Genomic DNA, 115,343 nt, shown 5'->3' with positions numbered 1-115,343 from the left:
GCCGGCGCCGCGCCCGCGCATCTGGCGGATGTTGTTCTGGTCCTCGGCGATGTTGGCAAGATGCGAGAAATAGCTGAAGGCGCGGACGATCCGCACGGTGTCACTGGTCGACATGCTGTCGAGGATGGTTTCGAGTTCCCGCCGCGCCAACTTGTCCTCGTCGCGATGGAACCGGATCGAGGTCTGCCGGATGCGTTCGACCAGGTCGAACACCTCGGCACCTTCCTGGTCACGCACGGTATCGCCGAGAATACGCCCCAGCAGGCGAATATCGGTCCGCAGCCGCGCGTCTTCCTCCAGCGCCAGCGCGTCATCGCTGCGATTGAACCGGACCTCGATCTCGGAAGGCACGGTCTGGGAAGACACAATCTGGGAAGACATGGCTGGCTACCTCAGAAATTGCCCGGCAATTCCGAGTGTGCAAGTTTTTTGCCGCAGTGCAAGATAAAGATGGGCGGAGTTCAGCACGACGCGCGTGTCCCGGACGCGGTGCAGCGCCCTGCGCGCTGCTCCGCAGAGCCGGGACCCACACTGCCGCAACCGTGGGCCCCGGATCAGCAGCGCACCACGCCGCAAGGGCGGCGCGCTGCGCAGCATCCGGGGCACGCCAGCGCCTCTAAATCCTCCGCCCCGCCCGCTCCCAATAAGGATCGCGCAGGCGGCGCTTGAAGATCTTGCCGGAATCCTCCCGCGGCAGGTTGGACTGGATTTCGATGTGTTTTGGCACCTTGTAGTCGGCCAGCGCTATCTTGAGTTGCGCGCGGACGGAGGCGATGTCGAGCGTCACGCCCGGCTGCGGCTCCACCACCGCCATCAGCGCCTCGCCGAACTCTGCGTCGGGAATGCCGAACACCACGCAGTCGTGCACGCCTGATATCGCATGCAGTGCGGCCTCGATTTCGGCCGGATAGATGTTGACGCCGCCTGAGATCACCATGTCGCGCTTGCGGTCACAGATGAAGACATAGCCGTCGGCGTCGATGTAGCCGACGTCGCCCGAGGTGATGAACCCGTCGCGATCGATCTCGGTGCGTTTTTCCGGCTTGTTGTGATAGGTGAAATCAGGGTTGCCTGATATGCGTGAATAGATTTCGCCGATCTCGCCCTGCGGCAATTCCTTGCCGTCGTCGCCGATGAAGCGCAGTTCCGCCCCCGGGGCGATCTTGCCGACGGTGCCGGGCTTCTTCAGCGCGTCCTCGGAAGTGGCAAAGGTGACGGCGCCGGACTCGGTCGAGCCGTAGAATTCATAAATGATCGGCCCCCACCATTCGATCATCGCACGCTTGACGTCGGCGGGACATGGCGCGGCCGCATGGATGATGTGGCGCAGCGAGGACATGTCGTACTTCCTGCGGGCCTCTTCCGGCAGTTTCATCAACCGGATGAACATGGTCGGCACCATGAAAATGGTGTCGATCTTCTCGGTCTCGATTACGCGCAAAAACTCTTCCGCGTCGAAGCGCGGCATGATTACCAGTGCGCCGCCGAGGCGGCCGGCGCGCAGGCCGAACGAGTTCGGCGCGGAATGATACAGCGGCCCCGGCAGCAGCGCACGGGCGCCCGGCTTGAGGCCGTAGATCAGGCTGCGCATGCGTTCGGCGTTGGCACTCTGTTCCGGCGTCGGTGCAAAGCGGCGCACGCCCTTGGGATGGCCGGTCGTGCCCGAGGTGTAGATCATGTTCTGCGGCTGCGGCACCGCCGGGCCGTCATAGCGCGGGTGCTGTTTGAGCCAGGATTCGAAATCGATCGCGAAATCGGGCGTGGTGAGGTGATCGGGGTTGATCTTGTAGTTGGTGATAATTTCCGGCGGCGTCGGCACGCTGAGCGAAGTGACGCCTTGCGGTATCGCCTCGCGCAGCTGATGCAGCATGTCGGCATGCGCGATCAGCACCGAAGTGCCGGAATCCTTCAGCACGTAGTTGATCTCTTCCGGCTTGAAGTGCCAATTGACCGGCACGCCGTAGGCGCCGAGCCGCATCGCTGCATAGGCGGCCTCGATGAAGGCGATGTCGTTGCGCATCAGCATGCAGACGCTGTCGCCCTGCTTGACGCCGAGTTTTTGCAAGCCGCCGGCGATGCGCTCAGTGCGTTCGGTGACCTCATCGTGGCTGCGCTTGCGCGGGCCGCTGATGATGCCGTGGAAAAGGGGTGTGTCGGTCATTACCTTGTTCTTTATTGGAGAACACTTGTTGTCATCACCGGGCAGAAGCGCGAAGACGCGCTTCTGCCCGGTGATGACGGAGCATGGTCAAGCGTCCGCAAACCGCGGCGCGCGCTTTTCCATATTCGCGCGCACGGCCTCCGTCTGATTGGGGCTGCCGAGCAACTTCTGCTGCTCGACGGATTCGGCCAGCAGCGCCGGAGCTGGATCGACAGACAGGTTGTTCAGCATGCGCTTGGCGGCGCGGATCGCATCCGGGCTCTTTCCGGCGATTTCGCGCGCGACCTCGAAGGCCGCAGCAAGTGGGTCGTCGCAGATCCGGGTCGCGAGGCCATAGCTCATGGCTTCCTGCGCGGAGAAGATACGGCCGGTATAGGTGAGTTCGCGCAGGATATCGTCGCGGACGAGGCTTGCGAGAATCGGCGTGCCGGCCATGTCGGGCACCAGCCCCCATTTGATCTCCATGATCGACATCCGCGCATCGGGCGTGAGGAAGCGCATGTCAGCACCGAGCGCGAGCTGGAACCCGCCCCCGAAGGCCACGCCCTGGATCGCGGCGATGACCGGCACCGGAAGCTGCCGCCAACCCCAGACCGCAGCTTGCGGAAAATTTGCCTGACCATGCGTGCGTGCAGTGAGGTCGCGTTTCTCGCCACCGGCGATCCCGTTACCGCCGCTTTCCTTCATCGCGGCGAAGCGTCCCATATCAAGACCGGCGCAAAACGCCCGCCCCTCGCCGGATAATACTACCGCCCGAACACCTTTTTCGTGGGCGAGCCGCTCAGCCGCGGCCACCAGCGCCTCAAACATCGCGGCATCGAGCGCATTCATCTTGTCGGCCCGCACCAGCCGGACATCGGCAATGCCGTCCGAAATCGAGATTGAGACGCGCTGCTCCATGAAAAATCTCCTCGCTGATATCTTCAGTTGCGGCTTTACAGAACGGTGTTGTCCGGTTTTAGTCAATCGACCAATTAACAGACAATTCCCGTGGGTGGAAACGATGTTCAACGATCAGCTTCTCGCCGGGCGGCGCATCCTCGTGACCGGTGGCGGCACCGGCCTCGGCAAGTCCATGGCCGCACGGTTTCTCCAACTGGGAGCCGAGGTCCATATCTGCGGCCGCCGCAAGATCGTGTGCGACGAGACCGCAACCGAACTGATGGACCTGCATGGCGGGCGCGTGGTCAGCCACGGCGTTGATATCCGCAACGCGATGGCCGTTGACGAGATGATCGAAGCGATCTGGACCACGGGGCCCCTCACCGATCTCATCAACAACGCCGCCGGCAATTTCATCTCGCGGTCGGAAGAGCTCTCGCCGCGCGGCTTCGATGCCGTCGCCAACATCGTGATGCATGGCACCTTCTACGTGACGCACGCGGTCGGGCGGCGCTGGATCGCCGCCAAGCAGCGCGGCAACGTGGTGTCGATCACCGTGACCTGGGTGCGCAACGGCTCGCCCTATGTGGTGCCGTCGGCGATGAGCAAGTCGGCGATCCACGCCATGACGATGTCGCTTGCGGTCGAATGGGGCAAACACGGCATCCGCCTCAACACCATTGCACCGGGCGAAATCCCGACCGAAGGCATGAGCAAGCGCATCAAGCCCGGCGACGAGGCCGGCGCGCGCACCCGGACGCAGAACCCGATGGGCCGGGTGGGCACCATGGAGGAATTGCAGAATCTGGCGGTGTTTCTGATTTCCGGCGGCTGCGACTGGATCAACGGCGAGACCATCGCGATGGACGGCGCGCAGGCGCTCGCGATGGGCGGCAACTTCTATCAGTTGCGCGACTGGAGCGACGACGACTGGAACCAGGCGCGCGATTCGATCAAGGCGCAGAACGAGAAGGACCGCGCCGCAAGGGGCTGATCTCGTGTCCCGGACGCGGTGCAGCGTGCAACGCTGCGCCGCTGAGCCGGGACCCAGTGCTCGCTCGGCGGATGGACCCCGGAACAGCAGCGCACCGCTAGCGCGCTGCGCAGCATCCGGGGAACGCCAATTGCCACTGTATTGTTTTTGACGCCGGATACCGCCAAACTCCGCGCAACGATAACAAGACGATACGGGAGAGACATGTCCGCTTCGCAGCAATTGACGACCCTCGTCGACATGGTGCGAGAGCGCGCCAGAACGCGCGGCGACGCCATCGCCTATGAGTTCGAGGGACGCCAGACCAGCTTCGCCGAGTTCGACACCAAAACCGACCGCGTTGCGAATGCGCTGATCGCGCTCGGCGTCAAGCCGGGCGAGCGGATCGCCTATCTCGGCAAGAACAGCGACATCTATTTCGAACTGCTGATGGGCGCGATGAAGGCCAAGGCGGTGATGGCGCCGGTCAACTGGCGCCTCGCCGGTCCCGAAGTCGCGTTCATCGTCAGCGACTGCAAGGCGCCGGTGCTGTTCGTAGGCCCCGAGTTCATCACCCAGGTCCGCAACATCAAGGCGCAATTGCCCGATGTCCGCACGGTCATCACGACCGAAGGCGGCGCGCCGGAATGGCAGGATTTTACGGCCTGGCGGGATGCTGCTGATAGCAACGACCCGAAGGTGCCGATCAGCCCGAAGGACATCGCAATCCAGCTCTACACCTCGGGCACCACGGGCAAGCCCAAGGGCGCGATGCTGTCGCATGCCAACTTCTTCAATCTGGTGCACGCCGGCAACGAGGCCGAGAAGCCGGAATGGAACAAGTGGACGGCGGATGACGTCTCGCTGGTGGCGATGCCGATCTTCCATATCGGCGGCTCCGGCTGGGGCATCATGGGCCTCTATCACGGCGCCAAGGGCGTGATCGCGCGCGAGTTCGATCCGACCAAGATACTGGATTTCTTCGAGCAGTCCGGCATTACAAAACTGTTCATGGTGCCGGCCGCGATGCAGTTCGTGGTGCGGCAACCGCGGGCGCGGCAGGTCGATTTCTCCCGCCTGAAATACATGCTTTACGGCGCCTCGCCGATTCCGGCGGCCCTGTTGAAGGAGTGCATTGAGGTGTTCAAATGCGGCTTCGTGCAGTTGTACGGGATGACCGAGACGACAGGCACCATCGTAGCCCTTCCACCTGAAGACCATGTCGATGGGCTGGAGCGCATGCGCTCCGCCGGCAAGGCACTGCCCGGCATCGAGCTTGCGATCCTCGATGCCGACGGCAAGCGGTTGCCGCCGCGCCAGGTCGGCGAGATCGCTACCCGCTCCGGCTCCAACATGGCCGGCTATTGGAACCTGCCGGAGGCCACCGCCAAGACGCTCGGCAGCGACGGCTGGCTGCGCACCGGCGATGCCGGCTACATGGACGAGGACGGCTATCTCTACATCCACGACCGCATCAAGGACATGATCATCTCCGGCGGCGAGAACATCTACCCCGCCGAGGTCGAAAGCGCGATCTGCGATCATCCCGATGTCGCCGAAGCCGCTGTGATCGGCATCCCTGACGACAAATGGGGCGAAGCGGTGAAGGCAGTCGTGGTGATGAAGCCCGGCAAGCAGGCGACTGCCACCGACATCATCAATTTTACGCGTGAGCGTATTGCCGGATTCAAGACGCCGAAGTCGGTCGACTTTCTCGAGGCGCTGCCGCGCAACCCGTCGGGCAAGATTTTGCGGCGGAGTTTGCGCGAGCCGTATTGGGCGGGCAAGGACCGGCAGGTGAATTGAACTCTGTTGCAATGGGTTTTGGGGCGGCAACTTATCGATAGGGGTAGGGAAGGCTTTTGGCCTCCCCTCCCTCCGAACCGTACGGGCGGTTTTCCCGCATACGGCTCTCCAGTCGCTGGTTTCCTCATCGTGAATGTCTCGCGTGTTCAAGCGCTGTTGCAAGGGTGAACAGTTCTTGATCCGCGAAGAAGGCGTTAGGCCATCGCTGATGGTCGGCTTTGCATCGTCCGAACCCGGGCCGCTTGTCCTGCTTGCGCAAGACGGCACGCAGCCGCCGCCGAACGAAACCGTCAAGGTTGCGGAGTTGGAATGGTGCGGCGTGCTTGAAATAGCCGAACCATCCCCGCAGCGCCGGATTGAGATCCGCGATGATCCGCGCGAGGCTGTCGCCTCGGCTGCGGCTCGTCTTGGCCCTCACCTTGTCCTTGAGCGCTCTCAGGCTCTTCTTTCGCACGAACCGGCAACCCGCCTCGAACCGGTAGCCGAGGAAGTCGAATCCTTGTCCCGGTTGTCGGCTGTCAACGATCCGCGTCTTGTCCGGATGCAGCGTTAGGCCGTTGGCCGTCGTCCACGCATCGACTTCGCGCAACGCGGCCCTCGCCTCGTCTTCCGTTCGGCAGAGGATCACGAAGTCGTCGGCATAGCGCACCATCCGGCGCCCGTTCTGCTCCATCAGCAGGTCGAGCGGGTGCAGGTAGATGTTGGCCAGCAGCGGCGAGAGAACCGCCCCTTGGGGCGTTCCCGTCGTCGGCTGCCAGCGCGCCATGTCCGACATGATCTCTTGCTTGAGAAAGCCGTCGATCAGCTTCAGGACGCGCCCGTCGCTGATCGTCTCGCCTACCCGTGCCATCAGCCTGTCGTGCGGGATCGTATCGAAGTAGCTCTTCAGGTCGGCATCCACGACATGAGTGAAGCCTTCCTTCAGCAGCCGATCAACCTCCCGCAACGCGTCTTTGCAGCTTCGTCCCGGCCGGAAGCCGTAGCTGCCCGGCCGAAACTGGACTTCAAAGACGGGCTCGATGGTCATCTTCAGAGCCGTCTGCACGATGCGGTCCTTGATGGTCGGTATCCCGAGCGGACGGGTTTGCCCGCCGCCTTTGGGAATATCGACCCGTTTGACCGGGCCCGGCCGGTAGCTGCCGTTCTTCAAATGCTCATGAAGCTCCGTCAGATACCGATCCGCGACCGCCGCGAACCGTTCGATGCCTTGACCATCCACGCCTGCCGCCCCCTTGTTCCGCTCGACTTTCCGCCACGCGGCTTCCAGGGTCGTCGGCCGGATGGCCTTATCCACCAAGCTGAACCACCTGCCTCCTTTGACGCCGTTACCCAGCGCCGACACCATGCGCTCCGTCCAGATCGAAGCTTCCGCCCACCACCAAGTCCGCGGTTGTCCGCCGGCGGCGTCTCCCCCTTGCGTAGCCTTGGCGGCACTGTCGGGGTTATCTTGCTCCATGCCGAACCTCGCACATCCAGCTTCCTGCCTCCCTTCCCTCAGAGCGGTTTTGCTTCCCGCCCCTCTCGCCGTCAAAACGGCTGCAGTATTATGAAGGCTCTGACTCCTGACGCTCTCACCCCGAGCGTCAGGTCTCTCCGCTTACTCCGCCTTGCCTTCCCGACATTCCGACCTCAACCACGCTGGCTGTCCCCCGGTCGCTTTGTCCGTCGCCTCAGCGCCGAGGGTTAGTTCCAGGCTTCGCCACGAACGAGCTGGCTCGCCACAGCCTTCCGCCGAATCAGGTTCGTTATCCTACGGACTGCCAGTTCACCTCCGGATGCTCTCCACCCCGCCTCACGGCGACGCAGTCTCCTTCGATTACAGAGTTGCGACCAACTCCGGAACGGACTCACACCGTTCAGTCAAAGCGTCCTCACGGACGCACTCGTCCCTGCGAACGCAGGGACCCATACGCCGTGCCATCAGTTATGTGGGAAGTATTAGTTGCCTTCGTTTGATGCCCCAAACTACGTCCTGTGGTTATGGGTCCCTGCGTTCGCAGGGACGACGATGGAGTGGTGAACGCCTCAATGCTTCCCCGCCCCCATGTACCCGAACAAAAATCCCGCCACCTTCCGCTTCTGGATTTCCTCGCTGCCCTCGGTGATGCGGTAGCGGCGGTGGTGGCGGTAGATGTGCTCGAACGGCTTGTGGCGCGAATAGCCCATGCCACCGTGCACCTGCATGGCGCGGTCGGCGGCTTCGCAGCACAGGCGGTTGGCCCAAAAATTACACATCGACACCCGGTCGGACAGCGTGTGCTCGACCTGCGCCTGGGTGAGTTGATCCATCTCCCACGCGGTTTTTCGGATCAACAGCCGCAGCATCTCGGCCTGTGTCGCCAACTCCACCAGCGGCCACTGGATCGCCTGGTTCTCGGCCAGCGCCTTGCCGAACGGCTTGCGCTCGCGCGCGTATTTGACGCTCTCGTTGATGCAATAGACCGCAGCGCCCAGCGAGCTCGCCGCCTGGCGGATACGGTTCTCGTGCACGAAGCATTGCGCCAGCGAGAGGCCACGGCCAACCTCGCCGAATAGCGCATCCTCGGGCACGAACACATCCGTGAAGCTGACGCGCGGATGGTCCGTCGGCATGTTGAAGGTCCACATGTACTCCTCGACCTTCACGCCTTCGCTTCTAGCCGGCACCAGGAAGCAGGTGATGCCGCGCGCGTCGCCGTCGTTGCCCGACGTGCGGGCGAACAGCGCGCAGTGCGTGGCGACATGCATGCCGGTCGTCCACATCTTCTGGCCGTTGATGATCCAGCCCTTGACGTTGTCGCGGGTCGCCTGCACGGCCCTGGTTTCCATATGCGTCGCGTCGGAACCGTGCTCCGGCTCGGTGAGCCCGAACGTGATGCGGTATTTTCCCGTAATCGAGCCGTCGATCATCGCCTTCTGATCGTCGGTGCCGTAGCGGTCGAGCATGGTGACGATGGGCAGATTGCCGACAATCGAATGCTCGTTCTGCAGATCGTTGTGCAGGCCAAGGCCCTTCGACGCGAAATGTTCGCGGATGACGGCCATCCAGAGATTGGAGCCGTCCTTGCCGCCGTAGCGCTTGGGGATCGCGAAGCGCAGATGCCCGGCGGCATCCGCGAGGTTCTTGGCCTTGCGCAGCAGCGCTTCCCATTCATGCCGCGGCAGGCCGCCGTTCTCGAAATCGGTGCGCGCCCATTCGCGGCGATGGTCGAAGAAACGGATGTTGTCGTCGGCCTCCTCCAGCGGCTTGATCTCGCGCGCGATGAAGCGGTCGAGCTCGTCGAGATAGGCTGTGAGATCGGCAGGCAGGTTGAAATCCAAGGCAATCTCCCGGAAATGTCGTTTATTGCTTTTGCGTTTAGGCGCTACGCCGCACTCCTGCTCGGATGAATTAAGGTTGGAAGACCATGCCCAAGTCAAGCAACGGAATGGACCTTGGCACGCGCAGGGGCCTTGCGTAATTGAATGGTATCGGACGCCGCGCTGGCGCTATGATCGCGGCCAATATTCTTCTCCGCAGAAAATCAGTACGGGAGCAAACATGGACCTGAAATTCTCCAAGGTGACGCGCAAGGGACCGATCACGATCATCACGCTGTCGCGGCCCGAAGTGTACAATGCGTTGCATATCGACGCGCATTTCGAACTCAACAAGGTGTTCGACGACTTCTCCGCGGACCCTGCGCAATGGGTCGCGATCGTCACCGGCGCCGGCGACAAGGCGTTCTGCGCCGGCAACGACCTGAAATGGCAGGCCGCCGGAGGAAAGCGCGGCTGGGACAAGGGCGGCTTCGCCGGCCTCACCTCGCGGTTCGACTGCGACAAGCCGATCATCGCCGCCGTCAATGGCGTCGCGATGGGCGGCGGTTTTGAGATCGCGCTGGCCTGCGACCTCATCATTGCGTCGGAGAATGCGACGTTTGCGCTGCCCGAGCCGCGCGTCGGCCTCGCCGCGCTTGCCGGCGGCGTGCACCGCCTGCCGCGCCAGATCGGCCTGAAGCGCGCCATGGGCATGATCCTGACCGCACGCCACGTCTCGGCCAAGGAGGGCCTCGAGCTCGGCTTTGTGAATGAGGTGGTTCCGGCCGGTGAAGCGCTCGCGGCAGCGGAGCGCTGGGCGGAGACGATCTGCAAGAACTCGCCAATGTCGATCCGCGCCTCCAAGCAGGCAATTCAGCGGGGGCTTGAGGTGTCGCTGGAACAGGCGATCGCCGAGCAGCGGGAGTACCCGGCCGTAAAGGCGATGGCGGCTTCGCAGGATTACATCGAGGGACCGAAGGCGTTTGCGGAGAAGCGTCCGCCAAAATGGCTGGGGCGGTGATGAACGCGACGCTCTATCCCCGTCATTGCGAGCCACCCGGTCGGCGCAAAGCGCCGCCGGATGACAGGCTCCGCGAAGCAATCCACGCCTCAACACGGGGATAGATGGATTGCTTCGTCGCTTTGCTCCTCGCAATGACGGCGGAGAGTTGACGCTAACCTTGTAGGATGGGTAGAGCGCAGCGAAACCCATCGTTCCGGCCTCGACACATGATGGGTTTCGCTCCGCTCTACCCATCCTACGATTTTCCGAGTTCGCGCTTGTACGAGGCGTAGTTCGGCTGATCGACGGCGAGCTTGTCCATCGTGGTCTGCCAGAGATGTTCCGACAGCCCAGGCGTCTGCAGATCGACCTCGCCTTTGGCAATCTTGTCCGACAGCGCATGATTTAGTTCGAGCAGCGAGCCATCCGAGCCAAGCAACTGCTTCAGCCGCGTGACCTCGGCTGCGTCACTCCCCTGCTCCAGCGCCAACTGCCGTGTAACGAGATCGAGCGCGTTGATGCCGACGCGGAGCTTGAAGGCGTTGTGACCCTTGATGGCGGGTGTAATTTCGTTGCGGAGGAAGTCCGCGACCGCCTTGATCAGTTCGGTGGGTGTCGGTTCGTCCTGCATGTTATTTTCCCCGCGGGGCTAGCAGCCGTAGCAAATCGATTTCCGTCTCCGACGAGCGACGGCCGATCATGGCGCGCTCCATTGAATGATCGGGGCCGGAACGGAAGCGCTGCATCATGCCGCAGCACATGATGCCCCAGCGCAGCGTGCCCATCACTTCCCAGAACATCACGCGGTCCGGATCGACCTTGCGGCCGGCTTCCTCATAGCCTGCGAACAATTCTTCGCGCGAACCAAACCCGCCGACCGGCTTGTCGATCTCGCCGAAGCGCCAGGAGTTGACGCAGATCCAACCGAGATCCTCCATCGGGTCGCCGAAATGTGCGAGCTCCCAGTCCAGCACCGCGCGCACACCGTCGGGGCCGATGATGAGGTTGCCGTGGCGAAAATCGCCATGCACCAGTGTGACGTCCTTCGATGGCCCGGGATCGCGCTCGCGCAACCAGCGCAGCGCCAGTTCGAACACCGGTCGCGGCCAATTGAAACTGCGATACTCCCGCTCGAGGTCGGCGATTTCCTTTGTCGCGCTCATCTCACGCAGCTTAGGCAATTTCGCAGCCGGCAAGCCGTGAATGCCGGCGATCACGCGGCCAAGCTGCCGCGCCAAAATCGGACGCGCCTTGGCGAACTGCTCGTCGCGCAGAATTTTGCGCGCGATGGTCTCGCCCTCGATGCGTTGCATGATGAAGCCGGTGCCGAGTTCGTCCTCCGGCTTAAGCACATGCATCACCCGCGGCGACGGCAGGCCGGCGTCGTGCGCGAGCTGCATCAGGGTTGCCTCGGCATCGAGGCCGGCCGCCCGTCCCGGGGACGCGCCATAGCCCGGCGGCGCTCGGCGCAGGATGGCGCCGACCTTGCCGCTCGCTTGCACGATATCGAACGTCCAGGTCTCCTGGCTGGCGCCGCCGGAAAGTTTGGCGGCGCCGGTGACGCCGGTCGCTCCCGGATACCAGGAGGCGACGCAACGTCCGAGTTGGTCCTCGATCATTTGCCCCTGAACTTGGCGGGGCGCTTTTCCAGGAACGCGGTGACGCCTTCCTTGAAATCCTCCGCCGCGCCCGCGATGCGTTGCGATTCGAATTCGAGGTTGAGCTGCTCCTCGAAGGAATTTTCCGGGCTGTCCCAATAGAGTTTTCGGATCAAGGACAGCGCGATCGTCGGCCCGTTGGCGAGGTCATGCGCGAGCTTCATCGCCTCTTCCATCAAGACAGCATCGTTATAGACGCGGTTGACGAGGCCCCACTCCAGCGCCTTCTCTGCCGGCAGCCGCTCGCCCATCAAGGACAGCTCGACCGAGCGCGCCTTGCCGATCATGCGCGGCAGCAGCCAGGTCGAGCCGCAATCCGGCACCAGGCCGATGCGGCGGAACGCCTGCAGGAAATAGGACGACCGCGCGCACACGATCATGTCGCCCATCAATGCAAAACTCATCCCGGCGCCGGCGGCGGGGCCATTGACCGCTGACACGATCGGGCAATGTAGCCTGCGCAGCCGCCGCAGGAACGGATGAAAACCGATTTCCAGCGATTGCCCGGCGTTGCTCTTGCCGGCTTTCTGGTTGTTGCGGCCCTGCAGATTGGCGCCGGTGCAGAACGCGCGTCCGGCGCCGGTCAGCACCAGGCAGCGCACCTCCTCCCGCTTGTCGTCGATCGCATCGAGCGCCTCGCCGAGACCACCCAGCATGTCCATCGAGACCGCGTTCATGACCTCCTGATGGTCGAGCTTGAGAATGGCGACCGGGCCATCGAAATCGAGCGTGACGTGCTTGAACTGCATTGTTTCCTCATGAGTTGCGTTTACGCGCTATTTCGCTGCGCGGAAGATCTGAAGGAGTTCTCGACCCATATTTGATTTTCCGGGCGCGCTTGTCCATGCTTGCAGCAGAACATCTGCCCGCCACTGGGCGCACGACTTATCGCGCCCCAAAGCAAAATGGAAACATCCCATGAGCATTTTTGATCTCTCCGGCCGCACGGCCGTCATCACCGGCGGCAATGGCGGCATCGGCCTTGGCATCGCGCAGGCGTTGAACGCGCAAGGCTGCAACGTCTCGATCTGGGGCCGTAATGCCGACAAGAACAAGAGCGCGGCGGCAACCATGTCGGCCGGGCCCGGCAAGGTCGACACGCAGATCTGCGATGTCTCCGATTCTGCTTCCGTCAAGACGGCGATGAAGGCAACCCTCGACACGTTCGGCCGCGTCGACGGCTGCTTTGCCAATGCCGGCATCGGCGGCGGCGGACGCCGCGCCTTCATCGACCGCACCGAGGAGGAATGGCGGCGCATGTTCGCGACCAATCTCGACGGCGTCTTCCATGTGTTTCAGGCTGCAGCCCGCCACATGACCGAACGCGCTGAGGCCGGCGACAAATTCGGCCGGCTGGTCGCAACCTCCAGCCTTGCATCGCTGTTCGGCACCGCCCGCAACGAGCACTATGCCGGCACTAAAGCGGCGCTGAACGCGCTGTGCCGCGCGCTTGCGGTTGAACTGGCGCGCCACGGCGTCACGGCGAATGCGATCCTGCCCGGCTGGATCAAGAGCGACATGACCTCCGGCCTCATGGCCAACGACAAGTTCGTCGCCAACGTGATGCCGCGCATCCCGGTGCGCCGCTTTGGCGAGCCGACGGATTTCGGCGGCGTCGCCGTCTACATCATGAGCAAGGCGTCGTCGTATCATACGGCGGATTGTTTTGTGATCGATGGCGGGTATACGGCGTTTTGAGGTTGGGTGTGGGCGCTGAACGTCGCCGCGCCGAAGCTGTCATCCCCCCGCGCATTGTTTAGTCCGGAGACATGGCTGACACCTGTTCGGACACTGACAGGTTGGCCATTGGTCAAGTCGATCGATGCGACTTGCCAGCTGGCAAAGAAGATACCGTAGTTACCGTCGCGATCGAGCGGTCGGATGGCGAGACGCTCGCCCTCACCCCAGCGGTCATTCTGGGGCGACGGCGGCGATTCTTATCCCCACGGTCCGCGTGAGGCCGAGGGCCGGCCCCACGGGCTGCGGCGCGGATAGTTGCCGCGGGCGCTGGCGGAAGGCATCCCGCCCTGTGCGCCCATTTCCGCCGCGAGCTGCTGCAACGCGGCGATGCGGTTCTCGGTCGACGGGTGCGTCGTGAACAGATTGTCCATGCCGTGACCCGACAGCGGGTTGATGATGAACATGTGCGCCGTCGCCGGATTGCGCTCGGCTTCCGGGTTCGGGACCACATGCGCGGCGTTGGCGATCTTGGCCAGGGCGGACGCCAGCCACGTCGGCTGGCCGCAGATGCGCGCGCCGAGATCGTCGGCGGCATATTCGCGGGTCCGGCTGATCGCCATCTGCACCAGCATGGCGCCGAGCGGGGCCAGGATCATCATCGCGATCGAGCCGATGATGCCGGGGCCGTTGTCGCGATTGCCGCCGAAGAACATGCCGAACTGCGCCAGCATCGAGACCGCACCGGCGATCGTCGCGGTGATGGTCATCAGCAGCGTGTCGTGATTCCTGATGTGCGCGAGCTCGTGCGCGATCACGCCGGCGAGTTCCTCGCGGCTGAGCGATTGCATCAGGCCCGTGGTCACGGCAACCGCCGCATTCTGCGGATTGCGGCCGGTGGCGAACGCGTTGGGCTGCGCCTCGTCCATCACGAACACGCGCGGCATCGGCAGACCGGCGCGGCCGGCCAGCTCGGCCACCAGATTGAAGAGGTCGGGCGCGGTGCGCTGGTCGACCTCCTGGGCGCCGTACATCGACAGCACCATGCGGTCCGAATTCCAGTACGCGAACAGGTTGGTCGCAGCCGCGATCGCGAGCGCGATCATGGCACCGCCGGCACCGCCGATCAGATAGCCGACGCCCATGAAGAGGCCGGTGAGACCGGCCAGCAGAATGGCAGTCTTCAGATAGCTCATTGTCGTCTCCCTGCCGCCTGCGGCGGATGCGCCGTGGCTGGCATCCCAAAGGTAGGAATTCCCCTGGCGGCGCTTCAAGATGAAGGGGTGCGTCGAGGCGCCGCGCTTGCCGCAGGAACCAACGCCCGGGCCGGATTAACGATCCGTAATTTGTGGGTTCTGGAGGGCTTTTCACTGGGATCGGCGGGCACGCTTGTGCAACGCCAACGCCGCCGTCTACATTGGCCGCCAACGGGCAGCGTGCACGCCTTGCGCCTCCGCAAACCGAGGCCCACGGCAATAGCAGCTGTTCGGCCAAGCAAGCTCGGGAGGAATTGACGAAATGTTTTCGCACGTGATGATCGGCACCAACGACCTCGAAAAGGCCAAAGCGTTCTACGACGCGCTGCTCGGCACGCTCGGCGTCCGGCCGGCAAAGGTCGACGGTCACCGCATTTTCTACTTCACCAAGACCGGCGTGTTCTCGGTGACCAAGCCGATCAACGGCCAGGCGGCGACGCCGGCGAACGGCGGCACCATCGGCTTTGCGGCTGAATCGCCCGAGCAGGCCGACGCCTGGCACGCGGCCGGCATCGCCAATGGCGGCACCACCTGCGAGAATCCGCCGGGCGTGCGCGAAGGCAGCGCGGGCAAACTCTATCTGGCTTATTTGCGCGATCTCGACGGCAACAAGATCTGCGCGATGCATCGGATGCCGACGTAACTGCCCTTCTTCCGTCATGGCCGGGCTTGTCCCGGCCATCCACGTCTTCATTGCAAAAGGAAGGACGTGGATGCCCGGCACAAGGCCGGGCATGACGGCCCGATCAAGGAGCGCTAAGTCATGAATCGATTTGTCAGTTCGTTAGCGGCGTCCGTCACGCTACTCGCGGCAAGTCTGGCGCCGGCCCATGCCGAGCTCGATGTCGCCAGTCTGAGGAAGGCGATCGAGACGTCGCTCGCGAGCGACTATCCAAAGCTCGACGCGCTCTACAAGGAACTCCACGCCCATCCCGAACTCGCCTTTCAGGAGGTGAAAACCGCAGCCCGGCTCGCCGCGGAGATGCGCGCGCTCGGCTTCGACGTCACTGAAAACGTCGGCAAGACCGGGCTGGTCGCCATTTACCGAAACGGCGACGGCCCCACCATCATGGTGCGCACCGAGCTCGATGCGCTGCCGATGGAGGAGAAGACCGGCCTCGACTATGCCAGCCGCGACAAGACCAACTGGAACGGGCGGGAGGTGTTCGTCGCCCATAGCTGCGGCCACGACATCCACATGGCGAGCTGGGTCGGAACGGCGAAGACGCTGCTCGGCCTGAAAGACCACTGGCGCGGCACGCTGATGTTCATCGCCCAGCCGGCGGAAGAAATCGTGGCGGGCGCCAAGGCCATGCTGGAGGACGGCCTGTTCACGCGATTTCCGAAGCCCGATTTCGGCTTTGCTTTGCACGCAAACGGTGCCTTCGCCTATGGCACCGTGCTCTATACCGTCGGGGCCGGCTCCTCGACTGCCGACGGCCTCTACATCAAATTCCGCGGCCGTGGGGGTCACGGCGCGGTGCCGCAGGCAACCATTGACCCCGTGATGATGGCCGCGCGCTTTGTCGTCGATGTTCAGAGTGTGGTCAGCCGCGAAAAGGATCCGACCGAATTTGGCGTTGTCAGCGTAGGTACGATCCACGGCGGCACCGCGGTAAACATCATTCCCGACGATGTGGTGCTGGCAGGCACCATCCGCAGCTTCAAGCCGGAGGTGCGCGCCAAGATGCTCGCAGGTATCGAGCGGACAGCGAAGGCGGTCGCCGCCATGTCGAATGCGCCGGAGCCGGTGATCACGATCACCGAAGGCACCAAGGCCGTGATCAATGATCCCGGCGTGGTTGCCACGGCAGAAAAAGTGCTGAAAGCGGCGTTCGGCGACAAGCTCAGGCCAATACCGCCCGTCACGCCCAGCGAAGATTATTCGGAGTTCATCAACGCCGGCGTGCCCTCGATGTTCTTCAGAATCGGCGTCTACGAGCCGGAGCGCGTCGCTGCCGCCCGCGAGGGCGAAGGTCCGCAGCTGCCGGCCAACCACTCGCCCTTGTTCGCGCCGGTGCCGAAGCCGACCATCGAGACCGGGATTACCGCGATGACGCTCGCTGTTCTCAGTGCCTTCGATCAGAAGGCCCGGCACAAATGATCGTAGGATGGGTAGAGCGCAGCGAAACCCATCATCACCGTCACGCGCGAGAGAGGATCGATGGGTATCGCTTCGCTCCACCCATCCTACGCACTTGCCATGAGGCGGAAAATCGCGCGCATTCGCGCGCGCTTGTGCAAGCCCTGCCCCGCCGTCTACATTGCCGGCCAACGAGCCGCGCGCGCCCGCAAGATGAACGTTCTTGCGCAAATGGGAGGAAATAATCCATGAAACACGCCTACATCCCGCGAACGACGACCTACAATCTCAATCCGGGCGAAGAACTCAACGATTTGCGGATGTCGGACGAGGTCCGTCCGCTCTACGAGCATGTCAAGAAGTTCATCCGCGAAACTGTCGACCCGATGTCGGTCGAGTTCATGCGGCTTGGCGAAGGCAAGAAGGATCGCTGGAGCTTTACGCCCGAACAACTCGCGGTGCTGCAGAAGGCCAAGGACAAGGCCAAGGAGGAAGGCCTGTGGAATTTCTTCCTGCCCGATGACGAGACCGGCCAGGGCCTGAAGAATCTCGACTACGCCTATATCGCGGTCGAACTCGCGAAAAATCCGCTGGCCTCGGAAACTATGAATTGCTCGGCACCCGATACCGGCAACATGGAGGTGCTGGAGCGCGTCGGCACCAAGGAGCAGAAGGAGAAGTGGCTGAAGCCGCTGCTCAATGGCGAAATCCGTTCCGCCTACGCCATGACCGAACCCAACGTCGCCTCGTCCGACGCCAAGAACATTTCGACGACGGCAAAACTCGTCGGCGACGAATGGGTGATCAACGGCGAGAAGTATTACATTTCGGGCGCCGGCGATCCGCGCTGCAAGATCATGATCGTGATGGTGAAGACCAATCCCGACGCGCCGCCGAGCAAGCAGCAGTCGCAGATCCTGGTACCAACAGACACCCCCGGCGTCGAGATTTTGGGCCCGATGCACGTGTTCGGCCACGACCACGCGCCGCGCGGCCACATGCACCTGCGCTTCAACAATTGCCGGGTGCCAAAGGAGAACATGCTGCTCGGCGAAGGCCGCGGCTTTGAAATCTCGCAGGTTCGGCTCGGGCCGGGCCGCATCCATCACTGCATGCGCACGATCGGCAAGGCCGAAAAGGCGCTCGACCTGATGGTGTCGCGCGGTCTGACCCGCGAAGCCTTCGGCAAGAAGATCGCCCATCTCGGCGGGAATCTGCAGATCATTGCCCAGGCGCGCTGCGAGATCGAGGCGATGCGGCTGATGGTGCTGAAAGCGGCCAAGGCGATGGACGTCCTCGGCAACAAGGAAGCGCGGATCTGGGTCAGCATGGTGAAAGCCATGGTGCCGGAGCGCACCTGCAAGATCATCGACCAGGCGATCCAGATGCACGGCGCCACCGGCATTTCGCAGTGGAGCCCGCTCGGCGAGATGTACCAGGATGTCCGTCACCTGCGCTTCGCCGACGGTCCGGATGAGGTGCACTGGATGGTGGTCGGCCGGCATGAACTGAGCATGCCGTAGCTTGAGCTATCGTAGGGTGGGCAAAGGCGCGCAAGCGCCGTGCCCACCGCTACTTGCGCCCGCGCTGAATGGTGGGCACGCTGCGCTTTGCCCACCCTACGCGGAGCCCCCTTGCATGCAATACGCCCCCAGCGACTTAAAACCCCGCGAGCGCTACAAGGTGCTGACGTCGTTCGTGCTGCCGCGGCCGATCGCGTGGGTGACGTCGATGGGACCTGCCGGCGTGGTCAACGCGGCGCCGTTCAGTTTCTTCAACGTGTTCTGCGAGGATCCACCGCTCTGCATGTTCGCCGCCAATTTGCGCCCGGACGGCCGCGTCAAGGACACGGTGATCAACATCCGCGCGACGAACGAATTCGTGGTCAACATGACCGACGAGGCGCTGGCGCATGCGATGCACGAGAGCAGCGGCGACTTCCCGCCCGAGATCGGCGAGCCGGATTATTTGAATCTCAAACTGGCACCCTCGACGAAAATCGCCGTGCCGCGGCTGGCGGATGCGCCGTTTGCGATGGAATGCAAGACCTGGAAGGAAATCGACGTCAACGGCGACCGGCTGCTGGTGATGGGCGAAGGCATCCATTTCCACATCCGCGACGAATTGTGGGACCACGCCGCGATGCGCGTGCATATGGAGCGCTATCACCCGATCGGCCGCATGTTCGCGGATCGTTACTGTCGGACCGATGATCGCGTAGTGTTTCCGCCGGCCGAGGGCGCGAAGACGGCGGTTTAACGTAGGATGGGTGGAGCGAAGCGATACCCATCAATAATGGCTATGGCGCTGATGGGTATCGCTGCGCTCCACCCATCCTACGGACTATGGCGTTGGCCTATGCGCGCGCAAGAAAGACCGGATCTGGCGCACCGCGAGCGGCACCCGCTCTTTCGGCTCCTTCCACGGAAACAGGCTGACTTCCGCGTTCGGCGCCAGCAGAGCGCTCTCCATCGCGACCGCATAGGGGTGCGCCGGGATATCGTCGGGCAGGATCAAGACCGGCGTCTGGCATTGGCGGACGAAGTCGCGCGTCACGGTGAAGACGAAATCCGGGTTGGTGCGGTACATCCGCGTTAAAAATTTCTCGACCATCTCCATCGTGATGTCGGGCCGGCGTTTTGTCAGTTCCGGCGCCCAGCCCTTCATGTTGTTGTCGTAGAACAGGTCGCGCATTTCGGGGCGCGAGCCCGACGGCATCGCCAGCACACCCGCCACCACGCGCTCCGGCGCGCGCTTGATCAGATTCCAGATCAGCGGACCGCCGATGCAGAAGCCCAGCACCATGAATTTTTCGAAGCCCAAGTGATCCATCAGCGCGAGTTGGTCGTCGGTGTGGGAATCCCAGGGGCGGTCGATCTCGAGCGGACCGGAGGATTGGCCGGGCGGGGCATTGCGCAGGTCGAAGGCGATGCAGCGGTACTCGTCGCCAAACTCCTTGATGGCGTTGAAGGGCGGGTAGTCGCCAGTAATGCCAGCGATGTTCGAGTTCAGTCCGCCGCCGGCGATCAAGAGTAGCGGAAAGCCGGAGCCGGCTTCCTCATAGTGGATACGAACGGCGCCTTTTTCGAAAAAGCTCATGACGGTTTCCCTCTGCCCGCGCTTTACGTCTTCGCGGGCTCTCCGATCTTGTCCTGCGTCTTCGTGTCGAAATCTGAGGTCTCATTCCGCTCGTGCAACTGGCTCGCCGGATCGCCCGAGATCCGGTTGACCATGCGGCCGCGCTTCACCGCAGGGCGTTTTGCAATCGCATCGGTCCAGCGCTGCACGTTCTTGTATTCGTGCACCGACAGGAATTCGCCGGCGCCATAGACGAGGCCCTTGGCCAGCGCGCCGTACCACGGCCAGGTGGCCATGTCGGCGATCGTGTATTCGTGGCCGGCGAGAAATTCGTTGTCGGCAAGACGGCGATCGAGCACATCGAGCTGGCGCTTCACCTCCATGGCGTAGCGGTCGATGGCGTATTCGATCTTGGTCGGCGCGTAGGCGTAGAAATGGCCGAAACCGCCGCCGAGAAACGGCGCGCTGCCCATCTGCCAGAACAGCCATGACAGGCATTCGGCCCGCGCCGCACCAGCGGTCGGCAGGAACGCTCCGAACTTTTCGGCGAGATGCATCAGGATCGCGCCGGACTCGAACACGCGGATCGGCTGAGGCCCGCTGCGATCCATCAGCGCCGGAATTTTCGAGTTCGGATTAACGGCGACAAAACCGCTGCCGAACTGATTGCCGTCGATCTTGATCAGCCACGCGTCGTATTCCGCGCCGCTGTGGCCGGCCGCCAACAGCTCCTCGAACATGACCGTGACCTTGACGCCGTTGGGAGTAGCCAGCGAATAGAGCTGAAACGGATGGCGGCCGACCGGTAGTTCGGCCTCATGCGTGGCGCCTGCGATCGGGCGGTTGATACTGGCGAACTGGCCGCCGCTCTCTTTGTTCCAGGTCCAGACTTTTGGCGGGACGTAGGCTGACGGGTCGATGACGGGGGCGTCGGTCATTGGCTGGGCTCCAGGCTCCTTCGAGCCGTCTCGCGATTGCGTGATCTGTCGCGCGGCGGCCGGCGCAATCCATGTAAGGTTTCGTACCAGCACTGCAACCAAACAAAAAGCGCACAAAAGTCAGGGGAGGAATGCGCCATGCCACGCCTGCCCTGATTGCACGAGGCAGGTGTACTCGGAGCAATGCTGCTGTGGCTGGCGTAGTCGAGATCGGCCATACTGGATGTGTCCGCTACAAAAGAGACCATCCCAATGCTCCCATCACAGCGCGCCTTGTTCGAGATACCCCGCCAGATCTGCTATCTGAATGCCGCCTCCTACAGCCCGCTGCCGCTTCGAACGCTGGAGGCCGGCCGCGCCGCGGTTCTCCGCAAGGGCACGCCGTGGACGCTCGAGGCTGGTTTTGCAAACGCGCAGCACGAGCGTGCGCGCGCCGCTGCCGCCCGGCTGATCAATGCCGAGGCCGCAGATATCGCGCTGATTCCCTCGATCAGTTACGGCGTTGCGACCGCCGCTAAGATGCTGCCGATCGCCCGCGGCACGCGCGTGATCGTGTTGGAGAACGATCATTCCTCGCCGGTGCTCGAATGGCAGACGCGGGCCGAGGCGGAAGGGTTCGCCGTCGAGACGGTTCGGCAACCTGACGATGGCGACTGGACGTCGGCGGTTCTCGAAAGCATCGAACGATCCGGCGCCCAGCCGATCAGTCTGGCCTCGATCTCCTCGGTGCACTGGTCGGACGGTGGGTTGATCGATGTCGACAAGGTCGGCGCGGCACTCCAGCAGCGGGGCGCTACCTTCCTCATCGACGCGACGCACGGCACCGGCGTACTGACGACCGACGTGAAGCATCTCGACCCAGATTTTATGATCTTCCCGACCTACAAATGGCTGCTCGGCCCTTACGGCCGCGCCTTTCTCTATGTTGCGAAACGCCATCAAGGCGGTATCCCGCTTGAGCAGACCGCGTCCGGCCGCTGCAACGTGCGCGCCGATAACGCGGTCTATTTCACCGATCTCAGTTACGTTCCCGATGCGCGGCGCTTCGACATGGGCGAGCGCGATCATTTCATCTCGATGGAGATGGCCTCGATCGGCATGGAGATGATGGCTGACTGGGGCGCACCGGCCATTGTGCAACGTCTCACGATGCTGACGGAGCGGATCGCAGCGGGCGCGCGCGGCATCGGCGTCAGCGTTCCAAAACCACATCTGCGGGCGCCGCATGTATTGAGCCTCGCCTTCAAGGGCGGAATGCCGCCGGGCCTCGTCGAAGGACTGGCAAGCGAAGGCGTCTATGTTGCGCCTCGCCTGGGACGGATGCGTGTGTCGCCGCACGTCTATAACGATGAAGCCGACGCTGACCGGTTCGTTGAGGTGTTGACGCGGCGGCTGCGGGGCTGACGTAGGGTGGGCAAAGGCGCACTTGCGCCGTGCCCACCATCGTGCCGTCACGCCAATAGATGGTGGGCACGCTTCGCTTTACCCACCCTACGGGAGCGGCTACGATGACGCAGCCAACTTTCGCGGCGCCTCCGCCCTCTCCATCACAAACCCTTCATAGCCCTTGGCCGCAACATCGTTGCAGATCTGCCGGTAGGGGCCGACGCCGCCAATATAGGGCATGAAAATCCGGGGCTTGCCGGGGACGTTGGCGCCCATGTACCAGGAATTGGCCTGCGGATAGAGCGTGGTGTAGGCGACCTCGTTGACATGCGCGACCCATTTGTCTTCGGCGTCGGTAGCTGCTTCCATCGTGCCGAGGCCGCGATCGCGCATATAGGCCATGCAGTCGGTGATCCAGTCGACGTGCTGCTCGATCGAGACGATCATGTTCGACAGCACCGACGGGCTGCCCGGACCGGTGATGACGAAGAGGTTGGGGAAGCCCGCGCTCATCAGGCCGAGATAGGTGCGCGGGCCCGCGGCCCATTTCTGGTTCAGCGTCTGGCCGCCACGGCCGAGAATGTCGATCTTCGCCACCGACCCCGTCATGGCGTCAAAGCCGGTCGCCAGCACCAGCGCATCGACTTCGTAATCCCTGGCGCCGACGCGCACGGCATTCTCCGTGATCTCCTCGATCGGATTGGACCTGATGTCGACCAGCGTCACGTTGGGGCGGTTGAAGCTCGCGAAATACTCCGTGTCGATGCAGATGCGCTTTGAGCCGATCGGATGGTTGTTCGGCTGCAACAGCTTTGCCGTCTCCGGGTCCTTGACGATCTCGGCGATTTTTTCACGGACGAAATTCGCGGCGGTGTCGTTGGCCGCCTTGTCGAGCGCAAGGTTGTTGTAGACCGACATGAAGGTGAGCCCGCCGCGGCTCCAGCGTGCCTCGTATTTCGCGCGGCGCTCGTCGTCGCCGTCATCGAGCGCGCCGCGATCGGGCATTTCGGTATAGATGCCGTTCTTTGCCACCTCGCGCGCAAAGCGCCTGATCTCGGGATAGTTGGCGCGAAACTTCTCCCGCTCCTGCTCGCTGAGCGCGGCATTGCGGGCGGGAATAGAAAAATTCGCGGTGCGCTGGAATACCGTCAGCTGGCTCGCCTGTTCGGCAATGACCGGCACCGACTGGATCGCCGACGATCCGGTGCCGATGACGCCGACGCGCTGGCCGGTGAAATCGACTTCTTCATGCGGCCAGTGGCCGGTGTGATAGACCTTGCCCTTGAAGCGATCGAGACCCTTGATGTCGGGCATCCGCGCGTTCGACAGGCAGCCGGTGGCGAGAACGACGAATTTTGCCGTGACGGTCTTGCCGTCGGAGGTCGAGACCGACCATAGCGACGTCGTCTCGTCGAACGCGGCGCTGTCGACGCGGGTGTTGAACTGGATGTCGGGCCGCAGGTTGAAGCGGTCGGCGACGTGGTTGGCGTATTTCAAGATCTCGGGCTGCGGCGCGTAACGCTCGCTCCAGTCCCATTCCTGCTGCAGCTCCTCGGAGAACGAATAGGAATACTGCATGCTCTCGACGTCGCAGCGCGCGCCGGGATAGCGGTTCCAGTACCAGGTGCCGCCGACGCCCGAGCCCTGCTCAAAGACGCGCGCCGTCATCCCCTGCCCGCGCAACCGGTGCAGCATGTACATGCCGGCAAAGCCCGCACCGACCACGACGACGTCGTAAGTCTCAGTGGGTCTGGCGGCGGCGGATGGCATGGCGGACATGAAGACGGGCTCCCTGATATTCTCTTCGATTTGGCAAGCAGCATTCCTTCCGTGGCGCCAAAGCGCAAGACGCAAATCCGCTGGCTGGCCTTGCATATTTTGCGAGGTGGAATGTCCGCTCTTCATGGTGCCACTGAGGGTCAAGGCCGCTTGGCATTGAGACCCCCGATGGGCTAGCGTCGGTTCAACACCGCCAATCAAAACCAACAATGAGCGGCTGGCCCGCGGCCGCCACAGGGAGCAACCAATCATGAAATCGCCAATCTGCGACATGCTGGGAATCGAGTTTCCGCTGCTCGCCTTCAGCCATTGCCGCGACGTGGTCGCGGCCGTCAGCCGCGCCGGCGGCTTTGGCGTGCTGGGCGCGACCGCGCATTCACCGGAGACGATCGAGCAGGAGCTGAAGTGGATCGACGATCACACCGACGGCAAGCCCTACGGGCTCGACGTGCTGATTCCGGAAAACATTTCGACCGCGGGCGAAAAGGACGTCACGTGGAAGAGCCTGGAGGCGCGGATCTCGCCGCAGCATCGCGACTTCACCCGCGACCTGCTGAAGAAATACGGCGTCGAACTGACGACGACCAACGTCGCCGACAACCAGCCGCAGCCGTTCGATGCGCAGCGCGCGCTTGAGGTGCTCGAGGTTTCGTTCCGCCATCCGATCAAGCTGATTGCGAATGCGCTTGGCGTGCCGCCGAAGGCGATGATTGACATGGGCAAGAAACACAATGTTCCGGTCGCGGCGCTGGTCGGCGCCAAGGAACATGCGCTGCGACAGGTCGCGGCCGGTGTCGACATTCTGGTGGTGCAAGGCACCGAGGCCGGCGGCCATTGCGGCGAGGTCTCGACCATGGTGCTGGTGCCCGAGGTGATCAAGGCGATCAAGCCGGTCCGCGACGTGCCGGTGCTGGCCGCCGGCGGCATCATGACCGGACGGCAGATGGCGGCGTGCATGGCGATGGGCGCCGCCGGCGCATGGACCGGATCGGTGTGGCTGGCGACGGTGGAGTCGGAAACCACTGAAATCTTCCGCGAAAAGATGATCGCGGCGTCCTCGCGCGACGCCGTGCGCTCGAAGGGCCGCACCGGCAAGCCGGCGCGGCAATTGCGCTCGGTGTGGACCGACGCGTGGGACCGTGGGCCGGACAGCCCCGGCGCGCTGCCGATGCCGCTGCAGAGCATCATCAGCCGCGACGCCTTCAACTCGATCGACCGCGCCGCCGCCGCCGGCAACGTGCAGGCGCGCGACCTCGTGACCTACTTTGTCGGCCAGGGCGTCGGCCTGCTCGACAGCGTGAAATCGGCCGGCGCCGTGGTGCAGGAATTCAAGGAGGATTTTGCCGACGCGGTGGAGCATATGAATATGTTGATGGAGGAGTGAGAGTCTCTCGACGTCATTGCGAGCGAAGCGAAGCAATCCATCTCACAACAAAGAAAGCATGGATTGCTTCGTCGCTACGCTCCTCGCAATGACGGATGCACCAAACTAATCAATCGAAAGTGAAACAAGAAAAAATGCCAAACTCCCCCCTCCCCGAAGACCGCATTGCCGTCATCGTCGGCGTTGGCGAAATCGCCGACCGGCCCAAGGACATCGCCGCCGGCCTCGAGCCGCTGGCGCTGCTCGAACAAGCCGTGCGGCGCGCAGAATCGGACAGCGGAGCAAAACTGATCGGCGAGCTCGGCTCGCTCGACGTCGTCAATTTCCTGAGCTGGCGCTACCGCGATCCGGAGAAGCAGCTTGCGGCACGGCTCGGCGCCAATCCGGCACATTGCTATTATGGCCCGGTCGGCGGCGAGAGCCCGATCCGCTACATTCATGAAGCAGCAAAGCGCATCGCGCGCGGCGAGTGCAGCGTGGCCGTGGTCTGCGGCGCGGAGGCGCAATCGACCGCGACCAAGGCCGAGCGCAGCGGCATCGCGCTGCCCTGGACGCCGTTCGCGCATGACGTCGAGGAGCCGAAGCGCGGCGCGGCGTTCCAGAAACCGATGGCGGTGAAGCTCGGCGTCTTCCGCCCCATCACGGTCTACCCGCTGTATGAATCCGCAACATCAGCACATTGGGGCCAAACCCCGCGCGAGGCGCTGGCGGAATCCGGTGCGCTGTGGTCGACCTATGCGCGCGTCGCTTCCGAGAATGAAAATTCTTGGCTGAAGAAGCGCTTTACAGCTGACGAGATCACCACGCCCACACCGGAAAACCGCCTGATCGCCTGGCCGTACACAAAACTGATGGTGGCCAATCCGACCGTGAACATGGGTGGCGCGGTGCTGCTGACGTCGCTGGCGAAGGCCCGGGCGGCCGGCGTGCCCGAAGATCGCCTGATCTATCCGATCGGCGGCGCCTCGGCGGAAGAGCCGCGCGATTATCTCGTGCGCGACCAGTTCTACGAAAGTCACCCGCAGAACGCCGTGCTGAAGGCAGTAATGGACCTCGTCGAGGGCGACGGCAAAAAATTCGACGCCATCGAGCTTTATAGCTGCTTTCCCTGCGTGCCCAAGATGGCACGGCGAACGCTCGGCCTCGGCCCCGACGTGCAGCCGACGGTAACCGGCGGCCTGACCTTCTTCGGCGCGCCGCTCAACACCTATATGACGCATGCGGCCGTCGCGATGGTGCGCAAGCTTCGTCAAAGCGGCAAGCTCGGCCTGCTCTACGGCCAAGGCGGCTTCGTCACCAAACATCACGGGCTGGTGCTGTCGCGCGAGGCGCCGAAAGAGGCGATCGCGCAGGACACCAGCGTACAGGCCGAGGCCGACCGCAATCGCCGCAAGGTGCCGGACTTCGTCACCGAAGCTTCAGGCAAGGGCAAGGTCGAGAGTTTTACGGTGATCTACAAGGGCAAGGGCGAGATCGAGCACGGCGTGGTGATGCTGCGCACCGAGGGCGACGCGCGGGCGCTGGCCCGCATCCCCGCCAATGACGCAGCGACACTGAAGCATTTGCTGAACATGGATCGGACGCCGGTCGGATCGGTCGGCGATATTGTCACGGCAGAAGATGGCGTGCTGGAGTGGCGAGTGGCCTAGTTCGTGTCCCGGACGCGGTGCAGCGCGTAGCGCAGCTCCGCAGAGCCGGGACCCACTGCGGCCACTCGCCGCCCTCTTGAGATGGGCCCCGGCTCTGCAGCGTATCACCGCGTGCTGCGCTGCGTCCGGGGCACGGGAAAACCGTCGCTTGATCTTCCGATGCGGTGGCTCAGCCTCATCAAGCCGCCCGCACCGTGTCCAGGAACTTGCCGACTTCGAGCTTGAGGCGGTTGGAGTCTGACGACAGCGACTGCGCCGCGGAGAGCACATGCGACGACGCGGAGCCGGTCTCGCTGGCGCCGCGCTGCACGTCGGAGATGTTGGAGGAGACCTGCTGGGTGCCCTGAGCCGCCTGCTGCACGTTGCGGGAGATTTCCTGCGTCGCTGCGCCCTGCTCCTCCACCGCCGCCGCTATCGTCGATGCGATCTCCGACAGCCGTTCGATGGTGCCGCTGATTGCCTGGATCGCGTTCACCGACTCCTGGGTCGCGCCCTGGATACTGGTAATCTGCTGGCCGATCTCGCCGGTGGCCTTTGCGGTTTGTTCGGCGAGCGCCTTCACTTCGGAGGCCACGACGGCAAAACCGCGGCCGGCTTCACCGGCACGCGCGGCCTCGATGGTGGCATTGAGCGCCAGGAGATTGGTCTGGCCGGCGATGGTGTTGATGAGTTCGACCACGTCGCCGATGCGGGCGGCCGCCTTCGACAATTCGCTGACGCGGTCGTTGGTGTGACGGGCCTGGTCCACGGCCTCGCCGGCCATCCGCGCCGATTCCTGGACCTGGCGGCTGATCTCGTTAACCGAGGAAGACAGCTCCTCTGTCGCCGATGCCACCGACTGCACGTTGGTGGATGCTTCTTCCGAAGCCGCGGCCACCATGGTCGTCACTTGCTGCGCGCGCTCGGCGGTTGCCGTCAGCGTGCCGGCGGAAGCTTCGAGTTCGGTAGACGCCGACGACACGGTTTCGACGATCTCGCCGACCGCTGTCTCAAAAGAATCCGCCAGCCTGACCATATCGGCCTTGCGCTGCTGCGCTGCGACCTGGTCCTGCTTCATCTTGGCTTCGGCCTCGTCGCGCGCCTTCTGTTCCGAGACGACCTTGAACTTCTCGACGGCACCGGCGACGGCGCCGAGTTCGTCCTTGCGTCCCAGGCCGGGCAACACTACTGCGAAGTTGCCACCCGCGAGTTCCTCCATCGACACGCTCAGCGCGCGCATCGGGCGGGCGATCGTGAAGAACGAGAACACGGAAGTGCCGATCAAGAGGAGGATCGTGCAGAGACCGACTGCCATGGACTCCCGTTCGGCGGCGGCCATTTCCCGAGTGGCCCGGGCCGCTTCCTGATCCACACCCTGCTTCGCTGACTCGGCGATCTGGTTGGCGAGAGATTCCAGTTCGGCCGCGATCGGCAGCGTCACTTCGCGGGCAATCCGGGTCGCTTCTTCATTCAGTTTGGCAATCCGCGTGGCGGCGTCGGACCCGCCCGCCGCAGCTACGGCTTCACCGCGAACCGATGCGATCTGTTGGGCTGCTTTCGCATAGTCTGCTGCCCTGGTCTTGAGCTTCTCGGTGCGTGCGCGGGTTTCTCCGGGGGCAGACAATTGCAGCATCTCGTCGGCAAAACGGTTCACCGATTTGAGCCGCGCCGCCAGATAGTCATTGGCCTTCTGCAGATCTGCCGCACTGTTTGCGAGACGGAGATCACGGACGCCGGTCTGCATGCCGCGAATCGACGCCTTCGCGTCCACCCCATCTCGCGCGATCGTCTGCTGCGCCGACTTGCGCATATCCGCGTCGCGCATCGCCGCGTTGGCCCGCATCTGGCTGACCACCATCACGACGACGAGCAGGACACCGAGGCCCGAGGCGATGCCGAGCTTGGCACCGATCGACAGATTCAGAATGAGACGGGACATGAGTAGCGTCCTTGAAAAAGGCGTCAGTGAGATCGCAGCGATGCCGTTGCTTCCCGCGGCACGCGGGATCACGGTTGAAAAGCGCCGGGCCGGATAATCGGACGAGCCGGTTCGTTGCGAACGAAAGACTCCTGCGGCGGCTTCGCCACAGAGCGACACTCATGCCGCTAAGGTTTCATATGATGGTTAATCAGGGGCTAAGCGGAGAGACTTGAGGAAATCGTAGAACTACGGTATCGCCGCTCGCATCGCCGGTATCACGACTGACTGTCCGTATTCTTACGTGCCGCCGACAAGGTCTGCTGCGGCGTTTCGCCAAACAACTCGCGATACAGCGCAGTGAACTCGCCCATGTGCCAGAAGCCGTTCACGAGCGCGACCGCCTTGATCGATTGCGGCGACGCCCCCCGCAGCAGTTGCTGACGCACGTTCCACAGCCGCCGCAGCCGCATATAACGATGCATGCTCATGCCGCGAATGGCAACCACGGCGTTATGCAGCGTCCGTACCGAGACCCCAAGCTGTCGTGCCACGTCGGCGCTGTACAGTGTCTTGCCGGCGTTCGCGGCAACGAACTCGTCGAATTTCCGGACCAGCGCCAGATAGTGGCTCAGGCTCAGGCGCTTGCCTTCGGACGCCGGCGACGCCGCAGCCATCGCCAGATCGACCGCCTGCAAGATCGATTCTTCAACACTCCCGATCACATCAGGCTGAGCGAGTGTATCGGGCGAATGCGACGCGAGCATCAGGACATCGCGCAATGTCGTGCGAAGTGCCTCGAACTTGGCGGGTTCCGTTGCGATCAGCTGAGCGCGGTCGAGCTCGCCCGGCCAGCCGCGATCATCGATGGAATCGAAATTCACCAGGGCGACCAGATTGGCCTGCTGCTCCACGATCTCGCATTGCGCCCTGCCCTTGACCATCAGCAACGTCGGCGCGCGGGCCTCCACACCATTCAGGATCAGCGAACCCGCATCGTCCATCATCAGACCGACGATCGCGCCGGTCGTGGAATATTGGATCTGAAGAATCCGCGGAAATGTCCGCTGCAGATAGACCGTGCAGGTTTTCAGCCTCAGCGACGCGAACGATGCGGCGAAGTCCCGGTGATCGAGCGGAATGCTGCTTGCCTCACCCAATCCTTCGATGCTCCGGAAATGATCGATATCCGGAGACCGGCTGATCTTCACGAAGTCAGACTCAACTAGTTCATCAAGCAACGACACGCGGCGGTCATCCGAGCCGTCGGTAGCGATCGTCGCAACAACGAAAAAAAGCGCTAGCCGGGATTGAGAGGGATCGTATGCGCAACTTGACGATGGCGGACGGGTGCCTCGATGCACCCTGCCATCGGATGAAGCGTCTTGAGTTCTGGCGCGTCTTCATTGACGCAGAACACATGGCATCAGATCTGCTGGCATCAGATCTTCACGATGCCATTGCATATTACCAAGTTTTCCCGATTTCCGAAATTCATTGGCCACATTCGCCGTCAGTTTCACTCAGGGCGATTGGTCGGCCCATGCCGCAATCGCAATTTTGCGATCTAGGGATGTTTCCTGCTCCTCATGCAGCCGAACAACAGGCTGCCTGAAGGCAGCTTGCGCTTCTGATTCGGATCGTCGGCGGTCACAAAGCCGGCATGAGGAGCCGGCTTCGGACCGAACAGTCAGTATGATCAGGCCGCCCGCACCGAGTCGAGGAACCTGCCGACCTCGAGCTTGAGGCGGTTGGAGTCGCCCGACAGCGATTGCGCCGCCGCAAGCACCTGCGAGGACGCCGATCCGGTTTCGCTGGCGCCGCGCTGCACGTCGGTAATATTGGAGGACACCTGCTGGGTACCCGTCGCCGCCTGCTGCACGTTGCGCGAGATTTCCTGCGTCGCGGCACCCTGTTCTTCCACGGCCGCTGCGATGGTCGACGAGATCTCCGACAGCTTCTCGATGGTGCCGCTGATCGCCTGGATCGCGTTCACGGATTCCTGGGTCGCGGCCTGGATGCCGGTGATCTGCTGGCCGATCTCGCCGGTGGCCTTTGCGGTCTGCTCGGCCAGCGCCTTTACCTCGGACGCCACGACCGCGAAGCCGCGGCCTGCTTCGCCGGCGCGCGCCGCCTCGATGGTGGCGTTGAGCGCAAGCAGGTTGGTCTGGCCCGCGATGGTGTTGATCAGCTCGACGACGTCGCCGATGCGGGTTGCCGCTTTCGATAGTTCGCTGACACGCTCGGTGGTGGTACGGGCCTGGCCGACGGCGTCAGAAGCCATTCGCGCCGAGTCCTGGACCTGACGGCTGATCTCGGTGACGGACGACGCCATCTCCTCAGTGGCCGACGCCACCGACTGCACATTGGTCGAGGCTTCCTCGGAGGCCGCCGCGACCGTTGTTGCGAGTTCCTGCGCGCGTTCCGCGGTCGCGGTCAGCGTGCCCGCGGATACTTCGAGCTGGCTCGATGCCGACGATACCGCTTCGACGATCTGGCCGACGGCGGCTTCGAAATCGTTGGCCATCTTGTGCATGTCCGCCTTGCGACCGCTCGTCGCGCGGATCTCCGCTTCGCGCTGCTCGGCCTCCAGCGTCTGACGGGCGACGGCATTGCTCTTGAAGATCTCGACTGCCTTGGCCATCTCGCCGACCTCGTCGCCGCGTCCGACGCCGGGCACCTCGACGGCAAGATTGCCGCTGGCGAGATCATTCATCGCGGCCGTCATCCGTTGCAGCGGACCGGTGACGCTACGCGCCACGAAGATCGACACCACGAGCGTAAACAGCAGGATCACGCCGGCAACGATCAGGGACCGCTGGGTCGAAGCCCAGGTCTGCGCCTTCAGGTCGTCGATGTAGACGCCGGTGCCGACGACCCAGTTCCACGGCGCGAAGCCGACCACGTAGGACAATTTCGGCTGCGGCGTGTTGAAGCCCGGCTTGGGCCACTCATAGGGAACGAAGCCTGAGCCGCTCTTTTTGACCGTATCGACGAAGTCGACGAACAGCAGCTTGCCGTTCGGATCCTTGTAGCTCGACAGATCGTTGCCGTTCATCTCGGCCCTGATCGGATGCATCACCATTTTCGGATGCATGTCGTTGATCCAGAAATAGTCGTTGCTGCCGTAGCGGAGCGCCGCGATCCGCGCCATCGCGCGCTTCTGGGCGTCGGCGTCCGAAACGCCGCCCTTCTGCACCGCGGCATGCTCTTCCTTGATGATGCCGAGCGCGAGGTCACCGAGGTGCCGCAGCTCGATCTGTTTCTGCTGGTCGAGGCTCGATGCCAATTCGCGCGATTCGAGAAAGGTCACGCCCAGGAGCCCGATGAAGCTGAGGCAGATGAGGGCATAAATCTTTCGGCCAACGGTCATCCTGGCCCGATGCATCATTGCAAACATGCGTGATCTCCGCGCGACGACGGGGGTCGTCCGTCCCATTGCGCGGAATCGTATAGGTCAGCCGCTTTCTTCTCGTTAATTTTGTACTCAGTAGATATACGGGATTCTAATGACCGGGCGCCTTGCGCGGTCGGCGGCCTTATGCCGCCCGCACCGAATTGAGGAACTTGCCGACCTCGCGCTTGAGACGGCCTGAGTCCGAAGACAGCGACTGGGCCGAGGAGAGCACCTGCGAGGACGCCGTGCCGGTCTCGCCGGCGCCGCGCTGCACGTCGGTGATGTTGGCGGAGACCTGCTGGGTGCCCCGGGCGGCCTGCTGCACATTGCGGGAGATTTCCTGGGTTGCGGCGCCCTGCTCTTCCACGGCGGCCGCAATGGTCGAGGATATCTCCGACAGCTTTTCGATGGTGCTGCTGATCGCCTGGATCGCCCCGACGGACTCCTCGGTCGCTGCCTGGATGCCGGTGATCTGCTGGCCGATCTCGCCGGTCGCCTTCGAGGTCTGCTCCGCCAGCGCCTTTACCTCAGACGCCACGACGGCAAAACCGCGGCCGGCGTCGCCGGCGCGGGCCGCCTCGATGGTGGCGTTGAGCGCCAGCAAGTTGGTCTGCTCGGCGATGGTGTTGATGAGTTCGACCACTGCGCCGATGCGGGCCGCCGCCTTCGCCAATTCGCTGACCCGGCCATTGGTGGTGCGGGCCTGATCGACGGCCTCATTGGCCATCCGCGCCGATTCCTGGACCTGACGTCCGATCTCGGTGATGGACGAGGCCATCTCCTCGGTGGAGGAAGCCACCGACTGCACATTGGTAGAGGCTTCCTCGGAAGCCGCGGCCACCATCGTGGTCAGCTCCTGGGCGCGTTCGGCGGTCGCCGTCAGCGTGCCGGCGGCGGATTCGAGTTCGGTAGACGCCGACGACACGGTCTCCACGATCTTGCCGACCGCACCTTCGAAATCGTCGGCGAGCTTGATCATTTCGGCCTTGCGCCGCTGCGCCGCGACCTGGTCCTGCTCGACCTTGGCTCCGGCTTCCTCGCGCGCCTTGTGCTCGGCGTTCTCGCGGATGACCGTCACCGTCTTGGCGAGGTCGCCGATTTCGTCGCCGCGGCCGGCGCCGGGAATCTCGACGTCGAGATCGCCGCCGGCCATCCTGCCCAACGCACCGTTCAGGCGCGTCATCGGACGCGCGACCCCGAGGAAGGAAAACACGACCGAGGCGATCAGCGAGATGACGACGATGATCGCCATGATCAGGTTGATGCGGTTGGCACGCCCGGTATCGGCCATGACCTCGTCCTTGGAGGTCTTCGCATCCTTTTGCGCGCTATCGACGGTGGCTTCCATCAGATCGGCGACATCTGCGGCGGCCTTGACCGTACGATTGGCGATGATGTCGTTTTTCGACTGCTCGGTCTTTACAGCTTCCTCATTGGCGGCGAGGAAGCGCTTGACGATCGAGGACAGGTTGCTGACCACGACCAGCAATTCGCGGTCGTCGGCTTCACCGCGCAGCTTGTTGAAAACATCCTTCAGCGAGGCCTCGGTCTTGCCCATCTCGGTGACCAGGCTGGCGTCGCCGGTGGCGCCGAGTTTCCAGGCGGCTGCCCGCAATGCGTTTACCTTTCCGTCGGCCTGAAACAGCAAACGTTCGATCTCGAGGCGATTGTCCAGCTTCGCCATGGTCGGCGAACCCAACTGGGCATTGACCGCCTTGGTCCATTCCTCCGAGACGACCGAGCGCTTCTCGATCTGCGTAAGCAACGTGGTCTGCGCCTTGGCGAGATCTTCCACGGCGGCGGTAAAGCCGTCCATCAACGCCTTGATCTTCTGCAGCCGCTCCCTGGCGTCCGGCCGCTGGGCGGTTGCGAGCGCGGCATCCAGTTCCTTTGCTTCGCTCGCTTTGTGGCGCTGCAAATCGGCCACGGTCCTTTCGACCTCGGCGGGGGTTCTCGCCAGCCTGACGGCGCTGGCGGCAAGCTGAATCTTGCGCAGGTCGATATGCGCGGAGAGCGAGTTGTCGGCCACCTGTTGCGACCGGGCGGCGTGCCCGCTGCCTTCCTCGATTCTCGATTCGGTGACCATCTGGTTGGCCACCATGCCGATCGCCAGCAAGACGCCGACCGCCCCGGCCAAGCCCAGTTTGTTTCCGATACGGTTGAGCTTGATCATGTCGACGACCCCAAATTCTTCTGAAGCAGTTTTCCGAAAGGCGGAATTTGCGGCGCAAAGGAACCAGCAACCTTCGCGCGCGAATCCCGGAGATGCGGGGCCAGCGTAGTGGGGACCGGTTAATTTCCGCTTGTGAAACTACGGAAGACCCAACCTGGTTGTAGCGTTATCGATTTCGCGTTACGCGCGAAAAGCCCGTCCTTTTTCGGCAGCCGGGCCCTCCGTCTGCCGCCGGCCGGATGTCAGGCTGCCCGGACCGACTCCAGAAACTTGCCGACCTCGTGCCGGAGGCGGTTGCTGTCGCCCGACAGCGACTGCGCCGCCGACAGCACCTGCGAGGAGGCCGCGCCGGTCTCGCCGGCACCGCGCTGCACGTCGGTGATGTTGGAGGAAACCTGCTGGGTACCCTGGGCCGCCTGCTGCACGTTTCGGGAGATTTCCTGTGTCGCCGCGCCCTGCTCTTCCACCGCCGCCGCAATCGTCGAGGAGATCTCCGCCAGCCTTTCAATGGTGCCGCTGATCTCCTTGATCGCATTCACCGATTCCTGGGTCGCGCCCTGGATGCCGGTAATCTGCTGGCTGATCTCGCCGGTAGCCTTTGCCGTCTGCTCCGCCAGCGCCTTCACCTCCGAGGCCACCACGGCAAAGCCGCGGCCGGCATCACCGGCGCGCGCCGCCTCGATGGTGGCGTTGAGCGCGAGCAGGTTGGTCTGGCCGGCGATGGTGTTGATGAGCTCGACCACGTCGCCGATCCGGCTCGCCGCCTTGGACAATTGGCTGACCCGATCGTTGGTGACACGGGCCTGACCGACCGCATCCGTCGCCATCCGCGCCGATTCCTGCACCTGGCGGCCGATCTCGCCGACCGAGGTGGAAAGCTCTTCGGTCGCAGACGCCACCGACTGCACGTTGGTGGAGGCCTCTTCGGAGGCCGAGGCCACAGCCGTGGTCAGGGCCTGCGAGCGTTCGGCGGTCGCCGACAGCGTGCCGGCCGAAGCTTCGAGCTGGGTCGACGCCGACGACACGGTCTGGACGATCTCGCCGATCACGTTTTCAAAATTACGGGTGATGCCGTCGACCCGCCGGCCGCGCTCGATCTTGGCTTCGGCATCGAGCGCTGCGGCCTCGTCGGCGGCCTTCTTGGCAATCAGCGCCTGCTTGAATATCTGCAAGGTGTCCGCCATCGCGCCGATTTCGGTCTTCTTGCCCTGATGCGGCACATCCGCGCTCAGATCGCCCTGGCCGAGCGCCTGCATCGGGGTGACGATCGAGGCGATGCCATCAGATACGTCGTGAACCAGATAATAGCTGACGGCGATGCCGATAAGCACGGCCGCGCCAAGGATCACGGCCAGAATGATCAAGGCGGAAGCGTAGCTGTCGACCGCTTCCTGTGCCGCCTTGTCGGCGCCTGCGTTGTTGAGGTCGATACTCTTCTTCAGGACGGCATCGGCCTGAAGCCCGATCTTGTTCACGGTCGTTGCATTCAGGTCGTTGGCTTCAGTGGGAATCTGGCCGACCGCATTGCGGGACAGTTCCATGACTTCCTGGGTGCCCCTGCGGTATTTGTCCCAGAGCTGCGCCCACTCACTATACAGCGCGCGCTCTTCCGGCGACGTAATCAGCGGCTCATAGGCTGCGCGAATCTTGTTGTTGGCCTCGATCACGGCAGCCAGGGTCTTTTCCGTCGCCAGCTTTTCTTCCAGCGTCTCGCTCAGCATGTGCTCGCGGATCACGTTGCGATAGGTGATGACGCCGGCGCGCAAGTCACCCAGCACGCGAACGCTCGGCATCCAGCTTGTCGCGATGTCCACCGTGTTGGCGTTGATGGCCCGCATGTTCCGGACCGCGAGCAGCCCCATGCCCGTCATGGCGACTAGCAGGAAGGCAACCACGGCGATGATCTTGGTGCGGATGGAGTACCTGGCGAGCATGGGTCCGAATCTCTTGGTCTTGGGCGCGCCGGGGGAGCACGCCGGATGGTGGCACGGCGGGAAGGCTGGAAGACGGAGGATGCCTTGCCGACATCAAACCCGATGCGCCCTCAGGTAGAGTTAACGCGCGTTGGCAAAAATACCGACGCGGGCCGGCCTCACAGGGACATGAACGCCGTTGAGGCGATCAGCGCATCAGCTTCAGCGCATCGGAAAAAAACTCAGGCCCGCCGAAATTGCCCGATTTCAGGGCAAGCAACATCTCGCCTCTGTCGGCGCCAACAGCGCTTAAAACCGGCACTCCTGCAGCGATTTCTGCGCCTACGAGGAATCCGGGAATGCGCAGGCGATCGACCACGGCGCCTGAAGTTTCACCACCGGCGACCACCAATCGCCGCACGCCCGAGCGCACCAGACCTTCGGCGATGTCGGCCATCGCCTGCTCGATGGCATGTCCGGCTGCATCGCGGCCATGACGAGATTGCAGAGCTGCGACCTGATCCGGCGTCGAACTGCTGGCGATCAGGATCGGGCCGCCGCTGATTCGGTCACTCGCCCAGCCGAGCGCCCGCCGTACCTCGGCAGGCCCGGCGATGATCTGTTCGGGATCGAGATGCAGCACGGCCATGGTCTTTTCGGCGTTGGCGATCTGCGCCAGCGTCGCCTGCGAACAGCTCCCCGCCAGGCACGCCGCCGGTCCGCCGACCGGCGCGCTGGAGACCGCACCGGCCAAAGCCGATTTGACCTTGCCGGAAGCGACCAGCGCCCGGGCGATGCCGAGCCCGATACCGGACGCGCCGACGGACAGGCGGTGGTCCAGCGCGACATCCCCGATGGTTTCCAGATCGCGGTCGAACACGGCGTCGATGATCGCGGCGCCGATGTTCTTTCCCGCGAGATCGGCAAGGCGTCCGCGAACCGCATCCGCGCCGCGCGAAAGCGTCGCGAGATCGACCAGTCCGATCTTGGTCTGGCTCTGGCGCGCCAGCACCCGCACCAGGTTGGAATCGTGCATTGGATTGAGCGGATGGTCCTTCAACGGGCTTTCGTTAAGCGGCACGGCGCCGACGAACAGATTGCCCTGATAGACGGTGCGGCCGGTTTCCGGAAAGGCCGGCGTCACCAGCACGATTGTCTCGCTGCAATCGGCGCGCAGCGCATCCATCACGGGACCGATATTGCCGGCGTCGGTGGAATCGAAGGTCGAGCAGATCTTGAACAGCACATGGCCGGCGCCGCGGCCGCGCAGCCATTTCTCCGCCGCGCGCGAACGATCAACCGCAACATCAGCCTCGATCGAACGGCTCTTGAGCGACACCACCACCGCGTCGACCTCGGGCAATGCCAAATCGTCCGATGGCACGCCGATGGTCTGCACCGTGCGCAGACCCTGACGGGTCAGCGTGTTGGCGAGATCGGAGGCGCCGGTATAGTCGTCGGCGATGCAGCCCAAGGACAATTTCACGGCTTTACTCCGGCATAGGGCTTGAACCAGGCGAGGCCATCAGTGGTCTTGGCGCGCGGATTGTATTCGCAGCCGACGAAGCCGCCATAGCCGAGCCGGTCGAGCTCGGCGAACAGGAACGGATAGTTCAGCTCTTCACTATCGGGCTCGTTGCGCGAGGGGATGCTGGCGATCTGGACGTGGCCTGTGATCGGCATCATCTCGCGCAGCCGCATGGTGACGTCGCCATGGATGATCTGGCAGTGATAGATATCGAACTGCAGTTTCAGGTTCGGTATTTTCAGTTCGGCGATCAGGTCGCGAGCAAAGGTAAAGTCGTTGAGAAAGTAGCCCGGCACGTTGCGGGCATTGATCGGCTCGATCACGACATCGAGGCCATGAGGCGCGAAGAACTCCGTGGTCCACGCCACCGATTTATAGAACTGCTCGACGGCTTTCGGTTCGCTGCGGCTGGCGATGCCGGCCATCAGGTGCAGCCGCTTGACGCCGGTCGCCTTCACGTAAGGAAGCGCCGTCTCGAGGCTGCGCTTCAAATCGTCAAAGCGCTCCGGCAGCGCCGCAAAACCTTTTTCGCCGGCGTCCCAATTGCCCGGCGGCAGGTTGAACAGCGCCTGCGTGAGGCCGTTCTTCTTCAACCGTTCGCCGACGGCCTCCGCGGGATGATCGTAGGGAAACAGGAATTCGACCGCGATGAAGCCCGCTTTCGCCGCCGCCTCGAAGCGGTCAAGGAACGGGACTTCGGTGAACATCATGGAGAGATTGGCGGCAAAGCGCGGCATCGGCGGTCCTCTTCTTGATCTTGCTGCTATTTCGGCTCACCCGGCAGATGCGTGCCGGTGACCTTGGCATACATCCGCGCGACCGAGGCGTCGTCGTCGCGGCCCATGCCCGATGCGGCCGTCATCAAAAACATCTGCAGCGCGGCAGCCGCAACCGGCACCGGGAACTTTTGCGAGCGCGCCATGTCCTGGATGATGCCGAGGTCTTTCACAAATATCTCCACCGCGCTGCGCGGCGCATAATCGCCGTCGAGCACATGCGGCATGCGGTTCTCGAACATCCAGGAATTGCCGGCGGAGGCCGTGATCACCTCGTAGACCTTCCTTATGTCGAGGCCCTGCTTGGCGGCGAACGCGATCGCTTCCGAAGCGGCGGCGATGTGCACGCCGGCCAGCAACTGATTGATCATCTTGAACGCGGCGCCCTGGCCGGCGTCATCGCCGAGCTCGTAAAGTTTTGCGGCCATCGCATCGAGCGCCGGGCGCGCCTTGGCAAAGGCGGCCGGGCTGCCGGACGCCAAAATGGTGAGTTCGCCCTGCGCCGCGCGCTGCGCGCCGCCGGAGATCGGCGCGTCGAGGTAGTGCCGGCCGGTTTCTTCCAACTGCCTGGCGAGCCGCCGTGCAATATCCGGGTCCATGGTGGCGGAGGAGATGAACACCGCGCCCTTCCCCAACGTTTCAGCGACGCCATTGGCGCCGAACAGGATGGTCTCGGTTTGGGCTGCGTTGACGACCACGCTGACGACAATGTCGGCCGCCTTGGCGGCCTCCGCCGGCGTCCCGGCGCCCTTGCCGCCATCGGCCACGAACCGCGCCACGGTATCAGCCGAGACGTCGCAGCCGGTCACTTCGAGCCCGGCGCGGCGCAGCGAGGTCGCCATGCCATAGCCCATCGAGCCCAGCCCGATGACGGCAACGCGCGGTTTGGCGGATTCTGGCATGCGGCGGTCCCTCACATGGTTTCATTCTAGCCGCTATCTGGTCGGCGGCTTTGCCTCTGGGTATCACGGCTTGGCCGCGCTGCCAAAGCGTGAGACAAGGCTTCAAAACGGGGTCAGTTCATGAGCGAAACCAGGATCCGCGAGGAAATCTGCCGCCTCGGCCGCTCGCTGTTCGAGCGCGGGCTGACGCCGGGCTCCTCGGGCAACATCAGCGTGAAACTCGACGACGGCGGCTGGCTGGTGACGCCAACCAACGCCTCGCTCGGCTCGCTCGACCCGGCGCGGATGTCGCGGCTCGACGCGGGTGGACGGCTGGCTTCCGGCGACGCTCCGACCAAGGAAGTCCCGCTGCACACCGCGCTCTACCAGACCCGCGACGCGGCGCGTGCCGTGGTGCATCTGCATTCGACTCACTCGGTGGCGCTGTCGATGCTGCCGGAAATCGACCCCCGCGCCGCGCTGCCGCCGATGACGCCTTACTATCTGATGAAATGTGGGCAGACGGCGCTCGTGCCCTATTATCGCCCCGGCGATCCGGCGGTAGCGGATGCCATCAAGGGGCTCGCCGGGAAATATTCGTCTGTGCTGCTTGCCAACCATGGGCCGGTGGTTTCAGGCGATACGCTGGAAGCCGCGGTGTTCGCGATCGAGGAGCTGGAAGAGACGGCGAAGCTCTATCTGCTGCTGCGCGGGTTGAACCCGCGGTATTTGTCGCCGGCGCAGGTGGAGGATTTGACCAAGGTGTTTGGGTTGGTGCTGCCGGAGCATGACGAGCATTCGTAGCAATTGTATGCCGAACTCTCTCCACGTCATTGCGAGCGAAGCGAAGCAATCCAGGGGCTGCGGAAGGCTGATTGCTTCAGCGCTAGCGCTCCCCACAATGACGGCGGAGAAATCGGATGAAACAGCCCTGCGTCTACATCATGGCGAGCCGCCGCAACGGAACACTCTATACCGGCGTGACAAGCAACCTGCCGAAACGGGCTTTGAACATCGCGAAGGGCTGGTTGCGGGGTTTTCAAAGAAGCACGCGTGCAAGCTTCTGGTTTGGTACGAGCTTCACGGCAGCATGATCGAGGCCATTACGCGTGAAAAACAAATCAAGGCAGGCAGCCGCGCGAAGAAGCTAGCGTTGATTGAGAGTCATAACCCCGGCTGGAAGGATCTTTACGGCGATCTCATTTGAGTTCGTCATTTCGCGGAGCATAAGCTACAAAACCATCCGGACCGTCGCTGCCGTGAAATTTCTGGATTGCTTCGCTTCGCTCGCAATGACGCGGATGGAGCTTACTGTCTCCGATCTACCGCAACTACAGCCCCAGATACGCCTTCCGCACATCCGGATTGACCCGAATGTCCGCGGCACTGCCCTGCATCAGCACGCGGCCGGTTTGCAGGATGTAGGCGCGATCGGCAATCTCCAAACACTCCGACATCCGCTGTTCGACGATCAGCACGGTCATCCCGGCGTCGCGGATGCGTTTCACCGCCTGGAAGATTTCATCGACCAGTTTTGGCATGATGCCCTGCGACGGTTCGTCCAGCATCAACAGCCGCGGCCGCGTCATCAGCGCGCGACCGATTGCGAGCATCTGCTGCTCGCCGCCTGACAGCGTTTCGGCGCGCTGCTCCAGCCGCTCCTGCAGGCGCGGGAACAGCTTGAATACGAGATCGAGCGGTTCTTCACGGTTGGCTTCGCCGCGATAGAGATAGCTGCCGAGCCTGAGATTGTCGCGCACTGAGAGCCGCGGAAACAGCCTTCGGTTTTCCGGCACATAGGCAATGCCGCGCGAGGTGATGACGTGCTGCGCCATGCCGTCGATCCGCGTGCCGTCAAACGACACCGTGCCGGAACGCGGGCGTTCCGCACCCGCAATCGATTTCAGGAGCGTCGACTTGCCGGCTCCGTTGGCGCCGGCGACGCAGACGATCTCGCCCTTTGCCACTTCGATTGAGACCGCCGATATCGCGACCAGGCCCTGATAGGCGGTGGTGACTTCATGCACCGACAGCATGACGGTCTCCCAGATAGGCGGTAATGACTTTCGGATCGCGGACCACGTCGGACGGCTTGCCCTCGACCAGCACCTTGCCGAGGTCGAGCACGATGGCGCGGTCGACCAGCGGCATCACGATTTCCATGACATGTTCGACCATCAGCACGGTGACACCGGTGTCGCGCACCTTGCGCACCAGTTCGACGCCGGTCTTGGCCTCGATCGGCGTCAGCCCGGTCAAGACTTCGTCGAGCAGCAAGAGTTTTGGCTCGGTTGCCAGCGCGCGGGCGACCTCGAGCCTTCGCTTTTCCGACGGTATCAGATCGGCCGCGAGCACATTGGCGCGCGGGCCAAGCCCGCAGAATTCCAGCACCTGGTGCGCCTTGCGGCGGGCGTCGCGCATCACGGTGGTGCGGACCAGCGCGCCGACGATGACGTTGTCGATGACGGTCATGGTCTCAAAACTCTTCACGACCTGGAAGGTACGACCGATGCCGCGCTGACAGCGCTCCGCCGCCGGCAACGCGGTGACGTCCTCACCGTCGAAGATGATCGAGCCTTGCGTGGGTGGCAGCACGCCCGCGATCAGGTTGAACAGCGTCGATTTGCCGGCGCCGTTCGGGCCGATCAATCCGACGATTTCGCCGCGTCCGACCGAGATCGAGACATCGCTGTTCGCAATCAGGCCGCCGAAGCGCTGCCAGACGCCGCGGGTTTCCAGAAGTGGCGTCGTCATCGGGCCGCCTCCTTGCGCTTGGGCGCGAACAATCCGACCAGGCCCTGCGGTCGCGCCAGCGAGATCAGGATGATCAGCCCGCCATAGACGATCAGGTCGACGCCGCGGCCCGAGCCGCCGATGAAGGAGCGTGTCAACTCGGTCAGCCGGGATCAGGATCACCGCGCCCAGCATCGGCCCCCACAATGTTCCGATGCCACCCAGCACCGCGGGCAACGCCATCAGCAGCGAGAACTGGAAACCCATCACGCTTTCAGGATCGATGTAGGAAACAAACTGCCCATAGAAGCTGCCGCCGACCGCGACCAGGAACGCCGAAACCGCCGCAGCGCCCATCTTGGAATTGAACACGACGACACCGAGGCTTTCAGCGGCGTCCGGATTGTCCTTTACCGCGCGCCACCAATAGCCCCATTTGGAATCCTCCAGCCACCAGGTGACGAACCAGGCGACGCAGGCCAGCGCCAGCGCGAAGTAGAAGTACGGCAGTTTGCTACGCGTGAACTGGAACTTCAGCCAGCTATCGCCGCGCACGGGAATATCGATGCCCATTGCCGCGCCCGCCCAATCCCAGTTGTGGAACAGCAAGAGCCCGATCTCGGCGATGACGATGGTGGCGATGACGAAGTAATGCCCGCGCAGGCGGAAGCAGGGATAGCCAAGCGCCATCGCGATGACGGCGGAGATCACGCCGCCGCCGATCATGCCGAACCATGGCAACACGCCGAACTTGGTGAACAGCAGCGCTGTGGTATAGGCGCCGATTCCGAAATAGAGCGCGTGACCGAGTGAAATCTGTCCGCAATAGCCGGAGAGAATGTTCCAACTCTGCGACAGCGCGCCCCACATCAGCGTCAGCACCATGATGTTCTGGACGTAGACGTCCTTGACGAACAGCGGCACCACGGCTGCGATCGCGGCAAGACAGAATGCGACGATGAGGTCGCGGCGGCGGCTTCTGGCGAAATTCGTATCCATCACATCGATCCGAACAGGCCGCGCGGCCGGACGAAGACGACAAGGAGATAGACCGCGTAAATGCCGACCGCCTTGAGCGAAGGCGGCAGCAGCAATGCGGTGGTAGCCTCGACGAGGCCGACGATGATGCCGCCGGCGAAGGCGCCGAACACGCTGCCGAAGCCGCCGAGCGCCACCGTCACATAGGCGATCAGCGCGAATGAAGCGCCAACGTCCGGATAAATGTAGAAGAACATCGCCATGACCGCGCCTGATAGCCCCACCAGAGCCGCGCCAAGGCCCCAGCCCAGCGCGAACACCCAGTTCTTGTCGATGCCGACCAGCGCCACGGCGCCGGCGTCCTCGCGGGTCGCCTCGAGCGCGCGGCCGAAGTCAGTGCGGTTGATGAAGAGGTAGAGCGCGCCGAATGCGGCAATCGCGATCAGGGCGCCCACCAGTTGCGGCACGGGCAGGAAGATGCCGGCCACCGAAACGGTCTTGCCGCCGAGCCATGACTGGGTGACGCTGCGATAGTCCGGCGTGAAGAAGTACTGCGCCAGGCCGCGCATGACGATAGCGAGTCCAAACGTGGAGAAGATCTGCACCATGCCGGCATTGGCCTTGGCGCGTACGGCAAAGCGCACGATCAATAGATAGACCACGGCGCCAAACACGAACAGCGCCGCCGCGACCAGCGGCGCCGACAGCAACGGGTCGATCGCAAAGAACGCGAACAGGAAGAACGTCGCGTACATCGCGATCATCAGGAACTCGCCGTGAGCGAAGTTCACGACGTCCATCAGGCCGAAGATCAGCGCGAGGCCTACGGCAATCAGCCCGTAGAGCAGCCCCATCAACAGGCCGCTTGCCAGACTTTGGATAATGGTCTCGGCCGTCATGTTCCCCGCCCCCCTCGCGTTCGATGCTTATTTCATCGGCCAGACGGCTTCGGCGATGGCGGCTTGCGGCGGGAAGATGGTGACGAACTTGCCGCCGATATATTGCAGCAGCACCGGGTCCGCGTCGTTGTTCTGGCCCAGTTCGTCGAACTTGACGCGCTTCCAGGGCATGATGGTCTGCTCGCCCGGAATGTCGGTCGCGACCAGCGCCTCGCGGATCTTCTCGCCGTCGGTCGACTTGGCGCGGTTGATGGCTTCCGCCATCACCAGGAGGCCCATGAACTGCCGCGACGTCAGGTCGTTGAAGTCCTTGCCCGACTTCTCCTTGAACATGGCGTTGATCTTGCCGACCATCGGCCGCTTGGCCGCGAGATCGAGCGAGAAGCTGCCGCGCGAGATCACGCCTTCGAGCTTGTCGCCGACCGCATCATAGAGCGCCTTTTCTGAGAAGCCGGCGTTTTGGGCGACGATCGCGTTCGGCTTGTAGCCGAGCTCGGCCATGGTCTTGACCAGCAGGATACCATCGGTGGTGTAGCTCGAGGGCATCAGCACGTCGGCATTCGCCGACTTGAGCTGCTGCACTTCCGCCGACAAGGACGGCGAGTTGGAGCGATACTTGATGTCGGTGGCGATCTTGTAGCCGCGATCGGCTGCCAGCTTGAGCTGGGTGTTGGCGGAGTCGGTGCCGAAGATGGTGTCCTCATGGAACAGCGACAGCGTGTCGATCTTGGCGCCTTTCTTCTTCATCGCGTCGAAGAAGTTGAACATGGCAGCCGAGAACATCTCGTCATGGGGCGCTGCGCGGAAATAGAACTTGAGACCGCGCTTATGCAGGCTCGGCGAGGAATTGTCGGCCGAGATGAACGGGATCTGGTAGCGCTCGCAGATCTGGCTGACGGTGACGGCGACCGCGCTCTGATAGGTGCCGATGACCGCGCAAACCTTTTCCTGCGTGATCAGGCGTTCGGTCTCGGCGCGGCCCTTCTGCGGATCGGCCTGGTGGTCGGCGAACACGAGGCGGATCTTGGCGCCGCCGAGGCCGGGCAGACCCTCGCCTTTTGCCAGCGGCAGATCGAAATCGTGATTTTTGTTGATGATATCGAGTGCAGTCTCGAACGACTTCTGCGCATCGACGCCCATCTGGGCGCTGGCGCCGGAGAACGGATAGATCACGCCGATTACCACTTCGGAAGTCTGGGCGCGGGCGGCGATCGGGCCGAGCGCTGCGGCGGCAGTGGCTCCAAGCAACACATTTCGGCGCGTGATGTTCATGGCGATATCCTCTGTTGGTCGGCAACTATCGATGAAACGGTTGATGGTTACGGTAAAGCCTCAATGCGTGGCATTGATTGCATCAAAGCACGGCAAGCTGTTTGTTCATGAGATCGGTCACAAGCATCAGTCCGGGTGCATGCGTGATCGCAAATGGCAGCTTCGCCGCCTGGATGACCGATTGCGGCGTGACACCGCACGCCCAGAACACCGGGATTTCGTCGGCCCCAACCGGCACCGCATCACCGTAATCGGGCTTGTTGATGTCGGCGATGCCGATCGAATGCGGATGGCCGAGATGAACCGGCGCGCCGTGCACGGAGGGAAAGCGCGAGGTGATCTGCACCGCGCGGATCGCGTCCGCCGGCTTGAACGGCCGCATCGACACCACCATCGGCCCCGCGAACGGCCCTGCGGAACCGCAGGCGATATTGGTGCGGTACATCGGCACACGCAGCTTGCGTTCGATATGACGGATCGGCAGGCCGTCCGCCAGCAATGCTTCCTCGAAGGAATAAGAACAGCCGATGACGAAGGCGACGAGGTCGTCGCGCCAATGCGCCATGATGTCGGTCGGCTCCTCCGCCACTTCGCCGTCGCGCCAGACGCGATAGCGCGGCAGGTCAGTGCGGATGTCGAGATCGATACCAAGCGCAGGGATCCCGGGATCGCCGACGTCGGACATGCCGATGATCGGGCACGGTTTGGGATTGAGCTGGCAGAACCGGTGGAACGAGGCCGCGAGCTTCTCGGGCAGGATCACAAGGTTGCCCTGGACAAAACCGTTGGCGACGCCGGCCGTGGTGGCGGTCATGCCGCTGCGGCAGGCGTGCCGGGCCGCGACGCTCGGCGATAAATTCGCCGTATCGTGACCGGGTCGTTCGGTCCTCGCCAAGCTGGTCATCGTTGTCCCCGCTTCCAATCTTGTCGACATCTACTCCCGCATATGGCTATGATAATGTCTAATCGTCTTTTTTAATCAAGTTCGATAAATCAAAGTTATCAATCTGCGGCCAGAGGGTGCATGACTGATTTCAAGGCAATTGAGACGTTCATGTGGGTGGTGACGCTCGGCAGCTTCCGCGGCGCGGCGCAGAAGCTCAACACCACCCAGCCCGCGATCTCGCAACGAATCGCCCAGCTCGAACGCGAGGTAGGCGTGAAACTCCTGCAGCGTGACCGCCGCATGGTGCTGCCGACGCCGAGCGGACGGCAATTGATGGTCTACGCCGAAAAGCTGATCGGACTGCGCTCGGAAATGCTGGCGGTGGTCGGCGACCGCTCGGCGATGCGCGGCGTGCTTCGGCTCGGCGTCGCCGAGACCATCGTGCACACCTGGCTGACGCAGCTGATCAAGAGCGTCAATCACGCCTATCCCAACCTCTCGCTCGAGATCGAGGTCGACATCACCTCGAACTTGCGCAACCGGCTGCTGGCGCAGGAAATCGAGCTCGCATTCGTGCTCGGGCCGCTGACCGCGCCGAGCATCAGCAACCGCGTGCTGTGCGACTATCCCGTAGGATTCCTGGCCAGCCCCATGCTTGGGCTGGGCAACCGTCAACTCACGGTGCACGATCTGGCGAAATTTCCGATCATCACTTTCTCGCGCCGGACGCAGCCCTATGAGATGGTGCGCTCCCTGTTCAACCGCCCCGATCTGCCGCCGATCCGCCTGCACGCCAGCGCTTCGATCGCGACCGTCATCCACATGGCGATCGAAGGGCTCGGTATTGCCGTGATCCCAACCGCAATCGTCGAGAGCGAAATGGCCGATGGACGGCTGCAACTGCTGTCGACCAACGTACAACTGCCGCTATTGACGTTTTCGGCGAGCTGGCTTGCCTCCCCCGATACGGTTGCGGTGGAGCGCGTGGCCGAACTGGCCGCCAATCTCGCGCAGGGCGGCGTCATTGTTGACGCGCCGCGCGAGGCGCGTCATTGAAAAAGCGCGCCTCGCGTATCGTCTGAACTTCGGAACGGCCAATGACAAAAATCGCCTCCAACCTGCAAATCGATTCCGCCCGGCTCTGGGGCACCATTCACGAAACCGCCAAATTCGGCGCCACGCCAAAAGGCGGCGTACGGCGGCTGACGCTGGGACCTGAAGACAAACAGGTACGCGACTGGTTCCGGAACGCCTGCGAAGCCGCGGGACTGGAAGTACATGTCGATGCGTTGGGTTCGATGTTCGGGCTGCGCAAGGGCCGCGACATGTCGAAGCCGCCGGTAGGCTTCGGCTCCCACCTCGATACGCAACCGACCGGCGGCAAATATGACGGCGTGCTCGGCACGCTGGCGGCGCTGGAGGTGGTGCGTACGCTGAACGATGCCGGGATCGAAACCGAGACGCCGATCTGCATCTGCAACTGGACCAACGAGGAAGGCTCGCGCTTTGCGCCGGCGATGATGGCGTCGGCAGCTTACGTCGGCGATTTCACCACCGACGACATTTTGTCGCGCAAAGATGCCGAGGGCATGACAGTCGCACAAGCGCTCGACAGCATCGGTTACCGCGGCGAGACCCCGGTGGGGACGCAGAAATTCTCAGGGTTCGTCGAACTGCACATCGAACAGGGGCCAATTCTCGAAGCCGAAAACAAGACCATCGGCGTGGTCGATTCCGGCCAGGGCGTGCTCTGGTATGACGGCAAGATCACCGGCTTCGAGAGCCATGCCGGCTCGACGCCGATGCCTTTGCGGCGCGACGCGCTGGCGACGCTGTCGGAAATCGTGCTGGCGATGGAGGCCATTGCCAGGAAGCACGGGCCGAAGGCCGTCGGCACCGTCGGCGAGGCCGTAATCGCCAACCCCTCGCGCAACGTCATACCCGGCGAGATCGCCTTCACGGTCGACTGCCGCAGCGCGGATGCCGCCATCATGGATGCGCTGGACAAGGATTTGCGCAGCTCGATTGCCGAGATCGCGGCGCGGCGCAAGGTCGAGGTCCAGTTCGATCTGATCTGGCGCAAGCCGCCGACACATTTCGATCCCAGGCTGGTGGAGGCGGTAGAGAACGCCGCGAAGATGCTTGGGCTTTCGCATCGCCGCATCACCTCCGGCGCCGGCCACGATGCCTGCAACCTCAACACCGTCATGCCGGCGGCGATGGTGTTCGTGCCCTGCAAGGACGGCATCAGCCACAACGAACTGGAAGACGCGACTCAGGCCGATTGCGCGGCGGGCGCCAATGTGCTGATGCATACCGTGCTGGCGCTGGCCGGCGTCGCATCCTGATAAATAGAACTTGATAAACAGAACTTGGGGAAATGCCATGCGTGGAGTTTTCGTCGACGCCAATGAATCGCTGGCCGTGATCTTCGAGCGGCTGGCGAAGCCAGGCGATCCCAAGGTGCTGATCCACCGGAACCCCGACATCACCTCGGATCAGTATCCCGCGATACTCGATGGCGCCGAGATCGCGATCGTCGATCACACGGCGCTGCCGACCGACGTCGCGAAGAAATGCACCGGGCTCAAGCACGTCGTGTTTCTCGGCACCGGCGCGCGCAGCTACATGAACCCGGAAGAGCTCGCCGAGCTCGGGATTTCCGTGCACCTGATCAAGGGTTATGGCGATACCGCCGTTGCCGAATGCGCCATCGCGTTGATGTGGGAGGGCGCGCGCGGCCTCGCCAAGATGGACCGCGGGATCCGCGCCGGCAACTGGCTGCGCGACGACGGCATGCAGCTGACCGGCAAGACGCTGGGCCTGATCGGCTTCGGCGGCATCGCAGCGGAAGTCGCGCGCATCGCGATCGGCTCCGGCATGCGCGTCATCGCCTGGAACCGTTCGCAGAAGAAACATCCGAAGGTCGAATTCGTCGATCTCGACGAATTGCTGACCGAGAGCGATGTCGTCTCGATCCATCTCCTGCTCAACGACGAGACGCGCGGCCTGATCTCGCGCGCCTGCATCGAGGCAATGAAGCCCGGCGTCATCCTGGTCAACACCGCGCGCGGCGCCATCGTTGACGAAGAAGCGATGATCGATGCGTTGAAGTCGGGCCAGATCCGCCACGCCGGCCTCGACGTCTTCAACATCGAGCCGCTGCCGGCAGATCATCCGCTGACGAAACTGGAAAACGTGACGCTGTCGGCGCACTCGGCGTTCCGCACGCCCGAAGCGAGCGAGAATTTGATGCGCGCGGCCTGGGAGCATTGCCGGCGGGTTGCGAAGGGGTGATGTCCCTACTTCCTTCTCCCCTTGTGGGAGTATGGGGCTCTATCTAACCGATTGACGCAAAGGGCAATCATCAGACGGCAGGCCAATTCCAGTTGCGGCTCGTCGACAGGTCTTTTTATGCAAATGATCTTCCGACAATTAGCGGCGCCGTCCCCGAGCCCTCCACTTGGGCGATGATGGTCCTCGGTTTCGCGGGCGTTGGGTTCATGGCCTATCGTCGTTCGCGCAAAGATCAGGGCCTCGCGCTCGCTGCGGCCTGATCAAACTAGCTCACGGCATGTGACAGAGAGCCGCCTTCGGGCGGCTTTTCTTTTTGCGTGGCGTCCTCAGCTTGGAGGTCCGACCCGAAGCCGTGCGAGCGCTGTCGAAGGTCCCATGCTGGCACGGTCGCATCGACTGTCGCGGTGATGCGGTGCGCGGGCCATGGTGACGGCAGGGATGCCCCTCATCGTTGCTCGGGTCCTGTGAGGGCGTGACCTTGTGCGGGGACCGCGCGACCGCGCCCTTTGAAGATATTTTCAATCGCGCAATCTCGGCTTAATTTTATGCCGCTCGGTACAGAAAGGCGGTGCGCGAGGTGGCGCATGTCGAATACGGAAACCGTGATCTTCATGGGGTTGGAACGCCCGGAGCCGGTGCGAGGTTAGATAGATTACGCACCATCGCGGCGGCGCTGATCGGCGCGTTGGATTGGAGGCGTCACATGAGAAACATCGTGGACGACGCAGGCGAGATTATCGCCAAAGCAGCGGATGACCATACGCTAATCGGCGGCCACCACCGCCTCGCGGTGGCGGCCAGCCTCGGTCAAAAGCTGTTCTGGAAAGATACCGGCGAACCTGTGAAGATTGATGCCTTCTTCACGCATCATGGAAGTTCTCTTCGATATACAGCCTGAGCCGCTCGCCGAGCGTATCGTTTTGGCAAGCAGCCGGTGAAGCCACCGCCGACGAAGCATCATGCAGCGGGGGACGCCGTCACTGCCGACGATGCCAAGGGCTAACGACGGGCGGTGGGGTCAAGCGCCGCCACCCGAACTCAGGGCAGCGCGCGATGGCGGTGGCGATGATGTACCCGGAACCTGCGGACCCAAGTAAAAAATGCGATGAAAGATAAAACGGGCTCTGCCACAGAACCCGTTCCAGATGTCGGGCCAGGCACGATGCTTCGTCTCGAACTGCTTCCGCATTTCGCTCACGATGCCCGCTCCTCTGGCCAGACGATCGCGACGATCCGCTTGCTGAAGCGCCCGCGAACATATCCGTCCCAGCCACCCAATCCGCCGTCCACATTCCTGAACGCGGCGAGCTGGTCGGCGACCTGATCCGCGCCTGCACTTCTCAATCGCTGAACCGCAACTTCGTGTGTGATGGTTTTGTCACTCATCGCTTGCTCCGCTATCGCGACACCTTCTCCCGGTAGCATTTCGGGCAGGTACGGCAAAGGGGGTGCCGCGCGCATCGTTCTGCCAGTCGCTGTCGCGAGCATCTGGCTCTTATTTGCGAAAGGCGGCATGATTGTCCGCTTCGCGCCGCCGGGCGTCGAACTGTTTGCCTGAGGCTCGATCGTGTGCAACCTCTATTCGATCACCACCAACCAAAAAGCGATCCAGCGCCTATTCCGCGTCATCAATCGGTATGTCGGCAACCTGCCGCCCATGCAGGGCGTGTTTCCAGACTACCCCGCGCCGGTCGTCCGCAAACGCTGGCACCGAGCGCGAGCTGACCATGATGCGCTGGGGCATGCCGCCTCCGCCGCGCACGGGCGGCCCACCTGTCACCAACATCCGCAACACGTCCTCGCCGCATTGGCGGGGATGGCTGAAAACGGAAAACCGGTGTCTCGTTCCGGCCAACAGCTTTGCCGAGTACACGCCGGAGCCAAACCCGGAGACCAAGAAAAAGGACGTGGTGTGGTTCGCCCTCCCCCTCATCCGGCGCTACGCCACCTTCTCCCACAAGGGGGGAAGGGAACCTCAATCTACCATTTCCGCGACGGCCTTGCCGCACGCCACAGTATCGGCGTTGCCGCCAAGATCCCTTGTGCGCAGCGTGCGCTCGCCGAGTGTGCGCTCGATGGCGCCGACGATGGACTCTGCCGCCGCTTTCTCGCCGAGATGCTCCAGCATCATCGCGCCGGACCAGATCATGCCGATCGGGTTGGCGATGCCCTGCCCGGCGATATCGGGCGCCGAGCCATGCACGGGTTCAAACACCGACGGGAAATTTCCCTCCGGATTGATATTGCCCGACGGCGCGATGCCGATGGTGCCGGTGCAGGCCGGGCCCAGATCCGAAAGGATATCGCCGAACAAATTGGAGCCGACCACGACGTCGAACCAATCCGGATGCAGCACGAAGTTCGCAGTCAGAATGTCGATGTGGTACTTGTCCCACTTTACGCCGGGATATTTTTTCGCCATCGCCTCCACGCGTTCGTCCCAATAGGGCATCGTGATCGAGATGCCGTTGGACTTGGTCGCTGAGGTCAGATGCTTCTTCGGGCGTGACTGCGCCAGATCAAACGCAAATTTCAGGATGCGGTCGACGCCAACGCGCGTCATCACGGTCTGTTGCGTCACGAATTCACGGTCGGTGTCCGGGAACATGCGGCCGCCGACGGAAGAATATTCGCCTTCCGTATTCTCGCGCACCACCCAGAAATCGATATCGCCGGGCTTGCGGTTGGCAAGCGGCGACGGCACGCCGGGCATCAGCCGCACTGGGCGCAGATTGACGTACTGGTCGAACTCACGCCGGAATTTTATGAGCGAGCCCCACAGGGAGATGTGATCGGGGATTTTCGCCGGCCAGCCGACCGCGCCGAAATAGATCGCGTCGTGCTTGCCGATTTTTGCCTTCCAGTCCTCCGGCATCATCTCGCCGTGCTTCTCGTAATAGTCCCAGGACGCGAAGTCGAAATGATCGAAATGAACCGAAACGCCGTGCTTTTTCGCGGCCGCCTCCAGCACGCGCAGGCCCTCGGGGACGACTTCCTTGCCGATGCCGTCACCGGGAATGACCGCGATCCGATACTGCTTCTTGGCGCTGCTCATCGAGAGTTTCCCTAGCTGTTTGTCAGGCGGCTAATGCCGGTTATTTGATTGCCTTGCAATGGACCAAACCTGCCGCTTGCGCAACGCTGCACTGCAATGTTGACCGCCATGACGCCGCAAGCCTAACAATCTCGCCGACCTCCATCCCGCCTCCCCCACTCAGGAGTCAATTCCATGGATCTGCATCTGCGCGGCAAGCGCGTCCTGATCACCGGCGCCTCCAAGGGTATTGGCGCGGCCGCGGCCGAAGCCTTTGCCGAGGAGGGCTGCGACGTCATGCTGGCCGCCCGCAGCGGCGAGCAGTTGAAAGCGCTGACCGAGCGTCTGCGCTCCGCGCACCAGATCGGCGCGACCGCCCATGTCGTCGACCTGCGCAAGGGCGAGGACATCGCAAGGCTCGCCAAGGAAGCCGCCGATATCGATATCCTCGTCAACAATGCCGGCGACATCCCGGGCGGCTCGATCGACAAGATCGACGAGGCGACCTGGCGCCACGCCTGGGAATTGAAAGTATTCGGCTACATCAATCTCACCCGCGCGATCTACGCGCAGATGAAGGCGCGCGGCGGCGGCGTCATCGTCAACGACATCGGCGCGGCCGGCGAAAAATTCGATGCCAACTACATCTGCGGCAGCGCCGGCAACGCCGCGCTGATGGCGTTCACCCGCGCGCTCGGCGGCAAAAGCCTTGCCGACAATATCCGCGTGGTCGGCATCAATCCCGGCCCCGTCGGCACCGACCGCCACGTCACGCTGCTGAAGACGCGGGCCAAGAACCAGTTCGGCGACGAGAACCGCTACAAGGAATTCCAGAAAAACATGCCGCTCGGCCGCCCCGCACATGCGCGCGAGATCGGCGACCTCATGGCGTTCCTGGCGTCGGACCGGTCGGGATATACCTCGGGGGCGATCTTCACGGTGGACGGCGGACACACGGCGGGATGGGGTTAGGCACACTGCCACCACAGTCATTGCGAGCGAAGCGAAGCAATCCGTTGTCCCCGCGAGGAAGGATGGATTGCTTCGTCGCGGAGCCCGTCATCGGGTCCGCATTCGCGCGACCCGTTGGTTTCTCGCAATGACGGCGACACTCAACCTGTTGTCCGCTCAAACAACTGTCGGATCAGCGTCGTGATCCTTCCCTTCAGCGACATCATCTCGTACAGGATGGTGAAATGGTTTGCGCCGGGAATTTCCTCATACGTTACCGGCAAGCCATATCGGGCGCGGTGGCCGGCGAAATCGGCGGTCTGCTTGCGCAATAGCGGCAACTCGGCGCTGCCGACCACCAGCGACAGCGGTTTTGACGGACCGCCTTCCTGCATCATCGGCGAGTTGCGGCGAGAGGTAGCTTCATCGGCTCTCAGCTTTTCGTTCAGGTAGCTGCGGCGGATCGGCTCGAGATCGTAGATGCCTGAGATTGCCATGCCCGCCCGCACTAGCGGATGCGACAGCGCCATCGAGGTCAGGTGCCCGCCGGCGGACCAGCCTGATACCACGATGCCGCCGGCCGCGGCGCCAAGCGCCGGCAGTTGCTCAGCGAGGTAATCGATGCCGGCGTGGATCTCGGTGACGATTTCGTCCAGCGTCGCTTCCGGCGCCAGCGTATAGCCGATCAGGGCCACGTTGATGCCGTGGGCCATCGGACCTTCGGCAACGATGGTGAAGACTTCCTTCGCTCGCGCCTGCCAGTAACCGCCATGGATGAACAGCAGCGTCGGCGCGGCGTCGGCGGCTTTCAGAAAATCGATCCGGTTGCGCTCGCGCGGGCCATATCGCAGGTCGAGATGCCCGGGGAAACGCTTGCGCATCTCGACCGAGCGCTGCTCCCAGCCGGCGACCATCTCGACGCTGCCGGGCACGGCAACGCCATTGTTGAGGCCGAGGTCGCGCGCCTCCTGGCTCATCGCGCGCCAGTCCAGCGCAGAGAACAATGTCGTCATGCAATATCTCCGGTCGGCCACAACTCTGGTGCGTTTCCACTTTGCCGTAAAATGTTCTACAGCACCATCTGCGACCAACAAACGCAAAACGAGCGGGAGATAGCGAAGTGGCTGATCAGGGGCTGGTGCGTGAGACGGCGTGTGCCATCGTCGGCAAGCTGAAATCGGGTGAAGTTACCCCGCTCGACCTGCTCGACGTGCTGGAAAAACGCATCGCCGAGGTCGATGGCAAGGTCAACGCGCTGCCGACGCTGTGCTTCGACCGCGCCCGCAAGCACGCCACCGCGCTGATGAAGAAGCCGGCCAGCGAGCGCGGGCTGCTCGCGGGGCTTCCGATCCCGATCAAGGACCTGGCCAATGTCGCCGGCGTCCTGACCACGCAGGGCTCGCCGATCTACAAGGACACGATTCCCACGAAGTCGGATATCCTGGTCGAGCATCTCGAAAACAATGGCGGCGTGATCTACGCCAAGTCGAATACGCCGGAGTTCGGCGCCGGCGCCAACACTTTCAACGAAGTGTTCGGCCCGACGCGCAATCCCTGGGATACGTCCCGCTCTGCCGCCGGCTCGTCAGGTGGCGCGGCGGTGGCGCTTGCCACCGGCACCGCATGGCTGGCGCACGGCTCCGACATGGGCGGTAGCTTACGCAACCCCGCGAGCTTCTGCGGCGTCGTCGGATTGAGGCCGAGCATCGGCCGCGTCGCGCATACGGTAGCCGCGGCGGTCGATCGCAATCTCGGCGTCCAGGGTCCGATGGCGCGCAACGTGGAAGACCTGGCCCTGCTGCTCGATGCCATGAGCGGCGAGCATCCCGCCGATCCGCTGTCGCTGCCGGTGCTGCCGAATTCGTTTCTTTCCGCCGCCCGCTCCGGCAGCAAGCCGAAGCGCATCGCCTATTCGCCTGATCTCGGCATCACGCCGGTCGATCCTGAAGTCGCGGCTGTCACCCGCAAGGCGGCGCAGCGCTTTGCGGAGCTGGGTGCCATCGTCGAGGAAGCCCATCCCGACCTGCGCGAGGCCCATGAATGCTTCCACGTGCTGCGCGCGTTCGACTTTGCGCTTTCCAAGGCGGCGCTGCTGCGCTCAAAGCGCGACCTGCTCAAGCCCGAGGTGATCTGGAACATCGAGGAAGGCCTCAAGCTGACGGTCGAGCAGCTCGAACGCGCCGAAGCACAACGCGTCGCCATGACCGCGCGCACGCTGGAATTTTTCGACAAATACGATCTGTTGCTCTGCCCCGCCACCATCGTGCCGCCGTTCCCGATCGAGAACCGCTACGTCGCCGAATGCACGGGAAAGAAGTTCGACAATTACGTCGAATGGCTCGGCATCGTCTACGCGATCACGCTGGTGTGTTGTCCCGCGCTTTCACTGCCCTGCGGCTTTACCGCCTCCGGCCTGCCGGTCGGGCTGCAGGTGGTGGCGCCGCCGCGCGGCGAGGCGCAGTTGCTGGCAGGGGCCAAGGCGCTTGAGGATATTCTGGGCTTGCGCGGCACGACACCGATCGATCCGCGGGCGCCGAAATAGATGTGAGCTCCTCAGGATGAAGGATAAGAGTTTTCGGCGCTGGCAGTTCATGTCTGTGTCGCTATACTGCCGGCAACAAGGTCGCGATCGACATGACCAATGACCACGAGCCGCCGCCGGAGAGCAAGCTGACGCGCAGCAAGGAACGCTGGGCGCGCGAGGGGAAATTCCTCACCGGCAAGGTCTTGCGGCCCGAGGAAGCACGCCTGCCGCCGGGCCAGCATCTCACGAAGGATTGGCCGACGCTCGATCTCGGACTGACGCCGAACATTGCGCGCGAGCGCTGGCGGCTCGATGTTTACGGCGCGGTCGAAACGCCGCTGTTCTGGGACTTCGCCCGGTTTTCCGCGCAGCCGCAGAGCAAGTTCGTATCCGACATTCACTGCGTCACGACCTGGTCGCGTTACGACAACCAGTGGGAGGGACTTGCGACCCGGGATCTGCTCGATGCCTGCCGGCCGCGCGAGGAGGCGCGGTTCGTGGTGCTGCATTCCCATGACGGCTACACCACCAATCTGGCGCTGGAGGATTTCGCCGTCGAGGATGCAATCCTCGTCCATAGTTGGTCGGGCGCGCCGCTTGAACAGGAGCATGGCGGCCCGGTGCGGCTGGTGGTGCCGCATCTCTATTTCTGGAAAAGCGCGAAATGGCTGCAGAGCATCGAATTTCTGACAGAGGATAAACCAGGCTATTGGGAAGTGCGCGGTTACCACAATCGCGGTGACCCGTGGCAAGAGCAGAGATATTCCGGCGACTAGAGCCGCAACATTGACTGGGGAGAGCGCTCGTGCCGACTGAACGATTCCAATTCACCGGCGAAGGCGGCCATCAGCTTGCCGCCGCGCTGGACACGCCGGATGGACCGGTGCAGGCCTACGCGCTGTTTGCGCATTGTTTCACCTGCGGCAAGGATGTACTGGCGGCGAAGCGTATCGCGACCGCACTGGCCGCCAAAGGGATTGCGGTATTGCGTTTCGACTTTACCGGGCTCGGCTCCAGCGAGGGCGAATTTGCAAACTCGACCTTTTCCTCCAACGTCGCCGATCTCGTCCGCGCTGCCGATCATTTGCGCGAAACCCGCGGGGCGCCCGCGATTCTGATCGGGCACAGCCTCGGCGGCGCGGCGATCCTCGCCGCCGCCGGGCAGATTCCGGATGCCAAGGCGGTGGTGACCATCGCGGCGCCCTCCGATCCCGTCCATGTCACCCATCTGTTCAAGGATCGTATCGAGGACATCCGCAAGCATGGTGAGGTGGAGGTTCAACTCGCCGGGCGGCCATTTCATATCAAGCGCGAATTCCTCGACGATATCGCCGAACACAGCCTGATGTCGCACGTCGCAAAGCTGCACAAGGCGCTGTTGATCATGCATGCGCCGACCGACGACACGGTCGGGATCGACAATGCCACGAACATTTTCGTTGCGGCCAGGCATCCCAAGAGCTTCGTGTCACTGGCGGGCTCGGATCATCTGCTATCCGGCAAGCGCGACGCTGCCTATGTCGCCGGCGTCATCGCCGCCTGGGCTGAACGTTATATCGAGCCTGCCACAGCGCAGCCCGCCGCTGCCGCGAGCGAGGCACCGCGCCACGTCGTGGTGCGCGAAACCCGCAACAGCAAGTTCCAGCAGATCGTCACCACGGGTCCGCATGAAATCGTGGCCGATGAACCCGTTGCCGTCGGCGGTCAGGATAGCGGACCCGGGCCGTATGATTTCCTGCTTGCAGGCCTTGGCGCCTGCACGTCGATGACGATGCGGATGTATGCCGACCGCAAATCGCTGCCCGTCGAGCGTATTACCGTGACGCTGAAGCACAGCAAGATTCACGCGGAAGATTGCGCCGAATGCGAAACGCGGGAGGGCATGCTGGATCAGATCGACCGCGTGATCTCGATCGAGGGCGCTCTCGACGCCGATCAGCGCCAGCGGATGATGGAGATCGCCGACAAGTGCCCGGTGCACCGGACACTCACCTCGGAAATCCGGATCGTGACGAAGGCGGCGGATTAGGCCGCCGCCAGCGGGCGGACGCGCAGTGCGCCGCGGAGGCCGGCGGCGGTGCCGACGAGAATGCCGGCGAATGCGATCAGCGACGCCAGCGCCAGCGTGGAGAATCCCGTCAGGCCCTGCCCGATCGAGCAGCCAAAGGCCATCACGCCACCGGCGCCCATCAGCGCCGCGCCGCCGCCGGAGCGCAGCATGTGGCGCGGCGATTGAAAGCCCTCGAGCTGAAAGCGGCCGGTCAATAGCGCGGTCGCAAGGCTGCCGGCGAACACGCCGAACACGGTGACGATGCCGAAATTCAGCGTCGATCCCGTCGACAGCATGACATATTGCAGCGCGTCCGCGATCGGCGCGATGAAGGTGAGCGAGGTGACCGGCGTCGGATTGAAATCGTCGGCGCCGAGATAGCCGGTGACGAACCAGCCCACCGCCACCAGCAGGCCGACCGCGAGACCCGCGGCGATCTGGCCCGGCGAGCGCCGGAACGCCGGATGGGCAAAGGCGAAGATGATCAGCGCCGCCGAGATGATCGAGGCGGCCAGCATGCGCGCGGACGTTGCGCTCAAGCCTGCGGCCGCAAACAGCGCCGGCACCGAGTTCGCGGTGGCCGTGGTCTGCGATGCGCCTACCATCGCGATACGCGCCGGCGCGATCAGGCCTTTCAGCGTCATCTGTGCGAAGATCGCCAGCACGACGACCACCACGAAAGAACGGAGATTACCGCGTCCAAGTAATACCAGCGCACGCGAGCCGCAGCCGTTCGAGAGCACCATGCCGTAGCCGAACAAGAGGCCACCGAAGAACATCACCGGCGCGGAGAAAGAAGGCTGCAGGTAGATCGATTTGCCGATATCGGCGAGGCCTGCCGCCGCCAGCAATTGCGTACCGGCAACGGCCACGCCGATCGCCAACGCGTAGGTGCGGACCAGCCGGCCATCGCCTTCCGCCCAGAAACCGCGAAGACCGCTGAGCAGGCAAAACCCACTGAGCAATCCGACCGAGCCGTAGACGAGACCGATCAGCAGTCCGCCCATGACGACAATATTGCCACTGTCCAGCACGGTTCTTCCCTGTTCCCTTGCAACGCCACCCGGCCGCCGCCGCTCAAATAGGAAGTGCTGCTAATACGTTGGAAGCATCGGCGCGTCCACGGCCTGCCGATGCAGAGAATGAATCTCTCGTTCCATCAGGCAACGAAGGAACAAAAGCATTGTTGTTGAAGAATGAGAGAGATTTGTTTTCCACGCAACAATGGAGGGACGGCGTGCGGCCAGCCTACCCCGCAGGCCGCAGGATGACGCGATCGCGTGACGAACCGGCCACCGCAATGAAAGCAGCCTTGGCCTGCTCCAGCAGATAGATCGCGTTCGGCTTGATCGGAAACGGCTTGAGATGCCCGCCGGCGAAGCCGGGGCCGAGTTCCCTCAGCACCGCGCCGGTCGCGACCGACGACAGGCCGAGCGTATCGATGCCGACGTAAGTGTGCTGGCCACGATAGAATTCCAGGATGTTGAACTGCACGATGCGGTCGATCGCAGCGATCAGGATCTGTCGCCCGCGCAAGGCGAGTGACTGATGCGCGGCCTGGAAATAGGGATCGCCGACCGTGTTGACCACGATATCGGCGCCCTTGCCGCTGGTGAGTTCGCGCACACGCGAAGCGACGTCGGTCGCGGAGGCGTCGATGACCTCGACTTGCGAATTGGAATGGCCTTCATAGGGCTCGCTCTTGCGAACGACGCCGATCACCCGCGCGCCGTACCAGGTCGCGATCTGTGTCGCCGCCTGCCCGACCTTGCCGTTGACGCCCATCACCAGCACGACCTCGCCGTCCCTGGGAATGCCGGCGCGGCGCAGGCCTTCCATCGCGGTGACGAAGGGCACGCCGATGCCGGCCGCCTCTTCCCAGGAAATACACTTCGGCTTCTCGACTACCGCTTCCGCCTCGATCACGAGATGCGTGGCGTGGGTGCCGTCACGGCGAATGCCGAGATCGCCGGACGAGCCGAACACCTCGCGTCCGATCAAGCCCGTTGGCCCGTCGATCACGACACCCGCATAGTCGCGGCCCGGCGTGCGCGGGAATACGGCGTAAGGCATCAACCCGGTCGCAGCCTTCACGTCCGACGGATTGACAGCCGCGGCCTTGATCTCGATCAGCAGATCGTTTTCGCCGCGAGACAACGCGTGCGTCTCGATGGCGGGTGCCAGCGACACCGCATCGGCGGCTTTCGAAAGCAGTCGGACGCACCGGGCCTGGACCGTGATGGACTGGACATCTGGCTTTTGGGCAATCGGCATCAAGGCCTTCCCGCTCTCTCATTCTGAGCAGCAGGAGTTACCCTTTCGGCCGCTTGTCGTAAACACGTTTCGCCTTGCCGAGCGAACGTTCGAGTGTGTTCGGGGCCACCGCCTTGATGCGCGCGGTAATGCCGATGGTGTTCTTGATGAAGACGGAGACCTTTTCGGCATGTGCGTGCAAGCCGCTGCCGTCCCAGCTTTCGGGACGGGCTTCGGCAAGCACGGTCATCTCGTCCATCCGCCCCTCACGCGTCAGCTCGATGATGAAATGGCCGCCGCACCAGTCGGTCGCCAGCAGCGCTTCCTCGATCTGGGTCGGAAATACGTTGACGCCGCGCAGGATGATCATGTCGTCGGAGCGCCCCGTAATCTTTTCCATGCGCCGCATGCCCGGCCGCGCCGTGCCCGGCAACAGCCGCGTCAGGTCGCGGGTACGGTAACGGATGATCGGGAAGCCTTGCTTGGTCAGCGAGGTGAAGACCAGTTCGCCCTTCTCGCCGTCGGGCAGCACCGCGCCGGTCTCGGGATCGATCACCTCGGGATAGAAATGATCTTCCCAGATGTGCAGGCCGTCCTTGGTCTCCACGCATTCCTGCGCCACGCCCGGACCGATCACTTCCGACAGGCCGTAAATGTCGGTCGCGTCCATATCGAAGGTCTGCTCGATTTCGGCGCGCATCGCGTTGGTCCAGGGTTCGGCGCCGAAGATGCCGAACTTCAACGACGACTTTCGGGGATCGAGGCCCTGTCGCTTGAACTCGTCCGATATCGCCAGCATGTAGCTCGGCGTCACCGTGATGATGTCGGGCCTGAAATCGTTGATCAGTTGCACCTGCCGCTCGGTCATGCCGCCGGAGACCGGCACCACCGTGCAGCCGAGCTTTTCGGCGCCGTAATGCACACCAAGCCCGCCGGTGAACAGGCCGTAGCCATAGGCGTTGTGAATGATCATGCCGGTGCGACCGCCGGCGGCACGGATCGAGCGCGCCATCACGTCCGACCAGATGTCGATATCCCCTTGCGTGTAGCCGACCACGATCGGCTTGCCTGTGGTGCCCGAGGACGCATGGACACGAACCAGTTTTTCGCGCGGTACCGCGAACATGTTGAAGGGATAATTGTCGCGCAGATCGGTCTTCACCGTGAACGGGAATTTGGCGAGATCGGGGAGTTGCCTGAAATCGGAAGGATGCACGCCGGCCGCATCAAATGCCTTCCTGTGGTGCTCAACATTGTCGTAGGCATGCTTGAGCGACCACGCGAGACGCTTCGTCTGCAGCGCCATGATCTCGTCGCGCGAGGCGCGCTCGGCCTCATCCAGTTCGGGGTGGTAACCTGTTGCCTTTGATTGCATGCTCGTGGCGGACATGGCGCGCTCCTCAATCTTCATTTGGTCTCGGCATCCGCACTCGGCAGCCACGTTCCGGCGATGGTGCGGGAATGGCCGCGGAATTCGGCGATCACGACATCGCCTGCGGTGACGCGAACGTCGTAGATCCCGGACCGGCCGTTGCACGAGATTTCGCGCGCGGTCGCGACCAGCACGTCGCCGAGCTTGCCCGGCCGGATGAAGGCGATGTCGCATTGCGCAGCGACGGCGCGCTCGTTGCGGGAGTTGCAGGCAAAGGCAAAGGTGGAATCGGCCAGCAGGAAGATGAAGCCGCCATGGGCGATACGCTGGCCGTTGACCATGTGCGGCTGCACCGTCATCGTCAGCGTCGCCTGTCCCGGCCTGACTTCGACAATCTTCATGCCGAGGCCCTTGCTGGCGTCGTCTTCCCTCCACATCGCATCCGCGCAGGCGCGGGCGATCTCATCCGGCGAAAGCGCGACGTTCATAGCTGATAGCCCGCTCTGCGAGACGGTTCCACGACGTTCTCTCCCTGTGTGCACGGGCCTGTTTGAACAGGCCTCGTTACGTAGTGTGTTAGTCTTGGGACCGGCGACCTAAGGTGTCAACGATCCCACGATTTTCTAAACGTGGTCGTAGTCCACCACGACCTTGTCCGAACATGGCCGCGCCTGGCAGGTCAGGATGAATCCCGCCTTCAATTCCCACGGCTCCAGCGAATAATTCACTTCCATCTGTGCGTCGCCCTCGACCAGCTTGGCGCGGCAGGTCGAGCACATGCCGCCCTTGCAGGCGAACGGCAGATCCATCCCGGCGCGCAACGCGGCATCGAGGATGGCCTCTCCTTCAGCGACCGGCACCTCGCGGCGCTTGCCGTCGATGATCAAGGACGCCATCGCCTTTGGCGGCGCGGACGCCTCGATGACCTTCTTCGGGCGCGGCTTGCCGCCGAACTCCGAGACGAAACGCTCGACATGGATGCGATCCTCGGCAATGCCGATCGCGCGACAGGTCGCCTCGATGTCCTCGCTCATGCCCATGGGGCCGCAGATGAAGACGTGATCGACGCTTGCCGCCGGCACCAGCGAGCGCAGCAGCACGCGCACTTTCTCGCCGTCGAGCCGGCCGTGCAGGATCGGAATATCCTGCTCTTCGCCCGAAATGACATGGAAGAGCGAAAGCTGCTGCATGAAGCGGTCCTTCAGTTCCTCCAGCTCTTCGAGGAACAGCATGTTCGATGTCGTGCGGTTGCCATAGAACAGGAAGAAGCGGCTATCTGGTTCGCGCACCAACACGCCCTTGACGATCGACAGGATCGGCGTGATACCGCTTCCCGCGGCAAATCCGACATAGATCCGCGCCACGCTGGGCGCATGGGCGATGCCGAAACGGCCGGTCGGCGTCATCACGTCGAGCTCGTCGCCGGGCTTTAGCTCATCCGCAGCCCAGTTCGAAAACGCGCCGCCATCGACCTTCTTCACGGCGATGCGGAGTTCGCCATCGTCGGGACCGGAACAGATCGAATAGGAACGGCGCACTTCCTCGCCGTCCATTGTAGTGCGCAGCGTGAGATACTGTCCCGGCGTAAAGCCGTAGTCGTCTTCCAGCTCCTTCGGGATCGCAAAGGTCATCGATACCGCGTCGGCAGCTTCGCGGCGCAAGTCGCTGACGGCGAGACGGTGAAAGCGCGGCGCGTGGGACATGATCAATGACACTTGAAATAGTCGAACGGTTCGCGGCAGCTCTTGCAGCGCCACAGCGCCTTGCAGGAGGTCGAGCCGAACTCGGACAGCAGCTCGGTATTTTGCGAACCGCATTGCGGGCATGCCACCTGCTGTTCGCCAAACAGCGCGCGGCGCGAATTTGAGGCCTGCGGCGGCGCGATGCCGTACGCTCGGAGCTTGTTGCGGCCGTCCTCGCTCATCCAGTCGGTGGTCCAGGCGGGCGACAACACGGTGCGGACGGTCGGCCGCGCGATGCCGGCACGCTCGAGCACCAGCTCGATTTCCAGCGCGATCATGTTCATCGCGGGACAGCCGGAATAGGTCGGCGTGATCGCGACCTCAACGCGGCCGTCATGGACCTTAACGTCGCGGAGCACGCCGAGATCGGCGATCGTCAGCACGGGGATTTCGGGATCGACCACCTGCGACGCCACTTCCCAGGCGCGCCGGCGCAGATCGGTATCGTCGAGGACCGCTACCATGTCGCCCCCGGAAAGGTCCGCTGCATCGATTGCAGTTCGCTGAGGAGATGGCCGAGATGCTCGCTATGCCGGCCGCTGCGGCCGCCCTGCTGCATCCAGTCGTTCTTCGGCAAGGCAAGCGTCGCCTCGCCAACGACACCGGTGATCGCCTTCAGCCATTGCGAGTGCAACGTCGCGGGATCGATCGCAATGCCGGCATCGATCAGCGCGCGCTCGCTGTCGTCGACGGCGAACATCTCGCCGGTAAAGGCCCAGAGTTCGTCAATGGCTGATTGCGCGCGGGCGTGGCTTTCCTCGGTGCCGTCGCCGAGGCGGACGATCCACTCCGAACAGTGCCTGACGTGGTAGGCGCTTTCCTTTTCCGACTTCGCCGCAATCGCCGCGAGCGTCGGATCGCTGGAGCTCATCATTGCCCGCCAATAGAGATCGGCAAAGGTGGCGTAGAAGAATTGCCGCACCATGGTGCGGGCAAAGTCGCCGTTCGGCTGTTCCAGCAGCAGGAGATTGCGGTACTGCCTGACATCGCGCAGATAAGCGAACTTGTCCTCGTCGTTATCCTTGCCTTCGACCTTGGCCGCATAGGAATAGAGCTCGCGCGCCTGGCCGAGCAAATCGAGGCCCATATTGGCGAGCGCCATGTCTTCTTCCAGCATCGGCGCATGGCCGCACCATTCCGACAGCCGGTGCCCCAGGATCAGCGCATCGTCGGCGCGGCGCAGGGTGTAGAGCACCAGCGGCGTTTCGGAGACGGTGACGTTGGCTGCGGTCATTTCAATCACCTGTTGGTAGTCGTCATTGCGAGGAGCGAAGCGACGAAGCAATCCATTCTTCCGTTGCTGCGCTATGGATTGCTTCGCTGCGCTCGCAATGACGGCGTCACATATGTCCCACTTCGTCCGGCACATCATAAAACGTCGGGTGCCGATAGATTTTGGATTCCGCCGGCTCGAACATCATTCCCTTCTCGGACGGATCGGACGCGGTAATCGCGTTCGACGGCACGACCCAGATCGAGAGGCCCTCGCCGCGGCGGGTATAGATGTCGCGCGCAGCCTGCAGCGCCAGCGTCGCGTCGGTGGCGTGCAGCGAGCCGACATGCTTGTGTGCCAGCCCGTTGCGGCTGCGAATGAAGACTTCCCAAAGGGGTATGTTTGGCGTTGCCATCGCTTGTCTCCTTACTCGGCAGCCTGCAAGGCGGTCCGCTGCCTGCGCTTTTCGGCGTAGGCCAATGCGGCATCGCGCACCCAGGCGCCGTCGTCATGCGCCTTGCGCCGCACCGCGAGGCGGTCGCGGTTGCAGGGACCGTTGCCGGCCAGCACCTGCTTGAACTCTTCCCAATCGATCGCGCTGTATTCCCAGTTGCCCGCTTCGTTCTGCTTCATGCCGGGATCGGGAATCGAAAGCCCCAGGAATTGCGCCTGCGGCACGGTCGCATCGACGAATTTCTGGCGCAGCTCGTCGTTGGAGAAGCGCTTGATCTTCCATTTAGTCGAAGTGTCGCTGTGCTGGCTGACCTGGTCGGGCGGACCGAACATCATCAGCACCGGCCACCACCAGCGGTTCAGTGCATCCTGTGCCATCGCCTTCTGCTCGTCGGTGCCGCGGCACAGCATCAGCATGATTTCAAAACCCTGGCGCTGGTGGAAGGATTCCTCCTTGCAGACCCGGATCATCGCGCGCGCGTAAGGCCCGTAGGAGCAGCGGCACAGCGGGATCTGGTTCATGATCGCGGCGCCGTCGACCAGCCAGCCGATGGTGCCGATGTCGGCCCAGGTCAGCGTCGGGTAGTTGAAGATCGAGGAATATTTTGCTTTTCCCGCCAGCATCAGGTCGACCAGCTCTTCGCGCGAGGAACCGAGCGTCTCGGCGGCGGCGTAGAGATAGAGCCCATGGCCGCATTCGTCCTGCACCTTGGCGAGCAACGTGGCCTTGCGACGCAGCGACGGCGCGCGGGTGATCCAGTTGCCTTCGGGAAGCATGCCGACGATTTCGGAATGCGCGTGCTGCGAAATCTGCCGCGTCAGGGTCTTGCGGTAGGCGGCCGGCATCCAGTCATTCGGTTCGATGCGCTCGTCAGCATCGATGCGCGCCTGAAACTGCGCTGCCCGTTCGGCGTCCTCAATGTTGCGGTCTTCGCCGTCGGACGAATTGAGCGCCTGCGTATACATGGCGGACCTCCCGGTATTTGTTGGGAGGAAATATATAACATAAATTTCGATATGCAATACATTTCTGTAACGTATCTACGACCCGTCAAACCGCCGGAACAACCCGGCGCCGGGCTTCGGAAGCGGGCCGCTTTCGTTCCTCGCGTGGAGGTCAAGCCATTGTTCCGATGCGGGAAGCAGCGCGCGATAGATTTCGCCGCACAGCGTTCGGGCCGCCCTGCCCGGCCAGTCCGCGGGCAACAGCGACGTCGGCAGCAGCGGGTCACGGAGTACCACGCGGCGATAATGGTGGATCAGGAGCACACGCGCGGTGAAGGCATCGGCGTCCGTCAGCCGCTCGCCGTGGCCGATCCAGTTGCGCAGCGGCTCGAAGGTTTTCATGAATTTCTGATAGGCGTCCGCGGTGCGATGCAGCGGCCAGCTCTCGCTGAGCAGGCGCCGCCCGCTGTCGTCTTCGGCTGACACTTCGAGACGAATGGCGCCGGCAGCGGCAGCTTCCTCCGGCACCGGCACGCCCGAGGGCGCAACCCACACGCCCGGCAGCGGACTGCCGAAACCGGCATTCTTCAGCGCCTCGCGCGAGGCGTCGCGATCTTCGCCATTGCCGATCAGCAGCAGCTCAAACCGGCCGGTCCAGTCGGAGGCTGGCGGCCCATAGATGTGTTTCGTTGCGATATCAAAAGTTTGTCGCCCGCTCTGCAGCAACCGGTAGAAGCTGTTGCGGCCAACTTTGTTACGCTCGAACCAGCCATCCGCAGTCAGCCGCGACATCGCGGTGCGTACCACGCTGGCGTCGATGTCCAGCTCCCCGAAGAACTCGAGCAGCGTGCCGAGCCAGACCGAGCCGCCGCGCGGCACGATGGCATCGCCGAATACGGTGATGACGATCGAGCCAGTGCGCGACGGTTCGCGCTTCAACTGCTGAATGATGCGGGCAAGCGGCGGCGGCATGCGTCAAGGCATAGCGCGTTTCTGCCGGTTAAAACAACGCCGGGCAGCGACGCTGACCCGAAGTCTCCCAAACGCCCGCGCCGGCTCAGCGATGCGGGTTCGGATAAACCAAACTGCGCCAGCCGCTTCGATCGAACGGCGCCCACTGGCCTTCCGCCTGCGCCAGGCGATCGGCGACCGCGTAGACCACAGCCGGGTGATGGCCCATGCCGCAATGGCTGCTCTCGACCTCGATGCTTTCGGAAGTCGCTGACGTCTTCTCCATGCAGCCCTGCCAGGCGCAGATGCCGTCGGTGCGGCTGAAGATCGCGGTGGTCGGCACCGGCGGCGTGCCGGACAGCGCTCCGCCGAAACGGGCGTCCTCTTCGTCGGCGCGGCGGCCGCTTGCCATCTCGTAGACGCGCCAGGCGTTGGTCGCCTTCGGGCCCGCGGCAAACGGGCTGCCGAGCGTGATCACGCCACGCACGCGCTCCGGCATCATCTTGGCGAGTTGGCGTGCGTAGAGACCGCCGAGGCTCCAGCCAACCAGCGAGACCTTGCGGCCATGCGTGTCGTTCAACTCGTGCACCAGATCGACCATCGCGTTCTGCACACCGTGGCGCAGCCCAAGGTTGCGGCCCTGGCGCCAGCCGCTGACGGCGTAGCCGCGGCTCCTGAGGAAGCTGCGCAGCGGACGCGTCGAGGTATCGGAAGCAACAAGCCCGGGCAACACCAGTACTGGATGACCATCGCCACGCGGCGCGAGGCTCAGGAGCGGCAAGGCGCCGAGAAACGCACCCAACTCGTGAATGGCGCGCCCCTCCAGAAACATCAGGGTTCTGGATGGCGGTGAAAGCGTCTGCGCAGCAATGGACATCATATCTCCTCTCAGGCTCGGCCCCTTACGTAGCGGCAGCCGGCCACTGGTTCACTTAAGTAGACGCAATCGCAGCAGAATCGTTTCGCAACGCAACATTGTTCCATAAAAAGCTAAGGAACCGGTTTTCGTCTTGCAAGCGGGCCCGATCACACTTGGGATAACAAAGCCGTTGGCGTGATTAATTGGTCACAGCAACCGCAGCAGGTATTCAAGCGTGTAAAGCGCGAGCCCCGCAAGTCCGCCGATCAGCGAGCCGTTGAAGCGGATGTATTGCAGGTCGCGGCCGATGTTGATTTCGATCAGCGAGATCAACTGCCCCATGTCCCAGGATTTCACCTGATCCGAGATGAAGGTCGAGACCCCGCTCTTCTGTTCGGCGACGACGGTTCGCAGCACGGCCACGAGGCCCTGATTGATCTCGGTGCGCATTTCGGCGTCGCCGGCCAGCGCCTCGCCGGCTGTCACGAACATGCGCACCAGATATTGCTGCAGCACTTGCGTCTCGCCCGACGCGCTGCGCTCGAAGAACGAGCGCGCATTGTCCCAGATGTGACGCGCAAGGCTGGTCAGCTCGGGCCGCGCCAAGAGATCGCGCTTCAGGCCGGCGATGCGTTCGGCGTAAGCCGGATCGGTGCCGAGACGATCGACGAAGGTCAGCACCATCCGATCGAACTCGCCGCGAAACGGATGCGCGGGATCGTTGCGGACCTCTTCGAAGAACGCGGTCGCTGAGGCCACGATCTTGTTCACCAGAAACTTGTCGGCGCGATAGAGTTTTAAAAGCGTCGGCAATTCGGCGCGGATCTTCTCGCGGATCATGGCCATGGTCTCGGCCTGCGTCATCGTCTGATGCACGCCGCGCAGAAGATCGTCGAGCAGACCTTGATGCCGCCCCTCCTTCACGAATGCGCGCAGCGTTCCGGCGGCGAGCGGCGCCAGATCGATCGACATCAGTTGCGCGGTGATGCGGCGGCTGACGAAGGTCATCAGCCCGGAATTCTCCGTCGCAGCTACCGCCTCGGGCAACAGCCGCAGCGCAAAGCGCGCGAGATCCTCGCTGCGCTTGCGGTCGCGCAGCCAGTCGGCGATGAACGAGCCGAAATCGATCTGCCGCAGTTTCGCTTCGACGGGAGCAGACTCGAGGAAATGCACCTCGATGAATTCGCCGAGCTTGTCGGCGATGCGCTGCTGGTTGCTCTGGATGATCGCGGTATGCGGGATCGGCAATCCCAGCGGCCTTTTGAATAGCGCCACCACGGCGTACCAGTCGGCGAGACCGCCGATGGTGGCGGCCTCGGCAAACGCCGCGATAAAGCCGAACGCCGGATGCATCGGCAGCAACGCCTTCGCGGCAAGGAAAATTGCAAACGTCGCCGCCAGCACCGACGTTGCCAATAACTTCACGCGCCGCAACTCGGCGGCGCGCGCGGCGTCGGCGGGGGTGTCGATAGCGAAGGTGGCCGGAAAGGTCATGAATGGAGTCTACCGCGATGCCCCACAGCCGTCATGGCCGGGCTTGACCCGGCCATCCACGTCTTCATCGACACGAGCAAGAAAGTCGTGGATGCCCGGGTCAAGCCCGGGCATGACGTGGAGAGGACAAAAAGAAGGCCCGCCTAAGCGGGCCTTCGAAAATGCAGTTGTCAGGCGGATCGCGATCAGGCGGTCTTGGAGTAGACCTTGGCGAAGTTGTCCTGTGCGGTCTTGGCACCTTCAGCGACGAGCTGGCCGAGATATTCGGTGGTGGCCTTCGCCCGCGAGACGAGCACTTCGCCACGCGCACGGACCATGTCCGACTGGATCTGGGCGGCTTCGCTCAGCGACTTGGCCGAAGCGAGCTTGTCGATGCCGGCGAAGAACGCTTCCGCGTCCTGATAGAACGCCTGCTGGATGTTGCGGCTGATCTTGGCAGCCTCGGAAACCGAACCGGCAACGGCGGTCTCGATGGCAGCGGTGACCTTCTCGGAACCGGCATGCATGTCGGCGGCGCGAACCTTGGCGGTCTCGGCCTGCTTCTTCACGAACTCACGGGCAGCTTCCGGAACTTCCAGGTTCTGGAGCTTGTTGAACGCCTCGGTGACGGGCGCGAAGGCTTCCTTGACGGTGTTCAGCACGGAATTGTTTTCGGTGGTCATGGGGGTCTCTCCATCCTCAGGTTTGAGCTATGGGCTCACCCCGTCCGGATTGGCCCGGGGCACGAGTGTTGTGCCATAGTTAATGGTGCGTCGCAACATCAATGTTGCATCGCGATATCACGAATTCGTGAACAGCCTGATGGATGAGCGGTTTGCCCAAAGAACCGGCAAAAGTTCCACTTTAGGCCAACTAATGCCGGAGCCGGCCCCATCTACTTTGCATGGGGTTGTTTTCGCGATTTTGTGTCTCGCTAGTGCTGAACCGCCCCCGGAAGCCCATAGGCCTCCATCTGCGCCCGCACCTGCGCCACATTGTGCCCGAGCACGACGATATCGTGCTTCTTGCCGTCGACGTCCCGGACATGGTCCCGCAGCAGGGCCTCGGCCTTGAAGCCGAGGCTCTCGAACAGCGCGATCGCCGCCTGCTGGTCGACCGTCATCTGCACTGACAGCTTTTCCAGGCCGGCGCCCAAGGCCAGCGCAAAGGTCTCCTGGGACAGCGCCCGGCCGACGCCCTGCCCGCGGACATCCTGCGACACCACCATCCGGATCTCGCCGACATGGGGCGACCAGGAATGCGGGTCGCGCACCAGCGTGCCGCAGCCGACCACCGTCCCGCCCTTCACCGCCAGCAGGCTCGTGATGGCGCCACGCTCGATCTCGTTGACCCAGGCCGACAGCACTTTCGGCTGGCTGATATTGCGCGGCAGGAACAGCAAATCATGCGTCGGAAGCTTTTGCGCGAACGCCAGCACGGCGGCTTCGTCGCTGCGCGCCATCATGCGGAATTCAATGTCGCCGGCGTCGGTCTTGACGTGGCGCGGATAGGAACGTGTTTCGCTCATGTTGATCTCTTACCTAACCAGGAGTCCAGTTTCGGCCATAGCCGCTTGATCGCGTTGGCGCCGGCGACGAGGCTGACGTGGCCGCCCTTCAGCATCACCTCTTCCTTGTCGGTCGAGCCGACCTTGGTGATCAGATGCTTGGCCGCATCATAGGGGACGATGTGGTCGTGCTCGGCGACCGCATGCAGGATCGGCACCGTAATCTTTGAAATGTCCGCCGCGCGTCCGCCGACCGACATGGTGTCGTTAAAGAGCTTGTTGTCCCACATCAGGTTCTTGGTGATATCGCGGAAATACTCGCCGGCCAGCGGCAGCGTATCGGTCGCCCAGCGGTCGAACATCCGGTACGACTTCACGAACTCGTCGTTCCAGATGTTTTCCCACAACTGCACCTGGCTGACGGTGCGCGAGGCCGGCCGCAGCATCTCGAACGAGGACAGGATCATTTCCGGCGGCACGTTGCCGACGCTGTCGACGAGGCGATCGACGTCGAAATAGCGCCGGTCAGAAAAATTCTGGAACAGCTTCATCTCGCGGAAATCGATCGGCGTGGTGAAGCAGATCAGGTTCTTCATCGGCCCGTCGTTGAAGATCGAGCCGTACAACAGCGACAGCACGCCCCCGAAGCAGTAGCCGATCACGTTGACGTCGTGCTCGCCGGAATCCTGCTGCACGCGGCGGACGCAATCCGGGATGAAGTCGAGGACGTAGTCCTCCATCCCAAGACTTTTTTCTTCCGGCTTCGGCGCGGTCCAGTCCAGCATGTAGACGTCGTAGCCGCGCTTCAGGAGAAACTCGATAAAGCTCTGGCCCGGCACCATGTCGAGAATGTAGCCGCGGTTGGTGGTCGCCATCACGATCAGGATCGGAATGCGGTAGATTTCATCCGCGATCGGCCGATAGTGGTAGAGGTTCATGGTGCCGCGGACGGCGAGAATGTCCTTTGGCGTCGAGCCGAGCGATGGCCCCGATGAAGCAATGTATTCGACGCCCTTGATACTGCGCTGGATCGCGCGCTGCACCTCGGACTGGATCCGTTCCGGTATCGACGCCAGATCGAGGCCCGCGGGGGCGTTCATTTCTGCTCTCCCTCCGTCGGCGGACGTTTGGTGCGCGGCGGCCGCGGCGTGCCAAGGCCGCTGTCCGGTGACAGCGAGTTATGATGCACCTGATGCAGCATCGCCTTGATCTCGTTGAGCTGGCCTTCGATCGACTGCAGCCGCTCGGCCATGCCGACCATCTGCGCCCGGCTCGGCAGGTTCATCGCGAGCAGGTACTTCTCCATCAGCTCGCCAAGCTGCTTTTGAGCGCCCGCCGACACGCCGCCGACCTGATTCATCACCTTGGAGAATTCCGGCGACGCCATCGCCTGATTGGCGAAGGAGTTGAATCCCTTTTCCATCTCCCCAAGCATGGTCTGCCAGATCACGGCAGGATCATTGCCTTTGTCGGCCATAGGCGCCCTCTCCCTGACGGTTACGAGCGCTTGCCACGCTTCGCTTCATTGACCCCATACCACACCGTTGCGGCGAGCCGGTCAACCACTGCAAAGTCTTCTGCGGTGCAGGAAACCATGCCATAGTTACTCAAAGCTCAGGTCACCCAAGGGAAGACAAACGCGATGCTCCATCAGCCGCCACAGATCGCTCGCGCCAACGGCATCGACATCTGCTACGAAATTTTCGGCGATCCGGCCGCGGAACCGTTGTTGCTGATCATGGGGCTCGGCGCCCAAATGATCCATTGGGATGACGATTTCTGCCGGCAGCTCGCCGCGCGCGGCTTCCGCGTCATTCGCTTCGACAATCGCGACATCGGCAAATCCTCGCACATGTCCGGCGGCAACCGCCTGACCCCGTTCGAACTGCTAAAGCTGCGGTTCCTCAAAATCCCGGTCGCGGCGCCCTACAAATTGATCGACATGGCCAAGGACACCGTCGGCCTGATGGACGTGCTCGGCATCAAGTCGGCGCATCTGGTCGGCGCATCGATGGGCGGCATGATCGCCCAGGAAATCGCGCTGTCGTTCCCGCAGCGGGTGCGTTCGCTGACCTCGATCATGTCGACGACGGGTAACCCCAAGATACCGCCGCCGACCCGCGAGGCCTCTGCCATGCTGATGGCGCCGCCCCCGACCACTAGGGAAGAATATTTCGCGCGGTTTGCCAAAACGTGGAAAGTGCTGCGCGTCGGCTCGTTCCCGGAAGACGAGGCGCTCGATCCTGCGCGCGCCGCGCGCACTTACGAGCGCGGCCTCAATCCGGCCGGCGTCGGTCGGCAGTTGCGGGCGGTGCTGGCCTCGGGCAGCCGCAAGGAACGGCTGGGTCAAGTGAAGGTGCCGACGCTGGTCATCCACGGCACCGTCGATCCGCTGGTGCGCCCCGAAGGCGGCAAGGACACCGCGGCGTCGATTCCGGGTGCAAAGCTGCTGATGATCGAAGGCATGGGCCACGCACTGCCGATCCCGATGTGGCCGCAGATCATCGACGCGATCGACGAGCACGCGCGTCGGGCGGCGGCGAAGGCGGCCTAGCTCTTCGTCGCGATCCAGATCACGTGACGCGCACCGCCGCCTCTTCCTGTGGCGCGGACGTTGACCTCGTTGACGTCGAAGCCTCCGGCGCGAAGGCGCTTTGTGAATGCTGGATTGGGGCCCGAAGACCAGACCGCCAGCACACCGCCCGGCCGCAGCGCGGTGTGCGCCGCGTTCAATCCGGCTGAGCTGTAGAGCGCATCATTGGCCTTGCGGGTAAGCCCTTCCGGTCCATTGTCGACGTCGAGCAGAATGGCGTCGAATGTCGATCGCTGCGACCGGATGATTTCGGTAACATCGGCTTCCCGGAAGCTCACGCGGGGATCGCTGAGGCTGTCGCCAAAAATTTCCGCCATCGGGCCGCGTGCCCAGGCGACGACCGAAGGCACCAGTTCGGCCACCACGATCTGCGCCTTGCTGCCGAGTACCGCAAGCGCGGCACGCAGCGTAAAGCCCATGCCGAGGCCGCCAATAAGCATATGCGGGCTTGCGAGCTTCTCGATCTTCTTTGCCGCGAGCGTCGCGAGCGCGGCCTCTGAGCCCGACAGGCGGCTGTTCATCAGCTCGTTGGTGCCGAGCTTGATGGAGAACTCCTTGCCGCGGCGCATCAGGCGGAGTTCATCGTCGGTACCGGGAATGCGGGCGGTGTCGATTTTTTCCCAGGGAATCATGGGGAGGCTTTTAGCATGCTGTCTCAATGGTCGTCGTCCCTGCGAACGCACTAGGGCATCTACACGTTTGCCGGGCCATATACGAGGATTTGGAAGCGAGCCATTCCGATGTGGAAGGTGATTGGTCCAGGTGGGCGATGCGAGGCGTAGCCGGTCCATCCGCCGAGCTTTGCGATGATCCATGCGGCCCAGGCGATAGTGTTGGGGCGATGGTGGTTCTTCTGAAGCTCGGTCCGGCCTTTCAGGGTTTTGTTGATGGCCTTGAGCGCTTCGATCTCGTCCGGTGTGAACGCAAAATCTGCCGGCAATTCTTCGCCGCCATTGCGGGCTTGAACCAGCTGGATGACGATACATGCCACTCTGGTAGCGATCGCCGCGAGTTTGATCAGGCCTTCAGCGCTGTCGAGCTGACTATCCTCGATGCGCAGACCCTGGCTCTTCAGCGAGCGAAAGAGCTGTTCGATGATCCAGCGCTGCTTGTACCAGGAGACGATCCGCCAGGCATCGGCGGCAGCGGCAATCGGATGCGTGGTCAAGAGCAACCAATGAATGGGCTTGGCGCCCTTCGGGGGGCGCAACTCGACGACTTCCACGAAGCTGACTTTGACGCCCTCCGGCAGGTCTTTCACGCCGGGGCGCGGCGGCCGTTTGAGCACAACGGTTCCGAAGCGCATGGAGAGGTGGGCCTGGCGACCGCGGCGATCCATTCGCTTTGGCAGATCGATCACCGCCTTGTCGCAGAAGCGGGCCCGTTCGACTGCCTGATAAAGCGTGCCGCCGTCGACCAGCGCATGGTCGTGCATGGCGCGCGACAGGAGGTGGACATTGTCAGCGGGTGTCAGCGCCCAGTGAGCAAAGAAATCCCCCTCGCGGTCGTTGACAACGGTGATCATACGAGCAGCGGCCAGAACATCGCGGCCTTGCTCAGCGGTCGTCACCCAGCGCGCCGACTCCTTGTCGGCCAAGGCGCGCTTCTCGTGAGCGATCTTGGCCTTGCGCTTGCGCGTCCACACCTCACCGCCGGTGAGCCCGAGACAGACCCCGCTGTCGGCATCGACCGCCATCATGGCATGCAGCAACACGCCGCGAGCATTGCCTTTGCCGACCTTGCCCAAGCCGCGCCGATGTCCAGGACAGGTGTGGAACTTAATCTCGCTGGTATCCTGGATTGACAGCACATGACGCCCGCTGACCGCGATCGACGTCTGCAGGCTCCAGCCTTCAATCAGCTTGTCGATCGTGACCTGTGGATTGTTCACAAACCGCCAGAACGCCATGTTCGCAGCCCAGTCGCCCTGCGCCATCTGGCGCAAACAGACGCTGCGCGTGCAAAGCATAGCCCGGAGAAGCGCCGCCCCCTTTTATCGAGGCGAACGTCTCCAAACTTACCCAGGGACAAACCCGGTTCCTGCTGCATCTCTGGCGCTCCTTCGAATCAAAGCGCCAGAGAGAGAATCATACAAACGCTGCGGCGACAGCACATCATGCCGCTCCGAGTCAATCTGTCGCGTCCCCAAGGTGTGTAGATGCCCTAGTGCGAACGCAGGGACCCATAACCACAGGACATTGTGGTTACGAGCAGATTATCCGGCACTATCTCAACGAGAGGCCGCGGAGTATGGGTCCCTGCGTTCGCAGGGACGACGGATAGAGCGTTACCCGCCAGCCCACACATCAAGCACGTACCGGTTCTTGGTGCCGAGATCGTCGATCCAGCGCAGGCCGGCTTCGGCGCCGGCGCCGGACCGTTCGCGATAGATCGCAACCAACGCGGCCTTGACGTCCGGCTCCATCTTGCCGCCGTCGCCGCAGACATAGACGATCGCGCCCTGCTCGATCAGGCTCCAGATGCGGTCCTTTTGCGCCGCCACCTGATGCTGCACATAGGTCTTCGGCCCGTCGGCGCGCGAGAACGCGGTGTGCAGCTCGGCAATGCCGTCGGCGGCAAAGGCCTTCAATTCATCCGCGTAGAGAAAATCCTGTTCCGGATGGCGGCAGCCGAAGAACAGCATCGCCGGCCCCAACTTGGCGCCTTGCGCCTTGCGGTGCGCGCGCTCCTGCAGGAAACCGCGGAATGGCGCCAGCCCGGTGCCGGGGCCGATCATGATCACGGGTTGGGCCGGATCGTCGGGTAAGCGGAACCCGGCCTTGGTCTCGCGCACAGTGGCATGCACGTTGTCGCCGACGCGGCGGCCGGCGAGATAGTTCGAGCAGACGCCCTTGTAGACGCCGCGTCCCGAACTTGCCGGCGCCTCGACCACGCCAACGGTGACGCTGCAGCGCGCCGGGTCGATCGAGGACGATGACGAGATCGAATAATAACGCGGCGCCAGCAGCGACAACATTTCGAGATAAGCGTGGAACGGCAATTCGCAGGCTGGATACTCCTCCAGCAGATCGAACACCGATTTGCGCTTGGCCAGCACATCCGAGCGATAAAGCTCCGTCGATGCGTTATCATCGCCGACATAAGCGAGCAGCTTCGGCTTGGTAACGGGACAGCGCGTGTGTTCCGTCATGATCTGGATCTGCTTGCGGGTCGCGATCTGCTGCAGCTCGACGAATTCGGTCAGCAATCGCCCGACCGACACGACATCGCCCACCGGCAATTGCGCGCGTCGACCTTCCGCGACCTGCAGCCGGATCTGATCGCCGGGCAGGAAGCCGAAGCGGCGCGCGACGGAATCGACCAGCGCCGGATCATTGCGCGGGACGACGCTGAGATGGTCGCCGACGCGGTAAGTAATACCCGGCGGCAGTTGGACCTCGACATGGCGGGTCGACCGGTCGGAACCATTGGCGCCGGTCTTGTTCTGCAGCTCGGAATTGACCAGCACCTTCATCGGTGCGACGCCCCCCTGTGCGACGAGCACGTTGACGGCCGAGGGCGCCACCGGTTCGATCGAATAGAGCGGCGCGTCGTCGGCGCTGCGGGCGAAGCTGGAATCGACGCCCAATTCCTTCATCGCCGCGGGCGCGGCCGCCGCGAACCATTTCTCGAACTGGCCGTCGAGATCGCTGCGCGCATCACCCTCGCCGCGGGTATAGAGACTGCGCGCGCCATGCGCCGCCAACTGCTCGTCGATCATACGCGGCACGGATTGATAGGTCGCGGCCCAGTCGCTGTTGCCGCAGCCGAATACGGCGTAACGCACCTTGGCGAGTGCATCCTTCGGCAGGCCGCTGTCCAGCCATTTGACGAACTGCGTGGCGTTATCAGGGGCGGCGCCGTTGTAGGAAGCGCAGAAGATTAGCAGGGCGCCCTGCTCCGGCAGCTTGCCGACATAATCATCGAGCGCGCCGAGCTTGGTCGCAAAGCCGTTGACCTCGGCCAAATCAGCCACCCGCGTCGCCAGCTCTTCCGCGGTGCCGAGGTTGGAGCCGTAGAGCACCAATAGCGGCGTGTTGTGCCCGGGACGGGTCCGCGCCTGCGGCACCGCCGCAGCATTCGAGGCGGCTGCGGCGACCGCAGCGCGGCCGGCGAAGGCGCCACGATCCTTGTCGGCGCGCGGCCGCACCTTGATCTTGAAGCCGTCGGGCTTGATCGTCAGTGTTTCCTTCAGGTGCATCTGGTAGCGGTGCGTGTCGATCAGCTTGAAGCGCTGCAGGACCATCCCGATCGCGAGCGCCGCCTCGTGCATCGCAAAGCCGCGCCCGATGCAGGCGCGCTGGCCGTTGCCGAACGGCTTCCAGGCGTTGATCGGGCGCTTGGCCTCGGCCTCGCGGCTGAAATTCTCGGGGTCGAACGCATCCGGGTTCGGTCCCCAGACGGTGGGATCGCGGTGCAGCGCCATCACCAGGACAGTGACGAAGGTGTTCTTCTTCAGATTATACTTGCCGCCGATGGTTTCGTCCTTGAGCGGCGCGATGCCGTAGGCCGGCGCCGGCGGCCAAAGCCGCAGCGCCTCCTTCAAAATCTGGGTGATGTAGGTGAGCTGCGTGACCTGCTGATAGGTCGGCTTCGCATTGATATCGGGGCCGAGCACCCGGTCGACTTCCTCATAGGCCTTCTTGAGCACCTCGGGATGCTTGAGCAGCGCATAGATCGTGCACGACAGCAGTCCGCTGGTGGTCTCGTGGCCCGCGATCAGGAAGGTGTTGATCTGGTAGCGGATGTTGATGTCGTCGAGCTGCTCGCCGGTGGCGCGGTCAACGCCGGTCATCATGGCGCCGAGCATGTCCTTCTTGCCCTCGGCGGCCTCGGCGTTGCTGCGGCGCTCGGCGACGATCTCGTCGACCATCTTGTTCATGAAGGCGACGTCCTGGGCGAGCGTCTTGCGACGCTTCTGCAGCCACAGGCCTTCCAGCGGAATGCCGCGCGTCATCATGATGGTCTCGAGCGAGCGCACCAGCGATTCCACGAACGGGTGATAGTCGCGGCGATAGAACGAATTGAACCGGTAGTCGAAGCCGCAGAGGCCTATGGTGTCCAGCGTCAGCGCGGTCATGTCGTGGACGACGTCGATCTCCTCGTCGCCGTTGAGCCGCTCCCACTTTTTCACGAGCTGCTCGGCGATATCGACCATGCTCGGATGATAGGACGTCATTGCACGGTTACCGAACGGCTGCAGCAGGATGTTGTGCGCCTTGCTCCAGTTCGGCTCATTGGTGTCGGCGGTGAACAGCCCGTCGCCGCCGACGGCGCGGACGCGGCGCAGCGAACCGCGTACCGCCTTGTCGAAGCGTTTTTCGTCGGAGAGTTCGTCGATGAGATCGTGGCCGGAGACGATGACCAGCGGCGCGCCCATCATGTCGAGCCAGAAGATCGGCCCCAGTTCCTTGGTCAGCCGCACCAGATGCTGCACCGGCGCGTTCGGATCCAGCGACAGCATGTTGCCGACGACAGGCTTTTTCGGCGGATGCGGTATCGGACTAAGTTTATTGGGGGACGCCATTATCGAAGTATCTCCTGCCGCGCTGATACGCCTACACCGTTATTGCCTGCGACAAACGCGAAGCGTTTGCGCAAGGGAGCGAAGCGACGAAGCAATCCACTCTTGCTTTGCCGCGCCATGGATTGCTTCGCTCCGCTCGCAATGACGATGCGGCACCGTTCCTCACCCAAACCGCTTCTTACGCCATTCGATCAGCTTGGCGCTGATCTCGTCCGGCTTTTCCTGCTGCGTCCAATGGCCGCTGTCGCGCACGAGATATTTCTCCAGATCGGGAACGAGCCTCTCCATGCCGTCGGCGGCCGATGGCGGCAGCACCGCGTCGTTCTCGGCCATGATCATCAGCGACGGCACGCGGACGGTATGGTCGAGGCCTTCCGAGCGCTGCCAGTTGCGCGAAAAGTTGCGGTACCAGTTGATGCCGCCGGTAAAGCCGGTCTTCGTGAAAGTATCGACGAACACCTTCTTTTCTTCCGGCGACAGGATCGGCGTGCGCGGATCGTGTTTGGCATCGTAATTTGCGATCATCTGCGGAAACGCAAGATTGAGCCGCGGCGACGCGCCGACGCCGGCAATCGGCTGTTCCTCCGGTGTACCTTCGGGGCGCGCCACCGGCTTGCGCATGAACGCATCAAAGGTCTGTTCGACGCGGCTTGCGAAAATCCTGTCAGGCTCGCGGCCAGGGTCCTGGAATTGCACAATGTACATCTTGTCGCCGAAGCGCTGACGAAACAGCTCGATCGGATCGGCCGGCGCGCGATCCCAATGCGGCGTATTGACCCCGACGACGCCGGCAACGCGATCGATGTGCCGCAGCGGCATCTGCCAGACGATAAAACCGCCCCAGTCGTGGCCGACGAAGATCGCCTTGTCGACTTTGAGATGATCGAGCAGCCCGACGAGGTCGCCGGTCAGATGCTCCATGTCGTAGGCCTCGACCGGCTCGGGCCGGTCGGTGGCGCCATAGCCGCGCTGATCCGGCGCGATTACCCGGATGCCGGCCTCGCCCAAGGCCTTGATCTGGTGACGCCAGGAAAACGCGATTTCCGGCCAGCCGTGGCACAGGATGACGGGCGGCGCGTCCGACTTCGGACCCGCCTCGTAGTAGCCCATGCGAATACCGTTCGTCTGAGCGAACTGCAGCGGCGGCATTTCAATCATCACAAGCCCCTATTCAGCCGCGCGGGTCATGGTCGGCGGCGGCGCGAACGCCGCCTCCAGCGCTTCGAATTCAACCGGCAGCATGTCGCACATAACCTGGACATGCGGAATGATATTGGCGCCCGCGATGAAGCCGAAATCGAGCTGGTCGCGGTAGCTCTGCACGGTGATGTTGAGCGCGATCCCGTGGGTCGAGATCGACACCGGGAAGATGTGCAGCAATTCCGCGCCTGCCGCGTACAGCGTCTGCCGCGGTCCGGGCACGTTGGACACGGTGATGTTGGCGGACGGCGGCAACACGTTCGACAGGTCCGAGCGGCTGTAGAGCAGCGCCATAATCTGCACCAGGATCGGCGCGCCCAGCATCGAGACGTTGGAGACCTGCGGCATGAAGGCCCGCAGCGGATGCGACATCTCCTTGGACTTGGTGGATTGCGCGATGATCGCCTCCAGCCGCGCCTTCGGGTCCTCGATATTGGTGGCGATCGAGCAGATCATGCCGAACACCTGGTTGTTGGCCTCGGTGTTGCCCTCCTCGCGCAGCGAGATCGGCACCGCGGCGGTCATCGACTTGGCGGGCAAGGCTCCCCGTTCCAACAAGTAGCGCCGGACCACGCCCGAGGAGAGCGCCAGCACCACATCGTTGAGCTTGCCGCCGGAAAGCTTCGCGAGCGCCTTGGCCCGCGACAGCGAGATCGACGTGCCGGCGAAACTGCGCTCCGACGAAATCGCCTTGTTCAAAATGGTCGGCGGCGAAACCATGCTGGCGATGCTGTCGCGCGACTTCGGATCGGAGATCTTGCCGACGACGTCGGAGACGCTCTTGAGCATCGCCGGAATGCTGCCGGCGAATTTCACCGCGCTCTCGATCTGGAACATGGCGTTGTCGAACAGGATCGATCCGAGATCGCTCTTGCCCGAGCGCGGCAGGTCGAGGGTCTTCGGCGTCGATGAGCCGTCGAAGGGCTGGCGCCAGAGCTGCTGGTAGGAGTCGATGAGATTGGCGGCGATGTCGCGCGGCTCATTGCCGCCCTTGGCCTGCGGGATCGGTTGCTCGACCAGGCGCGGCACCGGCGTGACGTCGTAGATCATGTTGGTCAGCGCCGCGCCCGCGCCGCCGTCGATGCAGGCGTGATGCATCTTGGAATAGAGCCCGATCTCGTTGTCCTTCATGCCCTCGAAGACATAGAACTCCCAGAGCGGCCGGGCGCGGTTGAGCAGCTTGGCATGCATCCAGCCGACGATGCGCTCGAGCGTGGCGCGGTCATACGGCGCCGGAAGGCTGCCGCGGAAGATGTGACGGTCGATGTCGAACTGGTCGTCCTCGACCCAGGACGGATGATCGATGTCGAGCGGGGCCTTTTCCAGACGGGCTTTGAGGATTGGCGCAATGTGCAGCCGCGAGGCGATCATCGCCTTGAAGTCTTCGAAGAAGTTGCCGTTGTAGTTCTCCGGCAGGCGGAAGATCGCCATGCTCCCGACGTGCATCGGCATCTCAGGCGTTTCCAGATAGAGAAACGACGCGTCCATCGAAGACAGTTTCTTGGCGTCCGCCATATTTTCCTCCCGCAGTAGAAAACGCGGCGCCTTGATGGCACTTCTGGCGTTCAGAACGTCTTTATTATTGGAGCAAATTCCGAAAACCGCCACCCATCCTGCCTCAATTGCACGGCGGGCTCATTCGAAATCATCCCCTTACCTTAGGGCTTTGGTCAGGATTGTGCATTTTCAGGGGGGCCATAGGCAATCGCAAACGGTCCTGATCGGTCAAAATGCTTAAATTCGCCCTCGGCCTGCGCCAGGCGGTCGGCGACCGCCCATAATGCAGCGGGATTGACGCCGAGCCCGATATGGCTGGCGAGGCACACCTCGATGTTTTCGGCGGTTTCGGAGGGACGCAACAGGCTGGTGTGCCAGTTCACGATGCCGTCGGTGCGGGAATAGATCGAGGTCGCCGGCACCGGCAGGTCACCGGCGATCGCCTGGCGGATTTCCAGATTGTCGTCGACGGCCTCCCCCGACAGCGCCTCGTAGAGCCGGGTGGCGTTGGTCGCGCGGATGTCGTTGGCAAACGGACTGCCGAGCGTAATCACGGCACGCACCATGTCCGGCATCTGCAGGGCGAGATCGCGCGCGTAGACGCCGCCGAGACTCCAGCCGACCAGGCTGACCTTGCGGCCGGTCGATTCATGAATGCGCTGCAAGAGATCGCGCAACGCGCCGCGCTTGGAAGCGACGCCGCCGAAATTGCGGCCCATGTTCCACGCATAGGTATCATAGCCGAGTTCTTTCAGGTAGCGCCGCATCGGCGCCATCGAGAGATCGCTGGCGAGAAAGCCCGGCAGCGCCAGCACCGGATGCCCATCGCCCCTCGGCGCGCGCAACAATAGCGGCGACAGCAAGAGGCTCGAGTTCAGCTCGAACAAGGCCCTCGTTTCTGCCAACATCAGGAACAGGCTCGGCGGCCGAAGCCGTTGCTCTTCCGTCGCCGCGCCGCCTTCCGCGATGGCCACTTACTTCTTGTCCTTCTGACCCATGCCGCCGAGGCCAGCCATGGTCACGAACATGTCCTGAAACCGCTCGGCGATCTTGGGATCGAACGTGAACCAGCTCTGGATCAGCGATTCCGGCGAAACCTTTTCGATGTTGGCCATCACCTGTTGCTGCATCTTGTCCATCACGGCGGTCTGCATCGGCGAGACGTCAGGCAATCCGAAAAACTGCCTGGCTTCCAGCGGCGTGCAATCTATTTCGACGTTAACTTTCATGACCGCTCCTCTTGCTGGGTCGTTGCAGTATCGCCACGATAGCCCTGATCGCGCAAGGAAAAGACCCGGCCTTCGGCCCTCTCAATTCCCGGTATGGTCAACCAAAGCGTTCGACCGCAAAGGGCCTGGCATCGGCAAACGGGGTCTCGCCGGTCATCATTTCGGCCAGCAGGCGGCCGGTTGCCGGTCCGAGCGTCAGGCCGTGGTGCTGGTGGCCGAAATCGAACCATAGCCCGGCATGCCGGGGGGCCCTGCCGATCACCGGCAGCATATCAGGCAAACAGGGGCGCGCGCCCTTCCAGGGCGCGGCGTCGACCGGCGCACCCAGTGGGAACAATTTATGCGCCCGCGGCAGCGCCCGCTCGACCTGGACCGGCGTCGGCGGCGCATCGCGGTGGGCAAACTCCGCGCCGGTGGTCAGGCGAATGCCGCGATTCATCGGCGCCAGCAAATAGCCGAGATCGGTGTCCAGCACGGGATGATTCAAGACCGCATTGCCGCTCGCCTTGAGATGCAAATGATAGCCGCGCTTGACCTGAAGCGGGATCGAATAGCCGAGCGGCGCAAAAATCTGGTCGGACCACGGCCCCATCGCCACCACGACGTCGCGCGCCGTAATGGTGCCTTCCAGCGTCGCCACCCGCCACCGTCCGCCGGATTGTTCGAGCGTTCGCGCGTCACCGACTAGGTATCGCCCGCCCTTGCGGCCGAACAGCGCCGAATAGGCTTTGGCCAAGCCGCCGGGATCCGGCACGAAGCCCGGAGCCGGAAAATGGATTGCGCCGCTGAAATCGCCGGTCAGATGCGGCTCGCGCGCAATAATCGCCGCCGTGTCCAGGATCTCGCCCGCGACCCCATACTGCCTGGCTCGCTCCAGATCCCCCACGGCGCCCGCAAGCGTCGCCTCGGAGCGAAACAGCTTGATCCAGCCGGTCCGCCGCAACAGCTCAGGCACATTGGCTTCCGCAATCAGCGCTTCATGCTCGATCAGGCTGCGCTGGATCAGCGGCAATTCGGCCATCGCACTGTGCAGTGCACGCTGCGGCGACGAGGCGAGGAAATACCGTGTCAGCCACGGCAGGAAGGCCGGCAAATCCCTGAAATGGTAACGCACCTGCGGCGCGCGAAGGAACGCGTAGCGCAGGATCTGGCCCAGGTCCCGCGGAAACATGTAGGGAAAGACCGAGGCGCATTCGATCAGTCCGCCATTGCCGTAACTGGTTTCCTCGCCGGCTACCTCGTGCCGGTCGATCAGAACCACGTTCCGGCCGCGTTTCTGCAGGTGCAAGGCGGCGCTGACGCCTACCATGCCCGCACCCAGGACGAGAACGTCGGCCTTCAGTTCCGCCATCCGGCACTCCGAAAGTTCAATGTAACGTGCTTGCGTGCACGGCTTATGGTGAAACTAGTCAATACCGCACCGCCGCGCAAACCGGCACGCGGTGCGGGGAAATGGTGCTTGCGCGGCGGCTGGACTCTGGCAACATGGCTCGGCAATATCCGCCGCGAGTTGCGGAAATTGCTGATCAAAGCGGGGAAATCGAACAATGTCGGTACGTCAGAGTTTGCTTGCAGCGGCCACGGCTACGATCCTTGCCCTGGCATTGGTGCCGGCATCGGCCCAGTCCCTGCGCTATGCCAACCAGGGTGACCTCAAATCGCTCGACCCATATACGCTGAACGAGAGCACCACCCACGCCCATCTCGGACATGTCTTCGAAGGACTGGTGGCCCGCGACAGGGACCTGAAGATCATCCCGGCGCTGGCGGAGAGCTGGGAAACGCCGGAGCCGACCCGCTGGCGGTTCCATCTGCGCAAGGGTGTGAAATTCCAGAACGGCGATCCCTTCACCGCCGACGACGTTATTTTCTCGGCGGATCGCGTTCGAAAAAAAGGCTCGAACCTGCAGACCCGCATTCCCACCGACGCCAAGGTCGTCAAGGTCGACGACTACACGGTGGACTTCGTTCTGACCTCGCCCAATCCCATTCTCAATTCGCAATGGGATACCTGGTACATCATGAGCAAGAAATGGGCCGAGGCGAACAATTCGGTCGACCCGACGCCCGCGGCGGCTACCACGCCGAGCTTTGCCTCGCTTAACGCCAACGGCACCGGGCCCTTCAGCGTCGAGAGCCATCAGCCCGGCGTGAAGACGGTGTACAAGGCCAACCCGAATTGGTGGCGCAAGCCCGAACATAATCTCAAGGAAATCATCTTCACGCCGATCGGCTCGGATGCCACGCGCGTGGCCGCCCTGCTCTCGGGCGAAGTCGACGTCATCGAGCCGGTTCCGATCCAGGATATCACGCGGGTGGACTCCAGCCCCAATGCCCAGGTGCTGAAGGGACCGGAACTCCGCACCATCTTCCTTGGCATGGATCAGGTTCGCGACGAACTGCTCTATTCCAACGTCAAGGGCAAGAACCCGTTCAAGGACGTCAAGGTGCGCGAGGCCTTCTTCAAGGCCGTCGATATCGAACTGATCAAGACCCGCGTCATGCGCGGCCTGTCGACACCCTCGGCGCTGATGATCGCCCCGCAACTGTTCAAGCTGTCCGGTGACTTCACGCGGCCGAAACTCGATCCCGACGGTGCCAAGAAGCTTCTGACCGAGGCCGGTTATCCCGATGGCTTCGAAGTCACGATGGACTGCCCGAACGACCGCTACGTCAACGACGCCGGGATCTGTCAGGCGGTCGTCGGCATGCTCGCCCGTATCGGCGTCAAGGTAACGCTGCTGGCCCAGCCCAAAGCGCAGTATTTCGCCAAGGTGCTGAAGCCCGGCGGCTACCAGACCTCGTTCTATCTGCTCGGCTGGACACCCGGCACGCTCGACTCCCACAACGTCCTGTTCGACATCATGGGCTGCCGTGACGATCCGAAATCCAGCCGCGGCGAGGCCAATCTCGGCGGCTACTGCAACAAGAAGCTCGACGAACTCACCGACAAGGTGCTCCAGGAGTCCGACATGGCCAAGCGCGACCTCCTGATCAAGCAAGCGTACGAAATCGGCGCCAAGGACTTTGGATATATCCCGCTGCACCAGCAGGCTCTGGCGTGGGGCGTGTCGAAGAAAGTGAAGCTGAGCCAGCGCGCCGACAACCAGGTCCTGCTCTACTGGGCGACCAAGCAGGACTAGGCAGGCTTCAACACCAGGTCCCGGCGGCCTAGCGGCTTCCGGGACTTCGCTTTTCCAGGCGACGCCGACGTCCGCCGCCGCACCAAAAGAGCAGTGAAAGGAACCCATGCTCGCTTTCACTCTTCGCCGCGCTATCCAGGCCATCGGCGTCATGATCGCGGTCGGCGTCATCGCGTTCTCGATGTTCCGCTTCGCCGGCGACCCCGTCAACCAGATCGTCTCATTGGATACGCCGGCCGCTGAACGCGAGGCGGTACGAAAATCTCTCGGGCTTGACGATCCCGTGCCGGTGCAATTCGCCCGCTACTTCGCCAATGCCGCGCAATTCAAGTTCGGGGTGTCCTACCAATTCCGCCAGCCGGTTTCGAACCTGTTGATGGAGCGTATGCCGGCGACGCTGGAACTCGCCGCCAGCGCCACGGTGTTCGCCATGGTGCTCGGCATCCTGATGGGAGTCTATTCGGCGTTGCGACGCGACACGTTTTTGACCAAGATATTCCAAGCGGTGTCGCTGATCGGAATCTCGCTGCCGACGTTCCTGATCGGCATTCTCATGATCTATCTGTTCTCGGTGACGCTGGGCTGGCTGCCCTCGTTCGGGCGCGGCGACGTGGTGCGGATCGGCTGGTGGACGACCGGCCTGCTCACCCTTTCCGGACTGAAGGCGCTGATCATGCCATCGATCACGCTCGGTCTGTTCCAGATGACCCTGATCATGCGGCTGGTGCGCGCCGAAATGCTAGAGGTGCTCCGCACCGACTACATCCGCTTCGCCCGCGCCCGCGGACTGACCACACGCGCAGTCCATTTCGGCCATGCACTGAAGAACACGCTGGTTCCCGTCATCACCGTTGCCGGGTTGCAGTTTGGTACGGTAATTGCTTTTTCGATCATCACCGAAACCGTGTTCCAGTGGCCCGGCATGGGCTTGTTGTTCGTGCAGGCGATCCAGAACGTCGATATCCCGATCATGGCAGCGTACTTGCTGATGATTTCGCTGATCTTCGTCACCATTAACCTCGTGGTCGATATCCTCTACACCGTCGTCGACCCGCGCCTGCGCTCGACGATCAGCCGTCCCGCTTGAGACGAGATTCTTCATGTCCGATGCCGTCGTCCCACACCGAGCCCCGTCGAATGCGCCCACCGCGCGTTCCGGCGCGGGCTGGTTCAAGCGCACGCTCGACAGCGATATTTTCTATTCGTTCCGCCGCTCCCGAATGACCATGGTCGCGGCGGCCGTAACCGTCCTGTTCTTCCTGCTGGCGATCTTTGCATCGCAGATCGCGGTGCAGAACCCGTTCGACCCGGCGCAGCTGCAATTGATGAATTCGCGGATCTCGCCGCTATGGACGGCCGAGGGCCAGAGCCCGTTCCTGCTCGGCACCGACGAGCAGGGCCGCGACGTGTTTTCCGCCATTCTCTACGGTTTGCGGATTTCGCTGGTGGTCGGCATACTCGGCGTCGTCTTTGCCGGCACGCTCGGCATCACGCTTGGCCTCATCGCGGGTTATGTCGGTGGTGCAGTCGACGGGCTGATCATGCGCATTGCCGATGTGCAGCTCACCTTCCCCGCGATCCTGATCGCACTATTGGTCAACGGCGTTGCCAAGTCCGTGTTCGGCAACCGCTTAGATGCCATGAGTACGCTGGCGGTGCTGGTGGTCGCCATCGGGCTGAGCTTCTGGGTACAATATGCCCGCACCGTGCGCGGCTCGGTCATGGTCGAAAAGAACAAGGACTATGTCGCGGCCGCGCAGTTGATCGGCCTCCCCGCGACCAAGATCATTTTCCGGCACGTGTTGCCGAACACGATGGGCCCAATTCTGGTGATCGCAACCATCAACCTAGCACTCGCCATCATCACCGAGGCGACGCTGTCGTTTCTGGGCGCCGGCATGCCCGACACCATGCCCTCGCTCGGCACCCTGATCCGGATCGGCAACAATTACCTGTTCGCCGGCGAATGGTGGATCGTGGCCTTCCCAGGCATTGCGCTAGCGGGACTGATCCTTTCCATCAACCTGCTTGGCGACTGGCTGCGCGACGCGCTCAATCCAAAGCTCCGATGACCGTACCCGTTCTCTCCGTGCGTAACCTCGAGGTGGAATTCCTCACCCGCCGCAGCGCGCTGCGCGCGATCAACGGCGTCTCCTTCGACATCGCCAAGGGCGAAGTGCTCGGCGTGGTCGGCGAGTCAGGGGCCGGCAAATCAGTCACGGGACTAGCCGTGATCGGATTGATCGATCCACCCGGCCGCATCGCGGGCGGCGAGATCTACCTGTCGGGAACGCGGATCGATCATCTGCCGCCGGAAGAAATCCGCCGCATCCGGGGAAAACGGATCGGGATGATCTTCCAGGATCCGCTGACCAGCCTCAATCCACTCTACCGGATCGGCGACCAGATCGTCGAGACGATCCGGACCCACATGAATCTTTCGGAGACGGCGGCGCGCAAGCGCGCTATCGATCTGCTCGCCGAAGTCGGAATCCCCGCGCCGGAAAAGCGCATCGACGCCTATCCGCACGAATTCTCCGGCGGCATGCGCCAGCGCGTCGTGATTGCCCTTGCGATCTGCGCCGAGCCGGAACTGATCATCGCCGACGAGCCGACCACCGCGCTCGACGTCTCCGTGCAGGCGCAGATCATTTCGCTGATCAAGCGCCTCGGGCGCGATCACGGCACGGCGGTGATGCTGGTCACCCACGACATGGGCGTGATCGCCGAGACCTCCGACCGAGTCGCCGTGATGTATTCGGGCCGGATCGCCGAGATCGGCCCGGTGCAGGATGTGGTGCAGAACCCGCTGCATCCCTACGCCAAGGGATTGATGGGCGCCATCCCGACGCTTGCGGGCGAAGACAAGCGCCTGGTGCAGATCCCGGGCTCGATGCCGCGCCTGTCGGCGATCCCGCCGGGCTGCTCGTTCAATCCGCGTTGCGCTTTTGCGTTCGACCGTTGCCGCGTCGACCGGCCGGAGCCGCTCAAGCACGGCTCGCACGCGGTGGCCTGCCATCTCTTCGATACCGCGCCAAACGAAACCGCGAAGGAGACCGCAGCATGACGGCCTCCTTTGTCGATGTGAGAAATTTGCGCCGCGTGTTCGACGTCTCAAAACCGTGGCTCAACCGCGTGCTGGAAGGTGGGCATCTGGAATTCCTGAAAGCCGTCGACGGCGTGACCTTCGATATCAGGAAGGGCGAGACCTTCGCGCTCGTCGGCGAGTCAGGCTCGGGCAAGACCACCGTGGCGCGGATGGTGGTGGGGTTGCTGCCGCCGAGCTCGGGCGAAGTGATCATCGACGGCGTGTCGATGACGAATGCGAGGCAGGCACAGGCGCGGCAGCGGCTCCGCCGCCGCATCCAGATGATCTTCCAGGACCCCTATGCGAGCCTCAATCCGCGTTTTCGGGTCGATGCCATCGTCTCCGAACCGATCCGCGCCTTCGACTTGATCCAGGGCGAGCGCGATATCCGCGCGCGCGTCGGCGAATTGTTGAGCGTCGTCGGCCTGCATCCCGACGACGGCCTGAAATATCCGCACGAGTTTTCCGGCGGCCAGCGTCAGCGCATCGCGATCGCGCGCGCGCTAGCGTCGGAGGCCGAATTCATCGTCTGCGACGAGCCGACCTCGGCGCTGGATGTTTCCGTGCAGGCGCAGATCCTCAACCTGATGCGCGACCTGCAGGACAAGTTCGGGCTGACCTACCTCTTGATCAGCCATAACCTCGCCGTGGTCCGCCACATGGCGACGCGGATCGGCGTGATGTATCTCGGCCGCATCGTCGAGATTGCCGAAGGCCGCGAGCTGTTCGCCAATCCCCGAATGCCCTACACCAAGATGCTGCTGGGCGCGGTTCCTGATCTCGCGATGTCCGGCCGCCAGCGGATTCCGGTCAAGGGCGAAATCCCCAATCCGATCCATCCGCCGCCCGGCTGCGCCTTCAACCCGCGCTGCCCGCTGGCGTTCGATCTCTGCCGCAGGGAAGCGCCCGTCCTGATCGACGGCGTCGCCTGCCATGCCGTCAACCATCCGGTTGAGACCACGGCCTTGGTATGATCACGGAGATGGGTGCAATGCGTGGCATCCCAGCGGTTGGCATCCAGCCGCGCCTGTGGTCAAGTGTTTCAGCACCACGATACCAGCCCCGCATCGGACTCCCATGAGCAACATCAATCCCGATCCATTCACCACCCGGCCCGAAATCGAAGGCACCTTTGGCGTGGTCACCTCGACGCACTGGATCGCTACCGCCGTCGGCATGGGCATCCTGGAAAAAGGCGGCAACGCCTTCGACGCCGGTGTTGCCACCGCGTTTACGCTGCAGGTGGTCGAGCCGCATCTGAACGGTCCGGGCGGCGACGTGCCGATCATCGTGCATGACACCAAACGCGGCCGCACCGAGGTGATCTGCGGCCAGGGTCCCGCGCCAGCCAAGGCGACCATCGCGCATTACAAGAGCGAAGGCCTGGAAATGGTGCCCGGCACGGGGCTTCTTGCCGCCTGCGTGCCCGGCACGTTCGAATCCTGGATGCTGCTGCTGCGTGACTACGGCATGATGCGGCTGCGCGATGTGCTGGAGCCCGCGATTGCCTATGCGCGCGACGGCTATCCGCTGGTCGAGCGCGCGTCCGCGACCATTCAGGTCGTCGAGCAATTATTTCGCAAGCACTGGACGACATCGGCGGCGGTCTACCTGCCGAACAACGAGGTGCCCAGGCCCGGCACGCTCTTCACCAACAAGCAGCTCTCCGAAACTTACGCCCGCATCCTCGAGGAGGCCGAAAGCGCGGGCGGCGATCGCATCGCGCAGATCGAACGTGCGCGAAAATCCTGGTCGCAGGGTTTTGTGGCGGAAGCGATCGACAAGTTCTGCCGCACACAGGACGTCATGGATGTCAGCGGCTCGCCGCATCGCGGCGTGCTTTCGGCCGATGACATGGCGCGCTGGCAGCCAACCGTCGAGGCGCCGCTGACCTACGACTACGGCCGCTACACCGTTTGCAAGCCCGGCGTCTGGAGCCAGGGTCCTGTCATGCTGCAGCAGCTCGCGCTGCTGAAGGGCTTTGAGCTCGACGGGCTCGATCCCGCCGGCCCCGAATTCATTCATCTGCAGATCGAATGCGCAAAACTCGCCTTCGCCGACCGCGAGAAGTTTTATGGCGACCCGAAATTCACCGACATCCCGATCGCAACCTTGCTGTCGGATGCCTACAATGACGAGCGACGCAAGCTGATCTCAAGGGATAAAGCCTCCCTCGATTTCCTCCCCGGCTCGATCGAAGGTTTTGGCTCGGTCGTCAAACTGCGCCGCGCCGAAGGTCACCGCGAGGCGGTCGGCGCCATGGGCGCGGGCGAGCCGACAGTCGGCCGCTTCGGCGAGGTGCGCGGCGATACCGTGCATTTCGACATCATTGATCAGGCCGGCAACATGGTGTCGGCAACGCCGTCCGGCGGCTGGCTGCAATCCTCGCCGGTCATTCCGGAACTCGGTTTCTGCCTCGGCAGCCGCGCGCAGATGTTCTGGCTGGAAGAAGATCACCCCGCGGCGCTGGCGCCGGGCAAGCGCCCGCGCACCACGCTCTCCCCCACCATGGGGCTGCGCGACGGCGAGCCGTACATGGCCTGGGGATCGCCCGGCGGCGACCAGCAGGATCAATGGACCACGCAATTCTTCCTGCGGCACGTCCACGCCAAACTGAACCTGCAGGAAGCGATCGACGCGCCCGCCTGGCACTCCGAACACTTCCCGATCTCGTTCTGGCCGCGCACCGCGCGTCCCGGCGTGCTCGTGGTCGAGAACCGCGTGCCGAAGGCGACGATCGATACGCTGAAAAGCCGCGGCCACGTCGTCGAGATCGGCCCCGACTGGTCGGAAGGCCGCCTCACTGCAGCCTCCAAAGTTGGCCGCCGCCGCCGCGCTGCCGCCAATCCCAGGGGCATGCAGGGCTACGCGGCGGGACGATAGTTCGAAGAGACAACAAAAGATGACATGGTCGATCATCGCGCGCGATCCCCTCACCGGCCAAATCGGCATCGCGGTTGCGACCAGGTTTTTCGCGGTCGGCGCACGTGTGCCGCATATCGCACCCGGCATCGGCGGTGTCGCGACGCAGGCGCTGGTCAATCCGTATTACGGTATCGATGGCGTCAAGCTGTTGCGCGAGGGGCGCAGCCCTCGCGAGGTTATCGATACGCTGATTGCCGCCGATGACGGCCGCGCGTGCCGGCAACTGCATGTCATGGATATCAAGGGCCGCGTCGCTGCACATACCGGCAGCGAATGCGTCGATTGGTGCGGCCACATTCAGGGCGACGGCTTCTCTCTTGCCGGCAATATGCTGGCGGGCGCCGCCGTGCTCGACGACACCGCGCAGGCTTATCTCGCCAACGCCAAACTGCTCTTCGCGCAACGGCTGATCGTGGCCATGAAGGCCGGCGAAGCCGCCGGCGGCGACAAGCGCGGCAAGCAATCCGCGGCGTTGCTGATCCATGGCGAGGAGGAATGGTCCGACCTCGACCTGCGCGTCGACGACCATACCGATCCGCTTGCCGAACTCGATCGGCTGGAACAGGTGAGCCGCGAGCGCTGGGTGCATTTCCGCCCGTTCCTGCCGACGCGGAAGAACCCGGCCGGGATCACGGACCGCGCGGTCATTGATGCGCGCATCGAAGCGGCGACGGCGGGCAAGGCATGACCGCGGGCCCGCTCATCGATATCGAAGGCCTGCGCGTGGTCTTCCACGGCGACGATGGCCGCACCACGCACGCGGTCGACAGCGTCGATCTCAGCGTCGCCAATGGCGCGACGCTCGGCCTTGTCGGTGAATCCGGCTGCGGCAAGAGCGTAACGTCGCTGGCGATCATGGGGTTGTTGTCAAAGCATTCTGCCGAAGTCTCCGGCTCGATCCGCTTCGACGGCTTCGACCTGCTGGATGTGCCTGACGAAACCCTGCGCGACCTGCGCGGCAACCGGCTCGCGATGATTTTTCAGGAGCCGATGACTTCGCTCAATCCGAGCTTTACCATCGGCGACCAAATCATCGAGACGATTCTGCGCCATCGCGGCGGCTCACGGCGGCAGGCGCGCGAGCGCGCCATCGAGCTGCTGCGCCGCGTCCACATCTCCTCGCCCGACAAGCGGATCGACGAGTACCCGCATAAGCTCTCCGGCGGCATGCGCCAGCGCGTGATGATCGCGATGGCGCTGGCCTGCGACCCGCGCCTCCTGATCGCGGACGAACCGACCACGGCGCTGGACGTGACGCTGCAAGCGCAGATTCTCGACCTGATGCGGGAGCTCAAGGCCGCTAGCGGGGCTGCGATCATTCTGATCACCCACGATCTCGGCGTGGTTGCCGAGGTCTGCGACGAGGTCGCGGTGATGTATGCCGGCGAGATCGTCGAGCGCGCGCCGGTCGACGAGCTCTTCGCCAATCCGCAGCATCCCTACACCGTCGGCCTGCTCGGCTCGATCCCGCGGCTCGGCCGCCGCGCCGCGCATCTGGCGACCATCGAGGGCATGGTGCCGAACATGGCAAACCCGCCGTCCGGCTGCCGTTTTGCTGCGCGCTGTCCCTTTGTCATCGAGACCTGCGTGGCTGCGCCGCCGCCGCTGGCCATCGTGAGCACGGGCCACACCTCGCGCTGTATCCGGGCGCCGCTGGAACGGCTGGTGTCATGACCGCCACGCTCTCCGTTCCCCGGGCGCAGTGCAGCACAAGCGAAGCGCAGTGGTGCGTTGCTGAACCGGGGCCGACTTTCCCTGTCTCTTGCAGTGGGTCCCGGTTCTGCAGCGCATCGCTTCGCGCTGCGCTGCGCCCGGGACACGATACCGGCGGGGGCACATCATGACCGCCCTTCTCGAAGTCGAAGGCCTGGTGAAGCATTTCGTCGCCGCGCGGTCGGTGTTCGGCCGACCCACCGCCTATATCAAAGCGGTCGACGGCGTCAGCTTTACCGTCGAGGCCGGCAAGACGCTGGCGCTGGTCGGCGAATCCGGCTGCGGCAAATCCACGGTGAGCCGGCTGGTGCTGCGGCTGATCGAGCCGGATGCCGGAACAGTGCGCTTCGAAGGCCGCGATCTCGGCGCGCTTGGCGCCAATAAGTTGCGCGCTTTCCGCCGCGACGCGCAGATCATTTTCCAGGACCCCTATGCGTCGCTCAACCCGCGTATGACTGTCAGCCAGATCCTCACCGAGCCGCTGGCGCTGCACGATCTGGTGCCGTCACCGCGCCGGCGCCAGCGAGTTGAAGAATTGCTGCGGCTGGTCGGGCTGGAGCCACGCTTTGCCCGCCGCTATCCGCATGAATTTTCCGGCGGCCAGCGCCAGCGCATCGCGATTGCGCGGGCGCTCGCGGTGGAGCCGAAACTGATCATCTGCGACGAGCCAGTATCCGCGCTCGACGTCTCGATCCGCTCGCAAATCCTCAATTTGTTGCGCGACCTGCAGGACCGGCTCGGCCTCGCCTACATCTTCGTTTCACACGATCTTGCGGTCGTGAAGCACATTGCCGACCGCGTCGCCGTGATGAATCTCGGCGGCATCGTTGAGACCGCGGCCGCCGACGCGCTATTTGCCGCACCCCGGCATCCCTATAGCCGCGCGCTGCTGTCGGCGATCCCCGTACCCAAGCCGCAGGCCAAACGCGGCCGCATCGTGCTGGAGGGCGAGATGCCGAGCGCGCTCAATCCGCCCTCCGGCTGCCGCTTCCATACCCGCTGCCCCTATGTCGTCGAGCGCTGCCGCACCGAGGTTCCGCTACTGCTCGCCGACGGCACAGGGCACGCCACCGCCTGTCACCGCACCGCGGAATTGCCGGCGCCCGAGAATATCGTGCCGGCCGATGGCGGCTTTTCGCCGGTGCTGGAAAAATTGGTCGCCGCCTTCAGCGGTGGCACGGAAGGTGCAGGCCGCGCCGGGGTTGATATATCGGGAACACCGACGGTTTCAGTGCAATCGTAGACATGGGGATAGCAGCGATGAAAATCTGGCGTATGGCAGCAACGGCGGCAGCTCTCCTGCTGTCGCTTCCGGCACCCGTTCAGGCCCAGACGACGCTTCGCATCGGGCTCGCCGAGGATCCAGATATCCTCGACCCGAGCATGGCGCGGACTTACGTGGGCCGCATCGTGTTCGCATCGTTCTGCGACAAGCTGTTCGACATCGACGAAAAGCTCAACATCGTGCCGCAGCTCGCGCTGAGCCACGAAACTTCGGGCGACGGCAAGGAAGTCACCATCAAGCTCAGGCCCGGCGTCAAGTTTCACGACGGCGAGGCCTTCACTGCGGAGGCTGCAAAGTTTTCGCTGGAGCGCCATCTGACATTTCCGGGCTCGTTCCGAAAACCGGAACTGGCAGCCGTCGATCATATCGATGTCGTCGATCCCCTCACCATCAAGCTGACACTGAAGGCGCCCTATTCGCCGCTGGTCGCACAGCTCACCGATCGCGCCGGGATGATGGTGTCGCCCAAGGCGGCCAAAGAGGCCGGCGACAAGTTCGGACTGCGACCGGTTTGCGCCGGTCCCTACAAGTTCGTCGAACGCGTGCAGCAGGACCGCATGGTGTTCGAAAAATTCGCCGATTACTGGAACAAGGACAAAATCCATATCGACCGCATCGTCTACCTGCCTCTGGTGGATGCGACGGTGCGCCTTGCCAATCTGAAATCCGGCGGCCTTGATCTGATCGAACGCGTGCTCGCGACAGACCTCAAAGAGGTGCAGTCGGATCCGAAACTCAAATTGTCCAGCGCGATCGAGCTCGGCTATCAGGGCGTGACGCTGAATGTCGGCAAGGACAAGGCCAAGGCGCCGCTCAGCCAATCCGCCAAAGTGCGACAGGCGCTCGACCTCTCGCTCGACCGCGACGCGATCAGCCAAGTGGTGTCCAACGGCGAGTTCAAGCCCGGAAACCAGTGGGTCAACCCCGATCATCCCTATTACCAGAAGGCCTTTCCGATACCGAAACGCGACGTCGCCAAGGCCAAGGCGCTGCTGAAGGAAGCGGGCATCACGACACCGATCAGCATCGACTTCATGGTGTCAAAGGGAGCAGAAACCGAAGCAGCCGCCCAGGTGATTCAGTCGATGGCGGCGGAGACGGGTTTCGACATGAAGCTCAGGGTCACCGAGTTCGCGACGTCATTGAAGCAGGCCGAGGCTGGAGAATATCAGGCCTATCTGCTGGCCTGGAGCGGCCGGATCGATCCGGACGGCAATTCCTACGTCTTCCAGAAGACCGACGCACCGCAGAACTACAGCGGCTGGTCCAACAAGGAAGCCGACAAGGCGCTCGATGACGGGCGTCTTGTGACGGATCAGGCACAGCGCAAGGCGATCTATGAAAAACTGGCGAAGATCGTGCTCGAGGAAAAGCCACTGCTTTACATCTACCATCGCCGCATCCTGATCGCGCATACCACCAAGCTCGATGGCTACAAGCAGATGCCGGACGGGCTGGTGCGCGTGGTCGGGCTGAAGCTGAAGTGAGGGAGGTTCGTGTGATCTCGTGTCCCGGACGCGGTGCAGCGCGACAGCGGTGCACCGCTGAGCCGGGACCTATTGCTCATTGGACATGGGTCCCGGTTCTGCCGCGCGCATCGTTGCACGCTGCGCTGCGCCCGGGACACGGATGACACCATGCTGAATTTCCTCGCACGGCGCGTGGTCCAGTTGATCCCGACGCTGTTCTTCGTCTCGATCCTGATCTTCTCGCTGCAGCAATTGCTGCCGGGCGATCCGGCGCTGGTGATGGCGGGCGAGGAGCGCGACCCTGATGTCATCGCGCAGATCCGCCAGCAATACCGGCTCGATCAGCCGGTGCCGGTGCAGTATGTCTACTGGGTCAAGGGCGTGCTATCGGGCGATTTCGGCGAGTCGTTGCGCAACAAGGTATCGGTGCGCGAATTGATCGGGCAGAAACTCCCGGTGACGATGCAACTGGCGTCGATGGCTATCGTCATCGCCTTCCTGATCGGAATCCCCGCAGGGATAGTATCGGCCGTCAAGAAAGGCACGGCCTGGGACTATGGCGCCAATTTCTTCGCGCTGTGGGGTATCTCGACGCCGAATTTCTGGCTCGGGATCATGCTGATCTTCCTGTTCTCGATCAAGCTCGGCTGGCTGCCGGCGTCGGGCTATGTGCCGCTGACCGAGAACTGGCGCGCCAGCATCGCCTCCACCATCATGCCGGCCTTCGTGCTGGGCAATGCGATTGCCGCGATCCTGATGCGGCATACCCGCAGCGCCATGCTGCAGGTGCTGGAAAGCGACTACGTCCGCACCGCCCGCGCCAAGGGCCTCTCCGAGCGCTCCGTCATTCTCAAGCATGCCATGCGCAACGCGCTGACACCAATTATCACGCTCGGCGCGCTCGAACTGGGCACGCTGCTGTCGGGCGCGGTTCTGACCGAGCAGATTTTCTCGATTCCGGGCTTTGGCAAGCTGATCGTCGATGCGGTCTTCAATCGCGATTATGCGGTTGTGCAGGGCGTCGTGCTGACGACGGCGACGATCTACATCACGCTGAACCTGATCGCCGATATCGCCTATGTGCTCGTCAATCCACGGCTGAGGGTTTAGGCCATGACCGACGCGGCCCTCGGCGTGATCAAGCTGACCGCTTCCGACGAACTGGAGAGTCCGGCGCGGCGCGCGTTGCGCCGGCTGGTCAAGCGCAAGGGCGCGGTGGCGGGGCTTGTCGTGATCGCAACCTTTGTTCTGCTCTCACTGTTTGCGCCGCTGATCTCGCCTTATGAGCCGATCGCGACGAGTTGGTCGCTGGTGCGCAAGCCGCCTTCCGCGCTGCACTGGTTCGGAACTGACGAGCTCGGCCGCGACATTCTCGCCCGCGTGATTTACGGCGCGCGGGCTTCGCTTCTCGCCGGCGCGATCTCGGTCGGGATCGCACTTTCGATCGGCGTACCGCTCGGTCTCTTGTCGGGTTATCGCGGCGGCTTCATCGACGCCCTGATCAGCCGCATGACGGACGCGATGCTGGCCTGCCCGTTCCTGATCCTCGCGATCGCGTTGGCCGCGTTTCTGGGGCCGAGCCTCGGCAATGCCATGATCGCGATCGGCATATCTGCGACGCCGATCTTCGTGCGGCTTACGCGAGGCCAGGTGATGAGCGTCAAGGTCGAGGATTATGTCGAGGCCGCGCGCGCCATGGGCAATCCGCGCTGGCGCATTGCGCTATTTCACATCCTGCCGAACATCATGCCGGCGCTGCTCGTACAGGCGACACTGTCGATCGCCGTCGCAATCATCGCGGAAGCCGCGCTGTCCTTCCTCGGCCTCGGCCAGCAGCCGCCGGCGCCATCCTGGGGCAGCATGCTGAACGTTGCGCAACGCTTCCTCACCAACGCGCCCTGGATGGCGGTCTGGCCGGGACTGGCGATCTTTCTCGTGGTGCTATCGTTCAACCTGGTCGGCGACGGCCTGCGCGACGCGCTGGATCCGAGGGAGCGGTAGGCGCTGGAAAGTCGTCATTGCGAGCGCAGCGAAGCAATCCATCGCGCAGCAAGGAAGATGGATTGCTTCGTCGCTTCGCTCCTCGCAATGACGAGCAATTCACCTAACTGCCGCTAAATCACCACTTCCCGCAGCACCCGGCGGCAATCCATCTCGTACTCAAGATCGATCACCGGAGGCCGGGCAAAATGCCAAGTCAGACCCGAACGCGCGGCGCCTCGGCGAACGAGCGCTTCGGCAAAGACGTGGTGAAAATCGTGGATGGTGTAGGTCTGCACATCTGTCGCATCTTTCCAGCCGAACCCGAACTCGCCCATGCGCCGCTCCATCACGCCGGCAACATACCGGACTTTCTCCGCAATGCCCTCAGGGCTCGTGTCGCGATAGCGCACCGTGCGCTCCGCATAGCTGGCGTTGCCTTCCTGCGACTCGCCGCTTCCCGCGATCACGAAGCTCGGCGCCGTGCGCTGGCTCGGCCGCGTAAACGAAAAGGCGTAGAACGACGGCTCGGCCGGCGGATCGACCTCCGGACAGACATTGCTGCGCGCCACCGGATTGGTCTTGCCGTCATACACGCCCCACTCCGCCAGCGTCTTGACGTAGTGCAGGTTGAAATTGCGAAATCCTTCGTCGGTGAACGCCGCGGGTGATCGCAATTCGCAGGCGCAGAACGATGTCAGGGGCCTTCCCGCCGCCTGAATGTATTTTTCGATTTGCGCAAAACCTTCGGCCAGCGGCACTCGTTGGTCGAAACGCACGCGTTCGATTTCATGGCCGGGGTTGGCCGCCACCCCACCAGAATACTGAAACACGCCAGGAATGAAGCGGTAGTTGCCGGCGGGAAAGTCGCTCGTCATGTTGGCTCCCTGCTTTTCTTCTTTCCTAGCACGGAGAGCCGGCGGCGTCGCCGGACGGCATACCCCCGACACGAAAAAAGCGACGGCAGCGATTTCCGCTGCCGTCGCTCGCTATTATTGCCCGTTGCGAAGGCTCAGGTCGGTTTGAGCGCCGGCCTCCCGAGATCGAAGTCGGCAATCTCCTTGGTCCGCTCCGAACCGGCCTTCGCCTGGTGGTCGGTGGCCAGCCAGACATAGACCGCGGGCAGCACGAACAGCGTGAACAGCGTGCCGATCGACATGCCGGAGACCACGACGAGACCGATCGAGAAACGGCTCGCCGCACCAGCGCCGGTCGCGGTCAGCAGCGGGATCAGGCCGGTGACCATCGCCGCCGTCGTCATCAGGATTGGACGCAGCCGGATGCGGGCCGCCATCTCGATCGCCGAGCGCTTGTCGAGACCTTCCTTGAGCTGCAATTCGTTGGCGAACTCCACCATCAGGATGCCGTGCTTGGTGATGAGGCCGACCAGCGTCAGCAAGCCGACCTGCGTGTAGATGTTGATGGTCGCCACGCCGAAGAACAGCGGGATCAGCGCACCGACGATCGCCATGGGAACGCTGATCATGATCACCAGCGGATCGCGCAGGCTCTCGAACTGAGCTGCCAGCACCAGGAAGATGATGATCAGCGCGAAGCCGAACGTGATCGCGAGCTGATTGCCCTCCTGCACATATTGGCGGGAGTCGGCCAGATAGTCGTGACCGAAGCCGGCGGGCAACTTCTTCGCTTCGCTCTCCAGGAAGTCCACGGCCTGCCCAACCGTTACGCCCGGCATCGGCACCGCCGAGAAGGTCGCGGAGTTGAGCTGGTTGTAATGCGTCAGCGAATTCGGATCGGTATCGGTTTGGATCGACACGATGGTCGACAGCGGCACCAGCTGCCCGGTGCTGGTCGGAACATAGTAACCGCCGAGCGATTCCGGCGACAGCCGCATGCCGCGAGGCACCTGCGGGATCACCTGGTACGAGCGACCTTCGAGGTTGAAGCGGTTGACGTAATTGCCGCCCAGGAGCGTTTGTAGCGTGCTGCCGACCTGCGACATGTTGATGCCGAGATCGCTCGCCTTGGAACGGTCGATGGAGACGCGCACCACCGGCTGGTTGAAGTCGAGATCGCTGTCGGAGACGATGAAGAGCCCGCTCTTTCGCGCGGCGTCCTTCAGCTTCGCCATCTCATCATAAACGGCCTGGAAGCCGGCAGTCGAATTGATCACCATCTGTATCGGCAGGCCGCCGGGTCCACCCGGAAGCGGCGGCAGGTTGAACGCGAACGCCTGAACACCTTCGATCTTTGAGAGCTCCGCCTGTACCAGCGGCTTCAGCGCGATCGAGGAACGCTCGCGCTCGTCCCACGGCTTCAGCAGCATGCCGGCAATACCGCCCTGCGGGCCGGTGATACCGTTCAGGACGAAGCGGAGATCGGTCTCGGGAAACTTCTGGAACGCCTTGTCGAGCTTTTCGCCGTAGAAATCGACATAGTCGATGTTGGCGTATTTCGGCGCCTTGGTCACCGAGAACACGATGCCCTGGTCCTCCTCGGGCGCGAGTTCCTTTGAAGTGTTCATATAGAGGAAGCCGACCAGACCGAGGATTGTCAGCGCGAACAGCCCGGTGATCGGACGATAGTCGAGCGAGCGGTCGAGCTGGCGGCCGTACCAGCGCGTCATCGCGCCGAACACCCTGTTGACCAGCCTCGAGAATCGCCCCTCGTCCGCGCTCTTCAGGAGAACCGAGCACATCATCGGCGACAGCGTCAGCGCGATCACGCCGGACACGATCACCGCGCCCGCGAGCGTGAAAGCAAACTCTCGAAACAGCGAACCGGTCAAGCCGCCGAGGAAGCCGATCGGCGCATACACCGCCGCCAGCGTGATCGTCATCGAGATCACGGGGCCGACGATTTCGCGCGCGCCCTGCAGAGACGCTTGCACCGGGGTTTTTCCCTCTTCCAGATGGCGATGGATGTTCTCCACCACCACGATGGCGTCGTCGACCACGAGCCCGATCGCCAGCACCATCGCCAGCAGCGTCAACAGGTTGAAGCTAAAGCCCATCGCCAGCATCAGGCTGCAGACACCGATCAGCGACAGCGGAATCGTGACCACGGGAATGATAACCGAGCGGAACGAGGCCAGGAACAGGAAGATCACGACCACGACGATCAGCACGGCCTCGATCAGCGTGTTCTTCACCTCGTCGATCGATGACTGAATGAACTTGGTCGAATCGTAGGCCACCTTCATCTTCATCGAAGGCGGAAGGTTGCGTTCCAGCTCCGGAAACAGCGCGCGAACGCCCTTGACTAGCGTCAGCGGATTGCCTTGCGGGGTCGCCTCCACGCCGATGAAGATCGCACGCTCGCCGCTGAATGCAACGCTCGCATCCGAGCTTTGGGCCGCAAGTTCGACGGTCGCGATATCCTCGATCCGCACGAATCCGCCGTCCCTGGACTTGACGATCATCTTCTTGAACTGATCGAGATTCCGCAGGTCTGTGTTCGTCGAAACGTTCGAGACGATCAAATGGCCCTTGGCCTGGCCGGCCGCGGCCTGAAAGTTGTTGGCGGCAATTGCCGCCGAAACATCGCTCGGCGATACGCCGCGCCCGGCCATCCGCACCGGATCGAGCCACAGCCGCATCGCGAACGTTTGCCCGCCGAGAATGTCGGCGGATGCCACACCGTCGACCGTCGACAGCACCGGCTGCACCACGCGTGTCAGATAGTCTGAAATCGCCGAGCCTGAGAGTTCGTCGCTGGAGAAGCCGAGATACATCACGGCCGTGGTCTGGCCGGTCTTCTTGGTTATGACCGGGTCGTTCGATTCCTTCGGGATCAGGTATTTGACCGAGTTCACCTTGGCGAGAACTTCGGTCAGCGCCTGGTTCGGGTCGAAATTCAGCTTGATGTAGACCTGGATCGTGCTGGTGCCCAGCACGGACGACGAGGTGATGTAGTCAACACCCTCGGCCGAGGCGACCGCCTGCTCGATCGGCGTGGTGATGAAGCCCTGAATGAGGTTAGCCGACGCGCCCGGATAGGAGGTGATGATGTTCACCACCGTGTTCGACAGCTTCGGATATTGCCGGATCGGCAATACGCTGGCGGCCCGCAGGCCGATCAGGAGGATCAGCAGGCTGACGACGACCGACAGGACCGGACGCTTGATGAAGATATCGGTTAAGGCGGTCATTGCAGATTATCCCGGTGGGTTCAGCAGTTTCGGGCGCACTCTCGCTGCCCGTCTTTCGCCAACGCGGCCCCTCGGGGCCGCGTTCGTTTGTCAGTGTGCGCGTTAGTAACGCGGCGGCTTCGCCGGAATCGGCGGTGTCGGATCGGTCGAGATCGTCACGGCCGACCCCGATTGCAGCTTGAGTTGCCCCACCGCCACGACGCGGTCGCCGTCCTTCAAACCCTTCAGGATCTCAACCCGTCCTTCGACGCGCTTGCCGGTCTGCACGAAGCTACGCGTGACCGTGAGGCTGGTCTTGCCGTCCGCTTCCTTCTTCTCGCCGAGCAGGAAGACCGAGTCGCCATAGAGCGTGTAGTCGACCGCGGTTTCGGGCACGGTGATGACCGGCGGTTTGTCCGGCAGCACCACAGTGGTGGTCGCGAACATGCCGGGCTTGAGGATGCGATCCGGGTTCTGCATCGTCGCCTGCACGCGAATGTTGCGCGTATCGGTCGCGATCTGCGGCTCGATGGTCGTGATCTTGCCTTCGAAGGTCTGGCCCGGATAGGCATCGACGGCGATACGAACGATCTGGCCGACCTTGAGCTGGCCGGAGTCCTTTTCCGTCACGGTGAAATTCGCAAACAGCACGGACAGATCGGTCAACGAGACGATCTGCGTGCCGGCGGTCAGGTATTGTCCGACCTCGACCTTGCGAACGCCGAGTTCGCCGCTGAACGGAGCCCGCACAAGCTTCTGCGAGATGATCGCCTCGGTCTTGGCGATGCCGGCGCTGGCCTGATCGAATGCAGCCTGCGCAGTATCCACGGTCGCCTGCGGTCCGACCTGGCGCTCCATCAACTGCTTGGCGCGATCCAGCGAGATCTGCGCCACCCGCTGCTGTGCCTTGAAGTTGGCGAGGTCGCCCTGTTCGGGGCCGTCGAACAATTGCAGCAGCGGCGCGCCCTCTTTCACGCTCGCACCCGCCGTGAACTGGATATCGGTAATGCGCCCGTTGACGTCCGACGTGACATTAACCTGATGCACGGCGGCGAGATCGCCGACCGCAGTCAGGAGATTCGGAATGGTTTCGGACTTCGCCGTGGCAATGTTGACACTGGTCGGCGGCGGTTTGTTGTTCGCAAAGAACTGCGCAATCATCTTGCCGCGGAAGTAGTTGAACCAGACGAGACCGCCGACCAGCAAGGTCAGCAGCAGTCCCACGACGATGAACCAGCGCACCATCCGCACCGGCCGCTTGTGCGGCTTGTCGACAATCGGCTTGCCCGATATCTTGTGTTCAGTCACGATATTCATGTCATGCACTTTCTGCAGTTACCGATTGTCCCGAAGTCGGCGACAGCTCGCAGTCCAAATGAGAAGCAATTGCGGCTTCGGTAAGTCCGATGCCGCGCAGGATGAATTGACAAAGCTGCCGCTCCAGATCGGCGGCGTTGCCGTAGGAAAGACAGGGCACGGCCGGAAGCCTCGTGAGCGCGGCCATCAGCACGGTGTGGTGCGCGAACCAGAACAGGTTGAGCGGATCGCTGCCGATCCGCGACGCGTCGCCGGCCGCTACCGCGCGTTCGATCGATGCGGTGAACACCGGCCCGATCAGGCCACTGATCTTGTCGTAGAGCAGACGCGCGAACTCGCCGTCATCGAGATGGCTGGTCGTCATCAGCCGCAGCCGCTGCGCTTCCTCCTGATCCGACCCGTCGGACACCTCCATGAAATGGCCAACCATGCTCTTGACCAGTTCAACCAGTGTGGCAGTTGAAGGCTCCTGGCCGAGCAGGTGCGCGAAATCCGGATCGGCCTCGCACTCCTCCGCGAGGATTTCGGCGTAGAGCGCAGCCTTGGAGGGGAAGTGCTTGAACAGCAGCCCTTCCGAAATGGCCGCGGCCGCCGCCACGCTCTTGGTCGTGGTGCCGGCAAAGCCGTTACGAGCAAAGCATCGCTTGGCGGCGCTCAAGATCAATTGCCGCCGCAAGTCACTGGTCATGCGCAGGGTAGACATAAGGGACGTGAGTAATTACTCACCTTGACGAAGTCAAGGATCTATTGCAGCGCACCACGCGAATCCCGCTGCGGGGTGACGTCAAAGACACAGCCTCATCGCCTTGTTCGAGCACCATTTTTCCGGGAATCCGGCGCTCACCTTTCCGGTTTATCCCGGATCGGCCGCAACCCGAACGCGCCGCTGATGGTGCGGGGCCGGAAGCTGCGCTCCGGCTTGACGCCATGGGCACGGCATCTAAGATAGTTGCAAATGCGACTAATTTGACAGTCGCTTACTTAATCTTCCCAGAGAGTATGGCGAGCCATGAATTTGGATGCGCACGAACTGGCGGCTACCTTCGACCTCGAAAAGCTGACGCCGGAGTTCTATGCCAACCCCTACCCGACCTATCGCGCGCTACGTGAGACCGCGCCGGTCAAGCGGCTACCGAACGGCTCGTATTTCCTGACCCGCTACGACGATCTGGTTGCAGCCTACAAGAACACCAAAGCCTTCTCTTCGGACAAGAAGAAGGAGTTCTCGCCGAAGTATGGCGACAGCCTGCTCTACGAGCACCACACCACCAGTCTCGTGTTCAACGATCCTCCCGCCCATACCCGCGTCCGACGGCTGATCATGGGCGCACTCTCGCCGCGCGCGATCGCCGGCATGGAGCCCGATCTGATCCGGCTGGTCGACCGCCTGCTCGACGCCATTGCCGCCAAGGGTAAGGTGGATCTGATCGACGATTTCGCCGCCGCGATCCCGATCGAGGTGATTGGTAATCTGCTCGACGTTCCCGAGGGCGAGCGCGAGCCCTTGCGCGACTGGTCGCTGGCTATCCTCGGCGCGCTGGAGCCGGTGATCGGCCCGGACGCCTTCGCCCGTGGCAACAAGGCGGTGAAGGATTTCCTCAGCTACCTCGAAGGGCTGGTGGCGCGGCGACGGGCCAAGCCCGGCAATCCCGACCGCGATGTGCTGACCCGGCTCATTCAGGGCGAAGACAATGGCGAACGGCTGACCGAAAAGGAGCTGCTGCACAACTGTATCTTCCTGCTCAATGCCGGCCACGAGACCACCACCAATTTGATTGGCAACGGCCTGGTGGCGCTGTCGAACCACGCCAGCGAGAAACGGCGATTCATCGAGAATCCCGCGCTGATCAAGACCGCGGTCGAGGAAATGCTGCGGTTCGAGAGCTCCAACCAGCTCGGCAACCGCATGACGGTCGAGCCGTTCGAACTCGGCGGCGTCGCATTGCCCGCGGGCACGCCGGTGACGCTGTGCATCGGCGCCGCCAACCGCGATCCCGCGCAGTTCGCCGATCCCGAACGTTTCGACATCGGCCGTACGCCGAACCGCCATCTCGCTTTTGGCACCGGCGCGCATCAATGCGCCGGGATGGCGCTGGCGCGACTCGAAGGCGCGATCGCGATCTCGCGTTTTCTGGCGCGGTTTCCGGACTATTCACTCAGCGGCGAACCGGTACGCGGCGGCCGGGTCCGCTTCCGGGGATTTCTGAGCGTGTCGTGCGAGGTCAGCTAGGACAGTGCACGAATTGCACCCGGTCCCGCATCGCAATATCGCAACGCCAGTTATAGACCCAGGCGAACGATTCCCGCGCTTGCGCGTTGTCATTTCCGGGTGACGAGGCGCGAGGGAGTTGAGGTCATGCTTCCGCTCGGCGTTCGTATTGCAGCGCTTTTTCTTGGTGTCTCCGCGATCACGCTGAGCACCGGCTCGTCCGCCCAACAGCGAGGAGGCCCAGGTGGCGCGGGCCCAGGCGCCCCGGCCGCGCCGGCAGCCCGACCAGCGGGACCACCGCCGGCCATGGCCCGCCCAGCGGCACCTCCGGCTATGGCCCGCCCCGCGGCGCCTCCCGCAATGGCGCGACCCGCCGCGCCGGCGTTCCGTGCAGCTCCCCCGCCTCAGCGTCCAGCCATGGCCCCGCGCGCGGCGCCGCAAATCGCCGCACCGCCGCGAGCAGCCGCACCGCGCGTTGCAGGGCCACGACCCGAGATCCAGCGGGCCGCGCCGCCGCAGCGACCGGCCATGACGAGACCCGAGCCGCGCATCGCCGCACCCTCGCGCCCAGGCACATCGCCCGATATAGGCGCGCGACCGTCGCGGAAGGAACAGATCGAAACGCGCGCGCAGCAGCGTGAGCAGCGCATCCAGCAGCGACAGCAAATTGTGCAGGAGCGGCAGCGTAACACACTGTCGCGCCAGAGCACGGAGCGGCAGAGCCGCATCGACCGCTTGCAGCAGCGCGTGCAGCAATTGCAGACGCAAAAGCCGGAAAGTCTCCGGGCGCAACGCGCGCAGGAACGGTTGCTGCAGACACAGAACCGCCTGCTCCAGCGCGAGCAGCGCTTGCAGCAAGGCGATCAGGCGCGCCTGCAACGGCTGGGACCGCAGCCTTCGGCCGAACGATCTGCCGCTGTGCAGGCTGCGGCACGCGGGCGATTTGCCGCGCAATTCCGCAGCAATGATGCCCTGCAAGCCCGAGCCGCGCTCACGGCTCGGGAGAACGGTTGGGCTCCTCGCCATGCCTGGCGGCGCGGCCACCGCGCGGCGTTTGTGGCCTGGCTGGGCCCGGTATTCTGGCCCTACGCCTATTCCGACATCTTCGAATATACGTTCTGGCCCACCGCCTACGACCCCGGCTATTGGGCCTATGCTTATGACGACTTCGTCGACACGGTGTTCTGGGGTACGGACAGCCCGTATTCCGCTTACGCCCGATATCCGGAACCTGGGGCAGCGATCACCGATTATCGGGCGCGCGGACGCGCAAGCGTGAGCCCACAGACTCTCCGGCAATTGTGTGCAGATCCGGGTAAGGGCGTGACCGCCTGGCCGATCGCGGAGATCACGCGGGCCGTACGGCCGACGCCCGAGCAGCGCGCCCTGCTCGATGAATTGAAAGCCGCGGCGGCAAAGGCTGCCGACGTCTTCAAGGAATCCTGCGCCGATACCTTTGCGATGACGCCACCCGGTCGCTTGCGCGCGATGACGAACCGCGTCAGCGCAACGCTCGACGCGGTGAGGATCGTGCGGCCGGCATTGGAGCAGTTTTACAACTCGCTGAACGACGAGCAGAAGGCGCGTTTCAATGCACTTGGCCCTGATGTCGGCGAGCGATCGCAACAGCCGCCGCAGCAGGAAGCGAATGCTCAAGCCGAGCGCTGCGGCGAACCAAAATCCAGCCTCACGCAGCTACCGATCGAGCGGATCGAGGCCGTGATACATCCGGCAGGCAAGCAAAAGGATGCGCTCGACCGCCTGAGCACGGCGACGAAGAGTGCAGTTGAAAAATTGCAGGCCGCCTGCCCCGACGACGTACCGCTCACACCGCTCGGACGGCTGGAGGCAATGGAGAAGCGGCTCGACGCCATGCTGCAGGCGGCCGCCCTGGTGCAGCCGGCGCTGGATGAGTTCTATGCCGCGCTGAGCAACGAGCAGAAGGCGCGCTTCAACACGCTGCCGCAGGTCGCAAGCCCCTGACCGCAACCTTGACCCAGCCCCGCAGCTCACGAGGTGATCGAATGAAGCAATGGCACTTCACCACGCTTCTCGCCCGGCCAACGTCCGGCCGGCGACACGTACCTGTGCGGCACCGGGGTCGTGCGTTCCTGATAATGGCAGTGAGCGGAATAATGTACATGCTTTCGCAGCCTGCCGCCTTGCCTCAGGCGTCGCAAGGAACGGAGGGAGTCTCGGGACAACAAGCGTTCAACAATGCCTGTCGAACGTGCCACATGGTAAGGGAGGGCGACAATCGGCTGGGCCCCAACCTGCACAAGATTGTCGGACGGAAAGCGGGATCGCTGCCGGATTACGGGTTTTCCAGCGCGATGAAGGAGGCAGGCTTCGTCTGGGATGAAGAGAAGCTCGATCGCTTCATTGCAAACCCGGATGAGGTCGTACCCGGCAACAGCATGAAGCCGTACGGTGGCCTTGCATCGAGCGACGATAGAAAAAAGATCATCGCCTTCCTTGCTCAACCGCGATAGCGCTTACCTTGCCCTACGCGCCGAAGCTAACGCCCGCTCCATCGCCTGCGTTACAATCACCGCGGAGCGCTCGTCGAGATGAACCCCATCCGCCCAGCGCAGCTCGCTTCGGTTGGCGTCGATGCGCAACCACCGGTGCAGATCGGAAAACCCGGCATGAATGATTTCCTGTGTGATCTCTGCCGCCCTCGAACTTCCGATTGGCTCCGAATAGGGCAACTCGAACAGCAGCACCCGCGCGCCGCGTTGCTCCACCTTCCGGATCAACTCTTCAATTCGCTTCGCATTAGCCCGCACGGCATCCGTCGGGTCCTCGGCGTTGAATTGCTGCAGCGCGCGATCCGCGTAGATCCGGCTGTCGAAATCGCTCGGCGGCTGCTCGACCAGTTTACGCAGGTTAACCGCCACCTGCTCATGGGTAAGGGGTGCGTGAAGTCGCTGCTCGTAGGCAGCTACCGCGGCCCTGACGGGCCGAAACAACAACGGCTCGGTGTCGCCCCGTGAATATCGTTCGACCAGCGCGGTGTCCGTTGTTCGCGACAAGACGTTCGCTTCGATAAGAATGATGGCGGGAAGGCGCGGCTGGTTCGCAACGATCTCGAGTCCGGTAACGGGGGAGCCTCCCGCAAGCGCCAGATTACGCAGCTTCGGCGTCGCAAAATATTCCTCCTTGAGGCGGAACGTGAGCGAACTGCCCACCAGCACGATGTCAGGCACAGGCTCGCGCAGGTAACGGCTCAGGGTGATCAGCGTGCCGTCGCGCGTCGTCGTGGCCGGCATTTGCAGCCCGCTGCCGAAGCGCGCGGTCGCAAAGCCGCAGGCGATCAACGCAACCACCGCACCGGCACCGCACTTTACCAGCCACCGAACCGCAGACATTTTTCCTCGCCTCTAGAACTGAAAGTAGATGAACGACGTTTCAGGACCGGCTTCCAGATACATCAGCGCAGCCATCGAGCCGTATAGATATGGCTCCGCCCAGCGAAGTCTTCCCTCGAACAGCGGACGAAAGCCAAGATGCTGGATCATGACCGGCAGCGAATAGAGCAGCGCCAGGCTGTAGAACAGCTTGGTCGGATTGGGATTCGCGCTCGGCGTAAACATACCCGTGAGGTAGCCGACCGCATGATCGAAGTTCGGCAGCTTGAAGAAGATCCAGAGCATGGTGACGCAGACAAAGACGATGGTCATCCGCGCCGCTCGAAACACCGCCAAATCGATCGAAGCCAGTCGCGCCAACAAGGGGCGCTCGAGCACGAGCAACAGGCCGTGCAACAGCCCCCACATCAGATAGCTGAGGCCGGCGCCGTGCCAGAGGCCGCCCAGTCCCATCACGATCATCAGGTTCAAATAGGTCCGCCATATGCCATGGCGATTGCCGCCGAGCGGAACGTAAAGATAGGTCCGCAGCCAGGTCGATAGCGAGATATGCCAGCGCGTCCAGAACTCAGAGAACGATGTCGAGATGTAGGGAAGATTGAAGTTGATCGGTAGGCGGTAGCCGAACAAGAAACCTAGGCCGATCGCAATCGCGGAATAGCCGAAGAAGTCCGCATAGATCTGATAGCTGTACAGGAAGACGAGCAGCCAGCGATCCTGGGTCTGCAGCGTCTCGTAGAGCGGGAAGCTCATGTAAGACGTCATTTCATTGAGGTTGTTCGCGACGTAGAGCTTGAAGAAAAATCCGGTCAGGATCCATTTCGCCGCCTCGACGAAGGGAATGTCCGCGAAATATTTCGGCTTGATCTGCGGCATGAACATTTCCGCGCGCGTGATCGGACCTGACACGAGCTGCGGAAAGAAGATGATGTAGAGGAAGACGCCGGTCAGCGTCGGCGGCGCCGCCTTCTGCCGGGTCAGATCGACCAGCAGGCTGATGTTGTGGAAGACGAAAAATGAAATGCCGATCGGCAGCGGCAGCTTCAGGAGGAAGTCAAGCGGCGCGAAGTCGACCAGGCTGGGGGACGCCGGATCGATAAACAGCAGCTTGTATTTGAAGAACGCGAGCAGCGCGAGGTTGAAGGCGATGCCGACCGGAAGCCAGACCTGCCGGTTTCGCAAGGCCAGGACCAGGAAGAGATAGGTTCCGAAAACCGCGACAGCCAACAGCGCCAGCAGTTCCGGCTGGCCATATCCGTAAAAGAACAGGCTGGCGAAGACCAGGAGATGGACCTGAAACGCCCTCAGCGCCGGCAGGTAATAGGCCGCAAATACGATCGCGACGAAGGCGCCGAACTGCCAGGAAGTGAAAGTCATGCCGCCCCAACGGTAGTTGAGGAAGCTCTAGCATTTCGACCCCGGAGGGCATAGGCGAAACCGGACCGCCGTCCCACAGCAGGCGACCCGAGCGGGCTCAGGCGCCGCTCAGTTCCGCCCTAGTGTACGGCAGTTCTAATTGCCGGCGGTGTTGAAGCGGGAGAGATCGCAATCCCGTTCGGCATATCTCACGCGCCGCAGGCCCTCGCGGTCTTCGACCACGGTCGGCCGGCAGCGTTCGTTCCAGGCGGCCTGGGCGCCTTCATCGGCCTTCAGCTCTTCCGCCGTCCGGGGCGTGATCTTCACGGTGCCGCGGCTGCCGACGAAGAAATTGGTCTGCTGGCTGGGAAGCAGCGGCGCGCCGGAGGCGATGGCCGCGGCCTTGGCATCCGCTGCAGCCCGCTCCGCGCGCGCGGCTTGGACGGCATCCGCGGCGTGGCCATGGTCCATCGCGAATTGCGCGGACGCGGACGATACCGAAGCAACGACAATCGAGATTGCGATGAAGACGCGCATTTGACACTGCCTCTTGAAATGAATGCCTTGCGTCAGCAATGACCGACAAGCATTGAGGCGCCGTAAAGCGGCGTGACTAACCGGGTCGCAATCTGGTCGATAAAGATTTAGCGGTCTTTCGGGCGCAACAAGGCGCCGGAAGCATCGGACCGGCAGGCCCGGAATGCTCCTCGCCGACTGCAAGGAGCGGAAACGATCGGTTATTCGCTGCGGCCGAACTCACAGCCCCTGCGGGCGTAAACCAGGCGGACGACGCCTTCGTCATCGTAGGTGCGCTTCGGCTTGCAGTACGCTTCCCACTTTTCGATGCTGGCGCGCCTTGCCTTTTCGTCTTCCTGATCCTGCGCCGCGTTGCGCGGCGGGTCGTCCAGGTAGGACGTCGTGCACACCTTGCCATAGAACTTGCTGTGGGTGCAGCGTTCCACGATCTGCCATGCCTGTGCCGACGTCGACAGCAGGGTGAGGGTCGCAATTGCGTAAAGGATTTTCATGTTGTCGCTCATCGCTATCGGAGACGTTCTCCGTGCGGAATAGCTAGCGCCGGAGTTCTCGCGGGCGCAACGGTAACCCTTTGTTAAGCTAAATAGCGTGGACAAAGGTTAAATCTGGAACCCGCATTCTGTCGCTTCTTGCTACGCTCCTCGAAAAACAGCGCGCGCCAGTTCAGCTACGGGACAACATCGTCCGTCGTTGGCACAACGCAAACGCGGCTTCGGTTGTCGCCTGCTATAGCGTTTTTGAGCGAAATAGGTTCCGGTTCGCGTGAAGAAAACGTCAAAGCGAGAATCTGGAGCTCGGTTCTGATTCAATCAGAACCGAAGTTCTAGACCACGGTCCGGTGCCGTTCGATGCAGGTTTTCAAAACCTCGTCTATCGGCTTTCCCCACCAGTCGTTGGAGAAGATCTCGATCTCGGAATAGCCGGCAAAGCCCTGCGCCTCGACCGCCGCTCGCACAGATTTGATGTCTATAACGCCATCGCCCATCATGCCACGGTCGTTGAGGATGTCCCTGGTCGGCACCAGCCAGTCGCAGACGTGAAACGCGAGCAGGCGATCCTTTCCTGCGCGCGCGATCTGCGGCATCAATTCCGGATCCCACCAGATGTGATAGACGTCGAGCGCGACGCCGAGCGCGCCGGTGTGCTGCGGATCGAGTTGGTCGCAGATATCCAGCGCCTGCTTCGTCGTATTCACGCAGGCGCGATCGGCTGCATAGGCCGGATGCAAGGGCTCGATTGCCAGCGGCATATTGGCCTGCTTCGCATACTCAAGCATTTCGGCGATGGCGTCGTGAACCTGCGCGCGCGCGGCCGCGATGTCCTTCGAGGCAGCACTTCCCGGGCGCGAATATTGCGGCAGCCCGCCAACGACCAGCACGATGCAGGGCGCGCCCAGCGCCTTGGCTTCGTCGACGGCGCGGCGATTGTCGTCACGCGCCTCAACGCGGTGCGCCACATCCGCCGTGAACATGCCGCCGCGGCAATAGCCCGATAGTTCGAGCCCGGCGTCGCGGACGGCCCGCACAGCGCGGTCAAGGCCCACGGCCGCGACCTGGTCGCGCCAGGGATCGATGGCGCGGATGCCGTGGCGTGCGCAGGCCTCGATGATGGCGACGAGATCGCCCTGCTTGCGGACGGTCGCCGTGTTCAGCGAGAGCCAGCGATGATCGGAAGAAAAATCGCGCATCAGGGCTCGATGCCACGCGTCGCCAGCACCGTCTTCATGCGCCGTGTCGCCATTTCAGGGTTGGAGAGCAGCCCGGCCTTGTCGGCCAAACGAAACAGTTCGGCCAGATGCAGCGTCGAGCGCGTGCTCTCCTGCCCGCCGACCATGGTGAAATGGTCCTGATGGCCGTTGAGATAGGCCATGAACACGATGCCGGTCTTGTAGAACCGCGTCGGTGCCCTGAAGATGTGGCGCGACAGCGGCACGGTTGGCCCCAGCACGTCGTGGAAGCCGGCCTCGTCGCCGGCCGCGAGCCGCGACAGCGCGTAGGACGCTGCCGGCGCGATGGCATCGAAGATGCCGAGCAGCGCGTGGGAAAACCCATTGTCGTCGCCGGCGATCAGTTCGGCATAATTGAAATCATCGCCGGTATACATCTTGACGTTCTTGTCCAGACGCCGGCGCATGTCGATCTCGCGCTGCTTGTCGAGCAGCGAGACTTTCACGCCATCAACTTTGGACGCATTGGCGTTGATGATGGCAACTGCAATATCCATCGCCTTGTCGAGGTCGGCAGTACCCCAGTAGCCAGCCAGCGCTGGATCGAACATGTCGCCGAGCCAGTGGATGATCACGGGCTCGCGGACCTGCGACAGCACGCGGTTATAGACCTTGGCGTAATCGTCGGCGCTGCGGCCGAGTTTCGCCAGTGCGCGCGAGGCCATCAGGATGATACGGCCGCCGGCCTTCTCCACCGCGGCGATCTGTTCCTCATAGGCACGGATTACGTCATCGATCGTCTTGGCATCCTCCACCGCGAGGTGGTCGGTGCCGGCGCCGGAAAACACCAGCGCGTTGCCCTTTGCCTTGGCCACCTTGACCGAGCGTTGAATCAGTTCCAGCGAAGTCGGCCAGTCCAGCCCCATGCCGCGCTGCGCGGTGTCCATCGCTTCGGCAACGCCGAGGCCGAGGTCCCAGACATGCTCGCGGAACGCGATCGTGCGGTCCCAGTCGATCGCAGCGTTAAGCCAGGGATCGTTGTCCGCCAGCGGATCAGCCACCACATGCGCGGCCGAGAAGGCCACGCGGTTCAGCGTGCCTTCGAGCTTCGCTGGAAACGTCCGCGACGCCGCCAGGCGATAGGTCTCGATCGAACGGTCTGCCGCCGGCAATTTCAGCGACAGCGATGACATCGGCAGGACAGGCTTGTTCATGGTTGGGCCTCCTCACACCTTGATCGGGGCAACGTCGATCCAGCGCCGCTCGCGCCAGCTCTGCAGCGCGCATTCGGCAAGCTGCACGCCCTTGGCACCTTCCAGCAGCGTGAACTTGTAGGGCGCGTCTTCGCAGACGTGGCGGATGAACATCTCCCACTGCTCCTTGAAGCCGTTGTCGTAGACGACGTTTTCCGGAACCCTTTGCCAGTCGGCGAAGAAATCGTGGGTGCGCTTTTCGTCCGGATTCCACACCGGCCGCGGCGTTGCCTGACGCGGCTGGATCACGCAATCGGTCAGGCCGGCCACGGCCGAGCCATGGGTGCCGTCGACCTGGAAGGTCACGAGATCGTCGCGATAGACCCGCGTCACCCAGCTCATGTTGATATGCGCGATCACGCCGCCCTTGAGGCGGAAGGTCGCGTAGGCGGAGTCGTCGGCCGTCGCGGTGTACTTCTTGCCCTTCTCGTCGAAACGTTCTGGAATATCCGTAGTGCCGAGGCAAGAGATGCTCTCTACCTCGCCGAAGAGATTGTCGAGCACATAGCGCCAGTGGCAGACCATGTCGAGGATGATGCCGCCGCCGTCCTCGCTGCGATAATTCCACGACGGCCGCTGCGCCTCCTGCCAGCCGCCTTCGAACACCCAGTAGCCGAACTCGCCGCGCACCGAGAGCATGCGGCCGAAGAAACCGGAATCACGCAGGAACGCGAGCTTCTTCAGGCCCGGCAGGAACAGCTTGTCCTGCACCGTACCGTGCTTGACGCCCCTGGCGTTGGCAAGCTTCAGCACCGCCACCGCCTCATCCAGATTGGTCGCGATCGGCTTTTCGCAATAGACGTGCTTGCCGGCTTCGATCGCCTTGGTCAGCAGCGAGGGACGCGCCTGCGTGGTGGCGGCGTCGAAGAAGATGGTGTCATTCTTATCGGCGAGCGCCTTGTCGAGATCGGTCGACCAGCGCTCGACGTTGAAGCGCCTGGCGAGC

The 115,343-nt window shown here is 63.1% G+C and carries 100 protein-coding genes and 5 pseudogenes (2 of these 105 only partly in view); 40 read left to right on the top strand and 65 right to left on the bottom strand.

The genetic code is table 11. The annotated features are described in order from the left end of the window. The 3 genes from ppc to V1279_RS08570 form a co-directional block, all read right to left on the bottom strand. On the bottom strand, positions 1-366 hold the beginning of the coding sequence (gene ppc, locus V1279_RS08580) for a phosphoenolpyruvate carboxylase (protein ID WP_334446266.1). It extends 2,427 nt beyond the left edge of the window; 366 of the gene's 2,793 nt are visible here — the first part of the coding sequence; it begins with the start codon at positions 364-366; its stop codon lies beyond the left edge, outside the window. Positions 367-616: 250 nt separating this feature from the next. Continuing rightward, positions 617-2,161: an acyl-CoA synthetase gene (locus V1279_RS08575; protein WP_334434350.1), complete on the bottom strand. Its 1,545-nt coding sequence runs from the start codon at positions 2,159-2,161 to the stop codon at positions 617-619. 87 nt (positions 2,162-2,248) lie between these two features. After that, positions 2,249-3,061 carry a crotonase/enoyl-CoA hydratase family protein gene (locus tag V1279_RS08570; RefSeq protein WP_334434348.1) on the bottom strand — a complete coding sequence of 271 codons (813 nt, stop codon included), beginning with the start codon at positions 3,059-3,061 and terminating at the stop codon, positions 2,249-2,251. A gap of 103 nt (positions 3,062-3,164) precedes the next feature. Here V1279_RS08570 and V1279_RS08565 point away from each other — a divergent pair, with 103 nt between their 5' ends. Both V1279_RS08565 and V1279_RS08560 read left to right on the top strand, forming a co-directional pair. Continuing rightward, complete coding sequence (locus V1279_RS08565) at positions 3,165-4,037, top strand: SDR family oxidoreductase (RefSeq protein WP_334434346.1); 873 nt, start codon at positions 3,165-3,167, stop codon at positions 4,035-4,037. A gap of 204 nt (positions 4,038-4,241) precedes the next feature. Next, positions 4,242-5,822, top strand: coding sequence for a fatty acid--CoA ligase (locus V1279_RS08560; RefSeq protein WP_334434344.1), 1,581 nt, complete (start codon positions 4,242-4,244; stop codon positions 5,820-5,822). Between the two features lie 124 nt (positions 5,823-5,946). Here the strand turns inward: V1279_RS08560 and ltrA are convergent, their stop codons facing one another. After that, positions 5,947-7,278: a group II intron reverse transcriptase/maturase gene (gene ltrA / locus V1279_RS08555; RefSeq protein ID WP_334434342.1), complete on the bottom strand. Its 1,332-nt coding sequence runs from the start codon at positions 7,276-7,278 to the stop codon at positions 5,947-5,949. Positions 7,279-7,847: 569 nt separating this feature from the next. Further along, positions 7,848-9,122 carry an acyl-CoA dehydrogenase family protein gene (locus V1279_RS08550; protein WP_334434340.1) on the bottom strand — a complete coding sequence of 425 codons (1,275 nt, stop codon included), beginning with the start codon at positions 9,120-9,122 and terminating at the stop codon, positions 7,848-7,850. Positions 9,123-9,342: 220 nt separating this feature from the next. Here V1279_RS08550 and V1279_RS08545 point away from each other — a divergent pair, with 220 nt between their 5' ends. Next, positions 9,343-10,122: an enoyl-CoA hydratase-related protein gene (locus V1279_RS08545; protein WP_028350950.1), complete on the top strand. Its 780-nt coding sequence runs from the start codon at positions 9,343-9,345 to the stop codon at positions 10,120-10,122. Between the two features lie 238 nt (positions 10,123-10,360). On the opposite strand, the gene V1279_RS08540 is transcribed toward V1279_RS08545, so the two are convergent. Genes V1279_RS08540 through V1279_RS08530 form a run of 3 tightly spaced genes read right to left on the bottom strand, consistent with a single transcriptional unit; the run spans position 10,361 to position 12,511 of the window. Beyond that, entirely contained in the window at positions 10,361-10,735 is a 375-nt protein-coding gene (locus V1279_RS08540; RefSeq protein WP_334434338.1) for a DUF6285 domain-containing protein, read from the bottom strand. Position 10,736: 1 nt separating this feature from the next. Then, the gene (locus V1279_RS08535; protein WP_334434336.1) at positions 10,737-11,723 is read right to left on the bottom strand and encodes a phosphotransferase family protein; all 987 of its coding nucleotides are present in this window, start codon (positions 11,721-11,723) and stop codon (positions 10,737-10,739) included. Continuing rightward, entirely contained in the window at positions 11,720-12,511 is a 792-nt protein-coding gene (locus V1279_RS08530) for an enoyl-CoA hydratase/isomerase (RefSeq protein WP_334434334.1), read from the bottom strand. Before V1279_RS08530 ends, V1279_RS08535 begins: the two co-directional genes overlap by 4 nt. A 169-nt stretch (positions 12,512-12,680) precedes the next feature. Here V1279_RS08530 and V1279_RS08525 point away from each other — a divergent pair, with 169 nt between their 5' ends. Further along, entirely contained in the window at positions 12,681-13,460 is a 780-nt protein-coding gene (locus V1279_RS08525; protein ID WP_334434332.1) for an SDR family NAD(P)-dependent oxidoreductase, read from the top strand. A gap of 58 nt (positions 13,461-13,518) precedes the next feature. Here V1279_RS08525 and V1279_RS08520 read toward each other — a convergent pair. Together V1279_RS08520 and htpX are read right to left on the bottom strand one after the other, a co-directional pair. Beyond that, positions 13,519-13,660 (bottom strand): annotated as a pseudogene (locus V1279_RS08520) (IS481 family transposase); the annotation flags it as partial. Positions 13,661-13,699: 39 nt separating this feature from the next. Then, the gene (gene htpX, locus V1279_RS08515; RefSeq protein ID WP_334434330.1) at positions 13,700-14,635 is read right to left on the bottom strand and encodes a zinc metalloprotease HtpX; all 936 of its coding nucleotides are present in this window, start codon (positions 14,633-14,635) and stop codon (positions 13,700-13,702) included. A gap of 322 nt (positions 14,636-14,957) precedes the next feature. Between htpX and V1279_RS08510 the strand changes: the two genes are divergently transcribed. From V1279_RS08510 to V1279_RS08495, 4 genes are all read left to right on the top strand, one after another. Further along, positions 14,958-15,338, top strand: coding sequence for a VOC family protein (locus V1279_RS08510; RefSeq protein WP_334434328.1), 381 nt, complete (start codon positions 14,958-14,960; stop codon positions 15,336-15,338). A gap of 120 nt (positions 15,339-15,458) precedes the next feature. Continuing rightward, positions 15,459-16,799 (top strand): amidohydrolase, encoded by a 1,341-nt coding sequence (locus V1279_RS08505; protein WP_334434326.1) that lies wholly within the window; start codon positions 15,459-15,461, stop codon positions 16,797-16,799. A gap of 227 nt (positions 16,800-17,026) precedes the next feature. Next, positions 17,027-18,301, top strand: a complete 1,275-nt coding sequence (locus V1279_RS08500; protein WP_334434324.1) for an acyl-CoA dehydrogenase family protein — start codon at positions 17,027-17,029, stop codon at positions 18,299-18,301. A 115-nt stretch (positions 18,302-18,416) separates the two neighbouring features. Continuing rightward, positions 18,417-19,037, top strand: a complete 621-nt coding sequence (locus V1279_RS08495; protein WP_334434322.1) for a flavin reductase family protein — start codon at positions 18,417-18,419, stop codon at positions 19,035-19,037. 84 nt (positions 19,038-19,121) lie between these two features. Here the strand turns inward: V1279_RS08495 and V1279_RS08490 are convergent, their stop codons facing one another. After that, on the bottom strand, positions 19,122-19,877 hold the full coding sequence (locus V1279_RS08490; RefSeq protein WP_334434320.1) for an alpha/beta fold hydrolase: 756 nt from the start codon (positions 19,875-19,877) through the stop codon (positions 19,122-19,124). Positions 19,878-19,900: 23 nt separating this feature from the next. Beyond that, on the bottom strand, positions 19,901-20,794 hold the full coding sequence (gene yghU, locus V1279_RS08485) for a glutathione-dependent disulfide-bond oxidoreductase (RefSeq protein ID WP_334434319.1): 894 nt from the start codon (positions 20,792-20,794) through the stop codon (positions 19,901-19,903). 252 nt (positions 20,795-21,046) lie between these two features. Here yghU and V1279_RS08480 point away from each other — a divergent pair, with 252 nt between their 5' ends. Next, positions 21,047-22,198 carry an aminotransferase class V-fold PLP-dependent enzyme gene (locus V1279_RS08480; protein WP_334434317.1) on the top strand — a complete coding sequence of 384 codons (1,152 nt, stop codon included), beginning with the start codon at positions 21,047-21,049 and terminating at the stop codon, positions 22,196-22,198. A gap of 99 nt (positions 22,199-22,297) precedes the next feature. On the opposite strand, the gene V1279_RS08475 is transcribed toward V1279_RS08480, so the two are convergent. Beyond that, the gene (locus V1279_RS08475) at positions 22,298-23,959 is read right to left on the bottom strand and encodes a flavin-containing monooxygenase (RefSeq protein WP_334434315.1); all 1,662 of its coding nucleotides are present in this window, start codon (positions 23,957-23,959) and stop codon (positions 22,298-22,300) included. Positions 23,960-24,209: 250 nt separating this feature from the next. Here V1279_RS08475 and V1279_RS08470 point away from each other — a divergent pair, with 250 nt between their 5' ends. Further along, positions 24,210-25,343 (top strand): nitronate monooxygenase, encoded by a 1,134-nt coding sequence (locus V1279_RS08470; RefSeq protein WP_334434313.1) that lies wholly within the window; start codon positions 24,210-24,212, stop codon positions 25,341-25,343. A gap of 134 nt (positions 25,344-25,477) precedes the next feature. Beyond that, positions 25,478-26,992 carry an acetyl-CoA acetyltransferase gene (locus V1279_RS08465; RefSeq protein ID WP_334434311.1) on the top strand — a complete coding sequence of 505 codons (1,515 nt, stop codon included), beginning with the start codon at positions 25,478-25,480 and terminating at the stop codon, positions 26,990-26,992. Positions 26,993-27,170: 178 nt separating this feature from the next. Here V1279_RS08465 and V1279_RS08460 read toward each other — a convergent pair whose 3' ends face one another. Together V1279_RS08460 and V1279_RS08455 are read right to left on the bottom strand one after the other, a co-directional pair. Beyond that, entirely contained in the window at positions 27,171-28,910 is a 1,740-nt protein-coding gene (locus V1279_RS08460; protein ID WP_334434310.1) for a methyl-accepting chemotaxis protein, read from the bottom strand. Positions 28,911-29,167: 257 nt separating this feature from the next. Beyond that, complete coding sequence (locus tag V1279_RS08455) at positions 29,168-29,896, bottom strand: helix-turn-helix domain-containing protein (protein WP_334434309.1); 729 nt, start codon at positions 29,894-29,896, stop codon at positions 29,168-29,170. Positions 29,897-30,213: 317 nt separating this feature from the next. Between V1279_RS08455 and V1279_RS08450 the strand changes: the two genes are divergently transcribed. Next, positions 30,214-30,504, top strand: a complete 291-nt coding sequence (locus V1279_RS08450; RefSeq protein ID WP_334434307.1) for a hypothetical protein — start codon at positions 30,214-30,216, stop codon at positions 30,502-30,504. An 84-nt stretch (positions 30,505-30,588) separates the two neighbouring features. On the opposite strand, the gene V1279_RS08445 is transcribed toward V1279_RS08450, so the two are convergent. The 6 genes from V1279_RS08445 to ltnD all read right to left on the bottom strand — a co-directional run bounded on the left by V1279_RS08445 (position 30,589) and on the right by ltnD (position 39,578). Next, positions 30,589-32,289, bottom strand: coding sequence for a methyl-accepting chemotaxis protein (locus tag V1279_RS08445; RefSeq protein ID WP_334434305.1), 1,701 nt, complete (start codon positions 32,287-32,289; stop codon positions 30,589-30,591). Positions 32,290-32,428: 139 nt separating this feature from the next. Then, on the bottom strand, positions 32,429-34,459 hold the full coding sequence (locus V1279_RS08440) for a methyl-accepting chemotaxis protein (protein WP_334434303.1): 2,031 nt from the start codon (positions 34,457-34,459) through the stop codon (positions 32,429-32,431). A gap of 242 nt (positions 34,460-34,701) precedes the next feature. Further along, entirely contained in the window at positions 34,702-36,393 is a 1,692-nt protein-coding gene (locus V1279_RS08435; RefSeq protein ID WP_334434301.1) for a methyl-accepting chemotaxis protein, read from the bottom strand. A 187-nt stretch (positions 36,394-36,580) separates the two neighbouring features. After that, on the bottom strand, positions 36,581-37,858 hold the full coding sequence (gene otnK / locus V1279_RS08430; protein WP_334434299.1) for a 3-oxo-tetronate kinase: 1,278 nt from the start codon (positions 37,856-37,858) through the stop codon (positions 36,581-36,583). Continuing rightward, positions 37,855-38,637, bottom strand: a complete 783-nt coding sequence (otnI, locus tag V1279_RS08425; RefSeq protein WP_334434297.1) for a 2-oxo-tetronate isomerase — start codon at positions 38,635-38,637, stop codon at positions 37,855-37,857. The genes otnK and otnI overlap by 4 nt, the downstream gene beginning before the upstream one ends. A 26-nt stretch (positions 38,638-38,663) precedes the next feature. Then, positions 38,664-39,578, bottom strand: coding sequence for an L-threonate dehydrogenase (gene ltnD / locus V1279_RS08420; protein ID WP_334434295.1), 915 nt, complete (start codon positions 39,576-39,578; stop codon positions 38,664-38,666). Between the two features lie 120 nt (positions 39,579-39,698). On the opposite strand from ltnD, the gene otnC reads away from it, so the two are divergent. After that, positions 39,699-40,361 (top strand): 3-oxo-tetronate 4-phosphate decarboxylase, encoded by a 663-nt coding sequence (gene otnC, locus V1279_RS08415; RefSeq protein ID WP_334434293.1) that lies wholly within the window; start codon positions 39,699-39,701, stop codon positions 40,359-40,361. Positions 40,362-40,477: 116 nt separating this feature from the next. Continuing rightward, a pseudogene (locus V1279_RS08405) lies at positions 40,478-40,764 on the top strand (GIY-YIG nuclease family protein). Between the two features lie 124 nt (positions 40,765-40,888). Here V1279_RS08405 and V1279_RS08400 read toward each other — a convergent pair. From V1279_RS08400 to V1279_RS08375, 6 genes and pseudogenes are all read right to left on the bottom strand, one after another. Further along, positions 40,889-41,593 carry an ABC transporter ATP-binding protein gene (locus V1279_RS08400; RefSeq protein ID WP_334434291.1) on the bottom strand — a complete coding sequence of 235 codons (705 nt, stop codon included), beginning with the start codon at positions 41,591-41,593 and terminating at the stop codon, positions 40,889-40,891. After that, the gene (locus V1279_RS08395; RefSeq protein WP_334434289.1) at positions 41,577-42,311 is read right to left on the bottom strand and encodes an ABC transporter ATP-binding protein; all 735 of its coding nucleotides are present in this window, start codon (positions 42,309-42,311) and stop codon (positions 41,577-41,579) included. The genes V1279_RS08400 and V1279_RS08395 overlap by 17 nt, the downstream gene beginning before the upstream one ends. Then, positions 42,308-43,289, bottom strand: a pseudogene (locus V1279_RS08390) (branched-chain amino acid ABC transporter permease). The gene V1279_RS08395 and the pseudogene V1279_RS08390 overlap by 4 nt, the downstream one beginning before the upstream one ends. Continuing rightward, complete coding sequence (locus V1279_RS08385) at positions 43,289-44,167, bottom strand: branched-chain amino acid ABC transporter permease (protein WP_334434287.1); 879 nt, start codon at positions 44,165-44,167, stop codon at positions 43,289-43,291. Before V1279_RS08385 ends, V1279_RS08390 begins: the two are co-directional and overlap by 1 nt. A gap of 27 nt (positions 44,168-44,194) precedes the next feature. Beyond that, positions 44,195-45,439 (bottom strand): ABC transporter substrate-binding protein, encoded by a 1,245-nt coding sequence (locus V1279_RS08380; protein WP_334434285.1) that lies wholly within the window; start codon positions 45,437-45,439, stop codon positions 44,195-44,197. 82 nt (positions 45,440-45,521) lie between these two features. Beyond that, positions 45,522-46,343, bottom strand: a complete 822-nt coding sequence (locus V1279_RS08375; protein ID WP_334434283.1) for a putative hydro-lyase — start codon at positions 46,341-46,343, stop codon at positions 45,522-45,524. 120 nt (positions 46,344-46,463) lie between these two features. On the opposite strand from V1279_RS08375, the gene V1279_RS08370 reads away from it, so the two are divergent. The 5 genes and pseudogenes from V1279_RS08370 (at position 46,464) to V1279_RS08355 (ending at position 50,520) form a co-directional block, all read left to right on the top strand. Beyond that, complete coding sequence (locus tag V1279_RS08370; RefSeq protein ID WP_334434281.1) at positions 46,464-47,381, top strand: LysR family transcriptional regulator; 918 nt, start codon at positions 46,464-46,466, stop codon at positions 47,379-47,381. A 41-nt stretch (positions 47,382-47,422) separates the two neighbouring features. Then, positions 47,423-48,673, top strand: a complete 1,251-nt coding sequence (locus V1279_RS08365) for a Zn-dependent hydrolase (protein WP_334434278.1) — start codon at positions 47,423-47,425, stop codon at positions 48,671-48,673. A gap of 37 nt (positions 48,674-48,710) precedes the next feature. Beyond that, on the top strand, positions 48,711-49,622 hold the full coding sequence (locus V1279_RS08360) for an NAD(P)-dependent oxidoreductase (protein WP_334434276.1): 912 nt from the start codon (positions 48,711-48,713) through the stop codon (positions 49,620-49,622). Positions 49,623-49,765: 143 nt separating this feature from the next. Continuing rightward, positions 49,766-49,882 (top strand): annotated as a pseudogene (locus V1279_RS37775) (PEPxxWA-CTERM sorting domain-containing protein); the annotation flags it as partial. Positions 49,883-50,325: 443 nt separating this feature from the next. Next, the gene (locus V1279_RS08355; RefSeq protein ID WP_334434274.1) at positions 50,326-50,520 is read left to right on the top strand and encodes a hypothetical protein; all 195 of its coding nucleotides are present in this window, start codon (positions 50,326-50,328) and stop codon (positions 50,518-50,520) included. Between the two features lie 296 nt (positions 50,521-50,816). Here the strand turns inward: V1279_RS08355 and V1279_RS08350 are convergent, their stop codons facing one another. After that, a complete protein-coding gene (locus V1279_RS08350) occupies positions 50,817-51,197 on the bottom strand; it encodes a hypothetical protein (RefSeq protein WP_334434272.1) in 381 nt (126 codons plus the stop codon). Here V1279_RS08350 and V1279_RS08345 point away from each other — a divergent pair. Continuing rightward, positions 51,190-51,547, top strand: a pseudogene (locus V1279_RS08345) (SOS response-associated peptidase family protein); the annotation flags it as partial. The gene V1279_RS08350 and the pseudogene V1279_RS08345 overlap by 8 nt on opposite strands. 50 nt (positions 51,548-51,597) lie before the next feature. Here V1279_RS08345 and V1279_RS08340 read toward each other — a convergent pair. Beyond that, positions 51,598-52,677: a tartrate dehydrogenase gene (locus tag V1279_RS08340; protein ID WP_334434270.1), complete on the bottom strand. Its 1,080-nt coding sequence runs from the start codon at positions 52,675-52,677 to the stop codon at positions 51,598-51,600. Between the two features lie 174 nt (positions 52,678-52,851). Here V1279_RS08340 and V1279_RS08335 point away from each other — a divergent pair, with 174 nt between their 5' ends. After that, positions 52,852-53,628: an SDR family oxidoreductase gene (locus tag V1279_RS08335; protein WP_334434268.1), complete on the top strand. Its 777-nt coding sequence runs from the start codon at positions 52,852-52,854 to the stop codon at positions 53,626-53,628. Positions 53,629-53,768: 140 nt separating this feature from the next. On the opposite strand, the gene V1279_RS08330 is transcribed toward V1279_RS08335, so the two are convergent. Continuing rightward, the gene (locus V1279_RS08330; RefSeq protein ID WP_334434266.1) at positions 53,769-54,620 is read right to left on the bottom strand and encodes an alpha/beta hydrolase; all 852 of its coding nucleotides are present in this window, start codon (positions 54,618-54,620) and stop codon (positions 53,769-53,771) included. A gap of 107 nt (positions 54,621-54,727) precedes the next feature. Here V1279_RS08330 and V1279_RS08325 point away from each other — a divergent pair, with 107 nt between their 5' ends. From V1279_RS08325 to V1279_RS08315, 3 genes are all read left to right on the top strand, one after another. Further along, positions 54,728-56,149 carry an amidase gene (locus V1279_RS08325; RefSeq protein ID WP_334434264.1) on the top strand — a complete coding sequence of 474 codons (1,422 nt, stop codon included), beginning with the start codon at positions 54,728-54,730 and terminating at the stop codon, positions 56,147-56,149. Positions 56,150-56,241: 92 nt separating this feature from the next. Further along, positions 56,242-56,907: a sulfite oxidase-like oxidoreductase gene (locus V1279_RS08320; protein ID WP_334434262.1), complete on the top strand. Its 666-nt coding sequence runs from the start codon at positions 56,242-56,244 to the stop codon at positions 56,905-56,907. Between the two features lie 29 nt (positions 56,908-56,936). Continuing rightward, the gene (locus tag V1279_RS08315) at positions 56,937-58,160 is read left to right on the top strand and encodes a bifunctional alpha/beta hydrolase/OsmC family protein (RefSeq protein ID WP_334434260.1); all 1,224 of its coding nucleotides are present in this window, start codon (positions 56,937-56,939) and stop codon (positions 58,158-58,160) included. On the opposite strand, the gene V1279_RS08310 is transcribed toward V1279_RS08315, so the two are convergent. From V1279_RS08310 to V1279_RS08235, 16 genes are all read right to left on the bottom strand, one after another. After that, complete coding sequence (locus V1279_RS08310; protein WP_334446264.1) at positions 58,157-59,188, bottom strand: YeeE/YedE family protein; 1,032 nt, start codon at positions 59,186-59,188, stop codon at positions 58,157-58,159. The two genes, V1279_RS08315 and V1279_RS08310, sit on opposite strands and share 4 nt — an antisense overlap. Positions 59,189-59,429: 241 nt before the next feature. Beyond that, positions 59,430-60,455, bottom strand: coding sequence for a quinone oxidoreductase family protein (locus V1279_RS08305; RefSeq protein WP_334434258.1), 1,026 nt, complete (start codon positions 60,453-60,455; stop codon positions 59,430-59,432). Positions 60,456-60,492: 37 nt separating this feature from the next. Further along, on the bottom strand, positions 60,493-61,824 hold the full coding sequence (gene paaK / locus V1279_RS08300; protein ID WP_334434256.1) for a phenylacetate--CoA ligase PaaK: 1,332 nt from the start codon (positions 61,822-61,824) through the stop codon (positions 60,493-60,495). A gap of 17 nt (positions 61,825-61,841) precedes the next feature. After that, positions 61,842-62,294 (bottom strand): hydroxyphenylacetyl-CoA thioesterase PaaI, encoded by a 453-nt coding sequence (gene paaI, locus V1279_RS08295; protein ID WP_334434254.1) that lies wholly within the window; start codon positions 62,292-62,294, stop codon positions 61,842-61,844. 135 nt (positions 62,295-62,429) lie between these two features. Then, positions 62,430-63,509 carry a 1,2-phenylacetyl-CoA epoxidase subunit PaaE gene (gene paaE, locus V1279_RS08290; RefSeq protein WP_334434252.1) on the bottom strand — a complete coding sequence of 360 codons (1,080 nt, stop codon included), beginning with the start codon at positions 63,507-63,509 and terminating at the stop codon, positions 62,430-62,432. 2 nt (positions 63,510-63,511) lie between these two features. After that, positions 63,512-64,012, bottom strand: a complete 501-nt coding sequence (paaD, locus tag V1279_RS08285; protein WP_334434250.1) for a 1,2-phenylacetyl-CoA epoxidase subunit PaaD — start codon at positions 64,010-64,012, stop codon at positions 63,512-63,514. Beyond that, positions 64,006-64,782 (bottom strand): 1,2-phenylacetyl-CoA epoxidase subunit PaaC, encoded by a 777-nt coding sequence (paaC, locus tag V1279_RS08280; RefSeq protein ID WP_334434248.1) that lies wholly within the window; start codon positions 64,780-64,782, stop codon positions 64,006-64,008. The genes paaD and paaC overlap by 7 nt, the downstream gene beginning before the upstream one ends. A 106-nt stretch (positions 64,783-64,888) precedes the next feature. Further along, a complete protein-coding gene (gene paaB / locus V1279_RS08275; RefSeq protein ID WP_027539035.1) occupies positions 64,889-65,176 on the bottom strand; it encodes a 1,2-phenylacetyl-CoA epoxidase subunit PaaB in 288 nt (95 codons plus the stop codon). An 11-nt stretch (positions 65,177-65,187) separates the two neighbouring features. Next, positions 65,188-66,180 (bottom strand): 1,2-phenylacetyl-CoA epoxidase subunit PaaA, encoded by a 993-nt coding sequence (paaA, locus tag V1279_RS08270; RefSeq protein WP_334434246.1) that lies wholly within the window; start codon positions 66,178-66,180, stop codon positions 65,188-65,190. Between the two features lie 75 nt (positions 66,181-66,255). Continuing rightward, a complete protein-coding gene (paaX, locus tag V1279_RS08265; RefSeq protein WP_334434244.1) occupies positions 66,256-67,131 on the bottom strand; it encodes a phenylacetic acid degradation operon negative regulatory protein PaaX in 876 nt (291 codons plus the stop codon). Between the two features lie 85 nt (positions 67,132-67,216). Further along, on the bottom strand, positions 67,217-67,987 hold the full coding sequence (locus V1279_RS08260; protein WP_334434242.1) for an esterase/lipase family protein: 771 nt from the start codon (positions 67,985-67,987) through the stop codon (positions 67,217-67,219). Between the two features lie 189 nt (positions 67,988-68,176). Then, complete coding sequence (locus V1279_RS08255) at positions 68,177-69,463, bottom strand: DUF445 domain-containing protein (RefSeq protein ID WP_334434240.1); 1,287 nt, start codon at positions 69,461-69,463, stop codon at positions 68,177-68,179. A gap of 185 nt (positions 69,464-69,648) precedes the next feature. Next, positions 69,649-70,125, bottom strand: a complete 477-nt coding sequence (locus tag V1279_RS08250; RefSeq protein WP_334434239.1) for a phasin — start codon at positions 70,123-70,125, stop codon at positions 69,649-69,651. A 251-nt stretch (positions 70,126-70,376) separates the two neighbouring features. Continuing rightward, positions 70,377-70,970, bottom strand: a complete 594-nt coding sequence (locus V1279_RS08245; RefSeq protein ID WP_334434237.1) for a GNAT family N-acetyltransferase — start codon at positions 70,968-70,970, stop codon at positions 70,377-70,379. Beyond that, on the bottom strand, positions 70,967-72,049 hold the full coding sequence (locus tag V1279_RS08240; RefSeq protein WP_334434235.1) for a PHA/PHB synthase family protein: 1,083 nt from the start codon (positions 72,047-72,049) through the stop codon (positions 70,967-70,969). Before V1279_RS08240 ends, V1279_RS08245 begins: the two co-directional genes overlap by 4 nt. Continuing rightward, positions 72,046-72,426, bottom strand: coding sequence for a hypothetical protein (locus V1279_RS08235; RefSeq protein ID WP_334434233.1), 381 nt, complete (start codon positions 72,424-72,426; stop codon positions 72,046-72,048). The genes V1279_RS08240 and V1279_RS08235 overlap by 4 nt, the downstream gene beginning before the upstream one ends. 165 nt (positions 72,427-72,591) lie before the next feature. Here V1279_RS08235 and V1279_RS08230 point away from each other — a divergent pair, with 165 nt between their 5' ends. Beyond that, positions 72,592-73,503, top strand: coding sequence for an alpha/beta fold hydrolase (locus V1279_RS08230; protein ID WP_334434231.1), 912 nt, complete (start codon positions 72,592-72,594; stop codon positions 73,501-73,503). Here V1279_RS08230 and V1279_RS08225 read toward each other — a convergent pair. From V1279_RS08225 to V1279_RS08190, 8 genes are all read right to left on the bottom strand, one after another. Beyond that, entirely contained in the window at positions 73,500-74,174 is a 675-nt protein-coding gene (locus V1279_RS08225; RefSeq protein ID WP_334434229.1) for a spermidine synthase, read from the bottom strand. The genes V1279_RS08230 and V1279_RS08225 overlap by 4 nt on opposite strands. Positions 74,175-74,233: 59 nt before the next feature. Then, on the bottom strand, positions 74,234-75,451 hold the full coding sequence (locus tag V1279_RS08220) for an IS4 family transposase (RefSeq protein ID WP_334446262.1): 1,218 nt from the start codon (positions 75,449-75,451) through the stop codon (positions 74,234-74,236). Positions 75,452-75,829: 378 nt separating this feature from the next. After that, positions 75,830-79,069 (bottom strand): bifunctional cytochrome P450/NADPH--P450 reductase, encoded by a 3,240-nt coding sequence (locus V1279_RS08215; RefSeq protein WP_334434227.1) that lies wholly within the window; start codon positions 79,067-79,069, stop codon positions 75,830-75,832. A gap of 162 nt (positions 79,070-79,231) precedes the next feature. Next, positions 79,232-80,227, bottom strand: coding sequence for an alpha/beta fold hydrolase (locus tag V1279_RS08210; protein WP_334434225.1), 996 nt, complete (start codon positions 80,225-80,227; stop codon positions 79,232-79,234). 9 nt (positions 80,228-80,236) lie between these two features. Then, on the bottom strand, positions 80,237-81,784 hold the full coding sequence (locus V1279_RS08205; protein ID WP_334434223.1) for a WS/DGAT/MGAT family O-acyltransferase: 1,548 nt from the start codon (positions 81,782-81,784) through the stop codon (positions 80,237-80,239). Positions 81,785-81,939: 155 nt separating this feature from the next. Then, a complete protein-coding gene (locus tag V1279_RS08200) occupies positions 81,940-82,674 on the bottom strand; it encodes an esterase/lipase family protein (protein ID WP_334446261.1) in 735 nt (244 codons plus the stop codon). 66 nt (positions 82,675-82,740) lie between these two features. Then, positions 82,741-82,995, bottom strand: a complete 255-nt coding sequence (locus V1279_RS08195) for a DUF6489 family protein (protein ID WP_247830213.1) — start codon at positions 82,993-82,995, stop codon at positions 82,741-82,743. A gap of 97 nt (positions 82,996-83,092) precedes the next feature. Then, the gene (locus V1279_RS08190) at positions 83,093-84,346 is read right to left on the bottom strand and encodes an NAD(P)/FAD-dependent oxidoreductase (protein ID WP_334434221.1); all 1,254 of its coding nucleotides are present in this window, start codon (positions 84,344-84,346) and stop codon (positions 83,093-83,095) included. Between the two features lie 196 nt (positions 84,347-84,542). Here V1279_RS08190 and V1279_RS08185 point away from each other — a divergent pair, with 196 nt between their 5' ends. The 12 genes from V1279_RS08185 (at position 84,543) to V1279_RS08130 (ending at position 98,619) form a co-directional block, all read left to right on the top strand. Beyond that, positions 84,543-86,138, top strand: coding sequence for an ABC transporter substrate-binding protein (locus V1279_RS08185; protein WP_334434219.1), 1,596 nt, complete (start codon positions 84,543-84,545; stop codon positions 86,136-86,138). A gap of 106 nt (positions 86,139-86,244) precedes the next feature. After that, the gene (locus V1279_RS08180; protein ID WP_334434216.1) at positions 86,245-87,225 is read left to right on the top strand and encodes an ABC transporter permease; all 981 of its coding nucleotides are present in this window, start codon (positions 86,245-86,247) and stop codon (positions 87,223-87,225) included. A gap of 13 nt (positions 87,226-87,238) precedes the next feature. Then, positions 87,239-88,210: an ABC transporter permease gene (locus V1279_RS08175; RefSeq protein WP_334434214.1), complete on the top strand. Its 972-nt coding sequence runs from the start codon at positions 87,239-87,241 to the stop codon at positions 88,208-88,210. Further along, a complete protein-coding gene (locus V1279_RS08170) occupies positions 88,207-89,205 on the top strand; it encodes an ABC transporter ATP-binding protein (RefSeq protein ID WP_334434212.1) in 999 nt (332 codons plus the stop codon). Before V1279_RS08175 ends, V1279_RS08170 begins: the two co-directional genes overlap by 4 nt. After that, positions 89,202-90,200: an ABC transporter ATP-binding protein gene (locus V1279_RS08165; protein ID WP_334434210.1), complete on the top strand. Its 999-nt coding sequence runs from the start codon at positions 89,202-89,204 to the stop codon at positions 90,198-90,200. Before V1279_RS08170 ends, V1279_RS08165 begins: the two co-directional genes overlap by 4 nt. A gap of 103 nt (positions 90,201-90,303) precedes the next feature. After that, positions 90,304-92,109, top strand: a complete 1,806-nt coding sequence (locus V1279_RS08160; RefSeq protein ID WP_334434207.1) for a gamma-glutamyltransferase family protein — start codon at positions 90,304-90,306, stop codon at positions 92,107-92,109. 19 nt (positions 92,110-92,128) lie between these two features. Continuing rightward, positions 92,129-92,839: a DUF1028 domain-containing protein gene (locus tag V1279_RS08155; protein ID WP_334434205.1), complete on the top strand. Its 711-nt coding sequence runs from the start codon at positions 92,129-92,131 to the stop codon at positions 92,837-92,839. Then, on the top strand, positions 92,836-93,825 hold the full coding sequence (locus V1279_RS08150) for an ABC transporter ATP-binding protein (protein WP_334434203.1): 990 nt from the start codon (positions 92,836-92,838) through the stop codon (positions 93,823-93,825). The genes V1279_RS08155 and V1279_RS08150 overlap by 4 nt, the downstream gene beginning before the upstream one ends. A 166-nt stretch (positions 93,826-93,991) precedes the next feature. Continuing rightward, the gene (locus V1279_RS08145) at positions 93,992-95,107 is read left to right on the top strand and encodes an ABC transporter ATP-binding protein (protein WP_334434201.1); all 1,116 of its coding nucleotides are present in this window, start codon (positions 93,992-93,994) and stop codon (positions 95,105-95,107) included. Positions 95,108-95,124: 17 nt separating this feature from the next. Continuing rightward, positions 95,125-96,636, top strand: coding sequence for an ABC transporter substrate-binding protein (locus tag V1279_RS08140; protein WP_334434199.1), 1,512 nt, complete (start codon positions 95,125-95,127; stop codon positions 96,634-96,636). Positions 96,637-96,786: 150 nt separating this feature from the next. After that, positions 96,787-97,728 (top strand): ABC transporter permease, encoded by a 942-nt coding sequence (locus V1279_RS08135; protein WP_334434197.1) that lies wholly within the window; start codon positions 96,787-96,789, stop codon positions 97,726-97,728. Positions 97,729-97,731: 3 nt separating this feature from the next. Beyond that, a complete protein-coding gene (locus V1279_RS08130) occupies positions 97,732-98,619 on the top strand; it encodes an ABC transporter permease (RefSeq protein ID WP_334434195.1) in 888 nt (295 codons plus the stop codon). 113 nt (positions 98,620-98,732) lie between these two features. Here the strand turns inward: V1279_RS08130 and cnbZ are convergent, their stop codons facing one another. The 4 genes from cnbZ to V1279_RS08110 form a co-directional block, all read right to left on the bottom strand. After that, on the bottom strand, positions 98,733-99,476 hold the full coding sequence (gene cnbZ, locus V1279_RS08125) for a 2-amino-5-chloromuconate deaminase CnbZ (RefSeq protein WP_334434193.1): 744 nt from the start codon (positions 99,474-99,476) through the stop codon (positions 98,733-98,735). A gap of 134 nt (positions 99,477-99,610) precedes the next feature. Then, positions 99,611-102,709, bottom strand: a complete 3,099-nt coding sequence (locus V1279_RS08120; RefSeq protein WP_334434191.1) for a MexW/MexI family multidrug efflux RND transporter permease subunit — start codon at positions 102,707-102,709, stop codon at positions 99,611-99,613. Positions 102,710-102,811: 102 nt separating this feature from the next. Beyond that, the gene (locus tag V1279_RS08115; protein WP_334434190.1) at positions 102,812-104,005 is read right to left on the bottom strand and encodes an efflux RND transporter periplasmic adaptor subunit; all 1,194 of its coding nucleotides are present in this window, start codon (positions 104,003-104,005) and stop codon (positions 102,812-102,814) included. A gap of 1 nt (position 104,006) precedes the next feature. Next, positions 104,007-104,708 carry a TetR/AcrR family transcriptional regulator gene (locus V1279_RS08110; protein ID WP_334434187.1) on the bottom strand — a complete coding sequence of 234 codons (702 nt, stop codon included), beginning with the start codon at positions 104,706-104,708 and terminating at the stop codon, positions 104,007-104,009. A 306-nt stretch (positions 104,709-105,014) separates the two neighbouring features. On the opposite strand from V1279_RS08110, the gene V1279_RS08105 reads away from it, so the two are divergent. The 3 genes from V1279_RS08105 to V1279_RS08095 all read left to right on the top strand — a co-directional run bounded on the left by V1279_RS08105 (position 105,015) and on the right by V1279_RS08095 (position 108,706). Further along, positions 105,015-106,235 (top strand): cytochrome P450, encoded by a 1,221-nt coding sequence (locus V1279_RS08105; protein ID WP_334434185.1) that lies wholly within the window; start codon positions 105,015-105,017, stop codon positions 106,233-106,235. A 507-nt stretch (positions 106,236-106,742) separates the two neighbouring features. Continuing rightward, complete coding sequence (locus V1279_RS08100; protein WP_334434183.1) at positions 106,743-108,197, top strand: Spy/CpxP family protein refolding chaperone; 1,455 nt, start codon at positions 106,743-106,745, stop codon at positions 108,195-108,197. 152 nt (positions 108,198-108,349) lie between these two features. Next, a complete protein-coding gene (locus tag V1279_RS08095) occupies positions 108,350-108,706 on the top strand; it encodes a c-type cytochrome (protein ID WP_442894741.1) in 357 nt (118 codons plus the stop codon). A gap of 3 nt (positions 108,707-108,709) precedes the next feature. On the opposite strand, the gene V1279_RS08090 is transcribed toward V1279_RS08095, so the two are convergent. The 7 genes from V1279_RS08090 to V1279_RS08060 form a co-directional block, all read right to left on the bottom strand. Further along, on the bottom strand, positions 108,710-109,534 hold the full coding sequence (locus V1279_RS08090; protein ID WP_334434181.1) for a hypothetical protein: 825 nt from the start codon (positions 109,532-109,534) through the stop codon (positions 108,710-108,712). Positions 109,535-109,597: 63 nt separating this feature from the next. Next, positions 109,598-110,962 carry an MBOAT family O-acyltransferase gene (locus V1279_RS08085; protein ID WP_334434179.1) on the bottom strand — a complete coding sequence of 455 codons (1,365 nt, stop codon included), beginning with the start codon at positions 110,960-110,962 and terminating at the stop codon, positions 109,598-109,600. 135 nt (positions 110,963-111,097) lie between these two features. Beyond that, the gene (locus V1279_RS08080; protein ID WP_334434177.1) at positions 111,098-111,478 is read right to left on the bottom strand and encodes a hypothetical protein; all 381 of its coding nucleotides are present in this window, start codon (positions 111,476-111,478) and stop codon (positions 111,098-111,100) included. 200 nt (positions 111,479-111,678) lie between these two features. Then, positions 111,679-111,969 carry a hypothetical protein gene (locus tag V1279_RS08075; protein ID WP_334434175.1) on the bottom strand — a complete coding sequence of 97 codons (291 nt, stop codon included), beginning with the start codon at positions 111,967-111,969 and terminating at the stop codon, positions 111,679-111,681. 332 nt (positions 111,970-112,301) lie between these two features. Further along, on the bottom strand, positions 112,302-113,165 hold the full coding sequence (locus tag V1279_RS08070) for a sugar phosphate isomerase/epimerase family protein (protein WP_334434173.1): 864 nt from the start codon (positions 113,163-113,165) through the stop codon (positions 112,302-112,304). Then, complete coding sequence (locus V1279_RS08065; RefSeq protein ID WP_334434171.1) at positions 113,165-114,358, bottom strand: dihydrodipicolinate synthase family protein; 1,194 nt, start codon at positions 114,356-114,358, stop codon at positions 113,165-113,167. The genes V1279_RS08070 and V1279_RS08065 overlap by 1 nt, the downstream gene beginning before the upstream one ends. Positions 114,359-114,370: 12 nt before the next feature. Continuing rightward, positions 114,371-115,343 carry the 3' portion of a Gfo/Idh/MocA family protein gene (locus V1279_RS08060; RefSeq protein ID WP_334434169.1) on the bottom strand. Its footprint extends 179 nt past the window's final position, so 973 of the gene's 1,152 nt are visible here — the last part of the coding sequence; the start codon falls outside the window, past its right edge; its stop codon occupies positions 114,371-114,373.

The sequence above is a fragment of the Bradyrhizobium sp. AZCC 1610 genome (genome assembly GCF_036924515.1).
In the GTDB taxonomy this organism is placed as follows: Bacteria; Pseudomonadota; Alphaproteobacteria; order Rhizobiales; family Xanthobacteraceae; genus Bradyrhizobium.
The sequence above is the reverse complement of the archived record's forward strand: the minus strand, read 5'-3'. Positions and strand labels throughout refer to the sequence as shown.

Coding starts and splice junctions, on each gene's coding strand:
- V1279_RS08575 (WP_334434350.1), bottom strand. CDS start 2,161: ATGACCGACACACCCCTTTTCCACGGCATCATCAGCGGCCCGCGCAAG.
- V1279_RS08570 (WP_334434348.1), bottom strand. CDS start 3,061: ATGGAGCAGCGCGTCTCAATCTCGATTTCGGACGGCATTGCCGATGTC.
- V1279_RS08565 (WP_334434346.1), top strand. CDS start 3,165: ATGTTCAACGATCAGCTTCTCGCCGGGCGGCGCATCCTCGTGACCGGT.
- V1279_RS08560 (WP_334434344.1), top strand. CDS start 4,242: ATGTCCGCTTCGCAGCAATTGACGACCCTCGTCGACATGGTGCGAGAG.
- ltrA (WP_334434342.1), bottom strand. CDS start 7,278: ATGGAGCAAGATAACCCCGACAGTGCCGCCAAGGCTACGCAAGGGGGA.
- V1279_RS08545 (WP_028350950.1), top strand. CDS start 9,343: ATGGACCTGAAATTCTCCAAGGTGACGCGCAAGGGACCGATCACGATC.
- V1279_RS08540 (WP_334434338.1), bottom strand. CDS start 10,735: ATGCAGGACGAACCGACACCCACCGAACTGATCAAGGCGGTCGCGGAC.
- V1279_RS08535 (WP_334434336.1), bottom strand. CDS start 11,723: ATGATCGAGGACCAACTCGGACGTTGCGTCGCCTCCTGGTATCCGGGA.
- V1279_RS08530 (WP_334434334.1), bottom strand. CDS start 12,511: ATGCAGTTCAAGCACGTCACGCTCGATTTCGATGGCCCGGTCGCCATT.
- V1279_RS08525 (WP_334434332.1), top strand. CDS start 12,681: ATGAGCATTTTTGATCTCTCCGGCCGCACGGCCGTCATCACCGGCGGC.
- htpX (WP_334434330.1), bottom strand. CDS start 14,635: ATGAGCTATCTGAAGACTGCCATTCTGCTGGCCGGTCTCACCGGCCTC.
- V1279_RS08510 (WP_334434328.1), top strand. CDS start 14,958: ATGTTTTCGCACGTGATGATCGGCACCAACGACCTCGAAAAGGCCAAA.
- V1279_RS08505 (WP_334434326.1), top strand. CDS start 15,459: ATGAATCGATTTGTCAGTTCGTTAGCGGCGTCCGTCACGCTACTCGCG.
- V1279_RS08500 (WP_334434324.1), top strand. CDS start 17,027: ATGAAACACGCCTACATCCCGCGAACGACGACCTACAATCTCAATCCG.
- V1279_RS08495 (WP_334434322.1), top strand. CDS start 18,417: ATGCAATACGCCCCCAGCGACTTAAAACCCCGCGAGCGCTACAAGGTG.
- V1279_RS08490 (WP_334434320.1), bottom strand. CDS start 19,877: ATGAGCTTTTTCGAAAAAGGCGCCGTTCGTATCCACTATGAGGAAGCC.
- yghU (WP_334434319.1), bottom strand. CDS start 20,794: ATGACCGACGCCCCCGTCATCGACCCGTCAGCCTACGTCCCGCCAAAA.
- V1279_RS08480 (WP_334434317.1), top strand. CDS start 21,047: ATGCTCCCATCACAGCGCGCCTTGTTCGAGATACCCCGCCAGATCTGC.
- V1279_RS08475 (WP_334434315.1), bottom strand. CDS start 23,959: ATGTCCGCCATGCCATCCGCCGCCGCCAGACCCACTGAGACTTACGAC.
- V1279_RS08470 (WP_334434313.1), top strand. CDS start 24,210: ATGAAATCGCCAATCTGCGACATGCTGGGAATCGAGTTTCCGCTGCTC.
- V1279_RS08465 (WP_334434311.1), top strand. CDS start 25,478: ATGCCAAACTCCCCCCTCCCCGAAGACCGCATTGCCGTCATCGTCGGC.
- V1279_RS08460 (WP_334434310.1), bottom strand. CDS start 28,910: ATGTCCCGTCTCATTCTGAATCTGTCGATCGGTGCCAAGCTCGGCATC.
- V1279_RS08455 (WP_334434309.1), bottom strand. CDS start 29,896: ATGATGGACGATGCGGGTTCGCTGATCCTGAATGGTGTGGAGGCCCGC.
- V1279_RS08450 (WP_334434307.1), top strand. CDS start 30,214: ATGCGCAACTTGACGATGGCGGACGGGTGCCTCGATGCACCCTGCCAT.
- V1279_RS08445 (WP_334434305.1), bottom strand. CDS start 32,289: ATGTTTGCAATGATGCATCGGGCCAGGATGACCGTTGGCCGAAAGATT.
- V1279_RS08440 (WP_334434303.1), bottom strand. CDS start 34,459: ATGATCAAGCTCAACCGTATCGGAAACAAACTGGGCTTGGCCGGGGCG.
- V1279_RS08435 (WP_334434301.1), bottom strand. CDS start 36,393: ATGCTCGCCAGGTACTCCATCCGCACCAAGATCATCGCCGTGGTTGCC.
- otnI (WP_334434297.1), bottom strand. CDS start 38,637: ATGCCGCGCTTTGCCGCCAATCTCTCCATGATGTTCACCGAAGTCCCG.
- ltnD (WP_334434295.1), bottom strand. CDS start 39,578: ATGCCAGAATCCGCCAAACCGCGCGTTGCCGTCATCGGGCTGGGCTCG.
- otnC (WP_334434293.1), top strand. CDS start 39,699: ATGAGCGAAACCAGGATCCGCGAGGAAATCTGCCGCCTCGGCCGCTCG.
- V1279_RS08400 (WP_334434291.1), bottom strand. CDS start 41,593: ATGCTGTCGGTGCATGAAGTCACCACCGCCTATCAGGGCCTGGTCGCG.
- V1279_RS08395 (WP_334434289.1), bottom strand. CDS start 42,311: ATGACGACGCCACTTCTGGAAACCCGCGGCGTCTGGCAGCGCTTCGGC.
- V1279_RS08385 (WP_334434287.1), bottom strand. CDS start 44,167: ATGACGGCCGAGACCATTATCCAAAGTCTGGCAAGCGGCCTGTTGATG.
- V1279_RS08380 (WP_334434285.1), bottom strand. CDS start 45,439: ATGAACATCACGCGCCGAAATGTGTTGCTTGGAGCCACTGCCGCCGCA.
- V1279_RS08375 (WP_334434283.1), bottom strand. CDS start 46,343: ATGACCAGCTTGGCGAGGACCGAACGACCCGGTCACGATACGGCGAAT.
- V1279_RS08370 (WP_334434281.1), top strand. CDS start 46,464: ATGACTGATTTCAAGGCAATTGAGACGTTCATGTGGGTGGTGACGCTC.
- V1279_RS08365 (WP_334434278.1), top strand. CDS start 47,423: ATGACAAAAATCGCCTCCAACCTGCAAATCGATTCCGCCCGGCTCTGG.
- V1279_RS08360 (WP_334434276.1), top strand. CDS start 48,711: ATGCGTGGAGTTTTCGTCGACGCCAATGAATCGCTGGCCGTGATCTTC.
- V1279_RS08355 (WP_334434274.1), top strand. CDS start 50,326: ATGAGAAACATCGTGGACGACGCAGGCGAGATTATCGCCAAAGCAGCG.
- V1279_RS08340 (WP_334434270.1), bottom strand. CDS start 52,677: ATGAGCAGCGCCAAGAAGCAGTATCGGATCGCGGTCATTCCCGGTGAC.
- V1279_RS08335 (WP_334434268.1), top strand. CDS start 52,852: ATGGATCTGCATCTGCGCGGCAAGCGCGTCCTGATCACCGGCGCCTCC.
- V1279_RS08330 (WP_334434266.1), bottom strand. CDS start 54,620: ATGACGACATTGTTCTCTGCGCTGGACTGGCGCGCGATGAGCCAGGAG.
- V1279_RS08320 (WP_334434262.1), top strand. CDS start 56,242: ATGACCAATGACCACGAGCCGCCGCCGGAGAGCAAGCTGACGCGCAGC.
- V1279_RS08310 (WP_334446264.1), bottom strand. CDS start 59,188: ATGGGCGGACTGCTGATCGGTCTCGTCTACGGCTCGGTCGGATTGCTC.
- V1279_RS08305 (WP_334434258.1), bottom strand. CDS start 60,455: ATGCCGATTGCCCAAAAGCCAGATGTCCAGTCCATCACGGTCCAGGCC.
- paaK (WP_334434256.1), bottom strand. CDS start 61,824: ATGTCCGCCACGAGCATGCAATCAAAGGCAACAGGTTACCACCCCGAA.
- paaI (WP_334434254.1), bottom strand. CDS start 62,294: ATGAACGTCGCGCTTTCGCCGGATGAGATCGCCCGCGCCTGCGCGGAT.
- paaE (WP_334434252.1), bottom strand. CDS start 63,509: ATGTCCCACGCGCCGCGCTTTCACCGTCTCGCCGTCAGCGACTTGCGC.
- paaD (WP_334434250.1), bottom strand. CDS start 64,012: ATGGTAGCGGTCCTCGACGATACCGATCTGCGCCGGCGCGCCTGGGAA.
- paaC (WP_334434248.1), bottom strand. CDS start 64,782: ATGACCGCAGCCAACGTCACCGTCTCCGAAACGCCGCTGGTGCTCTAC.
- paaB (WP_027539035.1), bottom strand. CDS start 65,176: ATGGCAACGCCAAACATACCCCTTTGGGAAGTCTTCATTCGCAGCCGC.
- paaA (WP_334434246.1), bottom strand. CDS start 66,180: ATGTATACGCAGGCGCTCAATTCGTCCGACGGCGAAGACCGCAACATT.
- paaX (WP_334434244.1), bottom strand. CDS start 67,131: ATGCCGCCGCCGCTTGCCCGCATCATTCAGCAGTTGAAGCGCGAACCG.
- V1279_RS08260 (WP_334434242.1), bottom strand. CDS start 67,987: ATGTCCATTGCTGCGCAGACGCTTTCACCGCCATCCAGAACCCTGATG.
- V1279_RS08255 (WP_334434240.1), bottom strand. CDS start 69,463: ATGACCTTTCCGGCCACCTTCGCTATCGACACCCCCGCCGACGCCGCG.
- V1279_RS08250 (WP_334434239.1), bottom strand. CDS start 70,125: ATGACCACCGAAAACAATTCCGTGCTGAACACCGTCAAGGAAGCCTTC.
- V1279_RS08245 (WP_334434237.1), bottom strand. CDS start 70,970: ATGAGCGAAACACGTTCCTATCCGCGCCACGTCAAGACCGACGCCGGC.
- V1279_RS08240 (WP_334434235.1), bottom strand. CDS start 72,049: ATGAACGCCCCCGCGGGCCTCGATCTGGCGTCGATACCGGAACGGATC.
- V1279_RS08235 (WP_334434233.1), bottom strand. CDS start 72,426: ATGGCCGACAAAGGCAATGATCCTGCCGTGATCTGGCAGACCATGCTT.
- V1279_RS08230 (WP_334434231.1), top strand. CDS start 72,592: ATGCTCCATCAGCCGCCACAGATCGCTCGCGCCAACGGCATCGACATC.
- V1279_RS08225 (WP_334434229.1), bottom strand. CDS start 74,174: ATGATTCCCTGGGAAAAAATCGACACCGCCCGCATTCCCGGTACCGAC.
- V1279_RS08220 (WP_334446262.1), bottom strand. CDS start 75,451: ATGGCGTTCTGGCGGTTTGTGAACAATCCACAGGTCACGATCGACAAG.
- V1279_RS08215 (WP_334434227.1), bottom strand. CDS start 79,069: ATGGCGTCCCCCAATAAACTTAGTCCGATACCGCATCCGCCGAAAAAG.
- V1279_RS08210 (WP_334434225.1), bottom strand. CDS start 80,227: ATGATTGAAATGCCGCCGCTGCAGTTCGCTCAGACGAACGGTATTCGC.
- V1279_RS08205 (WP_334434223.1), bottom strand. CDS start 81,784: ATGGCGGACGCCAAGAAACTGTCTTCGATGGACGCGTCGTTTCTCTAT.
- V1279_RS08200 (WP_334446261.1), bottom strand. CDS start 82,674: ATGTTGGCAGAAACGAGGGCCTTGTTCGAGCTGAACTCGAGCCTCTTG.
- V1279_RS08195 (WP_247830213.1), bottom strand. CDS start 82,995: ATGAAAGTTAACGTCGAAATAGATTGCACGCCGCTGGAAGCCAGGCAG.
- V1279_RS08190 (WP_334434221.1), bottom strand. CDS start 84,346: ATGGCGGAACTGAAGGCCGACGTTCTCGTCCTGGGTGCGGGCATGGTA.
- V1279_RS08185 (WP_334434219.1), top strand. CDS start 84,543: ATGTCGGTACGTCAGAGTTTGCTTGCAGCGGCCACGGCTACGATCCTT.
- V1279_RS08180 (WP_334434216.1), top strand. CDS start 86,245: ATGCTCGCTTTCACTCTTCGCCGCGCTATCCAGGCCATCGGCGTCATG.
- V1279_RS08175 (WP_334434214.1), top strand. CDS start 87,239: ATGTCCGATGCCGTCGTCCCACACCGAGCCCCGTCGAATGCGCCCACC.
- V1279_RS08170 (WP_334434212.1), top strand. CDS start 88,207: ATGACCGTACCCGTTCTCTCCGTGCGTAACCTCGAGGTGGAATTCCTC.
- V1279_RS08165 (WP_334434210.1), top strand. CDS start 89,202: ATGACGGCCTCCTTTGTCGATGTGAGAAATTTGCGCCGCGTGTTCGAC.
- V1279_RS08160 (WP_334434207.1), top strand. CDS start 90,304: ATGAGCAACATCAATCCCGATCCATTCACCACCCGGCCCGAAATCGAA.
- V1279_RS08155 (WP_334434205.1), top strand. CDS start 92,129: ATGACATGGTCGATCATCGCGCGCGATCCCCTCACCGGCCAAATCGGC.
- V1279_RS08150 (WP_334434203.1), top strand. CDS start 92,836: ATGACCGCGGGCCCGCTCATCGATATCGAAGGCCTGCGCGTGGTCTTC.
- V1279_RS08145 (WP_334434201.1), top strand. CDS start 93,992: ATGACCGCCCTTCTCGAAGTCGAAGGCCTGGTGAAGCATTTCGTCGCC.
- V1279_RS08140 (WP_334434199.1), top strand. CDS start 95,125: ATGAAAATCTGGCGTATGGCAGCAACGGCGGCAGCTCTCCTGCTGTCG.
- V1279_RS08135 (WP_334434197.1), top strand. CDS start 96,787: ATGCTGAATTTCCTCGCACGGCGCGTGGTCCAGTTGATCCCGACGCTG.
- V1279_RS08130 (WP_334434195.1), top strand. CDS start 97,732: ATGACCGACGCGGCCCTCGGCGTGATCAAGCTGACCGCTTCCGACGAA.
- cnbZ (WP_334434193.1), bottom strand. CDS start 99,476: ATGACGAGCGACTTTCCCGCCGGCAACTACCGCTTCATTCCTGGCGTG.
- V1279_RS08120 (WP_334434191.1), bottom strand. CDS start 102,709: ATGACCGCCTTAACCGATATCTTCATCAAGCGTCCGGTCCTGTCGGTC.
- V1279_RS08115 (WP_334434190.1), bottom strand. CDS start 104,005: ATGAATATCGTGACTGAACACAAGATATCGGGCAAGCCGATTGTCGAC.
- V1279_RS08110 (WP_334434187.1), bottom strand. CDS start 104,708: ATGTCTACCCTGCGCATGACCAGTGACTTGCGGCGGCAATTGATCTTG.
- V1279_RS08105 (WP_334434185.1), top strand. CDS start 105,015: ATGAATTTGGATGCGCACGAACTGGCGGCTACCTTCGACCTCGAAAAG.
- V1279_RS08100 (WP_334434183.1), top strand. CDS start 106,743: ATGACGAGACCCGAGCCGCGCATCGCCGCACCCTCGCGCCCAGGCACA.
- V1279_RS08095 (WP_442894741.1), top strand. CDS start 108,350: ATGTACATGCTTTCGCAGCCTGCCGCCTTGCCTCAGGCGTCGCAAGGA.
- V1279_RS08085 (WP_334434179.1), bottom strand. CDS start 110,962: ATGACTTTCACTTCCTGGCAGTTCGGCGCCTTCGTCGCGATCGTATTT.
- V1279_RS08080 (WP_334434177.1), bottom strand. CDS start 111,478: ATGCGCGTCTTCATCGCAATCTCGATTGTCGTTGCTTCGGTATCGTCC.
- V1279_RS08075 (WP_334434175.1), bottom strand. CDS start 111,969: ATGAAAATCCTTTACGCAATTGCGACCCTCACCCTGCTGTCGACGTCG.
- V1279_RS08070 (WP_334434173.1), bottom strand. CDS start 113,165: ATGCGCGATTTTTCTTCCGATCATCGCTGGCTCTCGCTGAACACGGCG.
- V1279_RS08065 (WP_334434171.1), bottom strand. CDS start 114,358: ATGAACAAGCCTGTCCTGCCGATGTCATCGCTGTCGCTGAAATTGCCG.